This is a genomic window from Hahella sp. HN01 (assembly GCF_018986435.1).
Classification (GTDB): Bacteria; Pseudomonadota; Gammaproteobacteria; order Pseudomonadales; family Oleiphilaceae; genus Hahella.
Map to the genome: position 1 here is coordinate 113243 of NZ_JAHMIN010000005.1, position 115343 is coordinate 228585.

Genomic DNA, 115343 nt, shown 5'->3' on the forward strand with positions numbered 1-115343 from the left:
CCAGTGATATTTAATTGGATGACGCCAGCCTGACCTGTCGACGGTGGTGAAGCGTTTTGTTCCGGTGAGGATTCCAGTTTCTCGGTGTTGAGTTCGCAATGGTCGTCAGCGGCGCCATCGTTATTCCGTTTGTTCTCTTTATCCTGCTGGTTCTCTTTCAGCTCCGCCGGATAGCCTAACTGGCGGATCGCCTCCAGCGCGGCGGGAATATCCACGGCGGCGTCGATGGCGACGGTTTGTTGTTGCAGATCCACCGACACCTTGTCTGTGTCGGTCAGAGGGGTCAGCGCGTGTTTGATTTTCTTCACGCAGCTTTGGCAACCGGCGCCTTGGATTGCGATAAGCGCGCCTTGTTCCGATAGTGTCTGGTTCATGTCAGCCTCCGTTATCAGAGCTTAGTCTTATACGTTGGATTCTTGTTCCCAATATTCGATCAGCCGGCAGATGGTGTGGCCGTTGGGATCGCCGTCAGGCATGTGCTCCCAGGCGCTCATCGCCTCCTGCATACGGACTTTGAGCTGAGTGAGTTCGGCGATCTGGCGTTCCACTTCGGCGAACTTCTCTTCAAACAAGCGTCGCACCATCGGGCAGGGGGAGTGATGATCCTCCGCCTGAAGCATGATTTGATTGATCTCTTTGACGCTGAACCCTAATTGCCGCGCCTTTTTGGCGAAGATCAGCTTTTGCAGGTCGTCCCGATCATAGAGTTGGTAACCGTTGTCCGGATCGCGCCTGGGCTTCAAAAGACCCTGTTTGGTATAGAAGCGCACGGTGTCTGCGGTGACCCCGCTGCGTTTCGCCATCTCGCTGACTTTCAGTTGTAAACCCGTCATGTTCCGGCATCTCCCATTGTCTGCGTCGATGAATTTAAGCTTAGTGTAAAACCTGGGAGTAACACATAGGTCAAGGGGGAGTAGAAAATGATTGAAAAGAGACTGCCTTAGGAGGATGTGATCGCGCTAACCCTGTATTACCATTCGGATTTTGGTTACCGAGAGAGTTCGCCGAGGGACGCATGTATACCTGGAATGACAAACCCTATCGATGCCCGGTGGAGATCGCCTTTGCGGCGGTGGGCGGCAAATGGAAGTGCCTGATACTGTGGCACCTGCATTTGGGCAAAATGCGATTCAAGGAACTGGAGCGTATCGTGCCGGGAGTGAGCCAGAAAATGCTGACGCAGCAGCTCAAGGAAATGGAGCGAGACGGACTCATCGTGAAGACGGTTTTCCCGGAAGCGCCTCCCAAGGTGGAGTATGAGTTGACGGAGCGTGGCCACAGCATCTTTCCCATTCTGGAGCAGATGCATGAATGGGCCATCGCGCAGTTCGATCTGAAAAAATCGGCGCAAACAGAGTCGCTCCCACCCATCTCCACTTAAGTCAGCAGAGGCGCGGGTTTAACGGCGATCCTGCCTGCTATGCAAGTTGGAATCGCTGGCGGAAGAGAGGATGCTTACCAAAAAGTGCCTACTTGATCAGCCACTTAGCCCTGCCTATGATGCTCTCAGATCGCAGTCGCTCTGCGATATAATTAAGAGAAAAAGTTCGGCCGACTTGTTTTTCTGCTTCTCATTTCTATGTGAAATGCGCCTGCGGGCGCGAGCAACAAAACATTGAGGTCAACAGATGGAAAAAAGATATCCAAGAGCCTTTTCCCACATTGGGATATCCGTTCCCGATATCGCCAAAGCCCTGGAGTTTTATCAACAGGCGCTGGGCTGGTACGTCATCATGGACGTCACGGAGGTCAAGGAAGAAAAGGACACCGCGATTGGCGCCATGTGCATCGACGTATTCGGCGAAGGCTGGGGCTCCTTCAAAATCGCCCACCTGTCCACCAGCGACAGCATCGGAATAGAACTGTTCGAATTCCCGCAAAACAAAACGCCCCGCCACGAGTTCAACCCCTATCAGACTGGCGTGTTCCATTTCTGCGTACAGGACCCGGATGTGGAAGGGCTGGCTCAGCGCATCGTCGAACTGGGCGGCAAGCAAAGAATGCCGATCCGGGAATATTTTCCGGGTGAAAAGCCCTACAGAATGGTCTACATGGAAGACCCGTTCGGCAACATCGTGGAAATTTATTCGCATTCCTACGAGCTGCACTACAGCGCTGGAGCGTACCAGAATCAATCCGTGTAAAGGGCGACAGCCCCGCTGACACTGGGACTTTAGACCGGTTAATACCAGGTTTGGTTATTACCATACTTGGTTAATGCCAGGTTTAGTAAATACATAAGCGACGCGTTGCGCCGGTCGGTGGCGGAGCGCGTTGTCCTCACAGACTTATTTCTGCGTTGTAAGCAATTCATATCTTCAAACAAGCGCCTGCGTGGGTGCGCAGACAGGGGGATCAGACCGGTTCAGCCGGTGAAAACAGGCAGTTTTCAGGCGCTTCCAGGGAGATGGAGCGATAGGGATTTTTGTTTATAGCACATTGGTAGTTGTTGACGTTAAACGAAAAGAAAACGAAAGAATAATATGTTTAAGAAGAAGATACTGGCCTGCGTTGTTACTGCTTCACTCTCTCCATTACTTTTCACATCCAGCCTGGCCGTGGCGGCGAATGAGCCGCAGGCGGCAAGCGCTGTAGTCTCTGCGTCATCCATGGCGGAACGCACGGGATTTACTTTTTCCGATCTGGTCGCCGGTTACGTGAACGGATATGACCGCACGAATAAGACCTTCGCCATGAAAACCCGCAATGGCCACGAGCTGTCCGTGAAAATCGGCGATAACGCTTATGCGGAATTCGTGCGCAACCTCGGGGAGGAGTTCAAGAACGCCACGGATAAGCTGGACGTCATGCTGACCCAGGGCCGCTACGTATACGCCTATGGCGTGTTTTATCCCGATGGCGGTCAGTATGCTCTGGAAGCGACCCATCTGGTTTTCCCCACAAGTCAGGATAACCAATACGTCTTTGAACAAAGCGACTGGTGGAGCCGTCAGATCCGTGAACTGGCGGATTTTTATCTGCAGGCGGAGTTTGGCGATGGTCCCATCGATTACACACGCTATCGCACCAACCTGTCTCTTGAAGGGGATAAACTGGGTGACGGCATTCAGGAAGCTGCCACCTTATCGCGCCTGATATACGGTTTCGCCACCGCGTACATGATGACGGGGGAGGATCGCTACTGGGAGGCGGCGCAGAAGGGAACAGCATACCTGCGCGCCAACTTTCAGGTGAACAAGGGCGAGCAGTTCTATTGGCTGCATGCGTTGGACGTTAATGGCAAAAACGGCGTTGAAACCTTTGCGGGCTCGCGTTTTTCCGACGATTACAACGCCATTCCCTGTTACGAGCAGATCTATGATCTGGCGGGACCGGTGCAGACCTACCGCATCACCGGCGATAGCGCCATTCTGCAGGATGTGGAGAAAACGCTCGCTCTGTTTGAAGATCGCTATCGGGACAAGAGCGCTCAGGGCGGCTATTTTTCCCATATCGACTCAAGCACGTTCAGTCCTCATGCGGAGTCTCTGGGCGATAATCGCAGCAAGAAGAACTGGAATTCCGTCGGCGATCACGCGCCAGCGTATCTGATCAACCTGTGGCTGGCCACCGGCAGGACGGAATACGCCGACTTTCTGGAAGATACCTTCGACACTATCGTCGCCCGCTTCCCCAGCGTGAGCGAGAGTCCCTTCGTCAACGAGCGCTTTTTCGCGGACTGGTCCGTGGACGCCGGCTACAAATGGCAGCAGGATCGGGCGGTGATCGGCCATGATCTGAAAATCGCCTGGAACCTGATGCGCATGAACAACCTGCGCCCGAAGGCGTCCTACTCCGAGCTGGCGCAAACCCTGGGCGACGCCATGCCGAAATACGGCGCTGACTTGCAGCGCGGCGGCTGGTATGACGTGGTGGATCGCAAGCGTGATGACGGTCAGAGTCAGCACCGTTTCGCTTTCCATGATCGCAAAGCCTGGTGGCAGCAGGAGCAGGGCATTCTGGCCTATCAGATTCTGGCGGGCGTGACTGGCAATCCTGACTATCTGCAACTGGCGCGAGAATCTTCCGCTTTCTACAACGCCTGGTTCCTGGATCGCGCAGACGGCGGCGTGTACTTCAACGTATTGGCGGGCGGACAGCCCTATGTGGAAGGGATGGAACGCAGCAAGGGCAGCCACTCCATGGCGGGATATCACGCGTTTGAGTTGGCCTATCTGTCGGCGGTGTACAACAAGCTGCTGATTCTGAAGCAACCCATGGATCTTTACTTCAGGCCGCAGGCGAACGGTTTTACCGGAAACCTGTTGCGAGTGCAGCCGGACATCCTGCCCCAAGGCAGCGTGAAGATCGACAAAGTGTGGGTGAACGGCGAACTCTATGAGGATTTCGACCCCGCCAACCTGACGGTGACGCTGCCTCGCGATCATCAGGAAATGAGCGTCAAAGTCAGGCTGACGCCCGCCTGATGCTCTCTACGAGCGCCCTGTGTGCGGGGCGTTCGTCCGCATATTTGGATAGAAAGGAATTAACCCATGTTTTTAAGATCGACGACCCTACTGCTGGCGGCGCTGACGCTGTCCGCCTCGCTTTTTTCTTCCGCTTCCTCAGTAGAAATACCGCAAGTCACAGTGCAGACGCCGCCGGTGACGGGGGACTACAAAGGCAAAATCGGCGTGCTGGTGGAAGAACATTTTGATGAAACCGAGCTGGTGGCGTTCCAGCAATATTTTCCCGCCCACGGCTACGAAGTGGTGTTCATGTCATACTTGTGGGGGCAGTCTGAGCTGACTTTTAACGGCAACGATCACCAGCGCCAAGTGGTGGTGAAGACGGATATCACTCAAGCGGATCTGTCGCAATATGCTGGCGTTATCCTGATCGGCGGCTACGCCATGGATCGCCTGCGCTATCAAACCGAGCTGAGCGAAGATGGTGTTTCCCATGCCCCGGCGGTGGAGTTTTTGCGCCAGATTATTGCCACCGATCGCATCAAAATCGGCGCTATATGCCACTCGCTCTGGTTATTCACGGCAGATCCAGCTCTGCTGCAGGGTCGTAAGGTCACCGCCGCGCACAATATTGTTGCCGATGTCCGTAACGCTGGCGGGATATTGCAGGTAGAGAATAATCAGGCGGTGGACACCTTCGTGGACGGCAATCTGATTACCGGCAAGCACCCGGCGGTGGTGGACGCTTTTATGGAGATTTTTTTGCGGGAGCTGGATAAGTCCTGACGTTCACGGTTTAGGAGGAATAGGAGTTTTCGTTCCCACTCTGATCAGGTGAAAGCAGGGAAGCAAAGGCTTCCCTGCTTATGACTGCTTAGGGATCGTTGACTATCGCCACTCGCATCCCGCGGCGGGCGTTTCCGTCACAACCGTGGAGTAGTGATAGGCGTAATCGCCGTCAATCGCCCGAGTGCCTTCCTGGCCTGCTTCCGGCCCGATGATGTAAGTCTCGGCCTTTGACAAACCGGCGTCGGAGTAGGCCGCGATATCGGTGGCGGCGTTACCGTAGGCGCGCACGATATCCAACTGCACGTCATTCAGCAGGTGGCGGATATAAGCGGTTTTATAGGCCTGAGTTTGTGGGCTGGCGGGGTTTTCCGCGTTGCTGTCCGTGCGCAGGTGCCATTGAAACAGGCCTTTGGTGTTGAACCAGTTGCGGGTGGTTTTGGCCATCCAGTACTGGCGACCGGTGAGATACACCACTTGATAGCCTTTCTCCACATAGTCCCACACCACTTCCGCCGCGTAGTTGTGCATTTCCGCAGTGTCTGTGCCCAGGTAGTCGCCAATGGCTTCGAAGTCGTTGAGGGTCAGCGTGCCGTCGATGTCGAAAAGCACGGTTTTACGGCCGGGTTGCACCACCGTCAGGTAACCGGATGCTTCCGTCTGGTCGCCTTCCACCACCATGCGCACCACATAATCGCCTTCAGGCTTGTTGATGTTGACGTAAATCTTGCCGTCGCTATTGGTGCGATGTTCTCCCAGGTATTCCCAACCGGACATGCCGGTACCGTAGACGTAGACATGAATGTCCTCGTCCTCCAGATCTTTGTGGAACAGGGCGGAGTAATCGAATTTGCCCACCATGGTGGCGGAGTCGCCGGCTTTGACGATCTGGTCATGGACCATATGGAACGGCTTGTTCAAGGAAGCGAGCAGACGGTTTCCCCAGTGGTGAAACGACTTCTGCGCCGGCTTTTGCAAACCGGGCGCGTGCAGCACGCTGTCGTAGTCAGGGCAATATTCAGCGTTAGCGGTCAGGCTGAGCGAAGCGGCGAGCAAGCCGCCAGTCAGAAATGAGAGTTTATGCATGATTTTAAAGAGTCCTTTTCTAATTATTGTTCAATGAGGCATCCCCATTTCATCCTGTTCAGTAAATGGGGTGTGAACGCGGCCCTAATTTTTCACAGCAATATGAAAAACTGGTTAAAGCCGTCGGGAAATTGTGCATGCTGAGGAAGGCGTGGAGTATCCCTAATACAGACTATATCCGATGGGGTTTGGGTGGTTTTTACAGGATATTGTGGGCATATCCCTCATCATGAAAACGCCAACTGGTCGAGCCTTTTGTGAGCGCTCGGACTTATGCCCGATTGCAACGAAATGATGGAATTTTGTAATTTAATGGATAATTGGGATCTTGTGGTCACTTTAGCAACAAATAATACCTAGAGATGCCGGTGCGGAAGGTATATATTTTGGAATGTAAAGCGTACTCGTCAGCAGGAGGGGAAGGCTGTGTTGAATAAAGTTGTAAAGATGGGCGCACTCGCCTCATTGTTGGTTATTTCCGCGTTTAGCTCTGCGGCTCCGAATGAGGGCGGTATGGTATACAGCGGATATGTATACAAGTTTGATAAAGGCTCTCATAGCCTGGGCTTGGTCAGGGCTTGGTCCACCTTTAACAAAGACTCCGACGTCAAAATGGTGAAGCTGGATTCCAGCTTGAAGTTTGACGGTCTTACAGAAGGAACCAAGATCGAATACAAGCTTGGCGATAGCTTCAGTGCGAACGAGCGGATTGTTGAGTACTGGAAAGCCAATCCAGATTCCTGATACCGTCTTTGTTTAAGCGGGTTTGATTGAAAGCTGCTGACCATCAGGGGAGCAGCTTTTTTGTTTTCAAGGTTCCATTTCCTCTTAATGTCTGGGATAGAATAGTTACTCTATATAAAGTTCTACTTTGATTGCGCATACAACTGCGCCATCTCCTCCGCGATACTCGCCATTTTTTCCCGCAACTCCGGCGGTCCCAGCACTTCCAGATCAGCGCCGAACCGCAATAATTCCACACAAGCCTGACGCAGGGCGCCAACGGGCAGTGTGGCTTTACGCCAGCCTTGTGCGTCTGGAGTGGGGTCTAACAAGGTGGCGGCGCGCACATAGGGCGAGTTGAGCGCGTCCATCATCCAGACGCCTTTTTCGGATAGGCGCACTTCAGCGACGTAGGTGTGCAGCTCCTCTTCCAGACGGAGAGTATTGGCGCGCCAATAAGCGGCCAGATCGAATTCCACTGGGCGTTCAAAACGAGTGGTGGAGACGCTTAGCTCCTGAATGCGGGAAATGCGATAGGTGCGGAGGTCGCCATCGACCTGCGCCACCAGATACCAGGAACCGCTTTTCAGGACGACGCCAAGTGGTTCGGCGCGACGTTGCTTTTCTCCTTTCCAGCTCTGGTAGCGCATCTCGACCGTTCGTTGTTCCCAGACTGCCTGGGTGATGTCCCGGAGGTGATCTGGATGTTCTGACTCCGCGAACCAGGCGGGGGCGTCAAGATGAAACCGGGATTGCATGCGCTCCGCCCCGGAACGCAGTTCCTGAGGCAGGGCCGCCAACAGTTTCGTCTGGGCGGCGGAGACGGCGGCGCCCAGACCCATATCGTTGGCTGGGCCGGATAAACCGGTCAGGAACAGGGCCTCTGCTTCTTGCGACGACAGTCCGTTGAGCCGGGTGCGGTAGCCGTCCAGAAGACGGTATCCGCCCTCAGCGCCCCGCTCGCTATAAACCGGGATGCCCAGTGCGCTCAGGGTTTCTATATCGCGGTAGACCGTGCGCAGAGACACGCCACACTCCTTCGCCAGCACCGGCGCGGTGGTCTGGCCGCGGGCTTGAAGGGTCATAAGGATGGTCAGGAGACGGCTGGCGCGCATAACAAACCTGCTGCAAATTTTTATTTTAAACCTGACAAAAGTTGACAGGTATGGGGTCGTATTATGCCACTGAGTTTATTTCCCAACCAAAAGGATATGCGTCATGGCTTCTGATTCGAAAATCACGTTGTTTCACTGCCCACAGACCCGTTCCACAGGCTCCATGGTATTGCTGGAGGAGCTGGAAGCGGCTTATGAAGTGAAACTGATCAACATTCGTAATGGCGACAATCGCCGAGATGAGTATTTGCAGGTGAACCCCTTGGGCAAAGTCCCTGCACTGCAGCATGGCGATGCGCTGATCACGGAGCAGGTGGCGATCTTTCTTTATCTTGCTGACTTGTTTCCACAGGCAGGCCTGGCTCCAGCGTTGAATGATCCATTGCGCGGGCCTTATTTACGCTGGATGGTGTATTACGCCAGCTGTTTTGAGCCGGCGGTGGTGGACAAAGCGATGCAAAGAGACCCAGCGCCGCGGGACACCAGTCCCTATGCGGATTATGACGTCATGTTGAACGCGATCGTCGAGCGTATCGCCAGCGGGCCCTATATTCTGGGCGAGAAGTTCTCGGCGGCGGATGTATTGTGGGGAATGGCGTTCCACTGGTGTACTCAGTTTGGTTTGGTTCCGCGCACGGAGGTCATCGACGCTTACATCAAACGCGTCACCGGTCGTCGCAGTTTCAGCGAAGTGTTGGCCAAAGACGTGGAGATAGCGGCGCAACTGCAGGCGAAAACGGAAGCATCGGCAGACTGATTACCCTTCTTATTCCTCATCCTATCGCCGCCCTTTGTGGGCGGCTTATGCGTATGGTTTTCCCTGTCCGCCACAGGATAATACAAACTCCTACCGCCCATTTGGGCATTCGCCGCGTAGTCATAGGAGTGAGTTGGCGACATGAAAAAAATCGAATACGGTGCAGGCGTTTTCGCCATTCAAGGGTTTCTAACGCCGCCAGAGTGCGACGCTTATATTTCCGACAGTGAAGCAATGGGATACGACGAAGCGGAGATTCAAACCGCGCGCGGGTCGCAGATGTACAAAGATATCCGTAATAACGATCGCGTTATTTTTGACGACGCCGTCATGGCGGATAATATCTTCAACCGAATCAAAGCCATGCTGCCGCAGGAAGTGGACGGCTGGGAACTGATCGGCTTGAACGAACGCTTGCGCTTCTATCGCTATGAACCCGGCCAGTACTTCAAATGGCATCGCGATGGCTCATACGCCCGCAGCGAGAAAGAAGCGAGTCTACTGTCATTCTTGATCTTTCTGAATGAAGACTACGAAGGTGGAGAAATCGCCTTCCGCTGGGACAAAATCAAACCCGAAAAAGGCTCCGTGGTAGTATTTCCCCATGCCACAATGCATCAAGGCTCCACTGTCGAAAGCGGCGTTAAATATGTGCTGCGCACGGATGTGATGTATCGGGAAATAGCGTAGCCTTTATATTCCTCAATTCTATGTGGTATTTCGATGGAAGATATACTTGTCCTTCTCCTTAGACTGCTGGGCGTCATTGCGCAAGGCGTGTTCTATTTCGTGATGGAGTTTCTGATCAAAGGTCCGGGATATCTGATCCATCGGCTATTCGCCGGTAAACATGCCGACCCGGAAGGATTATTTGCGTTTGTGTTTGGGATACTGTTTTGGGTTGTCGTGGGATTCGTTTGCTATTTCGTCTACAAAGCCTTTCTCAGTTAGCTATTGAATTAATGGTTCATTCTGCCCGTTATTACCTCTCTATCTCACGCTCTTCGAGAAAATAATAGTGCTGTATAAAATAAGTTTTAGACCTGACGCTTCCAGGGACTTTGACATGACGGAAGCCAAGGAGGTTTTTGAAAATTACCTCGCGGCTATGCTGAAAAATGGTCAAATATTTGGTGATTATTATATCGTTTCCCAAAACGGAGCTTTGCATGCATACGCTAACCTTCAGGGCGCACAAGCCATGCATCGTAAACATCATAGTCAGTTTGGGCTTGATTGTTTGGCGAAGATAAATGCACTTTTCGGCACTCATCCACACTGGGAGTGTTTGGAGGATATGCAGGAAGAAGAATTTGATTGGCGTACTTCTTCGTCGCTGATTCTAGCCACGGATATGTTTGCTGAAGGGGCTTCTCTACGGAGAGAAGGTGATGGCAAAGGGGTTCCGCTTTATCACCTTCCTGTGTCTGACGAAGTCAGGGAAAATATTTACCGTTGGAACTTGTCGTATCAAGCTCATGATCAGCTCTGGATAGATAGCGGCTCTCTTGAAATACCCGCTTACAAGGAGATGACGGATGTTAATAGCGAACTGTCCGAGATGGGAAGGGAATACTGCCGACTAATAGAGTTGGCGACTGATCTGCCTACCTATTATTTTCTGTATCGTTATTGGGGGCGTGGCCAGGATGAAGCGCATCGCAAATGCCCGGGCTGCGGTGGCCGTTGGCGTACTTCAGAGCCGCTTGATGGACGACGCGAATACTGGCTTTTCCCATTCAAATGTGACCCTTGCCGTCTTGTTTCCGGCGCAGGCGTCGAAATGGATGATGACGACCTCGCACTCATTGGCGAGTGGACAGGCCGATAGTTATTAGGAGCGGTAAAGCCTGGTAAGGAGAGAGTCTTGATTCTACATAAAGTAACCTTCGGTTCGCTGGTTAATGACGATAAAGATGAGGCGCTGGAGCTGGCGTTCAACTTTCTCTCTACGCTTGCACATAATGGGCAGGTGAATGTAGACGATTATGTCTGTGCAGTTCAGCAGGGGCTTGTTTGCGCATATGTTAATACGCTTGGACCCAGCGCCACGGAGCTGAGGTTTTATAACCGTTATGGTTTGAGTTTATTGGAAGGGCTTAAACGATATTTCGGTGGTGAACCAGTTTGGGAAATATTGGAGGATAACGCGCCAAAGAAAGAAGCCTCGTGGAAAGGCGCGCCATTCCTGTACTTGCATACGCTCGATAATGGCGGCGAGTCGCCGTTATATCGGGGCGACAATGGAGAAAATATCACCCTGTACACTGTCCCTTTCGATGCAGACGAACGTGAGCAGGCTTATTTCTGGCAGCGGAATTACCGCCAGTGTGACTCGATTTGGATGAGATCCGCTGTGCTTGAGTCAGAAACCTACAAGGAACTTGCCGACGTCAATAGTGCGCTGACTTTGGCTGGGAAGGAAGTTTGCCGGCTCATTGAACACGCTACCGGCGTACCTACGTACTACTTTCTCTTTCGGTATTGGGGCCGACGCAAACATGAGGAAAAACGCAGGTGTCCGGGGTGCGGTGGAGATTGGCGGACAGGTCATTCTATTGAGAGGGGCGGCGACCTCTGGTTATTCCCCTACCAATGCGAACCCTGCAGGCTGGTCGGCAGTCACGCGTTAGCGGATGACGATGAGCGTCGTGCTTCCATTGGTGAATGGAAGGGCGCTAAGTAGCCGTTTGGCGAGTGTTTCCGCGTTTATTTGTATCCTGGAATTGATGGTCTATTCTGGTTAGTTTGTAAGGCTGCTCGTTAGGAGCGGCGTGGACTGAGCCTTTGGAGTTGGAAATGCGGAAGTTGGCGGTGATTTTCTTGTTGTGTTCAGGGATGGCGAATGCGGGTATCTATAAGTGTACGGATGCGTCGGGCAATATGACGTTTTCGGATCGTCCCTGTCCGGGGCAGAAGCAGGAGCAAATCAAAAAGGATGCGGCGCCTGTTGCTACAGACGATGAGGGTTCTGCGTCCGGGGAAGCATTAGGGTCTGATTTCTGTTCTAAATCCATCAGCAATGGCAAAGACTGGCTCTCGAGCATGCGCGACGTCGCCAGGAAAAACCTGAACTCCGGCCACATGACGCAGGCGCAATACGATCAGGGCATGCCTGAATTGAAGCGCATCGAAAGCAAGTTGACCCAGCGCGAATGCTCGCAGGCAAAAGGTAAGCAACGCCAGTTCTTCGAGTGTATCAATGACGCGTCCAATCACATCGCCCAGTGCATGAGCACCTATCGGCCTTATTAATCCCTTAAAACGTCGGGCGTCACACTACAAATTCAGACACCTGCCGCCGCAAGTCCGACACGGACTGCTGGATACTGGCTCCGGCCTGGGCGGATTCGGCGGCGGACTGCTGGGTGCGCTCTGACGCGTCGGCGATATTGACGATGTTGCGGTTGATCTCCTCCGCAACGCCGCTCTGTTCTTCCGCCATTGAGGCGATCTCGGTAGTGCGATCGTACAGACCAATCACCAACTGGTTGATGTTCTCCAGACTGCTGTCCGACTCGGTGAATGCCTCACTGGAGCGCTTGGCCCGCTCTGAGGCGGCGCTGATGGAGCGCACTGCGCTCTGACTGCCGCTTTGCAGGCTGTCTATGCGGTTTTGAATCTCTGTGGTGGACTGCTGGGTTTTATTGGCGAGAGTGCGCACTTCATCCGCCACCACCGCGAAACCGCGCCCGCTGTCTCCCGCCCGCGCAGCCTCGATGGCGGCGTTAAGCGCGAGCAGGTTGGTTTGTTCGGCGATGGTGCGTATCACCAGCAATACGGAGCCGATTTCTTTGCTGTGAGAGTCGAGTTGATTGACGACTTCTTCCGCGTTGCTCATCTCTGATTGCAGCGAGTGCAACATATTGCGCAGATTATGCGAGATAGAGCCGGACTTCTTGGTTTCCGACTTGATGTGATCGACGTCGTTGGCCACCAGTTGCACATGCTCCGCCACATGATGAATGCTGCTGGACATCTCTGAGATGGCGGAAGAGATCTGTTCGATTTCCTGCTTTTGATGCGCCACGGCTTCATCGGCGTGCTGGGTGTTCTGCTTTAATTCATCAGATTGCGACGAAGCCAGTTCCGCGGATTTATTCACGTTCAACACGATTTTCTGTATCCGCTCGATAAAGACGTTGAGGCCTTTGCCCACGTCGGCGATTTCGTCATTGCCCTGAATTCTCACCCGTTGCGTCAGGTCCGCCTCACCCTCGGCGATGTTCCAGATGGCTTTGCTCAGCACATCCACCTTCAACACCACCCGTACGCCCAGCACCAGTGATATGAGCACGACCAAAATAACTCCCGCTGCAAGAGAAGCCGTAGTCAGACTGCCGATTAACGACTCCGCCCCTTCGCGAATCTGCAGGACGGCGGAAGAGATGGATTCGTCCGTTTGCGTTTCGGTGTTTTTCAGAGATAACCGTAGCGCCTCTGATACCCGCGACAATTCACTGCCGAGCACATTGGCCACCGCCACTTTGCTCTGGTTGGTAAGATCTGAGAACTGGCCTTTCAGGCGCTCCATTTGTCCGTCGATGCGGGAAGTGCTGACGCCAACTACAAACTGGCCGATCACGGCGCCCTGGGGCGCGATATCCGTACGAATGACGACGATGCCGGGATCTTTCTCCGCCGCATCGATGACCTTGGCCAGCGAGCCTTTGCCTTCGCCCTGTTTGATCAGCTCCTGCACTTTCTCATCGGTGCGGTCGACATAGCGGGTCAACTGCTCCGGCTCCTGGCCGAAAAAGCCATAAAAGCCGGCGAACACGATGGAATCGCTGTTGTCCACCAACTGCGCCAGGCGCGTCAATTCGGGAGTGTCCCGGTCCCAGATAGCGGGCGGGGCGATAGCGGCGACGATGCCGGTGAGGTTCTTAACCCCTTCATCCAGGGTCTGTCGCAGATTCTGGGCGATATCTTTACGTTGAGTCTCCAACTGCGCGCCCAGCTTGCTCTGTAGCTGCTGTTGGGCGTTGTCGGACATGGTCTGTAATTGCGTGGCGACGGTGCTTTCCGCCGCGCTCAACTCAGTGCTGACCTTCTGGCGGCTGTCACGCAGGCCGGATTCGACCTCTTTGACCAGATTGTTTAACTGAAATTGTCCGAGCAGAATATTGGCGACAATCTGCAGCGCCACCGCAACGCACAACACGATAAGCACCGGCCGCAACAGCCGGGTGGTGAAAAAACGCAGCAATTTAGGCATAGACATCCCCAGAAAGTACTGACAAACGGCGCAAAGCCCCCTCGCGTCCTGAAGGAAGAGAAGGGGACTTTTGTCAAAAACCTTCTTTAAGAATAGTCTATCCCACTGTTTTGGCTAAAAATAATGCTAAATCTTAGTGGCTTTGACCGTTAAGCCTTACTGGGGCGCACCGCGTCGTCACCGTAGATGCCGGTGAAAACCTCGCCGTCGCCTTCGCTCCAGCCCCGATACATGCCTTCCGTATTAAAATTCAACACCACTGCGCCGGTATGATCGATGGCGATCAATCCGCCTTCGCCGCCTCTTGGCTGCAACTCCTCGAACAATACCTGCTGCGCGCACTGCTGCAGCGATTCGCCAAGATAGCGGTAACGGGCGCACACCTCATGGGCCACGACATGGCGAATAAAGTATTCCCCGTGCCCGGTGGTGGACACGGCGCAACTGCGATTGTCGGCGTAAGCGCCGCAGCCGATCAGCGGAGAGTCGCCCACACGGCTGTACTTTTTATTGGTCATGCCGCCAGTGGAAGTGGCGGCGGCCAGGTTGCCGGCCTGATCAAAGGCGACAGCGCCCACGGTGCCGAATTTATAGTCCTCTGCGCCCGGCTCCAGGCTGGGCTTGGCTTTATCCTGAGCCTGACGCCACTGGCTATGGCGCATGGGCGTGCCGAACCAGGAATTTTCCACCTGGGGCAATCCCATCGCTTTGGCGAAACGATCAGCGCCTTCGCCCGCCAACAGGACGTGTTCGGATTTGTTCATGACCGCGCGGGCCACAGTCACAGGGTTCGGGCTGTTGCGGATGCCCGCCACGGCGCCGGCTTTCAGGGTAGCTCCGTCCATGATGGAGGCGTCCAGCTCATGATCGCCATCATAGTTATAGACGGAGCCTTTGCCGGCGTTGAACCACTCGCTGTTCTCCAACTCGCGCACCGCCGCTTCGACGGCGTCCAGGCTGGTTCCTCCCTGGGCTAATATCTGTTTGCCCGCCATGACCGCCTGCCGCAGGGCGGCGTGTACTTCGTCCTCCTGGTCCTCTGTGAGCATTCCTTTGGACAAGGTCCCCGCTCCTCCATGAATGGCGATCGCGTATCGATTCGGCTGCGTCATAAAAGTTTCCTGGTTTTCTTGATGAAATACTGCTGGCGCCTGGGGTTTTCCCCAGTTATCGCCCCAGGCGGGGCTTGTTTAACTGGAGCGTTTTAACAGCAGATCAATATTCCAATTTTCCAGTCAGGGGATCAATCATCATGTTAAACCTTTGCCGATCGTCTCTCGCCATACGCTATCGGCGCTCTGTGCTGACCATGGCGCTGGCCGTCCTCGCTGCGCCTTTGCTGACGCTGTCGTCAGCGCGCGCTGCGGAAGGGCTGGCGGATGTTTATCAGCATATTGAGGCCATGCGCATCAGTCGTGAGCTCTGTAACAAGGCGAAATTGTCCGTAGTCAGCGAAGCGACTTTTCGTGAATGGGCGGAACATAATCAGGTGGCGCAAGTTGATGCAGTAGTGAAACGGCGCATTGAGGATAGCGCTAAAGTGGAACACATACTGGAGTCAGCCAAACTCAAACTGCGCCGCTCCCTGGAAAGTAAGATGCCGGGGTTATGTCAGGCGATGGCGGGTGCGATCGCCAGTGATGAATTTAATCTAATCCACAGTTATCCCGCATTTTACCGGACACTTAAGGCTTCCCCGCAACACGCGGATGCTGCGCAAACCCCCAAGCAAAAAGGAAGTAAACCTGCGGTGAAGGTGTCCCTTATTTCCGCTGAGATGGATAAGTACCTGAAACAGGGGGGCGGCCCGGATTGGGATGAGGTGGAGAAGGTAGTGCTGATCTCCTCGACAAACGGCTTCAACCTGATATTTAAACCCCAGCTACTGTTCCGTAATGGCGATTTGTATTGTGATTTCGATCTGGCGTTGGAAGACCTGGATGTGGAAGCCTCCAGGCGCGTCCGGCCCAGAGCCTGGGGAGGATGGAAGGAGCAAGGCGAGACTTATGTTTTCAATATGCCCGGAGACGATCCATGGGAAGTTCCCCAAGTTTACCCGGTATGGCCGGCGGATAAGGGCGCGAAGCTGGATGGAACCTGGAAAGCAGGCTCAACCATGATCATGCCTAGCGCCGAAATGGGCATGATGGATGTCGTCGCCTCAGCGCAAACCATCACCTTCACCCGTGACGGACGCTTCGAACTGAACCGCTCTTCCGGCGGCTCCGTGGCGTCTGCAGGCGCGGGCGTCTCCACCTACGCCAACGCTGGCGCCGCCGGGAAATATCGCCTGAGCGAATACGCGCTCACCCTGCAGTTTGATGATGGGCGCACCGAGCGCGTCAGCTTTTACCATTTCGACAGCAAGGGAGGAAAATCCTCCACCGTGGTGGGCATCGCTGGCGTCACCTTTATCAAACAGGATGACTAATTTTTCGTCAGCGCCATTTGTTCAATGACGGACTCAAGGGAAAAGTTGTAGGCGGAGATGGTTGGGTTTAAGGCCAGGGAATAGCGGGAGAAGTCGACTTTGCGTATCGTCTGTGGATAGTCCTCCAGACGCTTCAGCACGGCGATGATCTTGCCGGCATTACGGTGATTGGCCAGCAGCAGTGGGGTGTGAAATACGCTGGTGGCCACCGGGCGACGCCTACCCTGTAAGTGGTCGAAGGCCAGAATGACCGCCCAGGCGCCTTCGACATAATGGCCTCCGGCGGTAATCGTAAGCGCGCCTTCGCTTACCTGGCGCAGAGAGGTGGGGTTGATGTCATAGGAATTGACCCAGACATCCCGCCCTGGCGTGCGCTGGTATTTCTCCAATGCGGCCAGAACGCCTACCGTTGTGCGATAGTTGGCGGACCAAATAGCGTTGGTGTCAGGAAAGCGCTCCAACAGGCCCATGGTGCGGCTTTCAGCGTCCTCGGCGCTCCAGTCGGTATACACCACCTGATTAAGCGTGACGTCGTCGAATAAGCCTACCGCCGTGCGCAACCCTTTCTCCCGGGCGATGGCCGGGCCATCGGCGGCGAATCCGTTGACGGCGATCATATTGACCCGGCGTCCGGGAGCGCTGGCTCTGACATCGCGAATCAATGCGACAGTGACGGCGGTGGCGGAGCCGATATCGTCCGGCAGCAGCTGGGCGATCCAGTGTTCGAAGCGCTGCTTGGGACTCCCCAGCCTGTCGGCGGCTTCTCCTTCCAGGCCGCTGTTATAGAGCACGCAAATCACCGGAGAGCTCTCGCAGAGGGGGATGAAGGTTTCCGCCGTCTGCAGAAAGTTCGGAAAAATGATGGCGTCGAACTTACGCCGCTCTTTCAGCAGGCGCTCGAACTGCCGCAGCATTAAGTGGCGGTCGGCGTCGCCGTCCAGCACGTGCAGTTCCACATCCAGGTCTTCCGCGGCGCTTTGCGCGAACAGCGCCACCCGGCTCCAAAACGGGGTGTCATTGGGAATCAACAGGGCGAAGCGATATTGTGCAGCGTTTGCAGCGCAGCAATAAAACAGCAGAGCGACCCATAACGACGCGCCTCTGACCACAGATGCCTCTCGATACTTGCAATACATGCAGTTTTTGCCGTTCAGCAATTCAAGACAGGAATATGACAAAGTATCGCCTACCTCTGAGGAAAAGCCAAAGCGGTGAGGACGAGCGGAGTGGTCATTGCTCACTCAAATGGTGCGATATACCGCGGGCATAGTGCATGGTGTTGGGATAACTTGGTGCGTTATACGATTTTCGCCAGCGCCAAAAAAGTGCGTCGTTAAAGTGATTGAATATCAACTAAATGATTTAAAAGATAAAAATCCGTCAATGGTATGAATGTTGGATTGATGTGGTCAGTTCTTAACCTCGGAGCGGACCATGAAAGTCAAGATAACGCTAAAGAATCTGGTGAAGGGTATTGTCCTGTCCTGCTGTGTAAGCGGCGCGTTTGCAGCGGAACCGGAGAAGGAAGATCTGAAGTTCGGTTTCATCAAATTGACGGATATGGCGCCATTGGCGATTGCGCGGGAAAAGGGATTTTTTGAAGACGAAGGTTTGTATGTGGAACTGGAGGCGCAGGCCAACTGGAAAGTGCTGCTGGACCGGGTGATCACTGGTGAGTTGGACGGCGCGCACATGCTGGCGGGGCAACCGCTGGGCGCCACCATCGGCTTCGGCACTCAGGCGCATATTATCACCGCCTTCAGCATGGACTTGAACGGCAACGGCATCACCGTGTCCAATGACGTCTGGCGGGAGATGAAAAAGCATATCCCGATGGAGAACGGCAAACCCGTGCATCCTATCAAGGCGGATTACCTCAAGCCGGTTCTGGAGAAGTACCGGAACGAGGGCAAGCCTTTCAAGATGGGCATGGTGTTTCCCGTCTCCACGCATAACTATGAACTGCGGTACTGGCTGGCGGCGGGCGGGATTCATCCGGGGTATTACGCGCCCCACAGAGGAGACATCACCGGACAGATCAATGCCGACGCCCTGTTGTCGGTGACGCCGCCGCCGCAGATGCCGTCAACATTGGAGGCGGGCACTATATTCGGTTACTGCGTGGGCGAACCCTGGAACCAGCAGGCGGTCTTCAAGGGCATCGGCGTGCCCGTCATCACCGATTACGAACTGTGGAAAAATAATCCTGAGAAAGTCTTTGGCGTTTCCAAAGCCTGGGCGGATAAGTATCCCAATACCCATATCGCTGTGGTGAAGGCGATGATCCGCGCCGCCAAATGGCTGGATGAAAACAATAACGCCAATCGCCCCGAAGCGGTGAAAATCCTGTCCCAATCCAATTACGTCGGCGCGGACTACGAGGTGATCGCCAACTCCATGACCGGCGCGTTTGAGTACGAAAAAGGCGATAAGCGCGCTCTGCCGGACTTCAACGTGTTCTTCCGCTATCACGCCACCTATCCCTATTACTCCGACGCCATCTGGTATCTCACTCAGATGCGCCGTTGGGGCCAGATTTCTGAAGCCAAACCTGACAGCTGGTATATGGAAACCGCGAAGCAGGTCTATCGCCCTGATATCTATCGCAAAGCCGCGGAAGCATTGATCGCGGAAGGCAAGATGGCGAAATCCGACTTCCCTGATTTCGCCAGTGAAGACGGCTTCCGGCCGCCGCAAGCGGAATTCATAGATGGCGTCGCCTATGACGGACGCCAGCCCAACGCTTATCTCGCCAGCTTCAGCATTGGCTTGAAAGGCGACGAGACGGTGGAATAACGGCCCTGCGTCGGGCGCGCCCGACGCTTCTTGGCGTGAGGACGGAAAATGATGGCTCAAATTTCTCAACGACTGGAAAGCGCCGCCTGGCTGGCGCCTTGGGTGCGTCTGCTGAAAGGGGAAAATCCCCGTGAGCAGGTCTCCGCCATTGTGCGGGGCGTTGGCGTGCCGTTACTGGCTTTTCTGCTGTTTCTGGGCGTCTGGGACGCGGCGGCGTCGCGCATTCAGACCTCTCTGGGCGCGGTGCCGGGGCCGGCGCAAGTCTGGGAGCAGGCGCAAGGGCTCTGGCTGGAGCACCGACAAGAGCGGGAAAAGGCGGAGGCGTTCTATCAACGTCAGGAAGAACGCAACGCGAAAAAGCTGGCGCAAGACCCCACGGCGGAAGTGAAGTGGCGCTCTTACAACGGGCGTCCGACCTACTTGGACCAGATCGTCACCAGCCTCTACACCGTCTTCGTCGGCTTCAGTCTGGCGGTGCTGATCGCCGTGCCGGTGGGCGTCGTATGCGGGCTTAGCAAGACCATGTACGCGGCGGTCAACCCGTTGATTCAGATCTTCAAACCCGTGTCGCCGCTGGCCTGGCTGCCGTTGGTGACCATGGTGGTGAGCGCAGTCTATGTCACCGACGATCCACTGCTGGAGAAATCCTTCGTCAACTCTGCCATTACCGTCACCCTGTGCTGCATGTGGCCGACCCTGGTCAACACTATCGTGGGCGTGTCCGGACTGGATAAGGACCTGAACAACGTCAGTCTGGTGCTGCGCCTGTCCTGGATGACCAAGGTGCGCAAAGTGGTGCTGCCGTTCGCTGTGCCGATGATCTTCACTGGCATGCGCTTGTCATTGGGGGTGGGCTGGATGGTGCTGATCGCCGCCGAAATGCTGGCGCAGAATCCGGGGCTCGGCAAATTCGTGTGGGACGAGTTTCAGAACGGCAGCTCCAATTCCCTGGGGCGCATCATGGTGGCGGTATTCACCATCGGGACCATCGGCTTTGCGCTGGATCGCGGCATGTTGGCCATCCAGCGGCGCATCGCCTGGGATAAAACAGCGGACATACGCTGAACAAATTGAACCTATGAGTTTTAACCAAGAGGAGTCGCCTATGTCCGCTGAACATTTGTTGATCGACCATGTCAGCATAGAATTCGATACGCCAAAAGGGAAATTCAGAGCCCTGGATCGGGTCAATCTGCGCATTGGGAAAGGGGAGTTCGTCTCCCTGATCGGGCATTCGGGATGCGGTAAGTCCACGGTGCTCAACATCATCGCAGGGCTGTTGCAGGCCACGGAAGGCGGCATCGTGCTGGACGGCAAGGAAGTAAACGAGCCGGGGCCGGAGCGGGCGGTGGTGTTTCAGAACCATTCCCTGCTGCCCTGGCTGACCGCCTATGAAAATGTGGAGCTGGCGGTGCGTCAGGTGTTCCGCGGCAAGAAGAATAAGCGGGAAATGAAAGAATGGATTGAGCACAACCTGCGTCTGGCGCATATGGATCACGCCATGCACAGGAAGCCGTCGGAAATTTCCGGCGGCATGAAGCAGCGGGTCGGTATCGCCCGCGCTCTGGCGATGGAGCCCTCGGTGCTGCTGATGGATGAACCTTTCGGCGCCCTGGATGCGTTAACCCGGGCGCATTTGCAGGACTCCTTGATGGAAATCCAGAATGCGCTTAACAACACGGTCGTCATGATCACGCACGACGTGGATGAAGCGGTGCTGCTGTCGGACCGCATCGTCATGATGACCAACGGGCTGGCGGCGACCATTGGCGAAGTGCTGTCCGTGGACCTGCCGCGTCCGCGCGATCGACTGGCGCTGGCGGATGACAGCCGCTATAACCACTTAAGGGCCGAAGTGCTGCGTTTCCTGCATGAGCGGCGCGGGAATAAAACAGCGCCCGCTGTGGAAGAGGACTCCAGTACAGTGATTGAAAACGGCGTAAAAATGCCCTCTAAGTCGCCGCGAAAGGCGCAAGAAGCGGCCTGATCAGGCCGCTCAGAGAGGCGATTAATAAACTTTATCGACACTATGGCGTTACTTTTCTTCACAGACATACGTATTTCCCGCTAGACTTATCGGCGGCTAAATGACTCTCATTTAGTCACTAAAGAAAAGAAGAGGGATAATTCCAGTGCCTGTAACTTCTACATCATCACAACCACAATCATCATCGAGACCCAAGCTGTCGATCAAAAAAGTATTGATAGCCAACCGCGGCGAGATCGCGGTGCGGGTCGCCCGCGCCTGTCGCGAACTGGGCATTCGGTCTGTTGCGATTTATTCGGAAGCCGACCGCTACGCCTTGCACGTGAAGAAAGCGGACGAGTCCCATTGCCTGGGGTCCGATCCGTTGCAGGGCTATCTCAACCCGCATCAGATCGTGAATCTGGCGGTGGAGACAGGCTGTGACGCGCTGCATCCGGGCTATGGATTTCTCTCCGAAAACGCTGAGCTGGCGGAAATCTGCGCCCAGCGGGGGGTGAAATTTATCGGTCCGAGCGCCGACGTCATTCGACAAATGGGCGATAAAACCGAGGCTCGCAACAGCGCCAAGCGCGCCAGAGTGCCTGTGACTCCCGGCAGTGAAGGCAACCTGAGGGATCTGGAGCACGCGGTGGAAGTCGCCGCGGGCTTAGGCTACCCGGTCATGCTGAAAGCCACCTCCGGCGGCGGCGGACGCGGCATTCGCCGCTGTAACGACGAGAAAGACCTGCGCAGCAACTACCAACGGGTTATTTCAGAAGCCACCAAGGCGTTTGGCCGTGCGGAAGTGTTCCTGGAAAAGTGCATCGTCGACCCGCGCCATATTGAGGTGCAGGTGTTGGCGGACGCCCATGGCGGCGTCGTGCATCTGTACGAGCGGGATTGCTCCATCCAGCGCCGTAATCAGAAACTGATCGAACTGGCGCCCTCGCCGCAGCTCTCCAACGAACAGCGCCATTATGTGGGCGAACTGGCGGTGAAAGTCGCCAGGGAAGTGGGTTACGAAAATGCGGGGACGGTGGAGTTCCTGCTCGATCATGACGGCAGCTTCTACTTCATGGAGATGAACACCCGGGTGCAGGTGGAGCACACCATCACCGAGCAGATCACCGGCATCGACATCGTCAAAACCCAGATCCGCATCGCCGCAGGCGAGCCACTGCCGTTCCTGCAGGCGGACATCAGCTATCGCGGTTTCGCCGCCCAGTTCCGCATCAACGCGGAAGACCCGAAAAACGGTTTTCTGCCCAGCTTCGGACGCATCAGCCGCTATTACTCTCCCGGCGGCCCGGGCGTACGGACCGATGCGGCGATTTATACCGGTTACACCATTCCTCCTTATTACGATTCCATGTGCGCCAAGCTCATCGTCTGGAATCTCACCTGGGAGGATATGCTGGAGCGCGCCGAGCGGGCGCTGGAGGACATGCAGATTTACGGGATTCGCACGACGATTCCCTATTATCGCGAAATTCTCCGGCATCCCGAGTTCCGCGCGGGAGACTTCAATACCGGTTTCGTCGAAGCCCATCCTGAACTGATCAACTATTCCATCAAACGTCGGCCGGAATCGCTGGCCGCCGCGCTCGCAGCGGCGGTCGCCGCGCAGGCGGGCATGTAAGGGAGCGAATTAAGTATGAGTAAGAAAATAAACATCACTGACGTCATCCTGCGCGACGGCCACCAGTCGCTGATCGCCACCCGCATGCGCACGGAAGATATGCTGCCGGTGGCGGAAAAACTCGACAAAGCCGGTTACTGGTCTCTGGAAGTATGGGGCGGCGCCACGTTCGACGCCTGCGTGCGCTTCCTGAAGGAAGATCCCTGGGAGAGACTGCGTCAACTGCGTAAAGCCATTCCCAACACGCGTCTGCAGATGCTGCTGCGCGGCCAGAACCTGCTGGGCTACAGACACTACTCCGATGACGTGGTGACGGCGTTTGTGGAAAAGGCCGCCAGTAACGGCATCGATGTATTCCGCATCTTCGACGCCCTCAATGACGTGCGTAATCTGGAAACCGCGATTGCGGCGGTGAAGAAAACCGGCAAGCACGCTCAAGGCACGATCTGCTACACCACCAGTCCGGTGCATACCGTCGAGGCGTTTGTGGATCAGGCCAAGCGTATGGCGGATATGGGCGCGGACAGTATCGCCATCAAAGACATGGCGGGTCTGCTGACTCCGCAAGTGACTTTCGACCTGGTCAGCGCGCTCAAGCAATCCCTGAAGCTGCCGATCTTCCTGCATTCCCACTACACCTCCGGCATGGCGTCCATGTGCCAGCTGAAGGCGGTGGAAGCCGGCGTGGATCACCTCGACACCTGTATTTCCTCCTTCGCCGGCGGCACCAGCCATCCGCCCACGGAAACCATTGCGGCGACCCTGAAAGCGGCGGGCTACGAAACCGGCCTGGATATGAAACTTCTGGGCGAGGTGGCGGCGCATTTCCGTGAAGTGCGCAAGAAGTACCACCAGTTTGAAAGCGAGTACAACGGCGTCGACACCAGTGTGCTGATCAATCAGGTGCCCGGCGGCATGATGTCCAACCTGGCCAACCAGTTGAAAGAGCAGGGCGCGCTGGATCGCATTCGCGACGTATTCGCCGAAATTCCACGGGTGCGCGAAGACCTTGGTTATCCGCCGCTGGTGACGCCGACCTCACAGATCGTGGGAACGCAGGCGGTGCTGAACGTGATCACCGGCAAACGCTACGAGACCATCACCAACGAAGTGAAGCGCTATCTGCAGGGCTGGTACGGTCAGGCTCCGGCGGCGGTGAATTTGGAGTTGCAGAAGCAGGCGATCGGCAAAGAAGACGTGATCGACTGTCGTCCCGCCGACCTGTTGCAGCCCGAGTTGCACAAACTGAAAGAAGAAGTGGGCGATCTGGCGGAGTCGGATGAAGATATGCTGACTTACGCCATGTTCCCGGAAGTGGCCAAGCCGTTCCTGCAAGGGCGCAAAGCGGGCACCCTCAAGCCGGAGCCGTTGCAGCCGAAGGCGGACGCCAAAGCGGCGGGCGTGGCGACCGAGTTCAAGATCACCGTTCACGGCGAAACCTACGACATTCATGTCACTGGCGTCAGCCCCGGCAGCGAGAGCGAGCGTCGTTTCTATATGACGGTAGACGGCGAGCCGGAAGAGATCATGATCGAGTCCACTGGCGCTTATACGCCGGCTGAAGGCGGCGGCAAGCGTCAGCGCGCTTCCGCACCCGGACATATCACTACCGCCATGCCCGGCAACATTGTCGATGTGCTGGTCAAGGAAGGTCAGACCGTGGCCGTTGGCGACGCGGTGCTGATTATCGAAGCCATGAAGATGGAAACCGAGATCAAAGTCGGCGTCGCCGGTGTGGTGAAAGGTGTTTTCGCCAAGAAGGGCGACCGCGTTACGCCGGGAGAAATCCTGGTGGATATCGAGACCGCCTGATCCCGCCTAGACAGTCATTCGCCATCGTCGTCCCCGAGGGGACGGCGGTGGTTTCTCCTTGCTTAGCTTATCCTGACCTTGCCCGTTTCCCCGCCAATAAGCCCCGCTCGTCAGGGTTGGAAGGGCTGAATGTCGTCCAGACCTTTGCCAGTGGCGACCATTTCGTGCAGGGCGTCCGCCATGCGCTCGCTTTCCTGCAACACCGTGCGCCAGTATTTGAGGCGGCTGTCCGCGTCCAGGTGCTTGAAATCATTACGATCGGAGATTTTGCCGTAGGGGAGTTTCGCCACCAGTTCCCTGGACGGCGTCAGCATCAACACGTTGTCATAATGGCGGGGGTCGACGCGTCGATAAGGCAGCTTTTTATCCAGCCAGCCCGGCGTCACCTGCTGACTGAAGTGCGGGTAGAGGACCAGCCCCTGGCTTTGATTAAAAGGCAGATCAAAGTGGTAATCCAGAATACCGCCGTCCCGGTAGACGCCTTTAGGAGCGTCCGTTATGCCGGAAACCCCGGACAGCACCAGCGGAATCGCGCCTGACGCCATGAGCGCCTGCTCCAGATTCTGCGCATGGAGAGGTGCGGTGCGAGTAGGCAGATCCTTTAACTGCAACGCCGGTTCTGCGCCAGTGTGAAACAGCACGCGTTCGAAGAACAATCCCAGCGCCCGCCGGCTTAGCGCATTGGCCCCGGCGGCCAGCGCCAGGCCGAATAACTGCAGCCAGACTTTTTCCGAAGCGGCGGGGCCGCGGCAGCGGTCCGCCAGAATATGCGTACGAATAGTAGGATGGGCGGCGACTTCCGCTGCGCCATTGGCGCCCAGCGTGGTTTGCACCATCAGTCTGGCTTTGGCGGTGATCTCCGCCACGTCGGGCTTGTCGGAATAGCGCTCCTGGGAATAATGCTCCGCCAGTCGGGTGATCGCCGCTACTGGATCGTTCTGGGCGAAGCAGGCCATGCGCCAGGCGCCGGCGGAGGAGCCGATGGTGTGCAGCGGCGTACCGCGATCTTTGAAAAACTCACCGGACAGATACTTATCCAGCCCGAACAGGATGAACCATTTGGGGCCCCCGGATGCTCCCGCCAACAGATTGAAGTCATTCGCTTTCAGACCGCGATTGCGGATGTGTTGCAAGGCCTTTGGGCCGGCGATCAGGGTTAGGGCGGATGACATGGCGGGCTCCCGTGAAATGTCAGTGGGGCATCATGCCAAAGCAGAGGAAGAGCGACAAGCGTGCAGACGCCAGGAAAAAGGGTGGGAGGCCGGCGTTGCGACCGGCTCCCGGGGTGGCGGTTAAGCCTATGCCGTCCCTGGCGACGAAATACTTTTCGCTCCACAGCGCCTGAGCATACGACTTTCCGGTTCCCGGCGACATCTGGGGATAACGCGCGCGCTGCCAATCGCCACGCACGTAGGCGCACAACGGGAACTGGCCGGAAAATTGCTGCAGGATTTGGGAGGGCGCGAATGCTACAGAAAGCCCCTGGCATTTACAAGGAAATCCCATCCGCCGCAGCGGTTAAAATGTCAGCGTTTGTAACTGAATGTAAGATAACGGAACGACTCACCTGCTCTGGTGTATGTTTAATAAGGTTTGGACAAAAAGACTCGACAAATTGAGTAGTGGGTTTAATAGCTGAAGGCTATATACTTATAACTCTGAAAACTAACCACAGAACTAAGAGGTAATCGGGCATGAGTTGGGTCAGTGAGGCGATTCAGAAGATTGAGGCGGATTTCCAACGTTCGGCGGACACGCATTTGATCAAGGTCGATCTGCCCTGCATTCCAGATATTCATCTCTATTTAAAAGACGAATCCACCCACCCCACCGGCAGCCTGAAACATCGCCTGGCGCGTTCCCTGTTTTTATATGGGCTGTGCAACGGCTGGATTCGCGAGGGGACGACGATCATTGAAGCGTCCTCCGGCAGCACTGCGGTGTCCGAAGCCTATTTCGCCCGCTTGCTGGGACTGCCTTTTATCGCGGTGGTGCCGGCGTCCACGTCGCAGCAGAAGCTGGATCAGATTACGTTCTACGGCGGCAAATGCCATAAGGTCAGCACGGGTAGCATTTATGACGAGGCGGAGCGACTGGCGCGGGAAGTCGACGGCCATTATATGGACCAGTTCACTTACGCGGAGCGGGCGACGGACTGGCGCGGCAACAACAATATCGCCGAGTCCATTTTCCAGCAGATGCGGGCGGAGCCTTTTCCTATTCCCACCTGGATTGTGATGAGCGCGGGCACTGGCGGCACCTCCGCCACGATCGGGCGCTATCTGCGTTATCAACAACACGCCACCCGGCTGTGCGTGGCGGACCCGGAAAATTCGGTGTTTTACGATTACTACCAGACCCGCGACGCCTCACTGACTCTGGCGCAACCCTCCTGCATTGAAGGCATTGGTCGTCCGCGTGTGGAGCCGTCCTTTATCGCCGGTATTGTGGACCGCATGATCAAGGTGCCGGATGCGGCTTCCATGGCGTCGCTAAGCTGGCTGCAGCATTTATTGAATCGTCGTTGCGGCGGCTCCACCGGCACCAACCTGTACGCCACCGTACAATTGCTGGCGGAGATGCGCGCCCGGGGCGAATCTGGTTCAGTCGTCAGTATGATCTGCGACGGCGGCGAGCGTTACCTGGATACTTACTACAACCCTCAATGGCTGCGGGACAAAGGCTTCAACACGGTTCCCTATGAGGAACAACTCAAGCGTTTTGAATGCAGTGGCGAGTTGAACTGAGCGGCTTCCGCCGCAGTGGATGCGGCGGTTCTCATCATCGACTAGCCCGCACAGACGCTATCGTTGACCTGCACGGATGCGGCTCCCAGACTGAGGAATTTGTCGCTGATCACGTTCGGGCGGCGGAATGCGATGTGCAATTCGTCGCTGAGCGATTCCAGATAAAAGCCGTGAGTTTGTAACACGCGCTGCAGACTGCGGCGGGTATGAAACGCCATGTGCGCATTGCGCGGACAGGCGTACCACCAATCCACTCCCTGCATTTCAATATCTCTGGGCTGCAACAGCGTGCTCAGCAGCAGCGCGCCGTTCGGCGCCACCAACGAACATAGCTCTTTGAACAGGTTGTGCTGATCGCTGACATGCTCCACCACTTCGAAGGTGGTGACCAGGTTGTAAATCCGGGAAGGCTTTTTACAGTTGGCGTGATGGTGAGGGTCGTAAGTAGCGCAATCGCTGAAGCCCTGACGACGCAACAGACGTTCCAGATGCCCTTCGCCGCCGCCGAAGTCGAGCAGGGACTCATTCCTTAGATCATCGCCCAGGGCGCGGGTCAGGAATTGCGACAGGCGAGCGGCGCGCTCACCGGCGAAGGGCGGATCGGCTTTCAGGTAGTCGCTGTTGTACACCTGCCGCTCGAAGTCCGCATCGCTCCAATCGTCAAAATAGGGCGTGAACATGAAGCCGCACTCGCGGCAACGGTAGTAATCGACTTGAATGAGGGACGGGGGAAAGACCCGGCGGCCTTCAAAATGATCACTGCCGGATTTGTTGAAGTCCGTGGCTCCCACATAATTCACACCGCCCATGCAGATCCTGCAGGCGTGTACTGCTTTGTCCATAATCGCATCCATTTCTATGCTTATTAGTATCGTCGGCGCTGCCGGAGCGCATCCGACCGACGCCGTCCTGAACCCTTTTTCTTTTTTTGATGGCCTACCCGCACAGCAAGCGCCGCCGCGCGCGCGCCAGCTGCGCCTCAGGCCCGAGGGGCTGCGCCAGCGTGAATAGACCTATGCCGTTAATATAAAACGAAAAGCCGTAAAATATCCAAGTTTCGTTGGAAACAGCGCGGCGCGATAACGTAAAGCAGGTATGAATGTGGCTGGAGGGCCAGGCGCGTCTAGTGCGCCTGTGGGCGACCGAGGTATTTGAAGATAGTGGACTTCATCAGCTCCACGTCGATGGGCTTGAGGATGAACTCCTGAAACTTGAGGCCTAGCCGACTGGCTTCCTGGCTGCCGTTCACATTGGCGGTGACAGCGACGATGGGGATGTCGGCGAGTTCCGGGTCTTCCTGAAAGCGGGAGCAGACATCCAGCCCGGAAGTAGTGGGCAGGTTGAGATCCAGCAGCACCAGTTGCGGACGATAAGTGCGCGCCATGGCGATACCTTGCTCGCCATTGTTGGTGGTCAGCAACTGGACGTTGCGTAGACTGGCGAACAGGCTCTCCATCAAGCGAATGTTGGAGTAGTTGTCTTCGATATAGAGCACCGTGGCTTTGGGCGCAGCCAGAATCTCCAAATCCGGCGGGCGCGGCGACACGGCTTTGACGGCGCTGCGGTCCTGGGCTTTGACCACATCAAGAATCGGGAATTTCACCCAGAACAGACTGCCTTGGCCTTCCTTGGATTTGAAGCCGATCTGACCGTTCATCAACAGCACCAACTGTTGGCTGAGGGCGAGTCCGATGCCGGTGCCTTCGATCGCCATATCCTGGGCCAGGCGCTCGAAGGGTTTGAATACCTTATGGTGATCTTTCTTGTGAATGCCGATGCCGTTGTCCGCCACGCTCAGGCACAGCATGCCGCTGCGGCTTTCGTGCTCCAGCTCGACCTTCACCCAGCCGCCTTTGCGATTGTACTTGATGGCGTTGGTGAGGAAATTGGTCAGCACCTGAACCATGCGGGTGCGATCCACCTTGATCAGGTAATCCAGGCGCACTTCCGGCTCATAGACGCTGATGTTGTTCATCATCGCCATGGAGCGAATCATGGATACGGACTCATTAACCAGAGACTGCACGGAGCAGGGCTCGATGCTGATGCTGAGCTGGCCGCTCTCGATCTTGGACAGATCCATGATGTCGTTGATAAGAGAGAGCAGGTGCTCGCTGGCCTTGTAGATTTCGTCGATGTTCTGCATCTGTTCCCGGGACAGATTGCGGCTTTCCATCTGCATGAGCTGGGCGAAGCCCATGACCGCATTCAGCGGCGTGCGCAGTTCGTGGCTCATGTTGGAGAGGAAACGGCTCTTGGCGTCGCTGTTGGCCTCCGCCCGACGGCGGTGGAAATCGGCTTCGACCTTGGCCTGTTTCGCCAGATACATCAGCCAGTACAGGGAAATGAAACCGATCAATACGGTTACCGCCAGCACGGACAGCAGCACTTCCGCATAGAAGAAGATATTGGCCAGCTCGTCCCGCTTCGCCACTCGCAGCGTCACCTGCTCCTGGTGGGCGATCAGCGTCAGTTCATGGGCGATGCGGCGGGTTTCGTCGAGCTTGTCGATCAGTTCGGGGAGTATCGGGTCCGGGTCATTGACGGCGTTGTCGAATAAAGGCGACAGGGCTTCGATCTGATACGTGACGGAGGTCATCAGGGCCTGGGTTTTTGGCAGCAGGCTGATGGCCTCGCGAAACTCGCCTTTCTTGAACAGGTCGGTGCGGCTAAGCAGCACCGAGTAACGGATATCCAGATCTTCCGGCAGGTGATCGCCATGCTGCAGCGCATGGGCGATGATCAGCATATTCATCACTTCCACTTCGATCTGATGAATAGACCAATACAAATCGTCCTTCGCGACTCGCACCTCCAACGCACCTTCGCGTAACGTGACTATGGTGGCGGTAACGGCGATGGCGAGTATGACTGTGGCGGCGGCTAATACAACACCGAGAATCGACCGAATTCGCTTTACCAAAAATATCTACTCTGAAAATGACGCGTTACGCGGGTTACTCGACTTTTATCTGAACAAGTTGCCATATGCAACGTTGAAAGAAAATTTCATTTTTGGTTTCGGGGACAAGGTCGAAGGGATAGATGACGAAAACCGGACCTTTTTCCCTGATGTTTAACGTTTCTCCATCTATACGCGTGGCCAGCACGACATCATAGGTTTGAAAATCCTGAATCGGGATGTTGGTGGCGTAGTCGTTCAGAGCGATGGCTTTGACTTTGCCGCCCTGCGCTCCCACCAGTTTCATCAGATCACGCGCCAGCGGGCCGGAAAATGTTTTCGGCGCATCAAACCAGGGCGTACTGGTCTTGATGCTGTGCTGGGGCAGTTGATCGAGCATAGCCAGATCGAATTTCGCTACGTTCCTACCGTTAGTGTTGGCGATTTTACCGCTGACGGTAAGCGCGGCCCTTCCCTGTGGCGCATTGAGTCCCTCTGCGAGGGCGGGGGCGCAAATCAATCCCAGCCCGAATACTACCAAAATAAGACGCAGTGCTTTCATGACGCCCTCAAATGACCATTTCCTTCATAAAAATAACCGACAAGCATGAGCTTTGAATGACGGACAGGCAAATTTTTTTCGGGCTTTGGACCTCGAATTCTCCCTGCGGAAACGCCTCGGAAGCATGCTGCAGCCGTTCAAGGAACAGTTGTAATTAAATAATAATAGACGGATTCGCATTAAATGCTGAGTCAGTTTCTTATCCGGCCCCATAAATTGACAGAAAAGCGGCCGTTTTCATAGTTCGCCTGCGTAAAAAGATTTTTCCGGCCAAACACACGCAACTCTATGAAATTAATACTTCTTTCACTCGCCATCTAGGATTGCCGGATAATTTGATCTAAAGTTGTCCAGTCAAAGGAGGACTTATGCAAACTGAACTTACTCTCGTTATTGGCAATAAGAATTACTCGTCGTGGTCTTTACGCGCGTGGCTGCCATTGAAGCGCAGCGGGCTGGCGTTTTCAGAGGTGTTTGTCCCCCTGATGACGCTGGGTTACAAAGAAAAACTGTTGGAATACTCCCCGGCTGGGAAAGTGCCGGCGCTGTTGATTGACAGCCGTCCGGTATGGGATTCGTTGGCCATCGCCGAATGGGTGGCGGAACAGAAGCCTGAATTCTGGCCCCGGGACTCTCTGGATCGGGCTTGGGCCCGCGCTGTGACTGCGGAAATGCACTCCGGTTTCTTCGGCGTGCGCGGCTCCATGCCGATGAACTGTCGCGCAAGCGGCCGTCGGGTGGAATTGGATGAGGAGACCCGGGACGAAGTCGCGCGTATTTGCGAAATCTGGACCCAGTGTCGGGAAGCCTTCGCGGACCGCGGCCCCTGGTTGTTTGGAGAATGGAGTATCGCCGACGCCTTCTATGCGCCGGTGGCGTCCCGTTTCCGCACCTATGGCGTTGAAGTCAACGCGGTTTGCGCAGGCTATATTGAAACGACCTGGAGCGATCCGTTAATGCAGGAGTGGCTGACCCATGCCCAGCAGGAAACGCAAGTCATCGAAAAAGGGGAGGCGGGATAACCCCCTCCTGTCTGCGGACGTAATCGAAATTTGATGTCTTCGATGCGCACCTTTCTTTCCGTAGCGTGCGGCGCCAGCCGCCGCTGCGGCATTCCTGCTGCTGCCGTCTTATTGTCGCGATGGCGCTGGGCCCTGATGGGGCTTTTTGCGTTGTTGGCGATGCATCAACCTGCTCTCGCCCGCGATCCCTGCGACGCCATTTCCCTGTTGGAGCAACAATGGCGCGTGCGTCTGGCGGAGTCGCAACGGGATATGGCGTCTTTCGCCGCGTTGCGACGGGGCGAGGTGGAGCCTGGATTTCAACTGTCGCATTTAACGCCGGTGGCGCTGGATGATGATTCCGCCGTAGCGGATTACCTGCAAGTGCTGCGCTCTGACGGCTATCTGCCTATCCCACCGTCGGGGCTGGATCAGTGCGCGCGCCTGCTCAAACCGATGCAGGCGCTGCAGGGGGAGCTGACTGCTCAATTAACCCAACTGCGGGACGCGCGGCTGGCGTTGCTTACTCAACCCGCGGATATCCGATGGGCGTTGCAGCGTCTGCTGTTGAAGCTGGAGCGCCTGCAACCATTGACGGCGGAACTGGCGCAACGTCAGGCGGCGTCGCAAAACGTTGGGCCTGACGCAGCGGTAGCGAGCCCAACCCCGTCTTCGCCGGAGGCAGGTAAATCCGCAACCGACCCTGAAGCCCAGGCCGAAGCGGTGCGCCGCGCCGCCGCCGTAGAGCGTCTGGCGGCGATGAGTCAACGCACGCAGACGTTGCTGGCGGAATTGGCTGCGCATTTATATATAGACGCAGCGTCCGGGAGCCTGGACGACTTGTGGCCGCAGATCCTGGCGCTCAGCGGCAATCCCGTGCGGGAACTGGCGACGCGGCTGCCGGATTTGCAAGCGCGGCCCCAGGCGCTGGCTGAAGCCATAGAGGCTCTGCGGGTGCAGGCGACTTATCTGCGCAATCACCGCATTGCGGACGATGGCGTGAGAGCTGCGTTGCGCACCTGGCGTGAGCCGCAGCGGGAGTGGACCGGGTTGCGGCAGGAGTTGATCATGCTGCCGGAAATGACCCTGAATGCATTGGTCGGCCCGGTCGTGGAAGAATACAGACTGGCCCAAGAGCGCCACGAGCAAATAACGCTGTTGTCGCTGTGGTCGTTGCAGGTGATTTTGCTGGCTCTGGCCGCCTGGCTGATGGCGCGGGCCGCAGCCTGGTCGACCCAGGCGCTGTCGCAGTTGCAGCGACGACTGTTGCGACTGCTGGGGCAGACCGCCGCCATGCGGCTGGTCAACGGATTGTTCTGGGTGCTGAAGCCCAATGCACCCTGGCTGATGATCTGGTGGCTGTCCGTCACTCTCAGTAATCTGTCTCCTTCTCATTGGTATCTGTTTCATCTGCTGCGCCCCTTGGGCGTGGCTTACGCGTTGTTCCGCGGCATCCGGGTCATGAGCGAGTGGCTGTTTTCCCGCATGTATGGACAAAGCGGCGTGTTCGTTACTCAGCAAACCGGCGAACTGTTGCGGGCGGAGGCGGGACGTCTGGCGGTCAGCGCCGTGGTGTGTTGGGCGTTGCGGGAAATGGCGTTAGCCACGGGAGGCGGATACGTCTATTTCATCGTACAGAGCGCTGTGATTCTGTATCTGTGGTGTCTGGCGGTGCTGTCGTTACGTCGTCATGGCGATGTCTGCCGTAAGTTCATTTGCCGGTTGAGTAAGGTGAACTCGCGGGAGTCCTGTTCGCTTCTACTGGACCGTGCCTGGATCATCCCCTGGTGGCCGCTGCTGTTCATTGTCGCGCAGGGTTGGGATTTGTTGCTGCGCTTGCACCAACTGCTGGGACAGTTCGACGCCTACCGCTCTCTCAGCGTGCGTATTCTGCGCCTGCATCTGGAAACCGCCACCAGCGCGGAGACCGAGGGCGACGACGCGGAGGCGGATGAGTATCAGGCTCGTTCTTATCGTTATTGGATGCTGGACCGTCCTCGCGAGGAGCAGGCGGTTATTGCTCAGGACGCACTGCTGGCGACCTTGACCAAACCGGCCGCCGACTGGGCGGAAAAGCCGGGCGAGGACAATATGTTGTTGCTGGTGGGTGAGCACGGCAGCGGCAAGACGTCTCTGGTCAGCCAGTTTGAGAAACATTGGGACAAGACGCCAGTGCGTTTTCTCAGCGCGCCGCCGAAGCTGACTTCCGTGGAAGCGGTGACGGCCTTTCTCGCTGACTCTGCGGCCGCGGGCGCAGAGCGAAAGGAAGGGGACGCGCCGGCTGCGCAGAAAAAAGTCGTGATTGTCGATCAGGCGGAAAACTTTTTACTGGCGCAAGTAGGGACGTTGGACGGCGTCAAAGTCTTCCTGCAGCATCTCAATGACGCTTCTCCAGACACATTCTGGATTGTCGTCATGCATGCGCCGACCTGGCGTTATCTCAGTCGGGTTTTCCAGCGTCATCATCAGTTCTCCACGATCATCGCCATGCCCAAGTGGAGTCCTACAGACATTCGCAAACTGCTGTTGTCCCGTCATCATGCCTCACACCGACGCTTGCGTTACGATGAATTGTTGCTGTCGGCGCTGGCGGGAACGGAGTCTGCCTCTTTCAAAGCCGCTGACACCCGCGTCTTCAACCTGATGTGGGAGCTGAGCGCGGGCAATCCATTGACCGCGTTGCATCTGTGGCTGGAATCCGCCCGTTTCGATCACCGCACGGTGGAGATCGGCATTCCCCAGCGTGTGGCGACCTCCGTGCTGAACGCTCTGCAGGACGATGAGTGCTTTATGCTGGCGGCGGTGATTCAGCATGAGAATCTCACCGCGCAGGAGATCGCCGCAGCTACCACGCTGCCGCTGGCGATGGTGCGGCAGACGCTGAAATCCGGCTGCGCGGCGGGTATTTTGTGGGGAGATGAAAAGGACAGATATCGCGTGCATGCGCTTTGGTATCCGGCTTTAACCACTTACCTGGGCAGGAAGAATATTCTGCATGGATAACCAATCAGTCGAAAACCTGTTGCAACTGGGCGGGCTGTTCGAGCCCGGCAAAATCGCGCTGCTGGCCCTGGGTATTTTTATCCTTTGGGGCGTTAACCGGGCGGCCCGGCATCTGTCCGACAGCCTGATGGACAAGCTGCCCAGCCAGCGTTTCCTGACCTTGCAGGTGATCACCTTATTCAGCTTCATCTGGTACATCGGCGGAACCTACTGGCTGCTGGTCACGGTGATCGAACCGCCGAAAGAGTTCCTGCTGGCTATAGGCGGCAGCGCCGTAGTGGCCATTGGCTTTGCGCTGAAGGACATCGCCGCGTCCATGATCGCCGGCATTATGTTGCTGTTTGACCGGCCTTTTCAGGTCGGGGACCGGGTGGCGTTCGGCGACGACTACGGTGAGATTGTCAGCATTGGCCTGCGCTCCGTGCGTCTGCGCACGCTGGACGACAACATGGTGACGATTCCCAACTCCCGCTTTATCACGGAGACTGTCTCCAGCGGCAACACTGGCGCATTGGACATGATGGTGGTGACGGAGTTTTATCTGTCCCTTGATGCGGATCTGGAACTGGCGCAAAACCTGGTTTACGAAGTGCTGGCCACCAGCCGCTTCATTTTTCTGAAGAAGCCGATCAGTTGCGTTATGACGGAAGTGGCGCTGGCGGATCGTCTGGCGGTGCGCCTGACGGCCAAGGCTTATGTGTTGGACGTTCGCTTTGAGAAGGCGTTCCAAAGTGATGTGGTGATGCGGGTGGAGCGTCAGTTTCGCGCGCACCATATCGCCCGTCCGCAGCGGGACGGCGTGCGTGAAAGCGAAGCCGGGCGTAACGCCGTCACATCCGCGCCAATACCGAGTACGTCTTATCGACCGCCTGAGGCGCCCGTCGTAGACTAAGCGCAATGGCCGCAACGAGGCGACCAGCGTTAAGCTTTGTCACTGGCGGTGATAAAGAGGTTGGTGCGGAGCATAGCCCGGCGTGTTTCCAACCGCCGGTCAGGCTTGGCTGCGTGTCGGGCGCAAAGGTCCTCCTGGACGGCTGCCCCGCCTGTGCCTGGCGGTATGTGCGGGAAACGCCGCAATGCAGTTGCGGCGCGCCACATCAGTTACGGAAAACTGGGATCAGCGTTTGAACCAACCTGAGATCTGATCCAGCCAACCTTTTTCGTTGGCGGCCTTCTCAGGCGAATCCTCTCGGTCCAAATGCATGGCGGTCGCTTCCGACAGACCCGGGGGAAGGTCATATTTCTCCTTGTAGGCGTCGATGCACATCAGCATCTTGCCATAAGCCTCCGAATCCTCGGTTATGCCCCGTAATTCGCAGATGCGTTTCACGGATAGCTCGAACGCTTTCTCAAAGCCATGCTTGTCCACCGATACCGATTTAAACAACGGCTTCCGCCCTGGAAGCTTCACCCGTAGTTTAAATTCCGTGGCGGGCTTGCGGCCCTCCCGATGCCGGGTTTGCAATTGCAACCCGAGGATGGTGCCATCCTCGTGGATCAATGTATCGCCTTTCAACATCATGAGCTGACGAACGGCGGACTGCCATTGTTCCAACCGCTGATCGATTTCCTTCGCCTCTTTCATCGCCCTTTTCATGGCTGATTTCGAGGCCCCTTCAACCCGCACGTAGCGTTGTTGCTCGCGCCCGTTGATGGCGCGGGTAATTCGCAGGTAGGTACGAGTGCTGTCGCTGCTGTCTTTGAAAACGGTAATGCCCATATCAATTCACTTTGCTTGAGGAATGAGGAGCTTTATCAAGCTGATTTCGTATAACGAATTCAGAATTGGATAGTTTTCGAAGAATTGAATATCAATACGCTAAAGCGGTGGTATTGGATCAACCTTGGCAACTATCTATCAGATAACGCTTCCCAGTCCATACAATCTCCCTAAAGATGTTGATACCAAACCGAGGGGCGCCACAAATGATACCGCTCCGATAAGTCCTTGTTCGGATCTTCATTCATAACGCACGATTACTGCTGGTGATCGGCGGCGCGGAATGCGCCTGACCCACTATAAGAGACGACTACAATAACGTCACACCTATCAATATAACCACACTCCGTGATTTTTCAAATAGGCTTCATGAGTACATATGTAAATAATGTCTATTCGTTCGAAATCAAGCTAATTTTAGAAAGTTAAGGAAACTTTAATGCAAATAATTGGTCCTATATTCGCATGTAATTACAGGCCTGTAGGGGTGTTTCATGGCTGCGACGTTTTTGCCAGCTTTCGTGGCGATAATCGCCATTTTCAGCATTTTTCTCTCTCCGCGCGCCAAAAGTGACGGCGCTTTCTTCAAAGGCCTCTCACCGGATGGCCGCCAACCCAGCTTAATAACGCTGATATTTTCACAGGTCACCACCTGGATTTTCGCCAGATCCCTGATGAATGCGGCGATCCTGGGATATTACTATGGCCTGTGGGGCGCATTGGCCTACGCGGCCTATTACCTTTCTTTTCTGACTGGCGCGGCCATTATCGATAGTCTGCGATTTCGTCACGGTTGCGAGAGCGTTCAGGAATTTTTACGGTTGCGCTTCGGTGGCGCAGGCGCCTCTTGTTATAACCTGGTGATTGCAATTCGTTTAGTTAGCGAAGTATTCGCCAATTTATTGGTGATCGGCATTCTCTTCGGCTCCGACGGCAGTCATGCCTATGTGATCGCTATTCTCGGATTTTCCGCCATCACGCTTCTTTATTCCGCGTTGGGCGGCCTGCATGCCTCTTTGCGCACGGATGTCTTTCAGATGGGCGTTTTTCTGGTTGTGCTCGCCGCACTGGTAGCGGTGGCGCTCACTGCGGACGACTTCAGTTTCGCGACGCTGTTGTTCAAACCCTTCGTCATTGACGATCCTGGTCCTATCCTGCTGGCGGTGGCGCTGTTGCAGGTATGGAGTTATCCCATGCATGACCCGGTCATGATGGACCGCGGCTTTCTGGCGGACAGGCAAACTACGCGGAAGAGCTTTGTTCACGCCGCCTGGATCAGTAGTCTGTGCATTACGCTGTTTGGATGTCTGGGCGTGTTCGCCGGCGCGCAGGCGCTGCAGGGCGAAGACATGAACGCGGCGCTGACCCGGTTGCTGGGAGAAACGCCGATGCTGATATTCAGTGCCGCGCTGGTGGTGTCTGCGATGTCTACATTGGATTCCACACTGGCCAGCTCGGCGAAGCTGGCGGCGTTGGACATGGGGCTGTTGCGCCCAACGCTGGCTAACGGCCGCGTCGCGATGGCGTTGTTTATGGCGGCCGGTTTGCTGTGCGTCTTTTTTGGCAGCAAGGACCTGTTCGCCGCCGTGGCGGTGAGCGGAACCGCATCCATGTATCTGACTCCTGTAGTGTTTTTCTCTTTGTGGCGGGATTGGCGTGATGTGCCGCTATGGAGCTATTTAACCAGCTTCTGTGTGGCGGTGGGGGGCGCGGCGCTGTATTTCACGGAGTCGTCCAGTTACAGCAACCTGATTGAGCCGCTTTTCGGCGTTAGCCATAAATACAGCAAACTGTTGCTGATTTCTCTGGTCGTGATGGCGGTGGGATGCGCCGCTTTTTGGGTGGGGGCGCGCTTTCCGTTTCGTTCGTCCCGGACGCCGCAACCGGCGCTGGAGTGAAGGCGGCTCACATGACTTTGATGCAAAAGACCCTTGATCTCGGAACCTTCGATGACACTGTCTTGGTGTTTGGCGGTCCCTACGGCAATCTTCAGGCGACCCTGGCGTTGCGAAAGCAGGCGGAGGCGTTGGGCGTCACCCCGGATCGCGTCATTTGCACCGGGGATGTCGCCGCCTACTGCGCGGAACCGCAGGAGGTGGTGGAGGCCTTGCGCGATTGGGGCGTACAGGTGTTGATGGGAAACTGCGAGGAGTCCCTGGCTGCAGACGCCGCCGACTGCGGGTGCGGATTCACTGCTGGCAGCCAGTGCGCGGTGTTGTCGGAAGACTGGTACAGCTACTGTCGTCAGGCTTTGACCGCGGAGGCCAGGGCCTGGATGGGGGCGTTGCCTCGTCGTATCCAGTTTCGGCTGGGTCCCTGGCGCGCAGCGGTGATACATGGCGGCGCTGAGAGGCTGAATCGATTTATCTTCGCGTCCACGTCGCGGGAGATCAAACAAGAAGAAATAGCGCACTGCGATGCGGACCTGATGATCGCCGGCCATTGCGGCATTCCGTTCACTCAGGCGTTGAATGGCGCGGTCTGGCATAACCCGGGCGTCATCGGCATGCCCGCCAATGATGGCTCCCCGGATGTGTGGTGGGCGTTGCTGCGGGTGGATAGCGAAGGACGGTTGCGCATTCGCCACCAGCGCCTGAGTTACGATTATCGTGCCGCACAGGAGAGGATGCGCCACAGTGGTCTCGATAATGGCTACGCCAGCGCGCTGTCCAGCGGTTTATGGCCCAGTATGGACGTGCTGCCCCCTGCGGAGTGCGCGCAACAAGGCGCGCCTCTCTCTTTAACCGAGGAGCTGGTGTTTCAGGCGAGAGACGCCTGCGACAGCGCTGACTGCACTAACCAGATTGTGTAGGCGGCGTAACAGGCGATCAGCAAACCGCCTTTGGTGCGGTTGATCAGGCCCTGGTTGGCGCGGCTATAACAGAATGCGAACAGGGTGATAGTGAGGAAACCCATGACCGGGAAATCCCGATAGAGAATATCCGATTCCGTGGTCAATGGGTGGATAGCGCCGGCGATGCCGATCACCGTCAGGGTGTTGAACAGGTTGGAGCCGATGACGTTGCCCAGGGCGATATCGTGTTCTCCCTTGCGGGTAGCGGCGATGGCGGAGGCCAGCTCCGGCAGCGAGGTGCCGATGGCGACGATGGTCAGGCCGATAATCAGATCGCTGACGCCAAAAAACGAGGCTGTCTCCACTGCGCCCCACACCAACATGCGGGAGCTGGCGGTGAGCAGCAGCAAGCCGATGACGAGCCAGAACAGCGCCATCTTCAGACTCATATGGTCCTGCTCGTATTCCGATTCCAGCTCGCCCACCAGGGCGTCGCCATCTCCCTTTAGCCCGGTCATGATCGACCAGCCCATCACCACCACAAAAATGCAGAGCAGGATGAAGGCGTCGGTTCTGCTCAGGTGTTTATCCAGCAACAGTAAGATGGCGACGGCGCTGACGCCGATCAAGATGGGAAGTTCCCGCCGCACGATGCCGGACTTAACGGCGATAGGGCTTAACAGGGCGGTGACGCCGAGGATCAGAGCGATATTGGTAATGTTGGAGCCGACGGCGTTACCCAGCGCCAGACCGGGACTGCCCTCCAGCGCCGCCAGGGCGGACACCACCATTTCCGGCGCAGAGGTGCCGAAGCCGACGACGACCATGCCGATCAACAGCGCGGGCATGCCGGCGTGTTTGGCGGTGGCGGCGGCGCCGTCCACAAAACGGTCCGCGCTCCATAGCAGGACGATTAACCCGACGAAAATAGCGGCTGCGGCGATCAGCATAGGCTCCTCTATGCGGCGTTAACGTTGAGGGCCGTAATCTATCAGATACTTAGCGCCAGCCCAAGGGGAGGGATCAGGGGCGCCAGCTCGACTCCACTTGGGTATGTTGCCGCAGAAAATCGCGCATGCCGTCCGCCGGAAGCGGCTTGGCGACGTAGTAGCCCTGGATCAGATCGCAGCGATGCAGACTGAGGAAATCCAGTTGCGTGCGCTCTTCCACGCCTTCCGCCACCACCTCGATACTGAGCTCTTTGGCCAGCGCCAGGATCGCCTTGATGATCGCCCGGCCCTGGCTGTCGTGATTGATTTTATCGACGAAGGATTTGTCGATTTTGAGCTGGTCGATCGGCAGGTCGCGCAGCGATGCGAGAGAAGAATAACCGGTGCCGAAGTCGTCCATGGAGATGCTCACCCCCAGGTTCTTCAGCGCGTTCAGTTTGTCCACGCCCACCTTGCCGGACTGCATCATGGCGGTCTCGGTGATTTCCATGTCCAGGCAGTCCGGGTTCAGGCCGCTCTGGGCCAGCGCTTCCCGGGTAACGGCGACGATATCGGTGGCGCTGCCGAACTGCAGCGCGGAAATATTTACCGACATGCGGATTTCGTCCAGGCCTTCAGCTTGCCATTGCCGGCACTGGCGGCAGGCCTCTCTCAGCACCCAACTGCCGATTTCGATGATCTGGCCGGTTTCCTCCGCAATGGGAATAAACTCCACCGGAGAGACGAAGCCGCGCTCGGGATGACGCCAGCGCAGCAGCGCTTCGCAACCCATTACATTACCCGCCAGCGCGGATACCTGAGGTTGGTAGTACAGCTCGAACTGTCCTTTCTGCAAAGCGCTGCGGATGTCGCTGATAATTTGATGCCGCTCCACCGCCATCTGATTCATTTTCTTGTCGAAATACTCAAAGCCATTACGGCCCTGGCGCTTGGAGTGATACATGGCGATATCCGCGCACTTCAGCAGCTCATGGGCGTCCTTGCCGTCTTCTGGATAGACGGCGATGCCCACGGAAGCGCCGAGCAGAAAGCTGTGGGACTCAATGAGGAACGGCGCCTGCATGGCGTCCAGCAGTCGTTTCACTATGTGGGAAATGTCCATGGGCGAGTGCAAATGGTTGACCACGATAGCGAACTCGTCGCCGCCGATGCGCGACATTTTGGTCGCTTCCATGGCCTCATGCTGCGCGGACATATCCGCCACCAGATCCTCTGCGCGCAAGACGTTGTGCAGACGCTGGGAAATTTCCTTCAGCACCAGATCCCCAGCTTCATGGCCAAGAGAATCATTAACGTCTTTGAAGCCGTCGATGTCGATGTACAGCAGGCCGAGGCGGAAGTTATGCCGCGCCGCTTCGGTGATGGCGCGATGCAGAAATGCGCCGAAAGTATGTCGGTTGGCCAGCCCGGTCAGACTGTCGTGATAAGCGATGAAGGTCAGCTTGGACGCCGTGGCGCGCAGGTTGCCGTCCATATTCTTGAAGGCTCTAGCCAGCTCGCCGATTTCATCTCGTCGTCGCAATGTGGACTGAAAATCCCGCGCCGCTTCCGGCGGCGTTTCCGCATGGCTTTCGCCCAGTATCTGCGCCAGCTGGGTGACCCGGGAAATCGGTTTGATCAATTGCCCATGCACTACGCTGAATATCAGTGCGCTGGTGATCACGATCAGCACCAGAGTCAGCCAGGCCACTTGATTGGCCAGATAGAAGGCGTTTTCCTTGAGCTCGCTCATTGGCCAGACGCCGACAATACGCAGATCGGGCAGCACTTCCTTTTGCAAGGTCAAATAGTAATTTCCCGGTTCGCCAATGACGACCGCTTCACCGTTTTCAGAAGGAGAGGGGAGATGCTTGAATATCTCGCGGTAACCAGAGTGATGCTCTCCATCTTCCGGCACATAGGGGGTTCCTGAGGCGTCGACCAGCATCACGTGGCCGTGCTTGCCGATATGGGTGGACTGAATGTTTCTGGCGATATCGTCCAGGCGGCTGGCGATCACCAGACTGCCGGCGCGGTCGCTTTCATCGATGGTTCTCCAGTCCGTGAAAGTGGATAGCGAAATGGACGCGCCCACCAACAGCAGCGGCGCCCCTGAGACGGCGCGGATGACGCAGGTCTTCTCTTTTTCAGGCTGTCCTTTATCCGCGTTGATCCAGGCCTGCGTTATGGCGTCGGCGTTGTCTTTGAATGCGGCTTGGGGAAGGCTGGTCTGTGGCTTGCCATCCGTGTCCAGTATCCGCATGTCGATGTACTCGGGGAATATCTCCTGGTAAGAGCGAAACAGCTCCAGCACCGGGCGATAAAACAGGAAGAAGCGTTGCTCTTCGTCATCGGTCATGAAGTACTGACGGATCAAGTTTGATTTGGAGATCAGGCGCAGATTGCCCTGTGCGACATCGACCCGGCGTTGCAGATTCGCCTGGGCCACATTCAGCTGGTCCACCAGTTGATCATTCACCTGCTCCAGAAAGTTTTCCGACTGGCGGTGATACAGCAGCAGCCCGGCGACGATCAATGGCAACATGATCAATGGCAGCAGCATCAATGTAATTCGGGTTTTTAGTCTGAACATGCGTTACTGAGAGGTGATGGTGACGAAGTCTGCGATCACTCTCCGCATCGTTGAGGCGGGAAGGCGCTCTAATTGCTCAAAGCGCGCCAGGCTCTTGGCGGAGGGGTAAATCACGGGGTTATTCAGAAAGCTTTTGGGCAGTCGCTGCTCCGCTCCGATATTGGCGGTGGCGAAAAAGATGCTTTTGGTATTGCGGGCGTTGATCTCCGGATCGTGAATAAAGTTGATGAACTGCAATGCGAGGTCCTTGCTGTTCGATTTGGTCAGGACGGCGATGGAGTCCAGCCACAGTCCGCTGCCCTCCATGGGGTAGACAAAATCGATATTGGCGTTGCGATGCATCAGATTCAAAGCATCGCCGTTGTAAGCCATTGCCATCCATACTTCGCCGCTGAACAAGTCTGCGCCTTCGCCTGCCAGCGGGTTGCGGTAGGCGCGAACGTAAGGACGTTGTTTGCGCAGCAGTTCCGCGGCGGCGTTCAGTTCGTTTTCGTCAATGGAGTTGACGGAATACCCCAACGACTTCAACGCCATACTGAACGCCGTCGTGGCGGTGTTGATGACCAGGATTTTGCCCTTCAGCGCCTCCACCGGGCGAAACAGGTCCATCCATGAGGTCGGCGGTCGCGGCGCGAGATCCTTGCGATAGATAATGCCGACGCTGCCCCAGGCGTAGGGAACGGTCTGCAGCTCCTGTGGGAGATCCTGCTTTTTCAGGGGATAGCGCACGTATCTAAGGTTGGGCAGGTCGGATTTGCGGAAAGTTTCCAGCCAGCCCTTGGCGTGGTAGGGCTCGCGCATCAACTCATCAAAGACCAGCAGATCGAATCCGGCTCCGCCGGTGTTAGCCATGATCAGGTCGCGCTCATCATCGTCCTCATAATAGACCTGACGTACTTTGACGTTGTATTTGGCTTCAAAGGCCTCAATCACCTCGGGAGCCATGTAATCTTCCCAGGTGAGAATCACCAAAGTATCCTCCGCAACAGCCGTCGCACTGGCCGCAATGCCTGATAACACGAGGCATAAAGTGAGCGCGAGGCCGCCTCTTAACAAGGGCGTGAAAAGACGCATGCTGATTCCTGAAAGTCCCCGTCAGCTCCGCCGTAAACCCGGGAAAGGCGGGCGCTGGTGTTTTTCTTGGTTATAGTGAGTATAGATGAGTCCGTGAAGATGGCGTTGGCGGGCGTTCTTTTTTCATGCAAGGGCGAAGGCGTTCTGGCTGACATGCCTCACCAAATCAGTAAGATAGGCGCTTTGTTATGGCGGTTTGGGCGATTATTGAATATCAGGCTGAGCTCCTTTTCGTGCAGCGTAGCGCCCGGACGACCAGGGCGGGACAGTGGTGTTTTCCCGGCGGCGGCGTTAAGCGTGGGGAAACGCCGGAAGCAGCCTGCGTGCGTGAAGTGCAAGAGGAAACCGGCCTGCAGGTGAAGGTTCAGCGTCTGGTCGCGGAAGTCGGCGGGGAGTGCTACTTCGTTTGTGCTCTGGAGGCGCTTCCGCTGGTCGTTCAACTGAAACAGAACGAATGCGTAGACTATGCCTGGGCGGCGCCGCAGCGGTTGTCCGGGCTGGGAACTATCATGAACTTCAGAATCGTGGGACCTCTGTTGCGTAGTCTGGGTTACGACGTGAATCTTGGCGCGGCGGATGAAGAATCTTTAGTCGCCACAGAGAGTCGATGCGATAACGGGAGGTTCGCCTGATGCGGACGATAAACGGGAGGAACCGTGCAGGGTGTGATTTTTATTGGGTTGCAGGCGAGTGGAAAGTCCTCGTTTTATCTGCAGCAGTTTTACCGAACTCATCTGCGTCTGAATATGGATATGCTGAAAACCCGGCGACGGGAGGACATCCTGCTCAGCGCATGCATTGAAGCCAAGCAGTCGGTGGTCATCGACAATACCAACCCGACCCGGGAAGGGCGCGGCAAATATATCGACCTGTTTCGGCGTGGACGTTTCAGTGTGGCGGGTTATTACTTCAGCTCCTCATTGGCGGACTGTATGGCCCGCAATAGCGGCAGAGAAGGCAAGGAACGAATTCCCGACGCCGGACTGCGCAGCGTTTACGCAAAGATGGAATTGCCGGAATATGCGGAAGGGTTTGACGCCCTGTATTACGTCCGGCTCAACGGTGGCGAATTTATAGTGGAAGAGTGGCGCAGTGAAATTTAACGATCTCGATAAAAAGATGCGGGTGTATGAGACCGCTCATGATTTTTGCGTATTGCCGGGCATGTACATAGTGGCGCGCATTGACGGCAGGGGCTTCACTAAACTGACCAAGGAAGCGCATGACTTTGAAGCGCCCTTTGATGTGCGCTTTCGGGACATGATGGTGGCGACGGTGGACCATCTGATGAACAGCGGATTCAACATTGTTTATGGCTACACGCAAAGCGATGAAATTTCGCTGTTGTTTCACCCTGACGACAACAGCTTCAACCGCAAGGAGCGCAAACTCAACTCCCTGCTGGCTGGAGAAGCCAGCGCTAAATTCAGTCTGATGCTGGGAGACATCGGCGCCTTTGACAGCCGTATCTGCCAACTGCCGAATCCACGTCTGGTGGTGGATTACTTCCGCTGGCGCAACGAAGACGCTCATCGCAATGCCTTGAACGCTCACTGCTATTGGGCCATGCGCAAAGAGGGCGTAGACCCGGAAACCGCCGCGGCGAGATTGAGCAAAGTCTCCATCGCCAATAAAAACGAACTCCTGTTTCAAAAAGGCGTTAACTTCAATGAACTGCCCAACTGGCAGAAGCGAGGCGTGGGAATGTACTGGGAACAGTACGAGAAGGAAGCGCTCAACCCAAAGACCGGCGAGACCGTAACGGCTATGCGTAAGCGACTCAAAGTCGACTACGAACTGCCTATGAAAGATAAGTACAGCGCGTTTATCGAAACAGTGATCCTGCAACAATAGAGAAATCGGACGCGGGCTTATTCATCGAGATTCGGACAAGCCTGGGACGATGGGATATTGGGTGGTGACGCTCTGGGAAGTCCTTCGACAAGCTCAGGACGAACGGGGTATGACAGGTGAGTTTGGAATTTTGTGGTGGTTTGTGAGCTTATGGTGAGACGCTCTGGGAAGTCCTTCGACAAGCTCAGGACGAACGGAGTATGGCAGGTAAGTTTGGAATTTTGTGGTGTTTTGTGAGCTTATGGTGCGACGCTCTGGAAAGTCCTTCGACAAGCTCAGGGCGAACGGGGTATGGCTGGTGAGTTTGGAGTTTTGTGGTGGTTTGTGAGTTTCTGGTGTGACGCTCTGGAAGGTCCTTCGACGGGCTCAGGACGAGCGGGGTATGGCAGAGCAAGAGGGGTAGATATGATGAGTGGATACCATTCGGAATGTTCTGAGGCGCTTCCCCCTAGAACACCGCCCATTTTATTAGTAATACTTGCTGGCGCCCTAATGATCCACCGTTCGCCCTGAGCTTGTCGAAGGGCCCCACTGAGCTATGTTATCCAGTATCCCCGTTCGTCCTGAGCTTGTCGAAGGACTTCCCAGGGCGATGAATATCAAAAAGGAGTTTGAGATTGAGTTTTTTCACCTACATCCTGAAGTGTGCTGATAACAGTTACTACACCGGACACACGGAGAATCTTGAAGCGCGTATTTACCAACATATTGAGGGCGTGTTTCCTGATTGTTATACGTTTAACCGTAGACCTTTGACGCTGGTTTATTCCCAAACGTTCGCCACGCGTGAAGAAGCCTTGGCCTCGGAGAGACAGATCAAGGGATGGAGTCGGGCGAAGAAGGAAGCGTTGATTAATGGTGATTGGGAGGCGGTGGTGCGTTTGTCCAAGTCCAGGGGTAAATAGTATTGGTGGTCGCTCTGGGAAGTCCTTCGACGGGCTCAGGACGAACGGTGCATCATGAGGATTCAACAGTGTATTGCTATGACGAAAGGGATTGGGATCTTCAAAAGGAGCGCGTCGGGATATTTGGAGGTTACTCCGTTCCTCCAGACTTTACCCAATATAATTCCGTCCACACCAACATCCCCCGTTCGTCCTGAGCCTGTCGAAGGACTTCCCAGAGCGTCCCATAAAAGAACACCGCCAGCCCTGTATCGAACAGGCTGGCGGTGTTTTTACGACAGGGACGAGCTATTCAGCGCCTATCTCACCATTCATCATCGTCAATAATCACCGGTACTTCCGTATAGGCGCCGCCTTTTTGGGTGACGCGTACGAGGTAGTAGCCGTTGACGGTGTAGTTGTGGGAGACGGTTTGTTGTGAGCCCAGGTTGTTGAGCGCGGTGCGGGTTCCGTCGCCCCAGTCTACGGTGTAGTCGCGGGGGTGTCTGGAGATGATGTCGCCCACGCAGCTGCGGATGGAGACCGGCATATTCACCTTGGTCGGAACGGCGGTGTCGTAGGCGGGGCGCAGTTCCGGGGACAGGGCGGTGCTATAGGGTTTCAGGAAGTCGAAGAAAACCAGTCCGGTGCGCCAGATCTGCCAGTATTGCGGACGCAAAATATAGGCGCCGAATACCTTGGCTTCTGCGGTCAGACCGAAGCGAAAATCCACGGCGCCCAGTGCGGCGTTGACTGTCTCGCGAACGCCGTTGTTGTCGCCATCGCCACAGAGGTTGCCGTAGTAGCCGAACAGCTCAATGGGGAAGGACGGCTTGGCGCCGACTTGCGCGTACAGGAACCATTCGCCGTAGACGATGCCTTTCGCCGCCACTTGCAGATAGGGCTCCAGGTTGATCTTGGCGCTGATTTCCGCACCCAGGCTGTTGCGCAGATCGCCGCTCAGATTCTGGTGATGCGCGCTGTTCTTGGTGCAGGAATGGGTGGTGCAGGTGTAGTCAAAATCTCCCTTGTAGCGAAGGGGTTTCACGGCGGCGATCTTACCGGTGGCTTGCACCTGAATATTGCCGGTGCCTACTTCGATAGGCAGCTTCAGTTTCACCAGAACCGGAACCGGGCCGACAAAGAAGACTGTCTCCATCAGCTTGGGTTCGGCGATCTCCCAATTGAGGTTGCCGAAGTCGTGTTTGGCCACGCCGGTCAGGCTGAATTCTCCTGAGACGTCGTAGTTGGACTTGGCCACCACATGACGCACTTTGAACTTGTAAGGGATGCAGAACTTGCGCTTGTACTTGTAATGCAGCTCCAGGCGCACGTCGGCGTCCACATTCATATTGCCGGCGAAATCAATGTAGGCGTTGTCCTGCCCAAAACGTTTGTTGTGGCTGAATGTCTTGTCGATGCTCTTATCGAAGGACTTACTCTTATCCTTCCAGCCGCCGCACCCAAACAGACGTGCGGAGCGCGCGCCTAAAGGACTCTCGTCTGTGTCCGGCTGCAGGCCGAATTCATCCATATAGAGCTGCGCTTCCGCCTGAGAGGTCAGGTTGGCGCCGCGGCGGTCGATGATCCAGGCGTCGAAGGTGTCGGCGAAGGGACGGTCTTCGCCCGTGCGGTTGGCGGTGAGCCAGTTGCCGTTATCCTCGCGGATTTCCTGCTCCAGCTCCTCCTTTTCCGCCTGCGGCAATCCGCCGTACAAATAGGCGTTTTCAACGCCTTCGCTGCTGTGGATATAGTAAAGTTCGACGTTGCGGGACAGGCCCTGATCGTCGGTAGTGGTGATCTGTTTAAGTTCGAATCCGTCGCCGGATATCAAAACGGTTTCGTTGACGCTCGTCTCCGCGCTCGCCGCGCCGGAGATCAGGAAAGACAATGCAAAACCGGCGACCGCAAGCTTTTTGCAAAAGCCGGCCAGGGAACGGTGTGCGGACATAATGAATTCCTTTGGAAAGTTCGGGCGCGACAAGGCGCGCCCGTGCGAGGTGATGACTAAATGTCTACGTGACTGGCGCTAGCGCCGTTGCTCACCAGGGACCGTCTGGATCGCACTCGCCGTTGCAGGTGTCCTTGTCGGCGATGGTTTTCGCCGTACCGCCGCTTTGTACCGCCAGCGCCTTCAACTGACTGATTTCATCCGTGGGCATGGTGCGCGCCAATGAGCTGCGCTCCATATCCGACACCGCCAGCATTTCTTCCAGATTGCCCAGTTCAACCAGATCTCTGTCGGCTCTGGCTGCACGCAGGCCCACGTTGCCGCTGACAAGAATATCCACGTCGAACTGGATGACAGGGTTAGCCAGGATCTTCGGCTTCACCTTGTTGTCCACATAGTTGGCGCCGCCGCATGTGCCGGACGCGTTCTCGCCCGCATCAGTGACGATGGTCATCATCAGTTTGTCGCCGTCAGCGTAGAGGCTGCGCAGAGAGTCGGCGCTTTCACACAGCGCATCCCCCAGGGCGGTGTTGCCGGAGCAGGAGACGCCGCTCAGGTCGGAGCGAAGCTTATTGAGGAATGTGTTCCACTGGGTGCTGCCAACCGGAAGCACAGACGCCACATGCTGATAACCGCCGCTGATGGAACGCAGTGAACCGCGGCCGTCGAACACGCGGATGTCCAGATAATCGCCGTTGAATCTGCTGACGAAGGAAGCGGCCTTGGAGACCATCAACGTCTTGCCGAACTCACAGCGGCTGGCGCCGTCCCAGCGTGTGGACGTCATCGAACCGGTTTTATCGAATAAGAGCACGCCGCGGGTATCCGCCGCTGCGGTTCCCGCCATGGAGCCTAGTAGCGCGGCGCCGCAAAGAACGCCCAAAGTTAACTTTTTCATGAAGTTTCCTTTTCCTATATGCCGTAAAAATTGTTGTTGTATCTGCGCCCTTGAGACGCCAGCACAAACTAATGATTCGTCGTTGTGAAAACCTGAAAAAGTTTTGTAAAAGCAAGGAAAAAACCTGAAATTTTTGTTGAATTTGCTGTTAACGCGGGGGAGCGAAGCGTTGGCGATAGCCAAAAGAAGTAAGCGGTAGCGCAAAAAATACTGATAGAATGGCGCGTTCCAACCACGGCGTTGGAAAGAGGCCCGTTACATCAAACCATGACTGGCGGCAAGTCATGACGGTGGCTGTCCGCCCATAATCGACCAGTGGTCTCAGCATAGAAAAGGAATAACAAGGAAATGGATAATGGACGGCAAAGGGACGGACTTGGAAGTCGCTTCTCCTATTCTGAATACGCGCGGTAAAGACGCCTTTGACGACGCGGTGGAAGAATACAACATCGCCGGCGTCTGGTTATTCAACCCTCGCAATCAAACTATCGCCCGGGCCGATGGCCTGGTTCACCAGGTGCGCGCCAAAACCTGCGACGTGCTCGTCTTATTGATTCGCCATCACGACCGGGTGGTGACGACGGAAGAGTTTTTCGACCAGGTCTGGGAAGGGCGTTTCGTAGGTGAGAACGTCCTGAAGCGCAGTATTTTCGAACTGCGCCATATCTTCGAGGATAAATCCCGCGACTACATCGCCACTGCGCCCAAGCGCGGTTACCGGCTGAAAGCGGCGGTGGCGCGGGTGCGTCCCGATCAGCCAGAGCCGGAACTGCAAATCCAGCCACAGCTATCAACTCACCCACAACCACCTGCTCACCAACAACCACCAGCTCACCCACAACCACCAATTCAGCCACAACTACCTTCTGAACCGGAGACGACGGCTCCGCGCGCACCCATCAGCGCAGAGGCGGAACAAGCGCCGTCTGACGCTACGGTTTCGCCTGCGCCAGTCGAGATAGAGCCTCCCAGTCCACGTCGTTCCCGTTTTGATTTCAAGCGTCTGGCCGTTGGCGGTTTCTTTTTATTTTTGCTGATCTGGGGAATGGCGCAAAAGCAGGCGTTGCGACAGGCGCAGGATGAGAATCTCCAGCTCCAGAACGGCTCAGCGCAAATGAACCGTTTCATGCTGGATATGCTGGCGCGTTACAAGACCACGGGTAGTCGCCATGAAAGCGCGCTGAAAGCGATGCTCGACGAAGAACGTCCCCGCATTGACCAACGTAAACTGTCTCCGGCGGAACGGCTGCGTCAGTTACGTTTTCTCGCCGCCTGTTATCTGGCCGGGGGACATTACGCCGACGCGCGTATGGTGCTGGACCAAAGCGTCAGGATGGGGGAGGAGATTCATGGCAAGGACGCCGAAGAAGTGATTCGCATAAAGTTCGCATTGGTGGAAACCCTGGTGGCGATGAACGAAAGACAGGCGGCGTACGACACGGCGCGTTATACCCTGGACCTCATCCGTACGGCGCATGAGTCGAATAATGAGCTGCTGGGGCGAGGGCATTATTGGATGGCCATGGCGCAACTGGAATGCATCTATCCCTACTGCGACCGCCCGAAAGCGCTGGCGTCGGGGAAACAGAATGCGGAGAACGCCATCGCTTTATTTTCCGAGAGCCTGGGCGCAGACGCCACGGAGACCGGCGACGCGCTTTGGCTGCTGAACTGGTTCGTCAGGGACAGTGCGCGCAAGGTGGAAATCAGTCGCCGCGCCCTGGATATCTATCTGAATAATCTGGGGGAACTGGACGAGAAAACCGCTGCGGCTTATGCGGAACTCAGTCGCACCCTCGCCACCTGGGGCGGCGACCTGGAGTCCGGAGAGCGCTACATGCTGAAAGCCCTCGCGATCCGGCAGAAGTTATATCCCGAAAATCATTATCAAGTGGGTAAAACCTATCGCTATCTGGGCGAACAATACATGTTCATGAATCAGCCGGAGCTTGCCGCCGGATACTTCGCCAAAGCCTCCACGGTGATCGGCGCAGTGAAAGGCGCCGGCGACCCGGAAAACCTGGAAGCGCTGATGTGGCTGGCGAAAGCCTATCTGTACAGGGAAAAGCTACCTCTGGCGGAGCGCGCTATTGCGCAGGCGATGGATATTATCGCCACCCATCAGATCACACCGCCTTATTATCTGCTGCAGGAAATGAAAGCGGTGGAGATGCGGGTAAAATCGGAAACGCTGGCGCAGGAAAGCAGCCTGGATGAACTGATGGAGGACATTAAACTCAATCGTATGCTGGGACTGAAGGCGAAAAACACCTTCGCCACGGCGGTGGTGGAGCATGAGTACCAGACCCTGTTGTTACGCAAGGAGCCCGGTTGGCTGGACGAAACGCGCTATATGGACACCTTCAATCTGTTTTTGGACGACTACCTGCGTTTGAACCGTTATTTTGTGAGGCCGGATCTGCAATTTGTCGCCGACCGCAGCATGCGCTTGTGCCGACGCAAAAGCGAGGCGCTGTGCGGCAGCGTGAGAGACGCGCTGCAACGCCGCAACCTGGAGGCGCCGGAGCGAATCGTCGCCCATTCTGATTCGGCGGAGCTGGTGAGAACCAGCGTAGTCGAATCTTTTTGAATTCATAAAACTGTCGCACAAGCGTCACTTAACTGACCTTAAGTTGAAACGCGCTCCCTCTCTAATAGCCGGGATTTTTCATTTCAAAACATCAAATTCCGAAAAAACAGGCTGATTCCCTTCCAGCGACTAAACTGTCCCGGAGGTGAAGCGGAAGTCGCCTGAACAATCCGGCAACGAGGGGGAGGGAAACATGCAACCCAGTCATCACAGGTTTGCTGCGGCATGCCTGGCGTTTTTATTGGCGCTGCTCGCTGGAGCGGCGTCGGCGGAAATCAAACCTTATCTGCAAAGTCCGACAGACACATCAATCTGGATCTCATGGAAGACCGCAACCGGCTCTGAATCGAAGGTCGAATACGGCGTCGCGGCGGATCGTCTGGACCAAAGCGCCAACGGCGGCGTGCAGTCGTTAAGCTCGGACTACCAGTATCACGGCGTGCAATTACAAGGGCTGCAGGCGGATACGCTGTATTACTATCGGGTGAAAACCGGCGCTGACGTCTCCGCTGTCTATCGCTTTAAAACCCAGCCGGCGCGAGGCGATGGCTCCGGCCACTACCGTATTCTGGTTATGGGCGACCACCAGATTCGCAATGAGAACCGCTATGAGCAGCTGGTGAAAGCGGCGAAAGCCAAACTGGAAAACAAGTACGCTGAGCCGATTGAAGAAGCCGTTAATCTGATTCTCAATGACGGTGACCAAGTGGACGTCGGCACGCTGGATCACTACGCCAACCTGCACTTTGCGCAATCGGCGGCGATTTCTCCGAATGTGCCCATCATGACCACCGTGGGCAATCATGAATACTACTATGACGGCGACCTCAACAACTATCGCGCCCACTTTTTCTATGACGGTCTGAGTTATCAGGGCATCTCCGGCGCGCCCAACGAAAGCTACTACGCCTATCAGGTGGGGCGGCTGGTGGTCATCCACATGAACAGCATGAAGGCGGACGCCGTGCAGCAGAACTGGTTGACCCAGGTGGTCGCCGCTGCGGATGCGGACGCCAGCGTGGACTGGATTATCAGCATTATTCACCACCCCTATCAGGCTGAGCAGTACATTGGCGACATTTCCCATCCGCTGCGCGACGCCTGGATGGCGATTCTGTCCAGCTCGCAAAAACATGTGCTCAATATTGGCGGACACCATCATCTGTACGCCCGCGGTCAAACCCGGGAGTGGCCGTCCTATCACATGATTTCCGGCGGCACCGCCTGGGATCAATACTGGGGACAGTCCACGGAGAAAGACTTCGACGACGTGCAGAAGACTATCGCCAACTGGGCATGGCAAGTCATCGACCTTGATCTGCCGGCGCGGGAAATGACGGTGGAAACCTATGCGGAAGCGCACCCGCTGCTATACAAAACCAAAGGTTTTCACTACAACAGCCGGCTTATCGATTCCTTCCATCGCAAACTGGATTTGCAGAAGCCCTATCAGCCGAGCATCACCACGGAAGTGAAAGGGCCTGTCAGCCTGCCTTTCGTATTTAACAGCTCGCCTTTCAGCAGCGGCGAGCCGGAGGAGATGAACAGCACCCAGTTTCAGATCGCCGCTGATGCAGAGTTCAGCGATCTGAAAATCGACAAAATCCGCGACTTTGAAAATATCTTTGGGGACACCGGCGCGCCGGAATATGAGCCGGTGGATATCCACGCCGGCGTGGATATCCTGGCCTGGGAAATTCCCGCCAATGGCTTGCCCAATGGCGACTACTACATCCGTGTGCGTCATCGCGATAAAAACATCCTCTGGTCCGACTGGTCTGAAGCCAAAGCCTTCACCGTCGGCGGCAGCACGGATGGAGAGCCAGGACTCAGCGTCAGCAAAGACAAATACCGCAGCGGCGAAGACGTGGTGGCCCATCATCAGAACGGCTACGGTAACGCTAAAGACTGGGTAGGCGTGTACAAGAAAGGCCAGATTCCCGGCGCCGTGCGCGCCACCAAATGGTCCTATGTGGACGGCCCGACGGGGAGTCTGACCTTCAGCGGCCTCGCCGATGGCGAGTACTTTGTGGGCTTCTTCGAGAACGACGGTTATTCGGAAATGGCGGAGCGCGCCTACTTCTACATGGGTCCGGTGGCGGAACTGACCATGACGGACACGGAATACGATGAAGGAGAGGTCGCGACAGTCAGTTGGAGCGGCTCCAGCGGCGCCGCCAAGGACTGGATCGGCGTATATCGCGTGGGCGAAGTTCCCGGCCAACAGTCTTCCAGCGTCTGGAAATACGCGCCGGAAACCGCAGGAACCGTGGACTTTTCCGGTCTGGCCAAAGGCTATTACTTCGCCGCTTTCTTTATCAACGACGGTTATACCGAAGCCTCCAACCGGGTTTATTTCTCGGTGGGTGACCGTATTGCGGAACTGAGCCTGTTGAAAACCCACTTTGAGTCTGGTGAGGACATCGTCGCCAATTTCAGCGGCGGCCCTGGCGTCGCTAAGGATTACCTCGGCATTTTCGAGAAGGGCGCCGTGCCGGGTCAGACTGGCAGTGAGTTGGTGGCGTATCTGTATTTCGACGGCGCCGCCAGCGGCAGCGTCACCTTTACCGATGATTTACCTGACGGCGAGTATTTTATGGCCATGTACACCAACGACTCCTACACCGAAGTCTCCAATCGGGTGACTTTCAGTGTCGGCGAAGCGGCGGTGGCGGGAGATCTGAACGGCGATGGCGTAGCGGACAGCGCCGACCGGGATCTGCTGCGGAGCATGTTCGGAAAATGCAATGGCGACGCTGGGTATCAGACGGACGCGGACTACGACGGAGACGGCTGCATTGGTCGTCAGGATTACCGGCTGTGGTATGCGATGTTCAAGAGCGGGGGCTGAGGCCCCGGCTCCTCCGGTTTCGATAGCTTTTACTATTCAGTAGTCAGGAGTACTCCATGAAGTTGTTGCATTTTTTCGCTGTGATTCTGCTTGCCCTGTCGGCTTCCGCGCGGGCCTCATACATTTCGTTTCAGGCGTCGACGGACCATATTGTGGTGGGCGATGCGTTCTATGTGGACGTGATCCTGGAGAAGCCGTTTGGCGGCCTGTTCGATGGCGATGAGCTATTAGCGTTTGGCTTTAATCTTGGCTATGACGCCGGTGTGCTCCAGCTCATCGACAGTACAGTGGGAGCCCCTTGGGATGATGATTCCGCGCTGTTTGCCGGGATCGATGTGGCGGGGTCCGCATTTCCCGGCGTGACGGGCGACAGCGGCGCAGGCCTGCTACTGGCGCGCCTGAGCTTCAGCGCCGTCGCGGCAGGACTGTCCCAGCTGAGTCTGTCTGGCGACAGCGCTGCGAATCCAGATCTGGGGTTGTTGTATTTGTCGGGAAGCGATGTGATCGATGCGCGCAAGGAAATGCGCATCTATTCCGTTCCGCAGCCTGCTTCAATGTGGATGTTGGCGTTGGGAGGCTTGGGACTGCTGGTGAGAAGGAAAGCCGCCGGCGTCCGCTAACAGGGAAATCATGGCGTCTGCCGTCGGTAAATGCGGCGGCGGAGCCTGAATACTGAAGGAAACCAGCCGTAGGCGTTTATTATGCTAAGGAAAATAATAATCTCAGTCAGTTTGTGGATGCTGTCCATGACAGCGTCCGCGCATTTAAGCGGATTCACCGATACTTCTATTCAGATCGCCGAGCCGGGCGTGAAGGTCATCTACACGCTGCCCAGCGACAATCTGCTGGAACTGGAGCCCAACGTAGAGATGCGTGTGGCGCCGCCGGAGGATTACATCACGCAGGTCGCCGCCGGCTGGTTCGTGGCGGCGGGTAAGCGCGCCTGTTTTCTGGAGGATCGCAAGGCGAAGGCGTTGCCGGAAATCGCCTCCTACCAATACACTCTGACCTACCAGTGCCCGCAGGGTATGGAGACGGTCAGCATCCGCTACGAGCTGTTCAATGAGCAGTGGCGCGGACATCAGAACTATGTGCGGGTGTTTATGGCCGACAACCGCATGCGCATGCGTTTCACCTTTGATCGACAGAAACTCGATCTGCCCGTGGCGCAACTGCTGCGGGAATGGGGGGCGCGTCTGACGCCGGATTTCCTGGCTATGGACCCGCATCGACGCCTGGATGTGGAAGGCTGGGAGAATCCGCTGGCGAATGATCAGGACGGGCAAGATGAGTCCAGCGCGGCGCAAAGCGGCGTTATCGATCCTGCGTTTCTGTGGGTGGGCATGGAGCACATCTGGCAGGGAGCGGATCATATTCTGTTTCTGTTATGCCTGCTGCTGGTGCCGGCTTCTTTTGGGCGTATTTTTCTATGGGCGACCTCGTTCACCCTGGCGCACTCGATTACCCTGGCGCTTTCCGCGTTTGACGTCATCTCCATCCCACCCTCTGTTACAGAGCCTCTGATCGCCCTCACCATCGTTTTCCTGGGGCTGGAGAATCTGTATTACCTGGCGCGTCAAAATCGTGCAGACGTGGACTGGGACAAGGTATATCGCAATCGCTGGTGGGTGATCTTCTGCTTTGGTTTGATTCACGGCGTGGGCTTCAGTTATCTGCTGCGGGAGCTGAGTTCCGGGGAAGGCGTCTGGGGGCGGTTGCTCATGTTCAACCTGGGCGTGGAGATAGGGCAGGTGGCGATCATTGCGCTGTTGCTGATACCGGCTTACGCCATGTTTAAGTGGCGCCATGGTCTGAAGCTCGGCGGCGTTTCATCGTTATTGACCAGTCTGGTGGGACTGATCTGGTTGGCGCAGCGGATTTAGATCGGCTGACTCCTTCTGTATTAGACGGATCAAGGCAATAAAAAAGGGCGTCGCAGTGACGCCCTTGTTCAGTTGAAGCAAATCAATGGATGATTCGCCGCGAACGGCTTAGGGTTTCATCCAGGGTTGTTCGACAATAATACTGTCGATCACGCTTCGGTATTCCCGTATCTTCGCATCCAGGTGACGCAGCTCGTAATTCAGGTCGTCCCGATGATTTTCCAGCTCGCGCATCTGCTTCAGCAGGTCGCGGCGCTTCTGCGCGTCGCCGGAGCCGTTAACCAATTCGTTCTCGATGGCGTCAATTTTATCGCGGTTCTTATCCAGATCTTTCTCGGCGGATGTGCGCATGCCCTCCGAGTCCTTGATTTCCTTCTCCATATAACGGACAAATTGCCCGCTTTCCACGGCGCGCATAAACACCGGCTCCAGATCAGGCGGGCATTGTCCTTTGTAGGCATTGCCGCCGCGACCCAGGTCAAAACCATTCTGCGGCTTGCAGTAGTTGCGGGCGCCGTCGTCAAAACCGGCGCGATAAGCGTCTAGGTCAGGCGAAACATTGTAATCCGAGCAGGCCTCTCTGTGTTGCGAGAGGTAAGTGGCTGAACGGCCGGCTACGCCGTCTTCATAACCGATAACGCGCCAGTCTGCGTTGCGGCATTCGTTTTCGTTCATGGTGGCGCATGCGGAAAGATTCAGCAGCGCAGCTACGACAAAAATGCGTCTGACCATTTGTTAAATCCCAAACTTCTGAAAAACAAGGCGGTTGCAGACAGCAAGTCATGCAACCCTGAGGATAGAGATAATTTTAGTTGATAATCGGCGGTGTTGCTGTCAATGACTGTAACGAACTGTGAGTAGTCAGCGACATCAGTGGTGGTCGCGACGCCTGACCACCACCATTTTTCCGTACAGCATCGCGCCGAGGGCTACGCATCCGCCGAGAAAGGAGGCCAGCGCCAGAGGAATCTGGTGAGGGCCGGAACCGAGCGCAAGATTCGCCAGACTGGGAATCAACAGGCCCAGCAATCCGGCGATATGCAGCCAGGCCATTTGTGATGTAAGGCGGAACCAGCAGCCGCAACTCGGGCATTTGCGCTCTACATTCACTCCGCTGCGATGCGTCTGGATAAACTGTCTGGCTGAAAACGCTCTTTTACAGCGGGGGCAGGTGGTTTTCATTTTTGCGCTCCTGTTGAGAGACTTGTCGCACCGGTCAGGGGACTTCTCGTAAAACCCTGAAACCGATGGTTCTGACTCGCTCTTCCGGCTCGACGCCGGCTCTGATGGACGGTTGCACATAAGGACTGGTGTTCATCCAGGTCCCGCCTTTCACCACCCTGGCGTTACAGTCGCCGTCCATTCTGGGCGCCATGCTTTCCCCCGCGCCCTCATGACTGTCGTGATAGCAGTCCTGCGTCCATTCCGCCACATTGCTGGAGACATCGTACAGACCGTAAGGGTTAGCGCTAAAGCGCCCCACTGGCCCCGGATGGAATAACGCGGTTTCAGGAGGACAGCCGTCGAGGTCTTTGTCGCAATGGTCGACGCCTTGAACGTAATCGTCGCCCCACCAGTAGTGGGTTTGGGTTCCACCCCGAGCGGCGTATTCCCACTCCGCTTCACTGGGCAGGCGGTAGCGGCGCCCGCTTTGCTCGCTCAGCCAGCGCGTGTAGGCGACGGCGTCATCCCAACTGACGTTGATGACCGGTTGCTCGCCGCGCCCCCAGCCTTCATCCGAAGGTAAGGGGCGGTGCGTGGCCTGGGCGAAGCGGTCGTAGTCCGCGAATGTCACTTCGGTGGCGCTGATTGCATAAGAATGTTGCGCCACGACTTTATGACGAGGCCCTTCGTCGGTGGAGACGCCACTGGCCTGGTCTCCGACCACCCCGACGCCCGCCGGCGCGATGACCATGCGAGGGCCTTCGCCGCCGTCCCTGAGTGAGTCCTGCAGCCAGGGCGGTGCGTTCTTTGCGTTCATCTGGGAGCACCCCGTCGCTAACGCAAGCAGGGCGCAACCGGTCCAAGTGATTGCGCGCATCGTTCGCCTTCCTGTCAGATTATTTTTGCCCGAAACCAATGATGAAGCCGATGCCGCCTTGCGCTGCGGTCATTGCGCCGGCGCTGCTCCCATTGACCGTGATGGCGGAGCCCAGCAGCTCCAGGAACTTGGTGCGCATCAGAATCTGCACTTGGGTCTGGGTGTACACTTTCACCGCCTTGCTGCCGTCGTCGAGCATTCTGGCTCCGCTGAGAATTTCCTTGAGCAGCTTGCGGCTTTTCAACAACTCGGGATGGTCAAACTTCAGCAGCTCTTCCGCCAGGCGTTTTCTGCTGGCGCGAGATAGTTGTTGGTACATCTTCAAGAGGTTGCCGCTACCAATGCTTTTGTTGGACAGGAAGCGATAGAGGACGGCCTGATTCCCCAGGGTTTTGACGACGTCGGCGATCTGTATGACGTCCAGGGCGATCATAAGCGCGCCGAACTCTGGGGATTCGTCCAGCCACTCATTGTAGTGAGCGTTGCCGCGCACCACGTTGGTTGTGCGTCCGATGGCGACCCCGCACTGGAAAGTGGCGGCGCTGGTGGCGGCCATAGTCAGCGGCATGGCGGCCCAGGCTGCGCCTGCGGACACTGTGCCGCCGCCGGCTTCTCCGATCACCAGTATCCAGCCAATGGCTGCGCCGGCGCAGCTCAGACCTGCGTTGGTGAGCTCTTTGCCGAGGCTGGACTTGGCTGTTGCTACGACCTCTTCCTTACTGGCTTTGGGTGGAAGCTGAACTTCCCGAATGTAGACCGTTTTGCCATCAGCGCGGCAGCTTTGGCGCAACACTCTGACGTCAAACAGGGGAGGCGGATTTAATGGATCGCCGCCGACGACAAAGGTAACGGGACGCAGCGCGATGAAAGTGACGCCGGCGCCGTAAAATTCATCCGTAGCGTCAAGCGCCAGGTAAAGTTGAGCGAGTTTAGAGTCTGGAAAATAGCGTCTGACCTTACTTTCGGTGGAATCAACGAAGAGAGAATTCGTCAGATTTGCAGCGCCCATATAAAACTCCTTGCGTTCTTGCATGAACTAAAATCGCAGGCTTTAGGGATAGCCTGCGAGGGACTTCGAAATTGATGACAAACGAACTGAAAGCGTTAATCTGCGTGAAAACCCGTCAATATTGAGCTGTTCTTATTAAGATTTCGGGACGTCATGGCGGCTGTCGCTTGAAATCCCCGGCGGCGCCCCGATTACGTTTAGAGAGGAAAATAATGAGGTCCGGCAATGTTGAAAGTACTTCCCTATGAGTCGCGCCATCAAGGCGGCGTTCTGTCCTTAATCGTCAATATTCAGCGCAACGAGTTCGGCGTGCCGATTACAGCGGAAGAACAGCCCGACCTGGTGCGCATTGAGGAGTATTACCAGTCCGGCTCCGGCAATTTCTGGGTGGCCATGGACGTGGAGCAGGACCTTGTGGTCGGCACGGTGTCGCTGCTCGACATTGGCGCAGGACAGGGCGCATTGCGCAAGATGTTCGTGCATAAGGACTATCGTGGCGGCCAAATGGGAGTGGCGGCGAAGTTACTGCAAACGCTGGTGCAATGGTGTGAAGAGAAAAAAGTGCATGAAATTTTCCTGGGGACGACACCGCAATTTCTCGCTGCTCACCGCTTCTACGAAAAAAACAGATTTACTGAAGTTTCCCCTGCAGATCTTCCGCAAAGCTTTCCCGTTATGGCGGTGGACAAAAAGTTTTATAAACGACTAGTCTAACCGGCGAGGCCTGCGGACGTAGGCCAATTTTCCACCAGTTTTACTCCCCGGTCTATCCCTGGATTATGAAAATGTCATGATTTACATGGGGTTGCGGCCTTCCTACGATTACCTTGCAGCTTAAAGGCAGTCTTAAATCAAGCTGTAAACATCTTCCCGAATCCAACAGTTGAATGTGTAGGCGCGGTTTGATCCGCGTTTTGGTTGTCCTCTGTGAGCTGCATCGCCGTCCCCAGGATGTGAGTGGGATTGGCCAGGCCTGATGCGCCGCCATGGGAAGTGGAACGCTCGGTATTTCAGGTTAAATTAACGTCGAGGTTTTAAATGATAAGGAGAAATCGTTTCCTTAAGTATTGCGCCGCCTTGTTGCTGCTGTCTTCGGCAGCCGGCGTCATGGCGGATGTGGATGAACAGTATCTGCGGGACAGCGGTGAAGAAATCAGAGGCTTATATGGTCGCCATGTCCAGTCTCAGATCTACGTCGATCAGCAGGCGTGCGGGGAGCCCAGTCCCAGCGCGGTAGCCTGCTCTCCCAACCGCATCAGCGTCGGCACTCGCTTCATGAGCGGTCAGGAGAGTCAGTACGGACAGTATGTGGCCAAGTCAATCCTGGCGCACGAGTGGGGACACACTATCCAGTTCACCAAGAACATCCGTTTACAAGCGCCTTATATGGAATTGCAGGCGGATTGCTTCGCTGGAAATTTCGATAAGTATGCAGAATCGGACCTAGGCTACGCCTCTTTCATTGAAAACGCTGTTCGCTCAGCGCGCGACGCGGCTGATTACTCCGAACACGGCACGCCGCAACAGCGCGAAAGCTACACCCGTGAAGGCTATCAAAAGCGCGAGGAAGGTTGTTTCGCTATTAGCGGCGACGACCCTGGCGGAGACGACGGCGGTGATGATGGTGGAGACGACGGCGGCGATGACGGCGATTGTCCACCCTGGATCTGCGACGGCGGAGACGATGGTGGCGATGATGGCGGTGACGACGGCGGCGATGACGGCGATTGTCCACCCTGGATCTGCGACGGCGGAGATGACGGTGGCGATGATGGCGGTGACGACGGCGGCGATGACGGAGACTGCCCACCCTGGATCTGCGATGGCGGAGACGACGGTGGCGATGATGGCGGTGACGACGGCGGCGATGACGGAGACTGCCCGCCCTGGATCTGCGATGGCGGAGACGATGGAGGCGATGACGGTGGCGACGACGGCCATTGCCCGCCCTGGTTGTGCGGCGATGGCGGCGACGATCCCGGTATCCCTTGTCCTGAATGGCTGTGCGGCGGAGACGGCGGCACGATTCCTTGTCCGCCCTGGTTGTGCGGTGGTGGAAACAGCGGGAGCGTTCCCGGCTGCCCGCCCTGGATTTGCGGACGCTTCGATCACTGAGACAGTCAGCCCGGCTTTGAGCCGGGCATGCTGAGACGCAACGTTTACCCGGACCCCAGTCCGGCGGCCCTGGGCTTGGGGGCGCCGGGCTGAAGGCCCGGGACCATGCGTAAACCTAACCAATCGCAACCTGACAACAGGTGATGGAGAGGAGCAATGATAGGGAAGAAAACCTTATTCGCCCTGAGCGGCGGCATGTTGGCCGTTGGCGCAGCGGTGCTCGCTACCGATAACAGTTTTACTCAGGGATGGCTGGCGGCGGAGACTGGCGCAGTCGCCCGATCTGAAGTTCAACAGAAGGCGGCGGGAAAGTCCGCAACGGCTGATACAGCCACGATGACGGACCAGGATTCACTGGCGGATGCGACGATGGACGCAACAGCGTTCAGTCCAACCGTCGCAAATGGCGCGTCGACGGCGCAGTCCGGCGCGGATAAAGACGCGAAAAAAGCTGACAAATCGGATGATAAAGCCGATGCGGAAGACCCGGCGGCGGAAATGAGTCTGGCGGAGCGCTATCCCAAACAGTGGCTTGAAGACATGGGATATCTCATTCCCCCAGAACTGCACAGCTACGATCTCACTACGCTGGAATCCCTGGCGACGCAGGGCGACACCAACGCCATGGTGCATTTGGGAGAGCGCTATCTGTATTTCATCAAAGACAATCCCAGACACCCTGACTTCCGTAAAGATGTGAATTATCCCGCGCTGGCGAAAAGCTATTTTGGCGAAGCGCTGAAAAGAGGGCATAAACACGCTGCGGCGATTCTATCCGAGGCTTATTTTTCTGAAGACCGGATGGTTGAAGCCTATGCATGGAACATCGTGGCGGAAAAGCTGGGAGATCAGCTCAGTGTCGACTGGTTCCGCAGTACGGACAAATACCAGACCTTGTCGGATGAGCAAAAAGCGCAGGCGGATCTGATGGCCAAGCTTTACGAGAAGCAGTTGCAGGATCGCAATCAGGAGTTGGGCGGCGAGTCTCTCTTCAACGAGGGGACCGCAGCGGGATGACATCGTTCAAGGCCGGCTCCGTTCTGCGCCTTGGCTTAGGGTCTATGTGGAAAGAGCCGGCCGCCTGTCGATGCGTTGCCGGGTGAAGCTGTCGGATTAGGTCGCTGGCTTGTTAAAGAAGTAGGTGTTTTTATGTTTGAATCAGAGCAGGTCGCGGCTCAATCATTATGACTGTATCTGCGCCGTTGAAAGTGTTGCGTCTGGCTGTCGAGGCGGATCAGTCCCGCGATCTGCATACCCATTCCGAAGGGCAGTTGTATTGGTTGGAGCAGGGCGCGATTTTCTGTCGTAGCGATCGCTATCACTGGCTGACCGCACCTCGACAACTGAGCTGGATTCCCCCAGGTTGTCAGCATGGCGCCCGGCCTCTATCAATGGTCAGAGGGACGCTGCTGCACCTGCGGGAGGATCTGGCGTCCGCCATGCCGCAAGAGCCAGTGACCCTGGAGCCGCATCGGTTGTTGGAGGCGACGCTGCTGAGACTGATTGAGTTGTGTCCCGAATCAGACTGGCTGGAGCGGCATGAGCACTTGCTACAGGTGTTTCTGTCTGAGGCGAGAGAGGCGACGCCTTTACGGCAACGACTGCCAATGCCTCATGACGCCAGACTGCTGCGCATGGCGAATACGCTGTGGCGGGCGCCCGAAAGCAATCCTGGTCTGGACGCGTTGGCGCTGGAGTTTGGTTTCAGCCGGCGTACCTTGACCCGTAAATTCATGCAGGAAACCGGCATGTCACTCAGTCAATGGACGCAACACGCCAAACTCCTGCGCGCCCTGGAATTGCTGGCGGCGAATGAGTCTGTCAGCAGTGCGGCGTTTGCGGTGGGGTATCAAAGCGTCAGCACCTTCTGCGCTGTGTTTAAGCAGGTGTTCGGCATGTCGCCAGGGGATTACAAACGGCGCTTTCTGAGCCGCGAGAAATAATCAGGACATCCTTGTCGCTTTGGGTCAGGCGTCTTCCGGCCTGAACCAGAGTTCTTTCCTTTGCAGCGGCGTGTCCGCCGGCAACATGGGGTTGTCGAGATAGATGATACGGCGTTGTTTTATATGGGCGCGGGCGATGTCGTCGCCAAAGCGACGCTGGAAAATTTTGTCGAAGCGGCCGTCAGCGATCAATTTATTGAGGCCGTCTTCCACTCGTTGCGCCAGGCGCTCGTTATCCTTTGACATAAAGAAGTAATAGGGCCAGGGATAATACAGCAGGATGTCTTCTTCTATTTTGAGATTAGGGTAATCTTTTTGATGAGCCGCCAGTTCGTCAAAGGCTTCGTTGATGCCTCTGGGAAATAAGTCGTAACGGTTGCGCGCCAGTTTGGTAAATAAATCATTGTATTGAAATACGCCCAGCACTTTTACCTTGTTGTGTTTGTAAACGGCGACATCTCCCCAATCCTCTCCTTGGCCGACTTTTAGCGCCCGTAGCGCATCCAGTGACTCGACGTTGCGCAGTTTCTTCTGTCCTTTGTCCGTCACCAGGCTGATGCGATAACCGAGAATGCCTTTACGTAACGGAATACGTATGGCGCGCAGACGAGCTTCCTTTTCGATGCTGGTGGAGCTCCAGGCGATGTTGACCAGACGGTTTTTTTCCGTCTCAGACAGCGTTCTGGACTCGATCAGGTCCGCTTTGGTGGCGCGCAATTCATAAGGGCCATATTCCTCCGTAGTGGCTTCCAGCGCGGACTTCAGCAGCTCCAGCACATCGTGAAACCGTAAGTCGATTTTAGGGTGAACATACACATCCGTTGCGACGGCGTGTGAAGACGATAAGGCGGTGGCGACGGTGAATATCGCCATAGACAGGACATAAGCGAGCTTGTGCATAACAGCGCTCCCAATGGACTTTTTATTTTATTGGGCAAGGAAGTGGATAGTATCTTGCGGGTCAGATTATTATTTGATCATAAAATTAGAATAAATATTTCTATTGGTCAATAAAAAAGAAAATTTGTTTTATTTATGGGCGATGTTGAGCTAAGGAGCGGTGAGAATAGATAACGACGCAGCCGGGATGAGCTGCGTCTCGCGGGACAGCGTTATTGCTTGTTTTCGATGGTGACCAGCCATTTGCGCAGCAGACCGGCTAGCTGCTCTTGATCTTCCCCTTCCAGCTGCTTGAGAAGCTCCCATTCAGTTTCCACATGACTTTCCACCGCCTTGTCGATCAGCTCCATGCCCGCGTCAGTGAGCGCGACAATGACGCTGCGACGGTCATTTTCATCGGGCTGGCGTTGTATCAGTTGTTTGCGTTCCAGCTTGTCCAGACGGTTGGTCATGGCGCCGGAGGAGAGCATCGCCGCTGTATAGAGCTGTGTGGGTGTGAGGCGATAAGGCGCGCCTGAGCGGCGTAATGTGGCGAGCACATCGAACTCATCTATCGAGAGTCCGTAGCCAGCCAGCGTTTCCTTGATCGTTTGGTGGGTGAATGCGTGTATCCGGTGTAAGCGCCCGAAAATGCCCATAGGCTGGGCCTGCAGGTCGGGTTTTTCGGTTTTCCACTGCCGCAGGATAGCGTCAACATGGTCTTTTTGATCGTTCTGATTATTTTTCTTCATATAAAGATACTTGACGTTAAGCTAGTTAAAGAGGAATATCTCCACATAAAGATATCACGTTAAAAACGAGCGTAAACAGAAAACTTGAAGGAATTGTTGTGTATTGGTTGCTTGGCGTACTCGCCCCGGCCGTATGGGGCACCACTTATGTCGTCACTCAGGCTTGGTTGCAGGATCTCGGCCCCTTGTGGGTCTCCGTATTGAGGGCATTGCCAGCCGGGTTATTGTTGATGTGTCTGGATCTGAAATCCCTGCGTCATATGGACTTGCGTCGCAGCGCCATTTTAGGCGCGTTGAACATCAGCGTATTTTTCTTTTTTCTGTTCACCGCGGCGCTTCGGTTGCCCAGCGGCGTGGCGGGCACGTTGATGGCGCTGACGCCGCTGACCACGCTGCTGTTTCTATGGTGGTGGCAGCGACAGGCGCCGAATCCCATTCAGCTGTTATGTGCTTTCGGCGGTTTGATCGGCGTGGGAGTGGTGATATTCCAGCCTTCTTCCCAAGTTGATCCCGTTGGCGTCGCCGCTTCTTTCGGGGCGGTTGTCAGCCTGACCGTGGGCACCTTCCTGGCCAAGAAATGGTCTCCGCCCAAAGGCATTTTGGCGTTTACCGGATTACAGTTGTTTCTCGGCGGGATGGTGTTATTGCCTTTGGCCTTTTTACTGGAGGGACCCATGCCGACGCTGAATCGTGAAGCGATGCTGGGACTGCTGTGGGTGGATCTGGTGAATACCGCTCTGGGCTATCTCGCCTGGTTTATCGCCATGCGTCGTTTGCCTGTCAGCGCCTTGAGTTTCCTGGCGCTGCTGAGTCCGGTCAGTGCGGTCATCAGCGGTCGTCTGGTGCTGGAAGAATGGTTTACGCCTGCACAGTATGCGGGGATCGCGATGGTGCTGCTCAGCGTGACGCTGGCGCAGTTCGCCAAGGCCAAACCTCAACCGAAGATGGCGCAACAGGCTTCCTGAAACCGTATCAGGCCCCCGGGCGCAGCCAGAAAATCATCGGTTTAGAGCTGGCTGCGCTGTCCCCAATATCTTTCCAGGAATACTGAGTGACCATATTGGGATACTTGATGTAGCCCCGCTTCACCCAGAACAGATCCATCGGGCGATAGCCCGGTGGACGCATAGGATGGTCGAGAGGACGATCCACGGTGCAAAACGCGGTGACGCTGTAGCCCAGTTCTCTGGCGAAAGACTCCCGCTCATCGAAAAAGCAGTGCCCCAGTCCCTGTCCGCGAAATTCTGGCTCAAGCACGGACTCTCCAAAATAAAACACGTTTCCTGCGGAGATACGGCGGTCTCGGAAAGGCTGCAGGAACTCTTCATCCGCATCGCTTAGCGGCAATCCGGTCGATACGCCAATAACTTTATTTCCCTCCTGCGCCAGCACAAACAGGCTGTTGGCGGAGTCGGCGTAGTTGGCCAGATAACTTCTCTCGTACTCCATATCTCCATCGTAAAGATAAGGAAATTCACGAAATATCCTGATGCGCAGTTTGGCGAGCTCGTCCAGCCAGGGATGAATGGCGGCTCCGGCGACACGGGTAATTTTTGCCATAGCTATGCCTCTTATGGTGGTTGGACGCCGGCTTTTATTCCAATTGGTTGCAAGCGCCGCAAGTATATTGCCAGTTAATCTAATCCTAGGCTGGTTAAACGGCGTACACTAATGTTGAGTGTAAATTTTTTTCAGCGAAGGAGGTCTTCGATGAAAAGGCTTTATTATCTGACGCCCACATTGCAAAGCGCAGAAAGAGTGTCTGAAAGTCTGCATGAGCATGGCGTTACTGACTGGCATTTTCATATCCTCAGCAAGGACGAGGCGGGTTTGACTCGTAGACGTCTGCATTCCGCAAACGTGCTGCACAAGCTTGATCTGATTCACTCTATGGAGAGAGGTCTGCTTTGTGGCGGTCTGTTGGGCGGAAGTTTTGTAATAACCGCAATGATCTTCAGTGAGCTGGGAGACTTGGCGCCGCCCGCCGTATGGATCGCGTTGTTAGTGTTTTGTGTGTTGGCAGGCACCTGGATTGGCGGTATGGCGGGCGTCAACATGGAGAATTACAAAATTCGTCGTTTCCATGACGCCATTGATAAAGGCATGCACCTGTTGATGATTGACGTGCCGAAAGAAGACGAGACTGTCGTAAAAACGCTATTGGCTCAGCAACATCCTGACGCTGTCGAACAAGGTGAAGATTCAACGATCATCAATCCTTTTACGTCGGAAGACGGCAAAGTTCATATCGTTTGACGCCTTTCATTGGCGGCGAAAACAGCGCCGCCATCTTACACAGGCGGGAAGCTGGTTTGCCCGCCTTCGCCTCGTTGAGTCTGGTTTAGACATTGAGGATGGCATGAAAGGATTTGTTTCCAGGGCCCTTCGCGGCCTGATGTTAATCGCCTTATTGACGACGCAAAGCGCTGCAGGCGCAGATAAGTTTAAGGTAGAGACGGTGTTGCAGTACTTGGATCAGCCATGGAGCATGGCGTTCCTTCCCGATGGCGGCCTGCTTGTCACCCAGAAAACCGGCGATCTGTTACACATAAACCTCAAGCAGCAAAGCTTCACCGTGGTGAAGGGAACCCCTGAGTCCGTGGTTCATGGGCAGGGCGGTTTGCTGGATGTCATACTGCATCCTGACTTTGATACGAACCATTGGGTCTACCTGACGTTCACGCAGAAAAAGCCGGACGGATACACCACTGCGCTGGCGCGAGGCCAGTTGCAGGGCGATAAGCTGACGGGAACGAAAGTCCTGCTCAGCGCTCGCGCAGTGAGCAGCGAGGGCAGACATTTTGGATCGCGGTTGGCGTTTGATGACCAGGGTCTTTTATACATGACCATCGGCGACCGGGGGGATCGTCGTAATGCGCAAAACCTGCAGTCTCATGCTGGTAAAGTTCTGCGTTTGACGGAAGACGGGGCCGCGGCTCCGGGAAATCCCTTTTTGAATCGTGCTGGCGCATTGCCGGAAATATTCTCCTATGGCCATCGTAATCCTCAGGGTCTGACATACGACTCGGTCAGTCAGCGATTATGGCTGCATGAACATGGTCCCAAAGGCGGAGATGAAGTCAATCTGATTCAAGCCGGAAAAAATTACGGCTGGCCTTTGGTCACCTACGGGAAGGAATACTGGGGAGGAACCATTTCTGAGCAGACGGAAGCGCCCGGTGTGGAAAAGCCTGTCTGGTATTGGGACCCATCTATCGCGCCGTCTGGCATGGCGGTTTACAGAGGAGATATGTTTCCTCGGTGGCGTGGGGATTTGCTGGTCGGCGCGCTCAAGTTTCAATTGTTGGCCCGGGTGGAAATGAATGAGGCGCGGGCGCAAAAGGAAGAACGCTCCTTGCAGGAGCGTAAGTCGCGTATCCGGGACGTCAGAGTCGGGCCTGATGGCGCCGTATATGTGTTGACTGACGGGAGCAACGCGGAGTTGCTAAGGCTGTCACCCGCTGATTAGACCGCTTCTGCAAGCAGGCTTTGTCGCTGATAGCAGACATGTAACTGTTTGATATTTATATATTTATTTTTACCTGCAAATCATCCTGTCGCCGATCGGAGACAGAAATCCCTTATCTTGCGCACCCAAAATCCAGCCTTAGGCCAGCATTTATTCGTATCTTTTTGAAAATAAAAGAATTTTCTAAGTTGGCGCCGATATTGTTACTTATCTCTTCGAGGGGAAGCTGAAGTGGCCGACGCCGGATCGCTGGACGCGAAAGATCGCGGCAAACAGGCCGAAGGCTTCAATTCACCGCCAATGAAAAGCGCACTCCGGAGAGAGCGCGCGATATACCACATAAAGTGAAAGAGGAAAGTTTACCATGAAGAAGATTGTTGCCTTTGCATTAGCATCTGTTCTGGCTGGCCCTGTTCTGGCTGAAGATACCCAGACTACAGACATGATGGAATCTGAAGCCGAGTTTGTCGCATTAGATGCTGACAAAAATGGTTCAATCTCCCAAGAAGAAGCTGCCGCAGACGCTGGTCTGGCGCAAAGCTTCGCTAAAGCAGACGCTGACCAAGACGGCGCTGTAAGCAAGGACGAGTTCGTCCTGTACACTGGCGAAGCTACTGCAGCTGGTCAGTAATTGACCCAACCGGCGCTTTACGCGCCGGTGACACGTTCTTTACTACCTAAAGAACTGTCTTCCTAGCCCTGTTGATGTCGTTTTGAACTCTAGATGAGTTGCCGGCCCCTTCGCAGCGTTCCAGTTCGGCGGAATTAGCTGTTCTTGAAGGCGGCCGGATCTATTTCATACTTAGCCAATAGTTTGTAGAAATCCGTTCTGTTCCTCTGGGCCAGTCTGGCCGCCTGACTCACGCTTCCTTCCGTAATTGACAGCACTTTGGTGAGATAACCGCGCTCAAAGGTCGCCCGCGCTTCGTTGAAAGAAGGCAGTTCCGGCGCACGATTAGCCAGCGCCTGTTTAACCAGCGCCGCGCTGATGATGGGATTAGTGGTCAGCGCAATCGTCTGCTCCACAACATTCACCAACTGGCGGATATTGCCGGGCCATTTGGCTTCGCATAGCAACGCCATGGCTTCCGGAGCAATGCCTTTCACGAATCCGTTACGCTGATCTTTGCGTGTGGACAGGATATGTTTCACCAGGGCGGGAATGTCTTCTGCACGTTCTTCCAGAGGAGGCAGTGCGAAATTGACCACATTCAGGCGATAGTACAAGTCCTCGCGGAACTCGTTCTCCTCCATGGCCTTTTCCAGATCGCGGTGCGTCGCCGATAAGATGCGCACATCCACCGCTTCGTTTTCCACTGAACCCAGAGAGCGAATCTGTTTTTCCTGAATGGCGCGTAACAGCTTCACCTGAAGAGACAGCGGCATGTCGCCGATCTCATCCAGAAACAGTGTGCCGCCGGAGGCGGACCGGAACAGTCCGGGATAATCTTTGACGGCGCCGGTAAACGCCCCTTTGGTGTGGCCGAATAACTCTGATTCCAGCAACTGTTCCGGCAACGCGCCGCAGTTGATGGTGACAAAGGGTTTGTTGGCGCGGGGGCTGGCCTTGTGAACCGCTCTGGCCAGCAACTCTTTACCGGTGCCGCTGGGACCGGTAATGAGGATGTTGACGTTGGTTTGCGCCGCCATTTTGGCCTGGTCAAGCAACTGCTGCATGCGACTGCTGGTGCTGATGATTTCCTCGCACCAGGATTCGGACATGTGATGCTGAGTCTGCGACAGCGCCGCTTCAATGGTGTTGAGCAGCTGTTCCTTTTCAATTGGCTTGGGCAGGAAGCCGAACACCCCTTTTTGCGTGGCGGCTACCGCCTCCGGAATGGTGCCGTGCGCAGTGATGATAATCACCGGCAGACTGGCGTTGATCGTCTGCACGCGTTCGAACAGGCCGATGCCGTCGATCTCGTCCATGCGCAGATCAGTGATCAGCAGATTGAATTTATTTTGCTGCAGTTGCTTCAGCGCTTCCGTGGCGGACTCAACCGCATACACGTCATAGCCCGCAGACTCTAGTCGGATCGATAGCAAACGCAGCAGGCTGCTATCGTCGTCAACTAACAGGATTCTCGGTTTGGCGGGATTTTTCATAGGCTCGACTGATTCTTGTCTGAATTAATACTGGTCCTGCGTCTCTTTCTTTTCCGTGAGATTCTGCTCGATGTTGGTCAGCGCCTCAATCTTCTTGCGCAATTGATCGACCTGACGTTCGAGACGTGCGTTTTCCCTTCTTAACTGACTGGTGGATGAAATGCCGTCGAGACGGAACTTCAACTCGGACTTCAGCCAACGCACATAATCGTTGGGAACAGCGTCTTCCGACTCCGGCATGGTGTCGATAAGCAGCATGGCTTTACGCCAATTATCGGGACCGCCAGGCAAGGCGGCGAGTAAGGTGGCGCGTTGCAGGTGTACTTTCCAGACGGGAATGCTGTCCTGAGGAATCACCAGCAGGCTTTCCAGGGCCAGTAGTCTGGCTGAACGCTCTTCCTGGCTTAAATGCTCTCCGGTGAGATAGTAATCCAGCCAGTTATACTCGGGACTTGCTTCCTGCGACTCCGCCACTACCGCATCCGTCTCTTGAACCGACGCATCGACAATCTCTAACTGCTGGATTCCGGGTTGGCTGGCGGGGCGATTATCAACTTTGCCCCCACGCTCCCAGTCCATCGGCCACTGGACACAGGCCGACAGCGATAAGCTCAATGGTATGAGGTAGAAGTAGCGTTTCATAAGTAGTGAATGTTCCTATATTGCGCTGACGACTGTCCGCGGCAGATAAATGGCGAAACTGACCAACTGTCCAGTCGTGGTCAGCAGCTTGAGCTCGCCTCCCTGAGTCTGTATGCAGTCACGCGCCACAGACAAACCGATGCCCGACCCTTTCACTGCGCCGCTGCGTTTGACCGAACCCTGGTAAAAAGGTTCGAAAATGCGGCTGCGTTCTGCTTCCGGGATCGGCGCGCCCGTGTTGGTGACGCGCAATATAAAGTGATCGTCTTCTATATTCCACTCCAGCCAGATGCGACCCTCGCTGGCGCCGTAGGCGATGGCGTTGGAAATCAGGTTGTCCAGAGCGGAGTGCAACCGCGGACGCTCCGCGGTCAGCGTCAGTGGCGGACCGCCGACGCAGATAATCTGGCGCTTGTGCGTCAGCGACAGCCAATGCAGATGCAGAAGCTCTTCGACCAGGGCGGACATATCAAAGGTCATTTTTTGCGCTTGGCCGGAAAAATTCAAGCGATTGAAACTTAACAGATTCTCAATTAACTGCTGCAGCGCGCGGCCGTTTTCATTCACAAGATGGAGCACTTCACGCTGACCATGGGAGATCTGTCCCACTACCTCTTCCTGTAACAAGGCCACACCCTCACGAATACTCGCCAGAGGAGTCTTTAATTCATGAGATACATGTCGCAGGAACTGCTGCTTCTGATCTTCGACTTGAGATAAGCGTTCCTGCAATGAATTCAGTTCTTCAGCCAGTTGCACCAGCTCTTGTGGACCAAATAACTCGATGGGTTTTTGGCGACCGATGCTGAGTGTGCGAATCGCTGTTTTGAGTTGTCTGACGGGGCGCACGATGAGATAGGTGAACAAGACAATCAGGGCGAGAGTCACCGGCGCCAGCACCAGCGAGGATTGAATCACGTTTTCTCGCGCCTGGGCGGCGGCTCGGCCCAGCTCATGCAGCTTATCTTCGGAAAAGGTGCGGGCCTGCAGGATCAAGCGGTCGGCGGAGCGTTGCAAAGAAGAGAACTCCGCCATTTCCTTGGTCAAAGCCGGACTGTTGGGCTTCTCTTTCTCCAGTTTGGTTTGCAGGTCCCGTTGCTGTTCTTTGACGTCCGCCAGCAAGGCTTGCGCTTCGGGAGTGCCCAGCAATTGCGCTATTTCAGTCAGCGGCGCCAGGAATTGTTCGGAGGCGGACTTGAACAGATCCACCAGCGCTTTATCGCCAATGACCATGTACTGACGCGCAACCCTCTCCATATCGATCAATGAAGCTTTGGCGTTGCGGCCATTCTGCGCCATGGCGACGGAATCTTCGGTCACTGCGCGACTATCCAGCGCCAAGGTCTGTAACGAGACGGTGGTGTGGTATAGCAACAGCCCTAATGGCGCGACTACTGTCATCAGGGAAATAAGCACCAATTGCCAGACTGCTTGGGGTTGAAGTCGCTTGAACATGATTTTCCGGAAAACGCGCGGCGGGGCCGACAGATGTAGACGTGCAAAGGGCAGCCTACCGTTAAGCCGCAGTACTGTCTAGCGTTGCTACCGCGGTTTAATCTTGCGTTTAGAATCAGAGCGCAAGCGTTTTCAGGCTGGACAGGGTAATGCTGACGCCGATGAGCAATAGCCCGACAAACACCATCCGGCGCAACTGCGCATCCGCCAGAGGCAGGCGATTACGTTTCGCCGCCAGCGTACTCAGCCATACTACTGGCAACCCCGCCAGCCACAGCCACCAGGACTCCGGCGATATACTTTGCAGCGCAAGAGCCAGGGTGACCCGAAGAATAGAAGAGGTAAAGAACATCGCCTGTAACGTGCTGCGGATAGCGTCCAGGGACAGAGGCTGGCGATACATCAAAAAGGCCGCAGGCGGGCCGAAAGTGGAGAAGAGTCCGCCCATCACGCCAGCAATCGCGCCAGTGGCGGCGAAGGTTGCGTCATGACTGGGCTGAGGCGACGCATGAGGCTTGAAGGCGATGATCAGGCTGCTGACCGCCAGCGCAACGCCGAGCGTCAATTGAATATAGGCGCTATAGGCCTGCGCATGCTCCAGCAGCCAGACGCCGGCGGCGATACCGGGGACGGCGGCGCTCAGACACCAGAATAACGAGCGCCATTGTACATGATGAGTCATGCCCTTCAGAGCGGTAGTGGTGTTGGTCAGACTGAGCAAACTGATGGCCAGCGTGAGTGTTTTCAGGTCGGACAAACCTAATAAAGTGCACCCGCCAAGAAACACCAGACCAAACCCGAAACCTACCCAGGTCTGAATGGCGGCGGCGCCAGCGAGAATCACAAATATTAACGACCAGTCAACGAAAGCCATAACCTCAACAACCTGTGTGAAGACGAGGGATATGACCGGCCAGGCCTGAAACAAGTGCTTGGAAGCCACGCTTCGCTTGCGACGAATACATGCGACTGGGCCGGTGAGGACCTTTGCGGGGAGCCCGCAAGAATGCCGCAGAATAGCGCAAAATTTGACGAGGGGTCTAAGTAAATGCGCAATCGGGGTGCACATGTTAGGTATTAATACCTATAATGCTTTCCGGTAATAAGGCGACAGTCTGTCTTGTTAGGGTCCGTCGAGCGGGGTGAAGCCTGTCTTCAGCATCCTCGGGCCAGGATTGGCTTGTCGCTTGCTTAATATTGCCGTCGAAAGATGTAGGAAGTACCAACGCTATCAGGAGGAAGCATGGTCTATACAAAGGAAGCGATCGACTTACTTCAACTACTAAGACGCAGGTTCCGTGACGAGGACATCGGTCTATTGCATCTGAACGATCCAGAGGCATTGGAGCATGTAATTGTCTGGGCGCAGCGATCAACCAGTGGAGAAACCAAAGACCTGGCTTTCAAGCTGGCGCAGATCGCCAATATGCCGCTCAGCCGTCGCGATCTCGAACGGTCGCCGGGCGAAATGAGCCGGCGCTTGTACCGGGGCCAGGAAATTCTGGTGGAGCCCAAATCCAAGGAAGACGGGAATGAGCGCCCGGTGCGTATGTATCGCGGGCAGGTGGTCGCCTGATCCCGATCATGGCTTAATCGGCGTTGTCAGTGGCGATAGCCTGGCGACGCCGCAGATTTTTTCTGCGTTTCAGATTCAACATTTCCACCGCCACTGAGAACGCCATGGCGAAATAGACGTAGCCCCTGGGGATGTGGAAATCCAGCCCTTCGCCGAGCAAGGCGACGCCAACCAGAATCAGAAAACTTAGCGCGAGCATCTTGAGGGTAGGGTGTTTGTCGACAAACTCTCCCACTGGCTTGGCCGCCACCATCATGATCAACACGGACAAAATAATCGCTGCGACCATTACGGGAATGTGATCCACCATGCCGACGGCGGTGATCACGGAATCCAGACTGAACACCATATCGAGAATGGCTATTTGCGCGAGGGTGGCGACAAAACCGGCTGACTTGGCTGGCTTGTCCGATTCATCGGCGTCGCTCTCCAGATCATGGTGAATCTCATGGGTGCTCTTTGTCAGCAGAAATAGCCCGCCGCCGATAAGGATGAGGTCGCGGCCTGATATTTCCTGGCCCAACAAGGTGAAAAGCGGAGCGGTCAGCGTCATGATCCAGGTGAGTGACAGCAGCAAAAGCAGGCGGGTGATCATCGCCAGACCCAGCCCTGCAATGCGGGCTTTGTCTCGCTGGTGCGCTGGCAAACGCCCGACCAATATGGAAATAAACACGATGTTGTCGACGCCCAGCACAATTTCCAGGGCGGTAAGCGTCGCCAGGGCGATCCAGGCTTGCGGGTCCAACATCCATTCAAACACCAGTCTGCTCCTTGTCGGTAAGGTTAGTCAGGCGGAAAAGCGGCTTCCCGCAGCACGTTCATGGGGCCTGCCGCCTTAATGGTGGCGAGTTGCTCTTCCTTTCCGCACAACAAGGCGCCGACAAACCCGAGGGCGTTTATGGAGATTCCCTGAAAGCGCTCGTTACGGCGAGGCGTTAACATCATCCAGCGGCGAGTAGCCAGTAGATTGTAGGGAGCGGGCGGCAAATTGGGCGTAGTAACTAGGCCCAATTCCAGAAGCCATTGGCGGTAAGTTGCGTGCAATGCAGCCGGTTCAGGAAGCGGATCAGAGAAGCGCACGAACCTGTGGCGAAATGGCAAAGATTCTTCAGCCATGGGCGACGACGCCAGAAAAGCATCCAGCGGCGTTTTGTTATCCCTTAAGTGGGAGGACAGCGGCAACGGAATCGTCTGCAAATGTTTGTGTCTTTGGCTTGCCCCCGCCAGTTTGCCGCCGTTGAAGAACACCAGACCATCCACCTCCTGCAACGACCAATGCAGCGCTTGCATGTCAGACAGGCTGAGCGCTTCGCTTTGTTCTTCGAATTGGGCCGTCACCATCAAAAAGTGATTCGGCAATACGTTGAACTTGTTGAGGAGACAGACGTAGTCATCGTTAATGTGTCCTACGTATAGCGCCTCGTCATAAGGCAGAAACGGATTGGCGGCGGTTTTGGGTGCGGAACCGTCTTCCTGCAAGGTGGCGTTGGCGTTCTTACGTTCAAGGTTTGTCAGCAACCGCAGAACGAAAGGGACGCCTTTGTCTGGATAGATTTCCTCTTGCGTGGGAAGGGAAACCAGTGCGCCGCTGGCCTGGGCGCTTTCTGAAACCTGCCGCAGCCGTTCGAGCAGCGCTCCGGGCGTTAGCGTAATCTTGCTCGACATGGTCGGCGATGACTCCGTTGCTGTTAATCTGATGGGCAACGAGAGCCCTTCTATTCGTCTGTAATGAAGCGGCTCGCGTATGTCTGGCACTGTCTTCAGCGGCGTGTCGCCGCGCAGTGGCGTACGGGAATTCAGCAATTATTGAAAGGCAGCCCATGGGAAATAGCAACCGCTAAGGCGCTGATTAACAAGATGGTCATCCAACAAACAGGCTTGTCCAGAGCGATAGGCCTTGGCTATCCGATGTGTTTCCCCTAATCTTTCCGGGTTTTCCCTCAAAGCAGTCCAGAATAATGAGCGATAAGACGTTTATAGAATTTTTCGCCGGCATTGGTTTGATGCACGCCGGATTAGTGGGGACTGGTTGGCGGTGCGAGTACGCCAACGATATCGATCCCAAGAAATACCATATGTATCGCGATCGCTTTGGCGACGCCCGCTACTATCACATCGGCGATGTCTGGGAGACCGACGAGGTTGTAGAGCGGATTGAGCAGACTCCCTTGTTGGCGACGGCCTCTTTTCCCTGCGTAGACCTGTCATTAGCAGGCAAGCGCAGTGGTTTGTCCGGGGACGAATCCGGCACGTTTTATGGTTTTGCTGCGGCGTTAAGGGGGCTGAAGGAAAAAGGCCGTCAGCCCAAAATGGTGCTGATCGAGAATGTCATGGGGTTCCTGACCGCCAACAAGGGGCGGGATTTTCAGGCGGCCTGTCAGGAGCTGGCGGATCTGGGCTACTGGATCGACGCCTTCTCTGTGGACGCCAAGCATTTTGTACCGCAAAGCCGCCCGCGGATATTCATTCTTGGCTGCCTGCAGGAAGCGCTGCCGGACGGCCACAGCCTGAAACCCGACGATGTGGTTGGCGTCGCCGATTCGGAATGGCGCCGCCGTATCGACGCCCAGGAAGGGATACGTCCCAAGAGTGTCAGAGCGGCTTTGTTGGGCATGAACTTGGCCACCGGTCTGTTCTGCCAGGACGTTAAAGACCTGCCGTCGGTCAAGACCAATCTGAGAGACCTGATTGATGTTGACGCGGGCGAATGGTGGGAGCCGGAGCAGGTCAAGAAACACTGGAATGAGATGAGCGCCGGGCACCAGAATGTGCTCAGTGAATTGAAGCGTCAGGACGAATTCAGCGTCGGCGGTATGTATCGCCGGGTGCGTAATGGCGAATCAAGAACGGAAATACGTACGGACGGCATTGCAGGCTGTTTGCGTACGCCAAGAGGGGGCAGCAGCCGGCAGATGGTGTTTGTCGCGGGCAAGGGAAAACTGAAGATGCGTTGGATGTCTCCAGTTGAATATGCGCGACTGCAAGGCGCGTCGGACTTTCCCATCAGCGTAGGCGTCAACCAGGCGTTGTTCGGCTTTGGCGATGCGGTATGCGTGCCGGCAATTGAGTGGATCGCCCGTCATTGCCTGGAGCCGATATATCACACATTGACGTTGCGGGAGAGCCGTAAGGAGAGTATTCAGGCGGACTTGTTCGCCTCCAGTACTGCCTGACGCAGGAGCAGGATTCAGCATAGGGAGCGGGGTGGCTAGCGATATGAAGCGAAGCGAAATCATGGCGGCGGTGAAGTCGAAAGACACTACCCCGGAGCTGAAAGTTCGCAAACTGCTCCACTCCCTCGGTTACCGTTACCGACTGCATGCGGGCGATCTGCCCTGCAAGCCGGATATTGTCTTTCGATCCCGCAAAAAAGTGATCTTCATCCATGGCTGCTTCTGGCATGGACACCCCTGCAAACGCGGCGCTCGTATGCCAAAGACCAACGCGGAGTACTGGATCAAGAAAATCGGTCGCAACATTGAGCGCGATCGACGCGGCTACGAAGCGCTGCATAATCTGGGGTGGCGTTGCCTGGTATTGTGGGAGTGTGAATTGAAGGACGAGGAAGCGTTGCAAGCCACTTTACAGACGTTTCTGAAAGAAGATTAATAGCATTTGTATATAAGCCTCTAATTTACAACTTCCCTAGGGTATACCCCATCAGCCCAAAGACCTCGGGCGCTTAGACGATGGTTATTTACTGTCCACTAACTAGAATTATTGCCTTTCTGGTTATTACAAGGACAGTATCATGCAGGAACGGACTCTGCCTCCCTCTCACCAACTTATCCCGTTGGAATACCCTCAGACTGGCTGGAGCCTGCGCAGAAAGCGTCATGGCAAGCAGGTGTTCATCACCCGTGAAGCAAACCAGTTTCTACTCAATTTGAACGATTATCAGAAAAACGAAGTCTATCGCGCCCTATCCAAAATCGTCGCCGAAGGCGGTTATGGGCTCACCAGCGGCGGCCTGAAAACCCGGCCCATGGCCATGCGCTCAAAGACCGACGCCATCGCAGCGGCGGGGATTCTTAATCTGGTCTACTCCGTGAACTCGGAGAAGATTGTGGTGAATGCGATTGGGTTGAATAAGAGCGTTGTGGGGCCAATGCCCGTGGCTTCTAAGGAGCGTGCTGGCTTGTATGAAGTAACACGTGAATCTAACGTTCGATACAGTAAGCAATCAAGTAGCGCTGACATCCAGACACTGACAAAAGCATGGGGACATCAAAGACCAGTGCTGGAGGTAAGCACTGCTCATGCTGCGGTAAATGGAATGCAAAACGACTTGCTTAAGGCGAGATGGCTGATGGGCGTCCACTTAGATGCAGCTTACTGGAATGATGCGGCTGATAAGTACACGTTGTTTCATAATCCCACAGCAGGTTTTGTGCAAGATGTATTCGAGTGCATACAGGATAAGGTTGGCGCATCAAAAGTCGCTAAGCAGCTGGCTGCAATTTTAATTGATTGCCAACGCAAGAAGCGGGCGATTAAGTGGGTATGTCATAGTCAAGGCGGAATAATTTTTAACCGAGCTGTTGAGCTGGTAAATGATATGGGCATAAGACTGGAAGGCCAGAAAGTGGCTATCCACGCTGGAGGAAATAAAAAAGAAAGAGCAACGGAAGCGTTCGAACGTGCAGGGCTAGAAGTCGTTGATATTGATAGAGATAACCCATTTGATTTTGTGCCAAACTTGGCGGGAGGAAATAACTGGAGTTGGTCCTCAATTCGTCGATGTTATCACTTTGCAAAGCTTGTTGTTGGTAAGCAGAACCCGATGCAGACCAGTCCGCACACGTTACCTTTTCTCAGTCTTGAAACCAGCATCCGTCATTTGCAATTGAACGGTTATGATGACGAAGCCAAACGAATGATTCGAGAGCAGAGTAGGTTAGGGAAATGTTGAAGCAGCTTTTAATGCCTGTTATTACGGGTAAGGGTCCTGATTTTTCGAGGATTAAAAATGAAGAGAGAGGTATTGGAAATTATCGCCTCTCTTTAAGCCTGCCTGGAAACGTATTGACGCCTAATCGCCCATCAGACCCTGAGCCTAGTTACCTAAACTTAAGGGAGGACTTATTTGGGCAAATTTGCCGGACGGAGTATAACCGTACTTTCGCTCGTCTTTGCTTTCAATGGTGGGGGTATAAAGGTGTTTTTTTTCAAGGGGCTATGGGGGATCTTGGCAGGCTGAGTATGTATGTTGATGTAAATAGTGTTGCGAAACATACACAGGTTGCTTGCGATGACTTAGCGAGCCTTGAGGCGTATTTGAAAAAAGATTATTGGCTCTACTATGAGGATAAAGAAGGAGTCAATTGGAAAGCTCGCGAGAGGTTTAAGGATGATCCTTTTTTAGGAGGAGAGACGCCTCCTCAATTTTTAGTCGGGCTGCCTGAAAATTATAAAAAAGAGCGAATTAATGATTTAGATTGGCTGGCGTACTCACTGACAGGAGAAGGCATAACGGGGGCGCATAAAAGTTTCTATTGGGCTTACCCACTTGATGAGAACTTTTATCTAACCGTAGTTTTTTGGGCGGACTCAGACGTCGGAGATAAAGAGATTAGGTTGCAACGCATGCTAACAGACGCCAAAAAAATCATGTCGATGGTTGAATTGCGCAAGGAGTGAGGTTTTTCGTTGCCGCCAGTTAAATCCTGAATGACCTGAGAGTTCAGGTCATTCAGGCTATCCGCTGCACTTACGTTTCTGATTTTATGTCGTGATACCGGGTCTATGCCGGTTTATAGAGATCGTTAACCTCAGGCTGCGCCTAGCGCGGCGTGTTGAGATCGGCATTGCTCTGAGCCACTGGACCAGTGATAAGTCATCTGCAGAATACGGGCGTCGCCGCTGGCGCGGTGACGAGGCAGTCCCAGCATTTGTTCGACTCTGGCGCGGGTCGCGCCCCAAACTGATTTCTGCGTTTCCGACATCAGCATGCTGAGCGGCTCTACTTTAAACTCCATCGGTACGCCAGCTTCTGCGAACAGCAGAGACAACCAGGCGAAATCCTGTCCCCAGGCGTCGCTATAGATGGTTTGCCCGGCTAATTGGGCGTTAAGATCCCGGGCCACGTCCCGTACATCTTTACCCCGGGCGGCCAGGGTCTGTCGGCTGACGCCGTGAGCCTGTTGGGCGTTTTCATCCCAATCCGTCCAGGTAGGTTGTGGTTTGATCAAACTGCAATAAGAAAATCCATCCGCGCGAATAAAACCTACTTCGATGGGGTAGCTGCCCCGGCCGAAACCAGAGGCTTCCACATCGATGATAGCAGGCAAGCTAGCTTTTGGTTGGTTTTGAGCCATGTCAACCTCGCGTTGAGTTAATGGTGAGGCTTGATGTACTTCTTCTTATTTTGCTCGGGCCCTTAGGTCCAACGTTTGATACGTGGATCTACGTACCCGCTGTTGAGTGTGCAAGCATGTGTCAAAACCGGACTTTACGCAAGCTATTCTTTATCTGTTTGATTTTATTGATTTTTCTTCGCCGTAATTTCTCCGGCGCGAGGCTTGCTCATTGCCGTCCGAATTTCGTCACTGCTTAGGCCCAGGGCGCACAAATGATGCAGTTTGGCGAAGGCCGCTTCCACGGTCATATCTCCACCGCCCAACAGGCCAGTCTTCGCCAGCTCCGAGCCGGCGGCGTAACTACCCAGATTGACGCTGCCGGAAGTGCACTGGGTCAGGCTCGTTAGAACCACTCCGCGTTTATGGGCTTGCTCCAGCGCTTTCAGGAAGGGCTTATCGAGACTGGGTCCGTTGCCGACGCCGTAGGTGCGCAATATCAGCGCGCGACAGGGCGTCTGCGTCATCGCCTCGATGACTTCCGCCTCAATCCCAGGATACAACGACAATACGCGCACCTGGGCGAAGTTATAATCCGGCAGCTCGAAGCAGATCTTATCGGGAACAGGCAGTAGCGCGTGTTGATTCAGCTCAATATAGATGCCGACATCGGCGAGATGGGGATAATTTGGGCTGGCGAAAGCTTCAAAACCCGTGGCGAGCAATTTGCTGCTACGGTTCCCTCGCAGCAATACGCCGTTAAAGTACAGGCAAACCTCAGGAATAGTGTAGGAACTGGCGAGTTCAATCGCGGTCACCAAGTTAGTCTGGGCGTCATTGCGCAGCTCGCTGAGGGGGATTTGAGAGCCGGTGACGATGACGGGTTTGGTCAGATCCCGTAACAGGAAGGACAACGCCGAGGCCGTGTAAGCCATGGTATCGGTGCCGTGCAAAACGACGAAGCCGTCGTAATCGTCATAGCGGTCGCTGATGTCTTTGGCGATACGGGCCCATTCCGGCGGTCTGATATTGCTGCTGTCGATGGGGTCTGGATATTCGAAGAGGTCGTAATCCGGCATGTCCATGGACAGGCGCGGAGGAATCTTTTCATCGATCAGCTTCTGCAGGCCGCTGACGGCCACATAGCCTTGTGGGGAGCGCACCATGCCAATGGTGCCGCCGGTGTAGATGATGAATATGCGTTTGCTCATTCGGAATCCTCGTTCATCAGGAAACGTTCAGCCACGCGAGCGAAGAGTTCCGGCTTCTCCGCGTGCAGCCAGTGTCCCGTATGCGGAATGACCCGCAAGCCCGCTGCGGGAAACAAACGCGCTATATGCTCACGATGCTTGGGCTGGATGTAGTCGGAGTTTCCACCCTTGACAAACAAGACGGGTCCCGGGAAAGGCTGCTGTGCATCCTGGCCCGCCATGATATTCATGTAGTTCTGCTGAATCGCCGGTAAATTCATCCGCCAGGAAAAGCGTCCGTCTACGCCTTTCTGCAGATTCTTCAGCAGAAACTGACGCACCGGCAACTCCGGCACGTAGGGTTTGACCAGCTCGTCGGCCTCCTGTCGGGAGGACAGCGACGCAGGGTCCAGTGCCGTGAGCCCGGCGAGAATGTCTTTGTGATGGGGTGGATAGGCGACTGGCGCAATATCCGCCACGATCAGTTTTTCAACGCGCTGAGGGTATTCCAGCGCAATCTGCATGGCGGTCTTGCCGCCCATGGAGTGTCCCAGCAGGTGGGCTTTTTCGATGCCAGCATTGTCCATGTAGCGGATGACGTCCGCCGCCATGAGGGAGTAGTCCATCATCTGCGCATGAGGCGAGCGGCCGTGATTGCGCATGTCCAGGGAGTGAATGACAAAATTATCGGCAAGCAATCGGGCGATGCCGCCCAGATTTTCCATAGAGCCGAACAGGCCGTGGATTAAAACGAGGGGCGCTTTATCTCCAGCAGATTCCTGAGTGTTTCCCTGAACGCGATGATGCAACTGCAGCATTAATGTTTACCTTCGAATAACCAACACCAATAGGCTAGTTCGCCCAAAGCCGTAGAGTTTAGCAGATAGGCGGACTGATGTTTGCCCGCCAGCAGCTGAATCTCCCGGAATACGGTCGGAAGAGGCGTGTTGTCCGGCTTGAGCTGGGAAAACTGAGAAATATAGCCCCACATATGCCAGACCGCGTTGCGTAAACCTCCCAGAGGAGGCGGCACGCGCAGGGCGGCGACCAGTTCTTCCGCCAGATCGCCCAAGGCGATTTCACGGGCGGCGACGGCGCGGCCAAGGGATTGATACATGCCTTGATTACGCGCCATGACCGAGTACTTATGCTGCGCCCACAGGGCCTGGTCGTTGCGAGGACTGGGAAGACGCGCGCCGGCTTCCGCTTGCGGCCATTGCTCTTCCACTGGCATTCCGGGGCGAGCGGGCCAGATCAAGGATTCGCCTGAGGCGTGAATATAGGGAAGGGTGCTGTTCTGCCGCAGATTAATCTCGCTGACCACCAGGTTATACATGGTCATCAATGCGTCAACGTGTCCCCGCCACGACTTTAGATGGGGATCCTGCTGGATTTTTTCCGGTTTCCTGATGGCTCCCTGCAGCATATTTAGCTGGTGCTGCAGCTGAGGTAGGCTGAGGTAGCCTGGATCGATGTCAAAAAGAAATTGTGGCATAGGGTTCGCCAGATGGCCTCTTGTTCGGTTGGTTGTCTCGTTCTCAATAGTCGTTTTTCTTATGAGTCCGTCATTTACAGCGCCAGACGCCCAAAATAACGTTTTGCAAAGGCAAAATGTAGACGCATGTGCAGCAAAGAACGACATTAATTTCCGCACTATGTGAAAAAAGTATTGCTGTTGCGATGTGAAAGCGCAGTGGTCTCGCGGTTCGGCCTAAAAAATGTCTTATTCGGCCATTGGTCTGTTGCGTGGCGGACTTTTATGATGGTTTTTACGCCGCGTTGCGGCGCATACTCTGAAGCATCGGGACCTGAGCGGTAAATATGAAAAAAAGGTTAGACAAAAAGTAACAGCTTGGCGCTGCTGGCGTCAGCCAAAAAGCTTTGGTTCCCGAACTGGATATAACAATACCAAGAAGAGCGAGGTCTGCGCATGACTGTGAATACTGGCGCCGAACAAGAATCCCGGCGACTCCATTTTAGAAATTGCACGCTGTGCGAAGCCATGTGCGGTCTGCGCATCGAAACCCATGGCGACGAAGTGGTCAGCATCAAAGGCGACGCCGAGGACCCCTTCAGCGAGGGGTTTATCTGCCCAAAAGCGGTGGCGTTGCAAGATCTGCAGAATGATCCAGACCGCTTGCGCCAACCATTACGTCGCACCGCTGACGGCTGGGAGGAAATTTCCTGGAGCGAAGCCCTGGATTATACCGCGCAGCGCCTGATTCAAGTGCGTGAGGAGCATGGGCGCAATGCGTTGGGTGTCTACCTGGGCAACCCCAACGTGCATGACCATGGCAATACTCTTTTTATTCTGCCTTTTCTGCGCGCATTGGCCACCAGAAAACGTTTTTCCGCCACGTCCCTCGACCAGCTTCCGCATATGCTGGCCAATCTCACCATGTTTGGAAATCAGGGCCTGTTTCCAGTTCCTGACATAGATCGTTGCGACCTTTTCGTTTGCATTGGCGGCAATCCTCTGGCGTCCAATGGCAGCCTGATGAGCGCAGGCGGCGTTGAGCGCAGACTCAAGGCCATTCGTGAGCGTGGGGGCAAAGTCGTCACTATTGATCCGCGTAAGGCGGAAACAGCGAAAGTAGCGGACGAGCATATCTTTATCAGACCTGGGACGGATGTGTTGCTGTTGCTGGCTATTATCAACGTCCTGTTTGATGAAGACCTGGTCAATCTGGGCCATCTCGCCGATATCACGGAGGATGTGGAGCTACTCAGATTGGCGGGAGAAGCTTATCCCGCCGAACGCGTCGCGGAAGCGACAGGCGTTGCGGCGGACGACATTCGGAAGCTGGCCAGAGAGCTTGCGCAGACCCGTCAGGCAGTTTTATACGGGCGGATGGGCGTCAGCGTGCAACGCTATGGCGGCTTGTGCGTCTGGTTGATTTACTGCATCAATATATTGACTGGCCATCTGGATCGTCGCGGCGGTCTGATGTTTACCCAGCCCGCCATTGACCTTCCCGCCATCGGCGCGATGTCCGGACATAAAGGGCATTTTGATCGCTATCGCAGCAGCGTGCGCGGTTTGCCTGAATTTGGCGGCGAACTACCGGCGGCGACACTGGCGGAAGAGATCCTGACCGAAGGGCCTGAGCAGATTAAAGCCATGGTGGTGGTGGCGGGCAATCCTGTGCTGTCTTCACCCAATGGCGGACGGCTGGACGCGGCGTTCGATTCCCTGGAGTTTATGGTGAGTATTGATATGTACGTCACCGAAACCTCCCGTCATGCGGATATCATTCTCCCACCCGCTGGTCCCTTGCAACGTAGCCATATCGATATTGTGTTCGCCGCGCTGGCGGTGCGCAACACCGTGAAATACTCCCCGCCGCTGTTTCCCAAAGAGGACAACGAGCTGCACGACTGGGAGATATTTCTGGAGTTGTCGCGGCGTTTGAGCAGTCGCGATTTGCGCTCGTCTATTGAAGCGGAAATCAAGTACAAGCTGCTTAAACGCCTGGGGCCAGATGGTCTGGCGGATATCTATCTGCAGCTGGGTCCCTATGGCCGCGACCTGCCGGCGTCGGAGCGCTGGTCCGGTTACCTGGAGAGAGCGTTGCAGGCGCTGCATCCCGGACATCCGCTGCGACAGCTCTGGAAACAGGGCCCCTTGAGCGATGAAAATCGCGATCTGCCGAAAGGGCTCTCGATCAAGACATTGCTACAGCATCCGCACGGCGTGGACCTTGGGCCTCTGCGTCCCTGCCTGCCGCAGCGACTGTTCACCAAGGACAAGCGCATTAACCTGGCGCCAAAGATTTATCTCAACGACCTGTCCCGGGTGAAAGCGCTACTGAATGAAAGCGGGGACGACGCGTTGCTGTTGATCGGGCGTCGCCATGTTCGCTCCAATAATTCCTGGCTGCACAATAGTCATCGTCTGGTGAAGGGCAAAAGCCGGTGTACGTTGCTGATGCATCCCCGCGACGCCAGCCGCTATGGTGTGCGTGACGGCGAAGACGCGGAAGTGCGCTCTCGGGTGGGCGTTGTGGTTCTGCCTGTGGAGGTGACGGACGACATCATGCCCGGCGTCGTCAGTATTCCCCATGGGTGGGGACACAAGCGCAGCGGCGTCAACTGGCGCACGGCCAGTGCTCATGGGGGCGTCAGTGTAAACGACCTGACGGACGAACTATGGGTTGATCCACTGTCCGGCAATGCGGCGTTGAATGGCGTTCCCGTGACAGTGAAGTCCGCAACCGGTCGCAAAGGTAAAAGCCGAAGCGCTGGCGCGCAAAAGCAGGGCGGCTCTGTAGCGGTTTAGCTCAATCCCATCACTGCAGCGCCGCCGTCAGCAGGGAAAGCGCCAGCGGCATGGTGAGCATGGCCATCAGCGTTTGCGCGCTGATGATGCCCGCCATTAGTGGCGCATCGCCGCCAAGCTGGCGCGCCAGGATATAGGAGGCTGTCGCAGTCGGCAGGCAGCCAAGTATGGCGAACACTGCGACATTGAGCGGCGGTAGCTGCAACGCCAACGCGCTGCCGACGAATATGAGCGGGAACAAACCCAGTTTGAAAGCGCTGCTGATCATGAGCGAGCTGCCGGCGCCTTTCAGGTTACGCAAGTCCAGAGCCGCGCCAACGCACAGCAAGCCCAATGGTAGCGCCATATTACCCACCAGCTTTAATACTTGGTTGACGGCGTCAGGAAAACCAATCCCCAGGCTGTTGAAGGTCAGTCCCGCCAGACTTCCCAGTATCAGTGGATTGGTGACGATTGCTTTGCCCACGCCGCGCCAGCCGGGCGCTGACTGCTCCACATAAAGCGCGAAGGCTCCAATGCACAGCACATTGATCAGTGGGATCATAATGGACATGGATAACGCCGCCAGCGCCAGCCCCTGATCGCCCTGCAACGCCTGCACGGCGGCCAATCCCACATAGGAATTGAAGCGTACGGCGCCTTGATAAACGGACGTGAAACGAGAGCCTGACCAACGCCGCCAGTGTTGTATCGCCAGCATCAAGGCAGATGCGATGACAAACGCCAATAGAATCGCCAGGAATAAACGATCCAGCATCAGCCCGTCCCGTTTGGCGTAGGTGAGCTTATCCACCAGCATCATGGGAAACAGGAAGTAGTAAAGAAACTTTTCCGCCGGCGGCCAGAAGCTGTCGCCGGGAAAGTTAAGGCGGCGCATGCCGTACCCGATGAGGATAAGTATAAAGACGGGAATGAGGGCGGCGCTGACCTGCATAGTTAGGCGTCCGTTAGCGTGTCGAAAATGAATATTGTCGGAGCTGTCCGCCCTGTTGATCTATACGCAGTAATGGCTAATCGGCGGAATCAGTCGATACCTAATATTTTGTGGAGCTGCACGCTCAAGCGCCATTTTGGATAACGCATACAGAAATCCATCGCCAGCTTGGTATTGTGAATCTTGCGCTCATCTTCGCCCTCTAACGCCAACGGGTTGGCCATGGGAGACAGATAATAGCGGCCGGCGCAAATATCATCGAAGCGTTCCGGCGGCGCTTCCGGTTGCGGGTAGACCAGCTTGAGCTCGTCGCACTCTTTTATTACTACTTCCGCACGGCCTTTGGGACTCAAGCATAGCCAGTCGATGCCGGCGGGAGCGGGCAGGGTGCCGTTGGTTTCCACTGCGACTTCGAAGCCCTTGGCGTGGAATGCCTCAATCAGCGGCTCATCCAGTTGCAACAGAGGTTCGCCGCCAGTGCAGACGACAAAGCGCTCGCCTTCTTCCTGCGGCCAGAATGACAGAATGCGTTCCGCCAGTTCCTCCGCTGTCGCGAACTTGCCGCCATTCTGACCGTCCACGCCGACAAAATCCGTATCACAGAAGTTGCAGACAGCGCTGGCGCGGTCCTTTTCACGTCCTGTCCACAGGTTACATTTGCTGAAGCGGCAGAACACGGCGGGGCGCCCTTGGTGCGCCCCTTCCCCTTGCAGGGTGTAGAAAATTTCTTTTACCCGGTACATACAGACTCATACGCTACGGGATCAACCGCGTCATTCTTTTCAAAGGCTTCCAGACGTTCGACGCAGGAGCCGCACTTACCGCAGGCTTTTTCACGGCCGTTGTAACACGTCCAGGTTTGTCCGTAATCCAGGCCCAACGCCAGACCTCTGCGCAAAATTTCAATTTTCGTTTCGTATAAATACGGGGCGCGGACTTCAACCGGCTCGTAGTTGGCCAGTTTGGACGCTTCACTCATGATTTCCACGAACGCCGGACGGCAGTCCGGGTAGATGGCGTGGTCGCCGCCATGGGCGCCGTAATAGACGGCTTCGGCTTTGAGTGAGACGGCATAGCCAATCGCCAGAGACAACAGAATCATATTGCGATTAGGCACTACGGTGGACTTCATGTTCTCTTCTTCATAGTGCCCTTCCGGCACTTGAATATCGTCAGTCAGAGAAGAGCCGGCCAGCAACGAATTGATGGCGGTGATGTCGATGATCTTATGGGCGACGTTCAGGCTTTCGCATACCTGCCTGGCGCATTCCAGCTCTTTGCTGTGTCGCTGTCCATAATTGAAGGAGAGGGCGAAAACTTCTTTGCCTTCCGCCACTAACTCGTTGAGAAGAGTGAATGAGTCCATACCGCCGGAGAAGATGGCGACGGCGCGATTTGGAATAAGGGACGTATCAGACTGATTCATTGCCTACCGCTTGTGAGAGAACAAAAGCGCATTATACCGCGGGCTATAGTGGCTGTCGTCCGTTCATGCCCTGATCCGGACGTTGGAAAAGCGGCAATTTGGGGAAAATCTGCTATACAGAAAAGAAGGGGCGGCGTCCCGTGATGCGCCGCGCCTTGGCGTCGTTTCATCGCGATCTCCGCTCCCGGGCGAGAGAAGTACCAAGGGGGAACGCATATGAGTCCGGTTCAGCTAGCCCTGTTGGGTCAGATCTTTGCAGTCGTACTCTGCCTGATCGCCGCTCTGGCGATGCTTGGATTGGGCGCGGAAAAGATGCGCCGTCAACCGATCAAAATCAAAACGGAAGAAAAGCGGCGTGGCCGTCAGGGCGGCATGTTTATCATCGGTGCATTAGTCTGGGGCGGACTGGCGTACTTGCAGACGCCAGAGCGCAGCAACTGGGAGGTGGCGGCGCAAGCGGAGGATTGGCCCAGTCTGCTCAACATGATGCCCGCCGCAGCGGCAGGCATACCTCCCGAATTCAGCGACCTCTCCACCGAAGATAATGCGTTGATGACCGCGCGAGTGGCCAGCCTGGCGGAGGAGATGCTGTTGTTCCCGGATAATCCTGATTTCGTCAGTCTACGCAACTATCTCGCCAGTGAGTTGGTGCAGTCTGAGCAATTTGACCGTTATCCCGATCCGGTGCTGATCGATCTCTCCAGCCGCGCAGACAAGGCCGCCATCAAGTACATCGCGGATGAGCGTCCTGGGATACTTACGGTCATTTACTATACCTCCGGCGCCAAAGATCAGAGTATGCTTGTCTACTGGCCTGAAGTAGCCGGCGACCAAATAATATACACGCCCATATCGGGAGCGTCGGCTAAAGCCGCAGTCATTCTGCTGGAAAAGGAACTTGCCGACGCCGGAGCGGGATAGGCGCTCCGGCGTGTTTAAGATCGACGTCCTCCACATCGGTCCGTTCGCCACAAGGCGCGTTGTAGAAGTGGCCGGTATTTGCGCCCCGTCTTGCGACAGGGGATCGTGGCGGATACGACGCCGCACAGAGGATGCCGTGAGGAGTATGTGAAAAACGAACCGAATATGTCTTTTGAGACAATGGCTTCGCAGATAGAAGCATTACAACAACCCTGCTTTATCGATTTTGAAGCATCGAGTTTGGATCTGATTTGCAGTTATCCGATTGAAGTGGGCGTTTGTCTGCCGGATGGCGCCATTCATAGTTGGCTGCTGCGTCCCGCCCCCTTGTGGACGGATTGGTCTGAAGACGCCTGCGCCATTCATGGCATCTCTCGCCAGCAATTGCAGCAGGAAGGCGTCAATGTCGTCGATGTGGCGCATGCGCTCAACGAATTGCTTCCCGAACATGTTTATTGCGACGCCTGGACCTTTGACAGCTTTTGGCTGCATCGTCTGTTCCGGGCCGCCAAGTTACAGCCCGCCTTTAAACTGGAATCCATCGCCGCACTGCTGGCTCCGCAACAGGTAAACAACTGGGCGGAGACGCGTCGTCGCGCTATTGAGACATTAGGCGTGGAAACTCACCGCGCCGCCAACGACGCGCAGATTCTCTACACAACCTGGAAAATGGTCATCGAACAAGGCTTGTGATCTGACTGCAGGCGCAAAAAAAGCGGGAGACTGCTTGCGCCTGCAGTAACCCGCTCAGGAGAGCACTTTTGTGCCTACATTAAGGAAATGCAAGAGGGTATGGAGTGCGTTGGGAGTCCAACGTTCCCGTGTCTTCTAAACCCTACAATTGACACGCTAAAAAGTATGGTTCAGCCACCCTGCTTTTACTGTAGGTGAATACCGAGGCCCTTATTTCCCTAGGCCTGGCGTTAGATTTGGCCTGTCTCAATCCCCTGTAATCCTTGCGCCAAAGCTCGTTGTGTTTGCTCTCGTAACCAGATGTGGGCGGGTTCGCGATCTGTGGATCTGTGCCAGTAGAGATAAGTCTCCAATGGGTTCAGAGTCAGGGGAAAAGGCATGACCTGCAATGGGATAGTTTGCGTTAGGCGCCGCGCAACCTGTTCCGGCGCGCACAGGATCAAATCGCTGCTGGCCGCCGTCAACGCCGCGCCGTAGAAGTGAGGGGTGCGCAGTCCCAATTTACGCTGCAGGCCGTGCCGGGATAGCTGGATGTCTTCATATCCAGGTCCATGCTCCCGAGAGGAAACCTGCACATGAGGCCAACGCAACATTTCCGCCAGATTCCATTCCCCGGCCAGGGCGGGATGGTCATTGCGCAACAGACAGGCCAAACGATCTTCAAATAGTTTCTCATGACAAATGCTGTCGTCATGGCTGATCAGCACATCCGCCGCCAGATCAATGCGGCCGCTGGCCAGATCATGCAGGATCTGCTCGCGGGGCGAGCGCAGGCAGTTAAAGACCACTTTCGGGGCGATCGCCCTGCAATTATTGATCAGCTCCGGTAACAGCAGCACATCGAACAGGTCCCGCACGCACAATCTGAAACTGGTTTCCAATTGCGCAGGGGCGAACTCCTGGCCCTGTTGCAGACCGCGTTGTAACTGATTCAGCGCCTGTCTCACCGTACCGATTAATTGATGGGCGTAAGGGGTTGGCGTCATACCACGGGAAGAGCGGATGAACAGCTCATCGCCAAGCGCTTCCCGCAGACGATTGAGAGCATGACTCACGGCTGGCTGGGTCAAATGCAACACTTCCGATGCGCGAGTGATGCCGCCTTCACTATAAATAGCTTCGAACACCACAAACAGGTTTAGGTCGATGCGGCTAATATGCATGATTTTTATATTTATCTATTTCTATTATTCATTTGTTTAATTATATGGCGGTGACTATGGTTTAGCCATTAACCCAAGCGCTTCCAGCGCAGCGGGCGAGGCGCAAAGAAGCGCTCGTCTGTAATGGCCAAACTCTGATTTTGAGGTGAGCAATGGAATTCGATCATTCACCGCGCGCTGCGGGCTACATTCAGCGAGTTCGCGATTTTATCCGCAACCGGGTCTTACCTGCGGAGCAAGAGTATTACGCCCATCTGGCCGAACCCGGACAGACCTGGACCCAACCGCCGATAATGGAAACCTTAAAAGCGGAAGCGAAGAAGGAAGGCTTGTGGAACCTGTTTCTACCGGAAGAGGAATACGGCCCCGGACTCAGCACGTTGGAATACGCGCCGCTGGCGGAGGAAATGGGATGGTCGTTTATAGCGCCTGAGGTCTTCAACTGTAATGCGCCGGACACCGGCAATATGGAGGTATTGGCGCGCTATGGCTCCCGCGAGCAGCAGGACGCCTGGCTAAAGCCTCTGCTGGCGGGAGAGATTCGCTCCGCGTTCGCAATGACGGAAAAGGACATCGCTTCTTCCGACGCCACCAATATGCAGGCGACCATTGTCGTTGAAGGGGATGAGGTGGTGGTGAATGGCCGCAAATGGTGGACGTCCAACGCCGGCCATCCCCGTTGTGAATTTTTTATCTTTATGGGCGTTACTGACCCTGACGCCGATCGTCACCAACGTCATTCGATGGTTATCGTGCCGCGCAACACCCCGGGGGTGAAGGTGAAGCGCATGCTGCCGGTGTTCGGTCAGTTGGATGAGCCATACGGTCATGGCGAAGTCCATTTCGAAAACGTGCGCGTCCCCTTAACCAATATCATCGCCGGTCCCGGACGAGGATTTGAAATCGCTCAGGGTCGATTGGGGCCGGGCCGCATTCACCACTGCATGCGCGCCATTGGCGCAGCGGAACGGGCGTTACAGCTCATGTGCGAGCGGTCATTGAGCCGCGTCGCTTTTGGTAAACCATTGGCGAAGCTGGGAGGAAACGCGGACATTATCGCTAACGCGCGTATGGATATTGAAATGGCGCGCCTGCTGACGCTGCAGGCGGCGTATAAAATTGATAAGTACGGTGTGTTTGCGGCGATGAGCGATATCTCGCAAATCAAGGTTGTAGCGCCGAGTTTGTGTCAGCGTATTGTGGATCAGGCGATTCAGATGCACGGCGGCGCCGGCGTCTCAGATGATTTTCCGCTGACGGCGTTGTTTGGCTATGCGCGAGTGCTGCGTTTGGCGGATGGACCCGACGAAGTGCATCGGGCTTTGATCGCCAAGTATGAACTTAAGAAATACCAACGATAGACCAGAGGAGGGGATATGCATCGATTTCCAGAAAAGCGCGTCGCGATAACCGGCGGCGCCAGTGGATTGGGACTGGCCACTGCCCGGCATTTTCTCAGCCGTGGGTGGAGGGTGGCCTTTGCGGATGTGCAGGACGACACCGGAAACGCCATCGTTGCATCGCTGGGTTTGCCCGAAAACCGCGCCTTTTATCAGCATGTAGACGTCACCAAGGTACGGGATATACAGGACTGGCTGCGCAAAATTGTAGAGCTGTGGGGCGGTCTGGATATCCTGGTGAATAACGCCGGCGTGGCGGCCCATGGCGGAATTGGCGAAGCGCCGCTGGAAGATTGGGAATGGGTGATCGATATCGACCTCATGGGCGTGGTGCGCGGCTGTAAAGAATTCGCGCCATTGTTCAAACGGCAACGCTCTGGCCAGATCGTTAATATCGCTTCTATGGCGGGACTGGTGCATGCCCCTGAGATGGGCTCCTATAACGCCGCCAAAGCCGGCGTCGTGGCGCTCTCGGAAACTCTGGTGGGTGAATTGTCTCCCTTTGGCGTTGGCGTAAATGTCGTCTGTCCCGGCTTCTTTTCGACTGGGCTGGCGGGTACGGCGCGCTCTCCTAACCCCAAACTCAAAGAAACCATGGAAAAGCTGTTCGCAGGCTCCAAGCTGAGCGCGGCGGATGTGGCGAAACGTTTATATGAGGGGGTGGAGAAGCAGCATTTCTACATTTTGCCTCACGCCAATTACCGGCTGTTGTGGTGGTTGAAAAGATATGCGCCCGGAGTCTATTTGCGAAGCATGAAGACCTTGGGGCGTCGTCTTTTGGCGAAGCGGCAGGACTGCGATGACAGCGTGGAAACGACGGAAAAGGGGCGAGCGGTAGGATGAGTGCAATGACATTTGCTGATAGCGCGGGTGCGGTTCGCGCCGGTGAAGAACTTAACGCAGCGGCGATAGACGCCTTTCTCAAGCAACATATGAAGGGGTTGTCTGGCGAACTGCGGATTCAGCAGTTCCCGGGCGGCGCCTCTAATCTGACTTACTTGCTGCAGTATCCCGATCAAGAGTTTGTGTTGCGCCGCCCGCCATTCGGGCGCAAGGCCAAGTCCGCTCACGATATGGGCCGGGAATATCGGGTGATGCAGGGCTTGCGAGGGATATATCCCTACGTCCCAGCGATGGTGGCGTTTTGTGAGGACGAGAGCGTTATCGGCGGCGAATTCTACATAATGGAGCGCCTCAAAGGCGTCATTCTGCGTGGCGATCCGCCAGCGGGAATGCCGTTCAGTGAAGCGGATCAGCGCGCACTGTGTCGTAACATGGTGGATCGACTGGTCGAGCTGCATCAGGCGGACTGGGAGAGTACGCCCCTGAAAGATTTATTGAAGGAAGGCGATTACGTCGAGAGGCAGATTGATGGCTGGTGTGATCGCTATCGACACTCCAAGACGGAGGACGCGCCGGATTTTGAAGAAGTGATGGCCTGGCTGCAGCAGCACAAGCCGAAACAGATACGACAATGCCTGGTGCATAACGACTATCGCTTTGACAATCTGGTTTTGGACGCCGATAACCTGATGAACATTATCGGCGTGCTGGACTGGGAAATGGCGACCATTGGCGATCCGCTGATGGACCTGGGCAACAGCCTGGCGTATTGGGTGCAACGGGATGACCCGGCTCCCTTGCATATGATGCGGCGCCAACCCACGCATTTGCCGGGGATGATGAGTCGTGCGGAAATTGTCGACTATTACCTGCAGCGAGCCGATCTGAGTATTCCCAGCTTTGATTTTTATGAGGTGTACGGCATGTTCCGATTGGTCGTCATCATTCAGCAGATCTATTACCGCTTCTACCACGGACAGACACAGGACAAGCGTTTCGCCAGCTTTATACAGGCCGTGCAATATCTGGACGGCTATTTGCGAGACAAGATTCATGCGTCTTCTCTGTCCTGATTTGGCTTACATGGTCATGCACGGTTTTGTACACGACTGTACAGGCGAGATTGGTTGATGGGCGCGGTCTATTTAATTCGCCATGGACAAGCCAGTTTCGGTGATAACGATTACGACAAATTGTCTGAGCTGGGACGCGTTCAGGCGCAGAGGCTGGGGACTTATCTGGCCGAAAAAGGTTTGCGTCTGGATGCATGGCGAAGCGGTTTGCTGAATCGTCAGATAGACACCGCCTCCATTGCGCTCAACGAGATGGGCGCAGAGGCGGAAGTCGTTCGCAGCCATGGCTTCAATGAGTTCGACCATGTCGCTGTATTGGCCAAAGTGCTGCCTGAACTGGCGCAACGGGATGCGGATGCTGCGGCCTTTGTGAGCGGAAATATCGACCGTCGGCGCAGTTTTCAGAAAGTGTTTGAAAAGGTGATTGCCGCCTGGCTGGAAAGAGACTCATGGGAGGGCATGGATTCCTGGTCGACATTCAGCGACAGGGCCGCTCAGACATTTGAATCCACACTGGAGGAAGTCGGCGGCGGCCGCAATATCGCCATCGTGACTTCTGGCGGCGTTATTACCGCGATACTGCAGAAAGTGCTTGGCCTGCCTTCACCCGCGGCGTTCAGTATGAACTGGTTCATTGTGAACGCCTCCATCACCAAAATCATGTACAGCGGCGGCGGGCGTCGCTCGCTGGCTTATTTCAATAATTACAGTTACTTGCAGTGCGGCAGGGATCGCAGTTATGTCACCTGGCGCTGAACTGACGCAAATATTAAGGGCCTTATTATGCAAAAAGACTTATTTCAACTGACGGGACAGATTGCGCTGGTCACTGGCGCCAGCCGCGGGATCGGCGAATCCATCGCCAGGACATTGGCGCAGTATGGAGCGCATGTCATTGTGTCCAGTCGCAAAATAGAAGGCTGTGAATCCGTGGCGCAGTCGATTCGCGATGCAGGCGGCTCCGCTGAGGCTATCGCCTGTCATATTGGTGAGATGGAGCAAATATCCTCACTGTTCGAGCAGATAAAAGAAAAGCACGGCAAGTTGGATATCCTGATTAATAACGCGGCCACCAATCCTTATTTCGGACATGTGCTGGAAACGGATCTGGGCGTATTTCAAAAGACCGTTGATGTGAACATCCGTGGTTACTTCTTTATGTCCGTGGAAGCCGGCAAACTCATGCGCGCGCAGAAGAGCGGCAAGATTGTGAACGTGGCGTCGGTCAATGGCGTCATTCCCGGACACTTTCAGGGCATCTATTCCATCACCAAAGCCGCGGTGATCAGCATGACCAAAACATTCGCCAAGGAGTGCGCGGGCCTGGGGATTCGAGTGAATGCGCTGCTGCCGGGGGGCACAGACACCAAATTCGCATCAGCGCTCACGCAGAATGAAGCAATACTTAAACAGTTGCTGCAGCATGTGCCGATGAATCGTATCGCAGAGCCGACGGAAATGGCGGGCGCCGTGCTGTATCTGGTGAGCGACGCAGCTTCTTATACGACAGGTTCTGTGCTGGCGGTGGACGGCGGCTATCTGATTTCGTGAACCGCATGGGACGCAACGCCAAGTCGCTGCGTCCCATGGATTGCCGACTCAGGATTCAGGCGGTTGTGTCTGAATGAAGGAGTCGCGCTTGAACAAACGATCCACATAGTCCGCAAGGTGCGGATGGTTATTGCGCCAACCTGAATCGCCGAAACGGAAATCATACCAGCCCACTACGCTGCCAATGGCGATGTCCGCCAGCGTAAGGTGGTCTTCAAATACCCAATGCTTACCGACAGTGGCCTTTTCCAGGGCGGCCAAGCCGCGCTCTACTTTCTGCTCCTGACGGGCGATCCATTCCGGGCCTTGGCGTTCCGATGGGCGTTTTTTCTCCAGAAAGATGGCGATGGCCGCTTCGCAAACGCCGTCCGCCAGCGCTTCCAACTGGCGTACTCTGACTGCGTCGATCGACTTGATTGGAACCAGACGATGACGGGTTTCCAGGGTCTCGATATATTCGGCGATAACCGGCGAATCAAACCAGATCTCGCCATGCTCGTCGATTAATACGGGAACTTTGCCCAATGGATTGAATTTAGGTACGGATGTATCCGCATTCCAGGGAATCTCTTCCAGCAGGGAAAACGGAAGCCCCTTTTCCAATAACTGTATGCGGATCTTCCTGACAAAAGGACTGGTAAGTGAGCCGATGAGCTGCATATGATTTCTCCGTTAACAACTCCCTATCGTTGAGGTCTTCTATAGTCAATAACTTAGACTGTAGACGTCAACTGTTTTCGTTCACTGTAAAAAATACTGACGCTGAAACGAAAAACGCCGGCGGGCGCCGGCGTTTGCGTGTAAATAATCTACGTTCTGCTTAGGCTTGGCGGCGGCGGAATACCAACAACCCGGCTAAAGCAACACCGAACAGCGCAAGCGTTTCTGGCTCTGGCACTTCCCGGCGATTGTAGCTACCGTCATGAGAGAACGGAGCGAATGCCACTATCGGCTTTTTCAGGTCGAAGTCGAATGCATACAGGTCAAAGTGCAGGCCAGTTCCTGTAAAGCCGGAAACGTCGAAGTCAAAGGCGTTGTAGTACAGGTAGTCGCCTGATCCGCCGTACAGTGCGAATCCATCGGGATCGTCCTGCACGTTGTAAGGCGTGGCTTTATTACCGGTGTCGAAGGAGAAGTCGACTTCGTAGTAATAAGTGTCGTAAATACCGTGACCTGGCAGGTCAGCGCTGCTGCTGGCTACCTCTACAGGAGGAGTGCCGTAAGTCATATCATCGGTAATATCAATGGTGATGCCATTGACGACAATGCTGCCTAAGTCAGTCGGCGTCGACAGTTTGGGCGTGACGGCGATGCTAAGGCGGAAATCAAATAAACCAGCGTCAACGATACCTGTATCGGCTAAGGCATAAAGTGTAAAGGCGGTGGCGCTGGTTACCGAATCCTCGGAGGCCATGTCATAGGTTCCATCTTCAATTCCAATTTGCAGCGCCGGAAGAGCGAATGCTCCGGTAGAGGCGAGCATGGCAGATGAAAAGACAAACGCTTTGAGTGAGGTTGTTGTTTGTTTCATGACTCTTGAGCCTGTACTGCGAGTGTGGTTAATGACAGGGTGGACTACATCAGAAAACAGGCAATTACCTCGCCATACTAAAAGTTAATGAACATGGACAGGCACTTGGCGAGTTACGTGATGTTACAAAGAAATTGTAAATGTAAATTTTTGTGACACATGTCGAAAATTGAATGGCGTTAATTTGACAGGGCCTTATCCATAAAGCTCAGGAATACAAGGGCGTGGGGGATGAACTTATCGCAAGGTTCACTGTAAATTGCTTGTTTTTGCTATGCTGAGCCCCCATCAAGCGGGAAGTTATTCCAAACACGACACTTTTTCTCAATCTTGTAAGAGTTAGGCGGAGATCATGGAGCGTTTTATTGAAAATTTGATGTATTCAGCGCGCTGGATACTTGCCCCGATTTATTTGGGCTTAAGCTTGGCCCTGTTAGCGTTGGGCGTGAAGTTCTTCCAGGAGATCTTCCATGTAATGCCGGTGATCTTCTCCATGAAAGAAGCGGACTTGGTGCTCGTGGTGCTGTCGCTGATTGATTTGGCTTTGGTTGGCGGCTTGCTCGTAATGGTGATGTTCAGCGGCTATGAAAACTTTGTCTCACAGTTGGATATCGCCGAAGGGCAGGAAAAACTGAGTTGGCTGGGTAAAGTGGATTCCGGCACGCTGAAAAACAAAGTGGCGGCGTCTATTGTCGCTATTTCTTCTATTCATCTGCTAAAAATATTCATGAATGCGGAGAATGTGGAGGAGACCTATTTGCTTTGGTACGTGATCATCCACATGACTTTTGTGGTGTCCGCGTTCTGCATGGGATATCTGGACAAGATCACCCGCAAGGAACACTAACGCTCATCGCGGCCGGGCGCAGATGCCTACGAGCTAAGCGAAATACGTTTATGCCGGATAAAGCCGGGGCCTTTGAGCCCCGGTTTTTCGTTGGCGTCTCAGTGCAGCTTGAGACGTGGTCGAATGATCTTATTGATGCGCGCGGAAAACATGATCAGCGCGGTTTTGATGTAGCCATGCAAAGCGATTTGATGCAGGCGATACAGGGAAATGTAGACGAAGCGCGCGATGCGTCCCTCGATCATCATGGACTTGCCGGTCAGATTCCCCATCAAATTACCGACGGTGGAGTAGCGGCTTAGCGACACCAGTGAACCGTGATCCTTATAGATATAGGATTTTACCGGCTTGTTGGCCAACAGGTGACGCAGGTTAACGTAAACATGGCTGGCCATCTGGTGAGCGGACTGCGCCCGTGGCGGTACTTTGGAACCGTCAGGCTGGGGACAGCTGGCGCAGTCGCCGATAGCGAAAATGCGGTCGTCTTTGGTTGACTGCAGGCTGGGTAACACCTCGACCTGATTGTTGCGGGTGGTTTCCAGTCCATCGATGCCCTGGAGGAAATCCGGGGCTTTGACGCCCGCCGCCCAAACGCGCATGTCTGCGGTGATGAATTCGCCGTCGCCGGTTTCGAAGCCCTTATCCGTAACCTTGGTGACTTTGGTGTTGGTCTTGATGGCTATGTTCAGCTTGCCCAGTTCTTCGACTACTGCGTTGGAGATGCGCGTAGGCAAGGCGGGCAAGACTCTGGGACCGGCTTCGATGATGGTCACTTTCAGGTTTTGGGGGCCTAACTTCAGACCATAAGCGCCCAGCAGCGCAGTGGTGTTGTGCAGCTCCGCGGCCAGTTCCACGCCTGTGGCGCCGGCGCCGACGATGCCTATCTCCAATACTACCGGCTTACCTTCCGACGCCTGACTGCTGAGGCGCAGGTACGTGTTGATGAGGTTCTTGTGGAACAGGTCGGCTTGTTTGCGGCTGTCGAGGAACGCGCAGTACTCGGCGGCTCCTGGCGTGCCGAAGTCATTGGTCTGGCTGCCGAGGGCCAGCACCAGATAATCATAAGCGAGCGTGCGTTCTGGACTGATTTCATCGCCCCTTGCGTCATGCATGGGCGCCAGGCTTATCGTGCGCGCCTGGCGATCCAGACTGTGCATTTTGCCGAGGTGGAAGGTGAAGCCGTGGAAGAAAGCGTGGGAACGGTAGCTGATTTCGTCGATGCCGGAATCCATGGAGCCAGTGGCGACTTCATGTAGTAACGGCTTCCATAAGTGGGTGGGGTTGCAATCCACCAGGTGGACCTCCGCCCGTTTCTTCTTCCCGAGCGCATTGCCCAGGCGGGTGACCAGCTCCAGCCCCCCTGCGCCGCCGCCGACGACGACTATTTTAGGTATGCTCATAAAACAACTCCCCGAAATAGCTAGGGATTATAAGACGAAATACCCAGGAAATCCCGGCTACGGTAAAGAAAATCCGCTGACTTGCATATGGGGGAGTGAAGACGAAATCTGTTTTGGGCTTTCGCCCTGAGCGGCTAAAAAAGGGAGGGCCTCTTGTCCGCCTGGATCCAGCGGGCGCGCCCTCCAAAAAGCAGGCCTGTAAAACGTACGTCTCGGCGTCGGGTGAATCAGGGTCGGTCCATCACCTTCAGGAATCATGCTGAGACGTCCATTGGCGGCCGGCTTGCGTTGAATCAGCGTTGCAACCGAGAGCGGCTCTTTTGGAGCCTGTCGCCCTGAATGCGCCGGCGAAAACGGTCCGCCGCCTTGATCAGGACGCCTTAACGCTGCGTTTTCCCTCGAGTGCGGCAGTCTAGGGAGAAATGCGCCCCCCTGCATCCGTATAGGATACGGACATGGGAGGGGCGTCCTGATGGGAGCTTATTCTTGTTTTGTCCCTTGGCGGGGCGTACCGGTGGGGTTATCCGGTAGCCTGCAACGGCTGATCCTGGTGGTTCGACTGATACTCGGTGATGTAACTGCCTCCCATCAATACGAGCGGAATGTGCAGTTTGTTGCGTATCAGCAAGTCAAAGAACTTGATTTTGTTGGTGATGGAAAACTTGTTTTTGATGTTTTCCCGGTAAGTCTCCACCGTTCGTGGCGACAAACCCAGCACCTGGCTGCTTTCTTTCGCGGATAAACCGCATAGCCAGAGTCCGATGGTCTGCGCTTCTCGGATGGAAATTGGAACGCCGCTCAGCCGCGCTAGCGACGGCAGCAGATCGTCTTCCGCAGGCGCGCTGCGGTACACAGTGGGGAGGTCATTTCCTTTTGTAACCATGGTAAGCACTTTTACGTCCTATCCTTACATCCATTACTGTTTAACATGTCCCTTTTTGGCGCCGTCCTTGATCGGGAATCATTCCCTATCTGCGCCCAGCGAGTGCTCTATTGTTATCTTATGACGCTAACTGATTAAAAAATAATGATTAATTTTCATTTTGTGTTGCCGTAAAGTAATCATGTTGTATTAAAGGGAAATTTTACATGACTAGGGAACAGCTACGCATATTCGCCGCAGTGGTGAGCGAAGGCGGGTTCAGGGCGGCGGCCAAAAAATTCTACCGCAGCCAATCCGCGATAAGCAAAACCATACGCGCGCTGGAGGAGGAAATTGGCTTCCTGTTGTTCCAGCGCGACCGATACCGCCCCAAACTGACCGAAAAAGGGGAAGCCTTCTCCGGAAAAGTAAACGAACTTCTGGCGAAATTCTCCGATCTTGATTCCTATACTCGCGAACTGGCCATGGGATACGAGCCTGTCATTCGAGTCGCCGTTAATCACATCTGCCCATTGGAGAAAGTGTTGCCGTCTCTGCGCGAATGCGCCGCGCGCTACGCCAATACCCAGGTGGATTTCTACATTGAAACCCTGGAAGGCGCCATGCAGCGTCTACAGGATAACCACGCGGACATCGCCATTACCTATCAGGAGCGCGTGCATGCCTCTCTGGAAGCTGCACCGTTCAGCCAGATTGTCTTGAAAGTCGTGGCCACGCCGGATTATCTCGCCAACCTGTTGCGCTGCGACAATGGCGAGCCAGATCTCTGCCGAAGCACCCAGATAGTCGTGGAGGACAGCGCCATCAAGCGCCTTGATGAGCGCTATCTGCTGGTGGATAACGGCGGTAAATGGGCGGTCAACGACCACAATCTGAAAAAACGCATGATCCTGGCCGGTTTGGGCTGGGGGCGCCTGCCTTTGCATGAAATCAAAGAAGAGCTGGCCCAGGGCGAGCTGTTGCCGGTGCCTCATATTCCGTGTGACGCCACTGAAAAAGTCGATCTTTATGTGTTGCGCAAATTAGAGAAGCCCCATGGACCCGCTGTGCGCTTCTTATGGGAAAGTCTCACCCGGGCGACGCAAAAAGTTGGCGCGGCCGAGCCGGTCGCGGCAATTTGAGGGAAATATGCCGGTAATGTCGGGGAAAGTATAAGCATCTTCCCTGATAACCGTAATAATCGCGGATACTGACCTACTGGGCCTGCTGCTAAGTTCTGTTGCGCACTCCGGCCCGCCGTCCATGATCAGGGCCGCTCTTCAAGCCGGCAAGACGGCGCGCAACAGATTGTTGCCGCGCATCTATGGTCATGACCGCGTCCGGGACCATATTCCAGGGAAAACGTAAGTAAAGGAAGATGTTATGGACGCTGAAAGAGCTGTCGCCAGCGCTCTCTTACGGTTATCGCCGTCATTCGACTCAGCGCGCGCAAGCGCTGGGTATGGCGCAACTGTGGAGGATCGCCTCTTATGAGCACTCCGCAGTATTTGGAAACCACCCAGGGCGATGCGCTGATCACCACTCGCGAACGTATGAGTTTCGCGAAACTCCGTCAGGAGGCGGATGCGCTTGTCATCCGTCTGAAAAGCTACTCGATTCGTCGTGTGGGCATCCTGGGCGACAATGACGTCGCCTGGATTGTCGCCGATCTGGCCGCCATCCGCGCGGGCGCTCTGTGCGCGCCGCTTCCCCCGACGCTCAGCGATGAGCAGTTACGTCATGCCATCCGCCAGGCGGGCCTCGAAGCGGTTATCTGCTTTGACTCCGCCAGTGTGCGTTTACGCAAGTTGTGGCCGGAAAGCCGTCTATTGCAGGTCGGTGGCCATCAGCTGGCTTTGACTGGTTTATACAGCGATCCCATGGCGGACGTGGACCGGATCGCTTTTCATGTGAATGACGAGAACGTGCTGCGTGGCGTATGCCTGAACCGTCAGACGCTGGACGCCGTGACCGCGTCGGTGTGCGCCAGCGCCAAGCTCACCGCGCAAGATCGCCATTTTTGCCTGTTGCCGCTGACCTCGTTGGCGGAGCGGGTGGCCGGAACCGGCGCCGCCCTGGCGGCGGGCGCGGCGACGATCATGCTTCCCGCCGAACAGTGTGGATTTGGCGCCGCCGTCTTTAATCCGGCGGAACTCTATCGCAGTCTGGTGGATTATCGCGCCTCCACCCTGCTGATCACCCCGGAACTATTAAAACCCCTGCTCAGTTATATGCAGTCCCGTTCTCTGACTCTGGAGACCATGCGCCATGTGACCCTGATAGGCGCTCCCGCCTCCAGGCGTCTGATCAATGCGGCGCGGCGTCAGGGCGCGCCGGTATATGCGGGGTACTGCTTGAACGAAGCTGGCTCGATGGTGTGTTTGAGTACGCCCAAGGCGTATAAGCCAGGCTCTGTGGGAAAACCTTTACCGCACGCGCGAGTGCGTATCAGTGAAGAGGGAGAAGTCATGGTGGGCGGGGCGCTGAGCCTCGGTTACCTGGGCGGCGAGCCGCGTCGCCCCAATGCACAATGGAACAGCGGAGACCTGGGATATATGGACAACGAAGGATTTTTATTTATACGCGGGCGCAAAAAAGATGTGCTGGTGACCGCTGAGGGACGCAGAATCTCCCCGGACTGGATCGAAGCGGAGCTGACCGGAGACCCACAGATCCGGCAGGCGGCGGTATTCGGCGCGGGAAAGTCTAATCTGGTGGCGGTGGTCGTAGCGGAAGACGCGGACGAGCTGACCGCCATTGTGGAAAGGGTAAACCGTCGTTTGCCGGAGTTCGCGCAGATCAAGGCGGTGGTTGGCGCAACCCAGGCGTTCAACGTAGCCAATGGATTGCTGCATTCGTCGGGACGTAAAAATCGCGAGGCCATCCAGCAAACTTATCAAGAAGATATTGACGCGGTGTATGAGTTGCTCGAAGCCACCAAACGCATGGCCTCGCCGAAGGAGGACAGCAAGGCAGGGGAGGCGCTGTCTTGATCCCGTTTCCCGAATATGAAAAGTATGACGCCATTGGACTGGCGGAGCTGGCGCGCTCTGGAGAGATGAGCCCCGACGAATTGCTGGAGGCGGCGATCGCTCGCATTGAGTCCCGCAACCCGTTGGTGAACGCGGTGATCAACAAACTCTATGATCAGGCCAGAGCGCAACTTGACCAGTTGCACCCGCAACAGCCTCTGTATGGCGCGCCGTTTTTGCTGCAGGACCTGAATGCGGAAGTGCGCAAGACGCCAACGTCCGCCGGCTCACGTCTGTTCTGCTCGCGCCCGGTATTTCATGACTGTGAACTGGTGCAGCGGTATCGACGCGCAGGGTTGGTGATCGCCGGCAAGACTAATACAGCGGAGTTGGGACTGGCGGTGACGACAGAGCCGCAACTCTTTKGCGCTTCCCGTAATCCCTGGGATTTGAGCCGGTCGCCGGGGGGCTCCAGCGGCGGCGCCGCAGCGGCGGTGGCGGTGGGCATGACTCCGGTTGCGCATGCGGTGGATATTGGCGGCTCTCTGCGTGCGCCGGCGGTGTCCTGCGGTCTTTTTGGCTTCAAACCCTCCAGAGGACGGGAACCGGAAGGCCTCACCTGGGGGCGGCGGTTGCAGGGCATGGCGGTGGATCATGTGATCTCCCGCAGCGTGCGTGATAGCGCAATGCTGTTAAGTGTGAGCGCAGGACTGGAGAATACCGAGCAATGCTATCGCCGGGCGCTGACGGGAGCGCGTCGTCCCTTGCGCATCGCCATTTGCGAAAAGCCTTTCTTCAGCGCCACGCTGAATAATGACAGCCTGCTGGCGCTGGATCGCGCCGCCATGGTCTGCGAGGACATGGGCCATGAGGTGATCCAGCATACGCTCAGTCTGGATGAAGAAGAGCTGACGCAGGCCTATTTGACTATCGTGGCGGGGGAAACCGCGCAGATGGTGCGGCAGGTCAGCCCCAGTGGTCGACCGCGTCGAGGCGATCTGGAGTTGGCGACGCATCTGCTGTTCAACCTGGGGTTGAGCAAGACCGCCGCAGAATTCGCCTGGGCGACCCAGGTTATGAATCAGGCGGGACGCAGGCTGGAAGCCTTGTTCCAGCAGTTTGACGTATTGCTCACCCCGGCGATGGCCGGCCCGCCGATGCGCCTTGGCGAGCTGGCCCATACCCAACAGGAGAAACTGTTGCTGGAGCTGGCGCGCAGTTTTCCGATGACGCCGCTGTTGAATCTGTTGGCGCAGAATATTCGCGCCAGGAGTTTTTCTCTGACCCCGTTCTCTCCTTTGTTCAATATGGGCGGCCAACCCGCCATGATGTTGCCGGTTTGGTGGAATCAGGATGATTTACCCATTGGCGTGCAGTTTGCCGCGGGCATTGGTCAGGAGCGTCTTCTGTTCAGTCTGGCGGCGCAGATGGAGCGCGCCTTGCCCTGGTTTCAGCGACGACCGCCGCTGGCGGAGCCTCCCGATATGACTTCGGCCGCACATTTGGCGTGGCGTAGAACGCCGGGTTATGACTGGGGAGGTAGGATGGCGACGGAGGGGTGATGCCTCGCCGCCGTGACAGTGTTGGTTAGCTGGCGGGCGCGTTCAGGTCCGGCATGAACAGACGTCTAAAGCGTTCGATCCAGCGACCGATGGGGCCGGCCAGACACACCGGCGCGTCCAGATAAGCGAGGCAGATGCAGTCCTCGTTTTCCAGGGCGCGAGGGCGGTGACGTTGATCCCCGCTGCGAATGACGAAATCGCCTTCTTCATACACGCCCAATTCGTCGGAAAAGCCTCCCTGGAGTACGACGGTCACCTCTTGGCCATAGTGCCCGTGCAGAGGCGCTCGACCGCCGGCGGAGATCTTTTGCAGACTGAGGCGTTGCCGCCCTTTGCGTGAGACTTCCAGCACGTATTCGTACACTTTGAACCACTGTTTGCGCCAGCTTACGGCGTTTAAGCCGTCAGGTAGCCAGCGCTGCAGCAGGTCTTCGACGGGTTTTTGCGGCGTCGCCGGCGCGCTTTCCTCCAGATCGATACGCAGCATTATGCGTTCGAATAACGCTTCGCTTAGGTCTTCCTGAGGGAGTTGTTGCAGCATTTCTCCGCCCAGCGCGTTGAAGCGCTGAATGTCGGCGCGGCAGCGGGGGCAGTACTGCAGATGAACGGCGACGCACAGGGCCAGATGCGTTGAGGCGCAGCCCGCGGCGTATTCCATCAGAATGTCATCACTGGGGTGATGTTGGCTCATACTGCTTTTTCCCGTTCCTGCAAAATCACCTTCAGTTTCTGCAGAGCCAGACGGACCCTGCTTTTCACGGTGCCCAGCGGCAGGCTGAGTTCTTCCGCCACCCGCTGATGAGACTTGTCTTCCAGATAGACTTTGGCGATGACGTCTCGTTGCTCTTGCGGCAGATCCCCCAGCGATTGGCGAATATTGCGTACGATGACGGCCTGTTGGAACGCGCCGGTAGGTTCATCTGAACCCGGCAGGCTCCAAAGGTAGTCTGTTTCCACCTGGGTTTCCTGGCTGGAGCGTCCCAGTTTACGCAGCAGGTCGATGCGCGCATTACGGGCGATGGCGAACAGCCATGTTGAAGCCGCCGCCTTTTCGCGGTCGAACTGGGCGGCGCGCCGCCACACGTTGACCATGACTTCCTGCACCAGTTCCTCTGCGTGCTCCAGCATGCCCTGTTTGATGGCGTATGCCTTTACTTTGGGGGCGAACGCCTGGAACAGTTGACGGAACGCATCCCGGTCCCGCTGTGCGGCTACCGCTTCTATTAAGGGCGTCAGGACATCTTTAGAGGAGGCGGAGTCCTCGCCTGCGTCAGGGTCCTGTTGGTTAGGGTCCATCTTTCGATTAATCGGTAGCACTATGACGTTGTTACTTACCTGCATAGCGTAGCAGCTCCAAAATAAACCGGGCAAATAATGTTCTAAATACGCTGCCAGTGAAGTTTTGGATCAGGTCAGTCGAGTGTTAGTTAAATTCAGTCGAATAAAGGTAGCAGCGCTTCTTTAATTTCTGTACGAAGCAGAGGAGACCAGGCGAGTCCCAGCTCCCGTTTGATGTCCGGGAATCCCTCAATCTGCGACAGAGGGATGGCGATGATCCCGTCGGGCGCGCTGGCGTCGATGCCCTGTGGCGCCAGACAGGCGCCGACGCCGGCGGCGACCAGCGCCAGGGCCCACTCTTCATTGTCGGTGCGGGCGGTGATGGCGAAATCCAGCTGATGTCGCTCTGCGAAGGCGCGCCATTGTCCGGACAGATCGCAGAAGGAGCGCTCCACCAACCCAATGCCGTTCAGGTCGCTGACGCCAAGCTGGCCTCGCAGGGACAACGGGTGATCCGCGGGCAGCAACAGGCAGTACTCATCCCGCCAGAGGGGATTGAAGTAGTAGTTTTCCGGGCAGCGGTCGCGGCTGACGATGCGAATATCGGTGTTTTCCTCGCCGCGCAGCAGCTCCAACTGCATCCGGGATTGCAGCGGCGCCAGACGCGCCAGCAGCGCTTTGACGCGCTCCAGGCTGACCACCAGGTCCAGGCCGATACGCAGCGGCGGCAACGGGGCGCTTTGCTGGAAATGTTTCACCAGGGCGTCGCTTTGCGCCAATAAACGCCGGGCCATATGATGCAGTTCACGACCGGCGCGGGTAGTGCGCACGCCTTTTTTGCCTCGTTCCAGCAACAGCGTATCCAATTCGCTTTCCAGCTTACTGACCGCCAGGGAAATGGACGGTTGCGCCACATGACACTGTTCCGCCGCCGCCGTGATGCTGCCGGTCTCCACCGCGGCGACGTAATAACGCAAGGCTCTCAAATCCATACTGGCTCCGTTGTTAGAAAGTTAAGCCATTGATCTCTTTACTGTTGCGAAGAGAACTCAGGGTAATGGGGCAGGCTGGCGGCGATCAATTCATCATGAGCCGGCACAATGGTCAGATCCGGCTCCTGCTCCTGCAAGGCGTGTAGCTGGGCCACCATGCGCTCTGTCAGGCTGTCGTCATCATTGAGGCTGGCCAGCCAGCGCACGAATCCGGGGCGTGGGCTGGTGTCCTGAACCCCTTTCAGGGTCCAGGTGGCGTCGCCGATAAAGAAATACCGGGTCTGCGCGTTCAGAGTCAAATACAGCCCTAACTGGCCGCAGGTGTGTCCGGGAATCTCCACCAAGACGACAGACCCGTCGCCGTAGACATCCAGACTGTGCTTGAAACCTTTGAACTCAGTGTCCTCCAGCGTCAGGAAACGCCATTCGATATTCGGCCCCTCCAGTTGTGAATGCAGAAAGGCCGGCGGCTTGCCTTGTAAGGCCACATCGTATTCCTTTTGTTGCACCCAGATGGGAACCCCGGGGAAGTCCACCACGCCGCTGGCGTGATCCCAGTGCAGATGGGACAGTACGATCGCCTTCAGGTTATGGGCGTCATAAGCGTTCGCCGCCAACTGGTCGGCGACAGGGACGCCTTTTTCGTAAGCGAACAACGAGCGCGCCCACCAGGGATTTACCTCAAACTGGGCGTCCACCTGGCGTCCCAGTCCGGTGTCGTAAAGCAAGTCGCCGTCTGGATGGTGAATCAGCACCGCGCCATGGGATAGCTTGCGTCGGGTGAACCAGCTGCCGCTGGCCACCACCATGGCTTCCTGGGCTCCGCTGGAGGTCCCGGTTTCAATGTAAGAAAAACTGATCTCCTCAGCGCGCCCGGATGGCGCTACAAAGAGTTGCAATACCATGGCCGCCACAACTGCCTGCAGGCGGCTGATGAAAACTGTGCGTGAGTGAGGACTCCAGAGCGTCATGTCTTATTCCTGTGGGTGGGTGTCCCAGCAGAATAAGACAGACGTTTTTATAGTTAAAATATAGTGTTTTTATACAAAAACAATAAAAACTATATGGATAAGGCGTGAGTGATCAAGTTCAAGGGAACGATACCTGTACGCGCAGCCCGGGCTGCTGGTCCTGCCGGTCGTCCAGAGAAATGCGCGCCCGGTGCAGATCCGCAATGCGCTGGCAGATGGAGAGGCCCAGTCCGCTGCCGATCTCATTTTGCTGCTTGCCGCGGTGAAATCGCTCCATCGCCTGCTGACGCTGCTCCGGGGGAATACCGGGGCCCTGATCTTCAATCACCAGCGTTTTGTCCTTCACTTGCAGTGTGATTTGTGAGTCTTTGGGCGAATAGCGCAAGGCGTTGTCCACCAGATTACGCAGCAGGATGCTGAGGGCGGCGGGATTGCCCTGAATCGGCGCACAGGCGTCCGCATTGAACTCCGCGCGGATATTCTTCTCTTCTATCAAGGGCTGTGATTCCCGCAGGATATCCTGACACAGCATGTCTATCTGCACCGGCTGGGCGTCGCTGAGCGCGCGCTCATGATCGAGACGGCTGAGCTGCAACAACTGCTCCACCATGTGAATCAGACGATCCAGTCCGCGCAGGGCTTTGCGCAGGCAGTCGGAAACCGGTTCGGATTGCGCCATTTCCTGGGCGTTCTGCAAATGCACTTTCACTCCGGCGAGAGGAGTGCGTAATTCATGGGCGGCGTCGGCGGTGAACTGGCGTTCGCGGTCCGATGTGGCCTGCAGACGCTGGAACAGGTCGTTGATGGCGTCCACCAGGATGGCGAGTTCCGTGGGATAGTTGGCGTCATCCAGGACTTGCAGGTTGGCGTAGTCCCGCTGCTTCAGCTCCTTGGAGATGGTGGAGAGAGGCTTCAAAGCCCGCGTGACCGCCCAGCTGACGCCTAGCAGAATGATGGGAATCAGCAGCAGCGACGGCCAAATCACATGCTCGGCGATTTCCTCCGTCAGCTCGCTGCGCACATCTTCCTGCTGCGCTACCTGAATCCAGATACGCAGATTCTCATCGAACAAGGTAAAGGTGCGCCAGGGCTCGCCATCGACTTTGTCGGAGTTGAAACCCGCCTGATGCCGGGTGAAACCCTGCGACGCGGATTTGGTCTGAATCAACAGCTTGCCGCTCTCGCTCCAGACCTGAAAGGCCAGCTTTTTCTCGTATTTATGACCCAGCGGCGTGTATTCCTCGCCATCGCTCAATCCCGCTTCTTCCCTCTCATCGATGGCATAGTCTTCATACACCAGGGCGTCTTGCAGGTGATCCAGGTTGGTCCGCTTCATCTGGCTGGCCAGCAGGCTTTGCAGCATGCGGGCCATTTGCGCCAGCTCGGCGTCGAACAGCTCTTCCACCTGCTCCTGGGAGTCGTGGTAATTGGCCAGAGCGGTGAACAGACCGCCCAGACAGATAATGGCGATCAGTGAGATCAGCAGAAAACGTTTGATGGAGCGCATTATTCCTTCTCGATCATGTAACCCATGCCGCGAACGGTTTTAATCAGGTCGGCGTTGAGCTTTTTGCGCAGGTTGTGAATATGGACTTCCATGGTGTTGCTGGATACATCGTCGGACCAGCCGTAGACAAGCTCTTCCAACTGATCTTTGGACAGCACCCTGCCGCGATGTGAGGCTAGCTCGTACAGGAGCGCATACTCCCGGCGCGACAGGCGCACTTCTTCGTTGTTTTTATACACTTGATAGGAAGAGGGCAGAATGCGGATATTGGCGATCTGTATTTCCGGATGCGCGTTACCGGAGCCGCGTCGGCTCAGCGCGCGCAACCGGGCTTTGAGTTCGCTCACATCAAAGGGCTTTAGCAGATAATCGTCGGCCCCGGCGTCGAGACCTTTGACGCGATCCTGCACCTGGTCACGGGCGCTGAGAATCAGAACCGGTATCTCGTCGCCGCGATCACGCAGGCGCTTCAAGACAGTGAGTCCGTCGATATCAGGCAATCCCAGGTCCAGGATGACGAGATTGAATTGCTCCAGCTTCAGAGCGTGAAGAGCGGCCTCGCCAGAGGCCACCCAGTCCACCGTATTGGCCTGTTGGGTCAAACTGGTTTGGATGCCGTCGGCCAGTAACTCGTCATCCTCCACCAATAAAATGCGCATTGCGCTACATCATGCTCCGTGTTTATTTCATTTTTTTCAGCAGCGCCTGAATTTCGCCGCGACGTCCGGCGTCGGCGACTTGGCGATCAGGGCGCGGCGTCGCCTGCAATGCCTTTTCAAGGTATAGCTTAGCTTGTTTGAGATCGCCTTGCTCTCGCAGATAGTCTCCGTAGAAGAAGTTGGCGTCAATACCATCCGGGTTGATTTCCAGGCCTTTGCGCAACAGTTTGCCGGCTTCCTTGTCGTCGCCGAAGCTGAGCGGCCAGCCGGGCACCTGGTAATACAGCGCGCCGAGACTGGTGTATGCGGAGCCGCCGAAGGCGTTGGCGTTGAGGGTCATGGCCTTTTCGAAGCAGTCCCGGGCCTCTTTCACCAGGGAAAGCGCCTTGAGGCCGCCCTTGGCACCGGCATAGGTGCTGGTGATGACGCCTTTCCAGATCCACACATTAGGATCTTCAGGATGTGCGTCCACCGCCTGATCCGCCTGGCCTTTCAGGTTCTGATAACCTTTTTCCTGTTCTTTGGCGTCGACTTCATAACGAACGTGCGCCCAGCCGTGATAAAGGTCTTTAACGTAACCCGCGACCTCTTCCGCATGCGCGGAGGCGGTTCCCAGGGACATGGCTCCGGCTACGATCAGTGCGCGGGCGAAAAGTGTGTATGACATAAAAATTCTCCTCTATTGTTCGGACGCTATGATGTTGAGAGCCAATGGTTCAGGCGTTCTGACGCGCCAGATATTTGCGAATAATGGGCAGCTGCTTGCTGATGGAAGCCGCCACCAGGGCCGGAAATAAGGCGTTGAGACGCACAAACAGTTTTTCCGGCCAGCCCAGGTACACCCGTGGAGAGCGTCGAATGATGGCGGCGCAGATTTGCTCCGCCACCCAGTCTGGCTCGTCCATGTGGTTGCCCAGCTCCGCATTCATGGATTCGACGGCGGAGCTGTTTATGGCGGTGCGAGTGGCGCGGGGCGCGACGTACAGCACCTGCATGGGCGAGTCCGCCAGCTCCCGCTGTAAAGCCTCGCTGAAACCGCGCATGGCGAACTTGCTGGCGCAATAGGCGGCGAAACCGGGATAGCCGATAGAGCCGAACGTAGAGCCGATATTGACGATCGTGCCCTGCTGAATGCGCAACAGTGGCAGCAGGCGTTGGGTCAGCAGCATGGGGCCGGTGACGTTGGCTTCCATCAGAGTGCGGATGCGTTCAGGACTTTGGTCTTCAAACTCATTGAAATCGCTGACGCCGGCGTTGTTGATGAGCATATTCACCTTGGGCTCCCGCGCCGCCTCTTGAGCGACTATGGAGATTCCAGCCTCCAGACTGATATCCGCCACGATGCTGCGGCAGCGTCCGCCGTTGGCCAGAATGCGCGCCTGCAGCTTTTGCAGTTTGTCAGCGTTTCTACCTGTGATGACAAGCGCCGCGCCCTGTTTGGCTAGCCGCAACGCCAGAGCTTCGCCAATGCCGCCGGTGGCGCCGGTGAGCAGAATGGTTTTATCTTTAAGCTGCATGGTGACTCTCCTGATTAAGCGCCTCGCTCTCATGGTTGCGAGGCAGGGCGCGGAAGACGGCGCCGTACAGTTCGTAGAAGACCTTGCTGGCGTGGATGATGGCCTGCTGGTCTTCATGGCGCTCGATTTTGTTCATCAGGTCTTCGAAAAAGCAGATATGGTCCTGATCCAGACTGCCGTGGGAGAACAGGTAACTGAACGCCTGATTAGGCAGTCCCAGCGTTTTCTGAATGATTTCGCCAGCCTGTGTGGCGGTTGTGACGCTGGTGCCTTCCAGTACGTGCACCATGCCGAAGAAGCCCAGTGGATTGACGCGCATGACGGTGTCATAAGCGTACGCTACCATCAGTTCCGTGGTCAGATGCGGACGACTGCGTCGCACCTCTTCCTTGTCGCCGCCGCAAACGGCGATGTCGTTCAGAATCCACTCTTGATGGCCGCATTCTTCCTCAATGTATTCCGCCACCGCTTCCCGCAGCCATTCGTAGTGCTCTGGCAGACGCCCGCCGCAGCTCATCAACAAGGGCACGGTGTGTTTGACGTGGTGGTAGGCCTGAGTCAGGAACGCGACATACTGACTCAGTGTAATTTCACCGCGCAGCGCATCCTGGATAATCGGGCTGGACAGCAGTCGGTTGCGTTCCTGTTGGGTTTCCGCCTGCAGACGTTGGTAAAAGCTCATGGTATGCTCCTGGTGAAAGGCTGGGAAGATTGAAATAAGTCGTTGAGACGGTCCTTGTGCCGGGCGGCGATGGCGCATCTGCGCACCCGGCCGTTGGCGGTAAGTTGACCATTGGCGGCGCTGAAGGGAGCGTCGCTGATAATGATGCTGCGCACCTGGGCGTAATCCGGCAGGCGCTGGTTAACCTGCGCCACCGCCTGCATCAACAGGTCATGGCCGATGTCAGGTCTGGCGGGCGTCACCACGGCGACATTGAAAGGTTCGCCATCGCCGAATAACGCGGCCTGGGAGATACAGGGTGCGGACAATAGCTCGCTTTCCACCCATTCCGGCGACAGATTGCGGCCAAATGCGGTGACGATCAGGTTTTTCTTTCTGCCATCGAGATAAAGGAAACCATCTTCGTCCAGTCTGCCGATATCCCCCGTGTGCACCGCTTCCGAGGTCTGGAGAGGCTCACCCAGGTAGCCGCAATAGGCGGCGCCGGCGACAATGATTTCTCCGTCATCGGCGAAGGACAGACTGACGTGAGACAAGGGTTTGCCTACGCTGCCGGGACGTGACGCCGACGGACGGTTGAGGCTGACCACAGACGCGCATTCGGACAAACCGTAGCCCTCGTATACAGGGACGCCCAGTTGCGTCGCCTGAGCGTGCAGGACGGGCGATACTTTGGCGCCGCCGACAGCGACGAATTGCAGTTTTTCCAAACGCAGTTGGCCGCCCGCAATGAGAAACAACATCGCCTTCAGCAACTCCGGCGTGAGAATCAGCGTTTGCGGATTCCAGCGTTGCAGCGTCTGCGCCCACTGCGTCAGATCCAGGCCGCTGGAGCCGCTTAGTCCCAGACTGGCGAGCCCGGGGGCGATAACCCTGCCGCCTTTATATAGAGCGACATATACTCCCGCGATGTTTTCCAGCAAGGTGGCTAATGGCAGCGTGCATAAGTGGCCGATGGGCTCATCGATTTCAACGGCTTCCGCCAGACTCAGCATCACGGACTCCAATGCGGCGGCGCTCAAACGCGCGCCTTTAGGCTGACCGGTGGAGCCGGAGGTGTAAGTGACTTTGATGATATCTTCGGCGGTCTCTTGAGCAGGCGATGTAGCCTGGGTCGCTATCGCGTACAGGCCCAGGTCCGCATCCAGGACTACCGCATCCGCGGTTGGCGACTGCGCGGCCTGCACGATCACCGTTTCAATGGCGGCGTTGTTGAGCAAGTGTTCCCGCTGGGTTGCGGAGAAAAACAGAGGCACGGGTATCAATGTGACGCCAGCGTGTAAACAAGCCAGGTCGGCGCAGATCCAGGCAGGCCCATTGTCCGCCTCCAGCGCCAGGCGGCGAACGCCCAGATCCTGCAGTTTGCGGGACAGATTTTCTACCGCGCGCCATAGCGTCTCATAAGTCAGCGCCCCTTTTTCATTTTCCAGCGCGATCTGGGTGGGCGTGGTCTGCGCGTGTTCGCGCAGACGTTGTATTAAGGCGTTTGCCGTCATGCAAGCTCTCCCTGCGTTAGTCAGTCTTCGTGTTCCGGTTGTGGACAGCGCTCCAAAACCTTCGCCATCACCGGGTTGCTTATCAGGTGGTGGATGCCGTGTGGAATGGAAATGGCCATAACCGTAGGGGATTTGTCGTAGTAGCTGCCCCAATCGGCGGCGTCCTGGCTTAAGGCTTCCGGCTTCGCTTTGGCGAGTTCGATCATGGGCAGGTCAAAGCGACGGAAGCTGTTCAACAGTTCTGGAATAACGGTCAGGGTCAGCCACTGATATTTGCGTTCGGAAAAGTAGCGGCCCAGCACCAGAATCAGGCGGCGCAGCGCTCCCTGGGTCGTGG

General features: G+C 55.9%; 110 protein-coding genes (2 of these 110 running past the window's edge). 56 read left to right on the forward strand and 54 right to left on the reverse strand.

The features are described 5' to 3' along the window. Both KP814_RS06630 and KP814_RS06635 read right to left on the reverse strand, forming a co-directional pair. Positions 1-374, reverse strand: the 5' portion of a protein-coding gene (locus KP814_RS06630) for a heavy metal translocating P-type ATPase (RefSeq protein ID WP_216736018.1). It extends 2239 nt beyond the left edge of the window; the window shows 374 of its 2613 coding nt (coding positions 1-374); the start codon lies at positions 372-374; its stop codon lies beyond the left edge, outside the window. A 27-nt stretch (positions 375-401) separates the two neighbouring features. Further along, on the reverse strand, positions 402-833 hold the full coding sequence (locus KP814_RS06635) for a MerR family transcriptional regulator (protein WP_216736019.1): 432 nt from the start codon (positions 831-833) through the stop codon (positions 402-404). A gap of 182 nt (positions 834-1015) precedes the next feature. Here KP814_RS06635 and KP814_RS06640 point away from each other — a divergent pair, with 182 nt between their 5' ends. The 4 genes from KP814_RS06640 (at position 1016) to KP814_RS06655 (ending at position 5195) form a co-directional block, all read left to right on the forward strand. Next, complete coding sequence (locus KP814_RS06640) at positions 1016-1381, forward strand: helix-turn-helix domain-containing protein (protein WP_253938213.1); 366 nt, start codon at positions 1016-1018, stop codon at positions 1379-1381. Between the two features lie 247 nt (positions 1382-1628). Beyond that, positions 1629-2144 carry a lactoylglutathione lyase family protein gene (locus KP814_RS06645; protein WP_216736020.1) on the forward strand — a complete coding sequence of 172 codons (516 nt, stop codon included), beginning with the start codon at positions 1629-1631 and terminating at the stop codon, positions 2142-2144. Between the two features lie 339 nt (positions 2145-2483). After that, positions 2484-4427: an AGE family epimerase/isomerase gene (locus KP814_RS06650; RefSeq protein ID WP_216736021.1), complete on the forward strand. Its 1944-nt coding sequence runs from the start codon at positions 2484-2486 to the stop codon at positions 4425-4427. Between the two features lie 66 nt (positions 4428-4493). Beyond that, positions 4494-5195 (forward strand): DJ-1/PfpI family protein, encoded by a 702-nt coding sequence (locus KP814_RS06655; protein WP_216736022.1) that lies wholly within the window; start codon positions 4494-4496, stop codon positions 5193-5195. Positions 5196-5297: 102 nt separating this feature from the next. On the opposite strand, the gene KP814_RS06660 is transcribed toward KP814_RS06655, so the two are convergent. Further along, a complete protein-coding gene (locus KP814_RS06660; RefSeq protein WP_216736023.1) occupies positions 5298-6281 on the reverse strand; it encodes a lipin/Ned1/Smp2 family protein in 984 nt (327 codons plus the stop codon). Between the two features lie 426 nt (positions 6282-6707). Here KP814_RS06660 and KP814_RS06665 point away from each other — a divergent pair, with 426 nt between their 5' ends. Then, positions 6708-7025: a hypothetical protein gene (locus KP814_RS06665; protein ID WP_216736024.1), complete on the forward strand. Its 318-nt coding sequence runs from the start codon at positions 6708-6710 to the stop codon at positions 7023-7025. Between the two features lie 122 nt (positions 7026-7147). On the opposite strand, the gene KP814_RS06670 is transcribed toward KP814_RS06665, so the two are convergent. Beyond that, on the reverse strand, positions 7148-8119 hold the full coding sequence (locus KP814_RS06670) for a YafY family protein (protein WP_216736025.1): 972 nt from the start codon (positions 8117-8119) through the stop codon (positions 7148-7150). A 103-nt stretch (positions 8120-8222) separates the two neighbouring features. On the opposite strand from KP814_RS06670, the gene KP814_RS06675 reads away from it, so the two are divergent. The 6 genes from KP814_RS06675 (at position 8223) to KP814_RS06700 (ending at position 12131) form a co-directional block, all read left to right on the forward strand. Then, the gene (locus tag KP814_RS06675; protein ID WP_216736026.1) at positions 8223-8876 is read left to right on the forward strand and encodes a glutathione S-transferase family protein; all 654 of its coding nucleotides are present in this window, start codon (positions 8223-8225) and stop codon (positions 8874-8876) included. 141 nt (positions 8877-9017) lie between these two features. After that, on the forward strand, positions 9018-9566 hold the full coding sequence (locus KP814_RS06680; protein ID WP_216736027.1) for a 2OG-Fe(II) oxygenase: 549 nt from the start codon (positions 9018-9020) through the stop codon (positions 9564-9566). A 33-nt stretch (positions 9567-9599) separates the two neighbouring features. Continuing rightward, entirely contained in the window at positions 9600-9827 is a 228-nt protein-coding gene (locus tag KP814_RS06685; RefSeq protein ID WP_216736028.1) for a hypothetical protein, read from the forward strand. A 67-nt stretch (positions 9828-9894) separates the two neighbouring features. Beyond that, on the forward strand, positions 9895-10707 hold the full coding sequence (locus KP814_RS06690; protein WP_371824040.1) for a DUF2310 family Zn-ribbon-containing protein: 813 nt from the start codon (positions 9895-9897) through the stop codon (positions 10705-10707). Positions 10708-10743: 36 nt separating this feature from the next. After that, entirely contained in the window at positions 10744-11562 is an 819-nt protein-coding gene (locus KP814_RS06695) for a DUF2310 family Zn-ribbon-containing protein (RefSeq protein WP_216736030.1), read from the forward strand. Between the two features lie 113 nt (positions 11563-11675). Then, positions 11676-12131, forward strand: coding sequence for a DUF4124 domain-containing protein (locus tag KP814_RS06700; protein WP_216736031.1), 456 nt, complete (start codon positions 11676-11678; stop codon positions 12129-12131). Between the two features lie 19 nt (positions 12132-12150). On the opposite strand, the gene KP814_RS06705 is transcribed toward KP814_RS06700, so the two are convergent. Both KP814_RS06705 and KP814_RS06710 read right to left on the reverse strand, forming a co-directional pair. Beyond that, positions 12151-14094 (reverse strand): methyl-accepting chemotaxis protein, encoded by a 1944-nt coding sequence (locus tag KP814_RS06705; RefSeq protein ID WP_216736032.1) that lies wholly within the window; start codon positions 14092-14094, stop codon positions 12151-12153. A 149-nt stretch (positions 14095-14243) separates the two neighbouring features. Beyond that, positions 14244-15206 (reverse strand): isoaspartyl peptidase/L-asparaginase family protein, encoded by a 963-nt coding sequence (locus tag KP814_RS06710; RefSeq protein ID WP_216736033.1) that lies wholly within the window; start codon positions 15204-15206, stop codon positions 14244-14246. A gap of 140 nt (positions 15207-15346) precedes the next feature. Here KP814_RS06710 and KP814_RS06715 point away from each other — a divergent pair, with 140 nt between their 5' ends. After that, positions 15347-16525 (forward strand): hypothetical protein, encoded by a 1179-nt coding sequence (locus tag KP814_RS06715; RefSeq protein ID WP_216736034.1) that lies wholly within the window; start codon positions 15347-15349, stop codon positions 16523-16525. On the opposite strand, the gene KP814_RS06720 is transcribed toward KP814_RS06715, so the two are convergent. Next, positions 16522-17703: an ABC transporter substrate-binding protein gene (locus KP814_RS06720; RefSeq protein WP_216736035.1), complete on the reverse strand. Its 1182-nt coding sequence runs from the start codon at positions 17701-17703 to the stop codon at positions 16522-16524. The two genes, KP814_RS06715 and KP814_RS06720, sit on opposite strands and share 4 nt — an antisense overlap. 256 nt (positions 17704-17959) lie before the next feature. Between KP814_RS06720 and KP814_RS06725 the strand changes: the two genes are divergently transcribed. From KP814_RS06725 to oadA, 5 genes are all read left to right on the forward strand, one after another. Continuing rightward, positions 17960-19321, forward strand: a complete 1362-nt coding sequence (locus KP814_RS06725) for a CmpA/NrtA family ABC transporter substrate-binding protein (protein ID WP_216736036.1) — start codon at positions 17960-17962, stop codon at positions 19319-19321. 48 nt (positions 19322-19369) lie between these two features. Beyond that, positions 19370-20386 (forward strand): ABC transporter permease, encoded by a 1017-nt coding sequence (locus KP814_RS06730; RefSeq protein ID WP_216736037.1) that lies wholly within the window; start codon positions 19370-19372, stop codon positions 20384-20386. A 40-nt stretch (positions 20387-20426) separates the two neighbouring features. Beyond that, on the forward strand, positions 20427-21308 hold the full coding sequence (locus KP814_RS06735; protein WP_253938214.1) for an ABC transporter ATP-binding protein: 882 nt from the start codon (positions 20427-20429) through the stop codon (positions 21306-21308). Positions 21309-21510: 202 nt separating this feature from the next. Then, positions 21511-22926, forward strand: a complete 1416-nt coding sequence (locus KP814_RS06740; protein ID WP_371824042.1) for an acetyl-CoA carboxylase biotin carboxylase subunit — start codon at positions 21511-21513, stop codon at positions 22924-22926. 15 nt (positions 22927-22941) lie between these two features. Continuing rightward, positions 22942-24738: a sodium-extruding oxaloacetate decarboxylase subunit alpha gene (gene oadA, locus KP814_RS06745; RefSeq protein WP_216736039.1), complete on the forward strand. Its 1797-nt coding sequence runs from the start codon at positions 22942-22944 to the stop codon at positions 24736-24738. Positions 24739-24848: 110 nt separating this feature from the next. On the opposite strand, the gene KP814_RS06750 is transcribed toward oadA, so the two are convergent. Both KP814_RS06750 and KP814_RS06755 read right to left on the reverse strand, forming a co-directional pair. Continuing rightward, the gene (locus KP814_RS06750; RefSeq protein WP_216736040.1) at positions 24849-25910 is read right to left on the reverse strand and encodes a patatin-like phospholipase family protein; all 1062 of its coding nucleotides are present in this window, start codon (positions 25908-25910) and stop codon (positions 24849-24851) included. Positions 25911-25929: 19 nt separating this feature from the next. After that, complete coding sequence (locus KP814_RS06755; RefSeq protein ID WP_216736041.1) at positions 25930-26244, reverse strand: hypothetical protein; 315 nt, start codon at positions 26242-26244, stop codon at positions 25930-25932. Positions 26245-26432: 188 nt separating this feature from the next. Between KP814_RS06755 and KP814_RS06760 the strand changes: the two genes are divergently transcribed. Continuing rightward, on the forward strand, positions 26433-27485 hold the full coding sequence (locus KP814_RS06760) for a PLP-dependent cysteine synthase family protein (protein WP_216736042.1): 1053 nt from the start codon (positions 26433-26435) through the stop codon (positions 27483-27485). A 41-nt stretch (positions 27486-27526) separates the two neighbouring features. Here KP814_RS06760 and KP814_RS06765 read toward each other — a convergent pair whose 3' ends face one another. From KP814_RS06765 to KP814_RS06775, 3 genes are all read right to left on the reverse strand, one after another. Further along, a complete protein-coding gene (locus tag KP814_RS06765) occupies positions 27527-28327 on the reverse strand; it encodes a class I SAM-dependent methyltransferase (protein WP_253938215.1) in 801 nt (266 codons plus the stop codon). A 281-nt stretch (positions 28328-28608) separates the two neighbouring features. After that, on the reverse strand, positions 28609-30408 hold the full coding sequence (locus KP814_RS06770; protein ID WP_216736044.1) for an ATP-binding protein: 1800 nt from the start codon (positions 30406-30408) through the stop codon (positions 28609-28611). A gap of 34 nt (positions 30409-30442) precedes the next feature. Then, positions 30443-30949 carry a hypothetical protein gene (locus KP814_RS06775; RefSeq protein ID WP_216736045.1) on the reverse strand — a complete coding sequence of 169 codons (507 nt, stop codon included), beginning with the start codon at positions 30947-30949 and terminating at the stop codon, positions 30443-30445. A 368-nt stretch (positions 30950-31317) separates the two neighbouring features. Here KP814_RS06775 and KP814_RS06780 point away from each other — a divergent pair, with 368 nt between their 5' ends. Genes KP814_RS06780 through KP814_RS06790 form a run of 3 tightly spaced genes read left to right on the forward strand, consistent with a single transcriptional unit; the run spans position 31318 to position 35845 of the window. After that, positions 31318-31971, forward strand: coding sequence for a glutathione S-transferase family protein (locus tag KP814_RS06780; protein WP_216736046.1), 654 nt, complete (start codon positions 31318-31320; stop codon positions 31969-31971). Positions 31972-32013: 42 nt separating this feature from the next. Then, positions 32014-34953 carry a hypothetical protein gene (locus KP814_RS06785; protein ID WP_216736047.1) on the forward strand — a complete coding sequence of 980 codons (2940 nt, stop codon included), beginning with the start codon at positions 32014-32016 and terminating at the stop codon, positions 34951-34953. Beyond that, positions 34946-35845 (forward strand): mechanosensitive ion channel family protein, encoded by a 900-nt coding sequence (locus tag KP814_RS06790; RefSeq protein ID WP_216736048.1) that lies wholly within the window; start codon positions 34946-34948, stop codon positions 35843-35845. Before KP814_RS06785 ends, KP814_RS06790 begins: the two co-directional genes overlap by 8 nt. Positions 35846-36070: 225 nt before the next feature. Here KP814_RS06790 and KP814_RS06795 read toward each other — a convergent pair whose 3' ends face one another. Further along, positions 36071-36673 (reverse strand): hypothetical protein, encoded by a 603-nt coding sequence (locus KP814_RS06795; protein WP_011400375.1) that lies wholly within the window; start codon positions 36671-36673, stop codon positions 36071-36073. 494 nt (positions 36674-37167) lie between these two features. On the opposite strand from KP814_RS06795, the gene KP814_RS06800 reads away from it, so the two are divergent. Both KP814_RS06800 and KP814_RS06805 read left to right on the forward strand, forming a co-directional pair. Continuing rightward, a complete protein-coding gene (locus KP814_RS06800; RefSeq protein WP_216736049.1) occupies positions 37168-38571 on the forward strand; it encodes a sodium:proline symporter in 1404 nt (467 codons plus the stop codon). A gap of 11 nt (positions 38572-38582) precedes the next feature. After that, positions 38583-39485 (forward strand): metallophosphoesterase, encoded by a 903-nt coding sequence (locus KP814_RS06805; protein ID WP_216736050.1) that lies wholly within the window; start codon positions 38583-38585, stop codon positions 39483-39485. Here the strand turns inward: KP814_RS06805 and KP814_RS06810 are convergent. The 3 genes from KP814_RS06810 to KP814_RS06820 form a co-directional block, all read right to left on the reverse strand. After that, entirely contained in the window at positions 39434-40417 is a 984-nt protein-coding gene (locus KP814_RS06810; protein WP_216736051.1) for a calcium/sodium antiporter, read from the reverse strand. The two genes, KP814_RS06805 and KP814_RS06810, sit on opposite strands and share 52 nt — an antisense overlap. 73 nt (positions 40418-40490) lie before the next feature. Continuing rightward, the gene (locus KP814_RS06815) at positions 40491-42989 is read right to left on the reverse strand and encodes an EAL domain-containing protein (protein ID WP_216736052.1); all 2499 of its coding nucleotides are present in this window, start codon (positions 42987-42989) and stop codon (positions 40491-40493) included. A gap of 3 nt (positions 42990-42992) precedes the next feature. Next, complete coding sequence (locus KP814_RS06820; protein WP_216736053.1) at positions 42993-44063, reverse strand: spermidine/putrescine ABC transporter substrate-binding protein; 1071 nt, start codon at positions 44061-44063, stop codon at positions 42993-42995. A gap of 188 nt (positions 44064-44251) precedes the next feature. On the opposite strand from KP814_RS06820, the gene KP814_RS06825 reads away from it, so the two are divergent. The 4 genes from KP814_RS06825 (at position 44252) to KP814_RS06840 (ending at position 46822) form a co-directional block, all read left to right on the forward strand. Further along, the gene (locus KP814_RS06825) at positions 44252-44695 is read left to right on the forward strand and encodes an NUDIX hydrolase (protein ID WP_216736054.1); all 444 of its coding nucleotides are present in this window, start codon (positions 44252-44254) and stop codon (positions 44693-44695) included. 24 nt (positions 44696-44719) lie between these two features. After that, the gene (locus KP814_RS06830) at positions 44720-45166 is read left to right on the forward strand and encodes an AAA family ATPase (RefSeq protein ID WP_216736055.1); all 447 of its coding nucleotides are present in this window, start codon (positions 44720-44722) and stop codon (positions 45164-45166) included. After that, positions 45156-45917, forward strand: coding sequence for a tRNA(His) guanylyltransferase Thg1 family protein (locus KP814_RS06835; protein ID WP_216736056.1), 762 nt, complete (start codon positions 45156-45158; stop codon positions 45915-45917). Before KP814_RS06830 ends, KP814_RS06835 begins: the two co-directional genes overlap by 11 nt. A gap of 617 nt (positions 45918-46534) precedes the next feature. After that, positions 46535-46822, forward strand: a complete 288-nt coding sequence (locus KP814_RS06840; protein ID WP_216736057.1) for a GIY-YIG nuclease family protein — start codon at positions 46535-46537, stop codon at positions 46820-46822. Positions 46823-47126: 304 nt separating this feature from the next. Here KP814_RS06840 and KP814_RS06845 read toward each other — a convergent pair whose 3' ends face one another. After that, positions 47127-48752, reverse strand: a complete 1626-nt coding sequence (locus KP814_RS06845; protein ID WP_216736058.1) for a PKD domain-containing protein — start codon at positions 48750-48752, stop codon at positions 47127-47129. Positions 48753-48843: 91 nt separating this feature from the next. Beyond that, positions 48844-49650: a hypothetical protein gene (locus KP814_RS06850; RefSeq protein WP_216736059.1), complete on the reverse strand. Its 807-nt coding sequence runs from the start codon at positions 49648-49650 to the stop codon at positions 48844-48846. Between the two features lie 355 nt (positions 49651-50005). Here KP814_RS06850 and KP814_RS06855 point away from each other — a divergent pair, with 355 nt between their 5' ends. The 4 genes from KP814_RS06855 to KP814_RS06870 all read left to right on the forward strand — a co-directional run bounded on the left by KP814_RS06855 (position 50006) and on the right by KP814_RS06870 (position 56974). Continuing rightward, positions 50006-52240, forward strand: a complete 2235-nt coding sequence (locus KP814_RS06855) for a winged helix-turn-helix domain-containing protein (protein WP_216736060.1) — start codon at positions 50006-50008, stop codon at positions 52238-52240. A 193-nt stretch (positions 52241-52433) separates the two neighbouring features. Then, positions 52434-55091 (forward strand): fibronectin type III domain-containing protein, encoded by a 2658-nt coding sequence (locus tag KP814_RS06860; protein WP_216736061.1) that lies wholly within the window; start codon positions 52434-52436, stop codon positions 55089-55091. A gap of 56 nt (positions 55092-55147) precedes the next feature. Next, entirely contained in the window at positions 55148-55711 is a 564-nt protein-coding gene (locus KP814_RS06865) for a cohesin domain-containing protein (RefSeq protein WP_216736062.1), read from the forward strand. A gap of 126 nt (positions 55712-55837) precedes the next feature. Beyond that, complete coding sequence (locus tag KP814_RS06870) at positions 55838-56974, forward strand: HupE/UreJ family protein (RefSeq protein ID WP_216736063.1); 1137 nt, start codon at positions 55838-55840, stop codon at positions 56972-56974. 108 nt (positions 56975-57082) lie between these two features. Here the strand turns inward: KP814_RS06870 and KP814_RS06875 are convergent, their stop codons facing one another. The 4 genes from KP814_RS06875 to KP814_RS06890 form a co-directional block, all read right to left on the reverse strand. Continuing rightward, a complete protein-coding gene (locus KP814_RS06875) occupies positions 57083-57706 on the reverse strand; it encodes a DUF2799 domain-containing protein (RefSeq protein WP_216736064.1) in 624 nt (207 codons plus the stop codon). 138 nt (positions 57707-57844) lie between these two features. Continuing rightward, positions 57845-58156, reverse strand: a complete 312-nt coding sequence (locus tag KP814_RS06880; protein WP_216736065.1) for a hypothetical protein — start codon at positions 58154-58156, stop codon at positions 57845-57847. A gap of 34 nt (positions 58157-58190) precedes the next feature. After that, positions 58191-59015 (reverse strand): SUMF1/EgtB/PvdO family nonheme iron enzyme, encoded by an 825-nt coding sequence (locus KP814_RS06885; RefSeq protein ID WP_216736066.1) that lies wholly within the window; start codon positions 59013-59015, stop codon positions 58191-58193. A gap of 19 nt (positions 59016-59034) precedes the next feature. Continuing rightward, a complete protein-coding gene (locus tag KP814_RS06890; RefSeq protein WP_216736067.1) occupies positions 59035-60024 on the reverse strand; it encodes a hypothetical protein in 990 nt (329 codons plus the stop codon). Between the two features lie 225 nt (positions 60025-60249). On the opposite strand from KP814_RS06890, the gene KP814_RS06895 reads away from it, so the two are divergent. The 4 genes from KP814_RS06895 to KP814_RS06910 all read left to right on the forward strand — a co-directional run bounded on the left by KP814_RS06895 (position 60250) and on the right by KP814_RS06910 (position 64082). Continuing rightward, a complete protein-coding gene (locus KP814_RS06895; RefSeq protein WP_216736068.1) occupies positions 60250-60738 on the forward strand; it encodes a GNAT family N-acetyltransferase in 489 nt (162 codons plus the stop codon). A 324-nt stretch (positions 60739-61062) separates the two neighbouring features. After that, positions 61063-62139, forward strand: a complete 1077-nt coding sequence (locus KP814_RS06900) for a hypothetical protein (protein ID WP_216736069.1) — start codon at positions 61063-61065, stop codon at positions 62137-62139. A 156-nt stretch (positions 62140-62295) separates the two neighbouring features. Next, a complete protein-coding gene (locus KP814_RS06905; RefSeq protein ID WP_216736070.1) occupies positions 62296-63156 on the forward strand; it encodes a hypothetical protein in 861 nt (286 codons plus the stop codon). Positions 63157-63323: 167 nt separating this feature from the next. Continuing rightward, positions 63324-64082 (forward strand): AraC family transcriptional regulator, encoded by a 759-nt coding sequence (locus KP814_RS06910; RefSeq protein ID WP_216736071.1) that lies wholly within the window; start codon positions 63324-63326, stop codon positions 64080-64082. Positions 64083-64106: 24 nt separating this feature from the next. Here the strand turns inward: KP814_RS06910 and KP814_RS06915 are convergent, their stop codons facing one another. Together KP814_RS06915 and KP814_RS06920 are read right to left on the reverse strand one after the other, a co-directional pair. Then, entirely contained in the window at positions 64107-64982 is an 876-nt protein-coding gene (locus KP814_RS06915) for an ABC transporter substrate-binding protein (RefSeq protein ID WP_216736072.1), read from the reverse strand. Between the two features lie 212 nt (positions 64983-65194). Further along, positions 65195-65713 carry a MarR family winged helix-turn-helix transcriptional regulator gene (locus KP814_RS06920; protein WP_216736073.1) on the reverse strand — a complete coding sequence of 173 codons (519 nt, stop codon included), beginning with the start codon at positions 65711-65713 and terminating at the stop codon, positions 65195-65197. A 98-nt stretch (positions 65714-65811) separates the two neighbouring features. Between KP814_RS06920 and KP814_RS06925 the strand changes: the two genes are divergently transcribed. Continuing rightward, positions 65812-66678 (forward strand): EamA family transporter, encoded by an 867-nt coding sequence (locus KP814_RS06925; protein ID WP_216736074.1) that lies wholly within the window; start codon positions 65812-65814, stop codon positions 66676-66678. Positions 66679-66685: 7 nt separating this feature from the next. On the opposite strand, the gene KP814_RS06930 is transcribed toward KP814_RS06925, so the two are convergent. Next, a complete protein-coding gene (locus tag KP814_RS06930; protein ID WP_216736075.1) occupies positions 66686-67273 on the reverse strand; it encodes a GNAT family N-acetyltransferase in 588 nt (195 codons plus the stop codon). A 150-nt stretch (positions 67274-67423) separates the two neighbouring features. Here KP814_RS06930 and KP814_RS06935 point away from each other — a divergent pair, with 150 nt between their 5' ends. From KP814_RS06935 to KP814_RS06945, 3 genes are all read left to right on the forward strand, one after another. After that, complete coding sequence (locus KP814_RS06935) at positions 67424-67969, forward strand: hypothetical protein (protein WP_216736076.1); 546 nt, start codon at positions 67424-67426, stop codon at positions 67967-67969. A gap of 103 nt (positions 67970-68072) precedes the next feature. After that, positions 68073-69182: a PQQ-dependent sugar dehydrogenase gene (locus tag KP814_RS06940; protein ID WP_253938216.1), complete on the forward strand. Its 1110-nt coding sequence runs from the start codon at positions 68073-68075 to the stop codon at positions 69180-69182. 364 nt (positions 69183-69546) lie between these two features. Then, on the forward strand, positions 69547-69813 hold the full coding sequence (locus tag KP814_RS06945) for a hypothetical protein (RefSeq protein ID WP_011400347.1): 267 nt from the start codon (positions 69547-69549) through the stop codon (positions 69811-69813). A 134-nt stretch (positions 69814-69947) separates the two neighbouring features. On the opposite strand, the gene KP814_RS06950 is transcribed toward KP814_RS06945, so the two are convergent. The 4 genes from KP814_RS06950 to KP814_RS06965 form a co-directional block, all read right to left on the reverse strand. Continuing rightward, on the reverse strand, positions 69948-71288 hold the full coding sequence (locus KP814_RS06950) for a sigma 54-interacting transcriptional regulator (protein WP_127974072.1): 1341 nt from the start codon (positions 71286-71288) through the stop codon (positions 69948-69950). A gap of 24 nt (positions 71289-71312) precedes the next feature. Further along, positions 71313-71930 (reverse strand): hypothetical protein, encoded by a 618-nt coding sequence (locus KP814_RS06955; protein ID WP_216736077.1) that lies wholly within the window; start codon positions 71928-71930, stop codon positions 71313-71315. Between the two features lie 15 nt (positions 71931-71945). Further along, positions 71946-73385, reverse strand: coding sequence for a HAMP domain-containing sensor histidine kinase (locus tag KP814_RS06960; RefSeq protein ID WP_216736078.1), 1440 nt, complete (start codon positions 73383-73385; stop codon positions 71946-71948). 115 nt (positions 73386-73500) lie between these two features. Then, positions 73501-74259, reverse strand: a complete 759-nt coding sequence (locus tag KP814_RS06965; RefSeq protein WP_216736079.1) for a sulfite exporter TauE/SafE family protein — start codon at positions 74257-74259, stop codon at positions 73501-73503. A 369-nt stretch (positions 74260-74628) separates the two neighbouring features. Between KP814_RS06965 and KP814_RS06970 the strand changes: the two genes are divergently transcribed. Next, positions 74629-74961 (forward strand): hypothetical protein, encoded by a 333-nt coding sequence (locus tag KP814_RS06970; protein ID WP_216736080.1) that lies wholly within the window; start codon positions 74629-74631, stop codon positions 74959-74961. 13 nt (positions 74962-74974) lie between these two features. On the opposite strand, the gene KP814_RS06975 is transcribed toward KP814_RS06970, so the two are convergent. Further along, positions 74975-75721, reverse strand: coding sequence for a TerC family protein (locus KP814_RS06975; protein WP_216736081.1), 747 nt, complete (start codon positions 75719-75721; stop codon positions 74975-74977). 23 nt (positions 75722-75744) lie between these two features. Then, entirely contained in the window at positions 75745-76626 is an 882-nt protein-coding gene (locus KP814_RS06980) for a DUF4922 domain-containing protein (protein ID WP_216736082.1), read from the reverse strand. Positions 76627-76919: 293 nt separating this feature from the next. Here KP814_RS06980 and KP814_RS06985 point away from each other — a divergent pair, with 293 nt between their 5' ends. The 4 genes from KP814_RS06985 to KP814_RS07000 all read left to right on the forward strand — a co-directional run bounded on the left by KP814_RS06985 (position 76920) and on the right by KP814_RS07000 (position 80601). Next, positions 76920-78134 (forward strand): DNA cytosine methyltransferase, encoded by a 1215-nt coding sequence (locus KP814_RS06985; protein WP_216736083.1) that lies wholly within the window; start codon positions 76920-76922, stop codon positions 78132-78134. A 43-nt stretch (positions 78135-78177) separates the two neighbouring features. Next, positions 78178-78570 carry a very short patch repair endonuclease gene (locus KP814_RS06990; RefSeq protein ID WP_216736084.1) on the forward strand — a complete coding sequence of 131 codons (393 nt, stop codon included), beginning with the start codon at positions 78178-78180 and terminating at the stop codon, positions 78568-78570. A 142-nt stretch (positions 78571-78712) separates the two neighbouring features. Further along, positions 78713-79873 (forward strand): hypothetical protein, encoded by a 1161-nt coding sequence (locus tag KP814_RS06995; protein WP_216736085.1) that lies wholly within the window; start codon positions 78713-78715, stop codon positions 79871-79873. Then, positions 79867-80601, forward strand: coding sequence for a hypothetical protein (locus KP814_RS07000; protein WP_253938217.1), 735 nt, complete (start codon positions 79867-79869; stop codon positions 80599-80601). The genes KP814_RS06995 and KP814_RS07000 overlap by 7 nt, the downstream gene beginning before the upstream one ends. Positions 80602-80732: 131 nt before the next feature. Here the strand turns inward: KP814_RS07000 and KP814_RS07005 are convergent, their stop codons facing one another. From KP814_RS07005 to KP814_RS07020, 4 genes are all read right to left on the reverse strand, one after another. Beyond that, the gene (locus tag KP814_RS07005) at positions 80733-81278 is read right to left on the reverse strand and encodes a hypothetical protein (RefSeq protein WP_216736086.1); all 546 of its coding nucleotides are present in this window, start codon (positions 81276-81278) and stop codon (positions 80733-80735) included. A gap of 164 nt (positions 81279-81442) precedes the next feature. Then, on the reverse strand, positions 81443-82468 hold the full coding sequence (gene ansA, locus KP814_RS07010; RefSeq protein ID WP_216736087.1) for an asparaginase: 1026 nt from the start codon (positions 82466-82468) through the stop codon (positions 81443-81445). After that, on the reverse strand, positions 82465-83265 hold the full coding sequence (locus KP814_RS07015; protein ID WP_216736088.1) for an alpha/beta fold hydrolase: 801 nt from the start codon (positions 83263-83265) through the stop codon (positions 82465-82467). The genes ansA and KP814_RS07015 overlap by 4 nt, the downstream gene beginning before the upstream one ends. Next, positions 83265-83942 (reverse strand): DUF1722 domain-containing protein, encoded by a 678-nt coding sequence (locus KP814_RS07020; protein ID WP_164887409.1) that lies wholly within the window; start codon positions 83940-83942, stop codon positions 83265-83267. The genes KP814_RS07015 and KP814_RS07020 overlap by 1 nt, the downstream gene beginning before the upstream one ends. 435 nt (positions 83943-84377) lie before the next feature. Here KP814_RS07020 and KP814_RS07025 point away from each other — a divergent pair, with 435 nt between their 5' ends. Next, positions 84378-86726 carry a molybdopterin oxidoreductase family protein gene (locus tag KP814_RS07025; RefSeq protein WP_253938218.1) on the forward strand — a complete coding sequence of 783 codons (2349 nt, stop codon included), beginning with the start codon at positions 84378-84380 and terminating at the stop codon, positions 86724-86726. 10 nt (positions 86727-86736) lie between these two features. Here the strand turns inward: KP814_RS07025 and KP814_RS07030 are convergent, their stop codons facing one another. From KP814_RS07030 to queC, 3 genes are all read right to left on the reverse strand, one after another. Then, positions 86737-87660, reverse strand: coding sequence for an AEC family transporter (locus KP814_RS07030; RefSeq protein ID WP_216736089.1), 924 nt, complete (start codon positions 87658-87660; stop codon positions 86737-86739). An 89-nt stretch (positions 87661-87749) separates the two neighbouring features. Next, positions 87750-88403 (reverse strand): 7-carboxy-7-deazaguanine synthase, encoded by a 654-nt coding sequence (gene queE, locus KP814_RS07035; RefSeq protein ID WP_216736090.1) that lies wholly within the window; start codon positions 88401-88403, stop codon positions 87750-87752. Then, positions 88391-89086 (reverse strand): 7-cyano-7-deazaguanine synthase QueC, encoded by a 696-nt coding sequence (queC, locus tag KP814_RS07040; RefSeq protein ID WP_216736091.1) that lies wholly within the window; start codon positions 89084-89086, stop codon positions 88391-88393. Before queC ends, queE begins: the two co-directional genes overlap by 13 nt. Before the next feature lie 216 nt (positions 89087-89302). Between queC and KP814_RS07045 the strand changes: the two genes are divergently transcribed. Together KP814_RS07045 and KP814_RS07050 are read left to right on the forward strand one after the other, a co-directional pair. Continuing rightward, complete coding sequence (locus KP814_RS07045; protein WP_216736092.1) at positions 89303-90007, forward strand: hypothetical protein; 705 nt, start codon at positions 89303-89305, stop codon at positions 90005-90007. 165 nt (positions 90008-90172) lie between these two features. Then, positions 90173-90700: a hypothetical protein gene (locus KP814_RS07050; protein ID WP_253938219.1), complete on the forward strand. Its 528-nt coding sequence runs from the start codon at positions 90173-90175 to the stop codon at positions 90698-90700. Positions 90701-90930: 230 nt separating this feature from the next. Here KP814_RS07050 and KP814_RS07055 read toward each other — a convergent pair whose 3' ends face one another. Continuing rightward, positions 90931-91863: a LysR family transcriptional regulator gene (locus KP814_RS07055; protein WP_216736093.1), complete on the reverse strand. Its 933-nt coding sequence runs from the start codon at positions 91861-91863 to the stop codon at positions 90931-90933. Positions 91864-92015: 152 nt separating this feature from the next. Between KP814_RS07055 and KP814_RS07060 the strand changes: the two genes are divergently transcribed. The 5 genes from KP814_RS07060 to KP814_RS07080 are packed head-to-tail and all read left to right on the forward strand — an operon-like array spanning position 92016 to position 96730. Continuing rightward, positions 92016-93224, forward strand: a complete 1209-nt coding sequence (locus tag KP814_RS07060) for an acyl-CoA dehydrogenase family protein (RefSeq protein ID WP_216736094.1) — start codon at positions 92016-92018, stop codon at positions 93222-93224. A gap of 15 nt (positions 93225-93239) precedes the next feature. Then, entirely contained in the window at positions 93240-94106 is an 867-nt protein-coding gene (locus KP814_RS07065) for an SDR family oxidoreductase (RefSeq protein ID WP_216736095.1), read from the forward strand. Positions 94107-94111: 5 nt separating this feature from the next. Next, a complete protein-coding gene (locus KP814_RS07070) occupies positions 94112-95179 on the forward strand; it encodes a phosphotransferase family protein (RefSeq protein ID WP_253938220.1) in 1068 nt (355 codons plus the stop codon). Between the two features lie 57 nt (positions 95180-95236). Beyond that, the gene (locus KP814_RS07075) at positions 95237-95935 is read left to right on the forward strand and encodes a histidine phosphatase family protein (RefSeq protein ID WP_216736097.1); all 699 of its coding nucleotides are present in this window, start codon (positions 95237-95239) and stop codon (positions 95933-95935) included. Between the two features lie 27 nt (positions 95936-95962). Beyond that, positions 95963-96730, forward strand: a complete 768-nt coding sequence (locus KP814_RS07080; protein ID WP_216736098.1) for an SDR family oxidoreductase — start codon at positions 95963-95965, stop codon at positions 96728-96730. Between the two features lie 48 nt (positions 96731-96778). Here the strand turns inward: KP814_RS07080 and KP814_RS07085 are convergent, their stop codons facing one another. After that, complete coding sequence (locus tag KP814_RS07085) at positions 96779-97390, reverse strand: glutathione S-transferase (RefSeq protein ID WP_216736099.1); 612 nt, start codon at positions 97388-97390, stop codon at positions 96779-96781. Positions 97391-97550: 160 nt separating this feature from the next. Further along, positions 97551-98261, reverse strand: coding sequence for a choice-of-anchor N protein (locus tag KP814_RS07090; protein WP_216736100.1), 711 nt, complete (start codon positions 98259-98261; stop codon positions 97551-97553). Between the two features lie 352 nt (positions 98262-98613). Here KP814_RS07090 and KP814_RS07095 point away from each other — a divergent pair, with 352 nt between their 5' ends. Continuing rightward, positions 98614-99108 (forward strand): TIGR00645 family protein, encoded by a 495-nt coding sequence (locus KP814_RS07095; protein WP_127974045.1) that lies wholly within the window; start codon positions 98614-98616, stop codon positions 99106-99108. Positions 99109-99206: 98 nt separating this feature from the next. Here the strand turns inward: KP814_RS07095 and KP814_RS07100 are convergent, their stop codons facing one another. Then, positions 99207-100508 carry an NAD(P)/FAD-dependent oxidoreductase gene (locus KP814_RS07100; protein ID WP_216736101.1) on the reverse strand — a complete coding sequence of 434 codons (1302 nt, stop codon included), beginning with the start codon at positions 100506-100508 and terminating at the stop codon, positions 99207-99209. Positions 100509-101028: 520 nt separating this feature from the next. After that, positions 101029-101391 carry a LuxR C-terminal-related transcriptional regulator gene (locus KP814_RS07105; RefSeq protein ID WP_127974043.1) on the reverse strand — a complete coding sequence of 121 codons (363 nt, stop codon included), beginning with the start codon at positions 101389-101391 and terminating at the stop codon, positions 101029-101031. Positions 101392-101597: 206 nt separating this feature from the next. Between KP814_RS07105 and KP814_RS07110 the strand changes: the two genes are divergently transcribed. The 3 genes from KP814_RS07110 to KP814_RS07120 all read left to right on the forward strand — a co-directional run bounded on the left by KP814_RS07110 (position 101598) and on the right by KP814_RS07120 (position 105904). After that, a complete protein-coding gene (locus KP814_RS07110) occupies positions 101598-102512 on the forward strand; it encodes a LysR family transcriptional regulator (protein WP_216736102.1) in 915 nt (304 codons plus the stop codon). A 348-nt stretch (positions 102513-102860) separates the two neighbouring features. Continuing rightward, positions 102861-104363, forward strand: coding sequence for an AMP-binding protein (locus tag KP814_RS07115; protein ID WP_216736103.1), 1503 nt, complete (start codon positions 102861-102863; stop codon positions 104361-104363). Next, positions 104360-105904: an amidase gene (locus tag KP814_RS07120; RefSeq protein ID WP_216736104.1), complete on the forward strand. Its 1545-nt coding sequence runs from the start codon at positions 104360-104362 to the stop codon at positions 105902-105904. Before KP814_RS07115 ends, KP814_RS07120 begins: the two co-directional genes overlap by 4 nt. Positions 105905-105929: 25 nt before the next feature. On the opposite strand, the gene KP814_RS07125 is transcribed toward KP814_RS07120, so the two are convergent. The 11 genes from KP814_RS07125 to KP814_RS07175 all read right to left on the reverse strand — a co-directional run. Next, positions 105930-106595: a ChrR family anti-sigma-E factor gene (locus KP814_RS07125; protein WP_216736105.1), complete on the reverse strand. Its 666-nt coding sequence runs from the start codon at positions 106593-106595 to the stop codon at positions 105930-105932. After that, a complete protein-coding gene (locus KP814_RS07130) occupies positions 106592-107245 on the reverse strand; it encodes a sigma-70 family RNA polymerase sigma factor (protein WP_216736106.1) in 654 nt (217 codons plus the stop codon). The genes KP814_RS07125 and KP814_RS07130 overlap by 4 nt, the downstream gene beginning before the upstream one ends. Positions 107246-107337: 92 nt before the next feature. Further along, on the reverse strand, positions 107338-108174 hold the full coding sequence (locus KP814_RS07135; RefSeq protein WP_216736107.1) for a LysR family transcriptional regulator: 837 nt from the start codon (positions 108172-108174) through the stop codon (positions 107338-107340). Positions 108175-108212: 38 nt separating this feature from the next. Then, positions 108213-109145 carry an MBL fold metallo-hydrolase gene (locus KP814_RS07140; protein ID WP_216736108.1) on the reverse strand — a complete coding sequence of 311 codons (933 nt, stop codon included), beginning with the start codon at positions 109143-109145 and terminating at the stop codon, positions 108213-108215. Positions 109146-109263: 118 nt separating this feature from the next. Then, positions 109264-110652 (reverse strand): ATP-binding protein, encoded by a 1389-nt coding sequence (locus tag KP814_RS07145; RefSeq protein ID WP_216736109.1) that lies wholly within the window; start codon positions 110650-110652, stop codon positions 109264-109266. Beyond that, a complete protein-coding gene (locus KP814_RS07150) occupies positions 110652-111311 on the reverse strand; it encodes a response regulator (RefSeq protein ID WP_127974035.1) in 660 nt (219 codons plus the stop codon). Before KP814_RS07150 ends, KP814_RS07145 begins: the two co-directional genes overlap by 1 nt. 22 nt (positions 111312-111333) lie before the next feature. After that, the gene (locus tag KP814_RS07155) at positions 111334-111978 is read right to left on the reverse strand and encodes a hypothetical protein (RefSeq protein WP_216736110.1); all 645 of its coding nucleotides are present in this window, start codon (positions 111976-111978) and stop codon (positions 111334-111336) included. 49 nt (positions 111979-112027) lie between these two features. Continuing rightward, positions 112028-112828 carry an SDR family oxidoreductase gene (locus KP814_RS07160; protein ID WP_216736111.1) on the reverse strand — a complete coding sequence of 267 codons (801 nt, stop codon included), beginning with the start codon at positions 112826-112828 and terminating at the stop codon, positions 112028-112030. After that, positions 112818-113510: a TenA family transcriptional regulator gene (locus tag KP814_RS07165; RefSeq protein WP_216736112.1), complete on the reverse strand. Its 693-nt coding sequence runs from the start codon at positions 113508-113510 to the stop codon at positions 112818-112820. The genes KP814_RS07160 and KP814_RS07165 overlap by 11 nt, the downstream gene beginning before the upstream one ends. Further along, positions 113507-115006 carry an AMP-binding protein gene (locus tag KP814_RS07170; protein ID WP_216736113.1) on the reverse strand — a complete coding sequence of 500 codons (1500 nt, stop codon included), beginning with the start codon at positions 115004-115006 and terminating at the stop codon, positions 113507-113509. Before KP814_RS07170 ends, KP814_RS07165 begins: the two co-directional genes overlap by 4 nt. Positions 115007-115026: 20 nt before the next feature. Then, positions 115027-115343, reverse strand: the 3' portion of a protein-coding gene (locus KP814_RS07175) for a thermostable hemolysin (protein ID WP_216736114.1). Its footprint extends 340 nt past the window's final position; the window shows 317 of its 657 coding nt (coding positions 341-657); its start codon lies off the right edge, out of view; it ends in the stop codon at positions 115027-115029.

Coding starts and splice junctions, on each gene's coding strand:
- KP814_RS06900 (WP_216736069.1), top strand. CDS start 61,063: ATGATAAGGAGAAATCGTTTCCTTAAGTATTGCGCCGCCTTGTTGCTG.
- KP814_RS06985 (WP_216736083.1), top strand. CDS start 76,920: ATGAGCGATAAGACGTTTATAGAATTTTTCGCCGGCATTGGTTTGATG.
- KP814_RS07085 (WP_216736099.1), bottom strand. CDS start 97,390: ATGCAGCTCATCGGCTCACTTACCAGTCCTTTTGTCAGGAAGATCCGC.
- KP814_RS06890 (WP_216736067.1), bottom strand. CDS start 60,024: ATGGGCGCTGCAAATCTGACGAATTCTCTCTTCGTTGATTCCACCGAA.
- KP814_RS06795 (WP_011400375.1), bottom strand. CDS start 36,673: ATGGGCATTACCGTTTTCAAAGACAGCAGCGACAGCACTCGTACCTAC.
- KP814_RS06785 (WP_216736047.1), top strand. CDS start 32,014: ATGCGCACCTTTCTTTCCGTAGCGTGCGGCGCCAGCCGCCGCTGCGGC.
- queC (WP_216736091.1), bottom strand. CDS start 89,086: ATGAATCAGTCTGATACGTCCCTTATTCCAAATCGCGCCGTCGCCATC.
- KP814_RS07005 (WP_216736086.1), bottom strand. CDS start 81,278: ATGGCTCAAAACCAACCAAAAGCTAGCTTGCCTGCTATCATCGATGTG.
- KP814_RS07110 (WP_216736102.1), top strand. CDS start 101,598: ATGACTAGGGAACAGCTACGCATATTCGCCGCAGTGGTGAGCGAAGGC.
- KP814_RS06960 (WP_216736078.1), bottom strand. CDS start 73,385: ATGTTCAAGCGACTTCAACCCCAAGCAGTCTGGCAATTGGTGCTTATT.
- KP814_RS06765 (WP_253938215.1), bottom strand. CDS start 28,327: ATGGACAAAGCAGTACACGCCTGCAGGATCTGCATGGGCGGTGTGAAT.
- KP814_RS07160 (WP_216736111.1), bottom strand. CDS start 112,828: ATGCAGCTTAAAGATAAAACCATTCTGCTCACCGGCGCCACCGGCGGC.
- KP814_RS07115 (WP_216736103.1), top strand. CDS start 102,861: ATGAGCACTCCGCAGTATTTGGAAACCACCCAGGGCGATGCGCTGATC.
- KP814_RS06635 (WP_216736019.1), bottom strand. CDS start 833: ATGACGGGTTTACAACTGAAAGTCAGCGAGATGGCGAAACGCAGCGGG.
- KP814_RS06710 (WP_216736033.1), bottom strand. CDS start 15,206: ATGACGCAGCCGAATCGATACGCGATCGCCATTCATGGAGGAGCGGGG.
- KP814_RS07075 (WP_216736097.1), top strand. CDS start 95,237: ATGGGCGCGGTCTATTTAATTCGCCATGGACAAGCCAGTTTCGGTGAT.
- KP814_RS07105 (WP_127974043.1), bottom strand. CDS start 101,391: ATGGTTACAAAAGGAAATGACCTCCCCACTGTGTACCGCAGCGCGCCT.
- KP814_RS06850 (WP_216736059.1), bottom strand. CDS start 49,650: ATGAAAAAGTTAACTTTGGGCGTTCTTTGCGGCGCCGCGCTACTAGGC.
- KP814_RS07070 (WP_253938220.1), top strand. CDS start 94,112: ATGACATTTGCTGATAGCGCGGGTGCGGTTCGCGCCGGTGAAGAACTT.
- KP814_RS07055 (WP_216736093.1), bottom strand. CDS start 91,863: ATGCATATTAGCCGCATCGACCTAAACCTGTTTGTGGTGTTCGAAGCT.
- KP814_RS06680 (WP_216736027.1), top strand. CDS start 9,018: ATGAAAAAAATCGAATACGGTGCAGGCGTTTTCGCCATTCAAGGGTTT.
- KP814_RS07045 (WP_216736092.1), top strand. CDS start 89,303: ATGAGTCCGGTTCAGCTAGCCCTGTTGGGTCAGATCTTTGCAGTCGTA.
- KP814_RS07125 (WP_216736105.1), bottom strand. CDS start 106,595: ATGAGCCAACATCACCCCAGTGATGACATTCTGATGGAATACGCCGCG.
- KP814_RS07000 (WP_253938217.1), top strand. CDS start 79,867: ATGTTGAAGCAGCTTTTAATGCCTGTTATTACGGGTAAGGGTCCTGAT.
- KP814_RS06915 (WP_216736072.1), bottom strand. CDS start 64,982: ATGCACAAGCTCGCTTATGTCCTGTCTATGGCGATATTCACCGTCGCC.
- KP814_RS06980 (WP_216736082.1), bottom strand. CDS start 76,626: ATGTCGAGCAAGATTACGCTAACGCCCGGAGCGCTGCTCGAACGGCTG.
- KP814_RS06860 (WP_216736061.1), top strand. CDS start 52,434: ATGCAACCCAGTCATCACAGGTTTGCTGCGGCATGCCTGGCGTTTTTA.
- KP814_RS06990 (WP_216736084.1), top strand. CDS start 78,178: ATGAAGCGAAGCGAAATCATGGCGGCGGTGAAGTCGAAAGACACTACC.
- KP814_RS07025 (WP_253938218.1), top strand. CDS start 84,378: ATGACTGTGAATACTGGCGCCGAACAAGAATCCCGGCGACTCCATTTT.
- KP814_RS06910 (WP_216736071.1), top strand. CDS start 63,324: ATGACTGTATCTGCGCCGTTGAAAGTGTTGCGTCTGGCTGTCGAGGCG.
- queE (WP_216736090.1), bottom strand. CDS start 88,403: ATGTACCGGGTAAAAGAAATTTTCTACACCCTGCAAGGGGAAGGGGCG.
- KP814_RS06810 (WP_216736051.1), bottom strand. CDS start 40,417: ATGCTGATCGCCGCAGCCGCTATTTTCGTCGGGTTAATCGTCCTGCTA.
- KP814_RS06790 (WP_216736048.1), top strand. CDS start 34,946: ATGGATAACCAATCAGTCGAAAACCTGTTGCAACTGGGCGGGCTGTTC.
- KP814_RS06775 (WP_216736045.1), bottom strand. CDS start 30,949: ATGAAAGCACTGCGTCTTATTTTGGTAGTATTCGGGCTGGGATTGATT.
- KP814_RS06945 (WP_011400347.1), top strand. CDS start 69,547: ATGAAGAAGATTGTTGCCTTTGCATTAGCATCTGTTCTGGCTGGCCCT.
- KP814_RS06670 (WP_216736025.1), bottom strand. CDS start 8,119: ATGCGCGCCAGCCGTCTCCTGACCATCCTTATGACCCTTCAAGCCCGC.
- KP814_RS06780 (WP_216736046.1), top strand. CDS start 31,318: ATGCAAACTGAACTTACTCTCGTTATTGGCAATAAGAATTACTCGTCG.
- KP814_RS06655 (WP_216736022.1), top strand. CDS start 4,494: ATGTTTTTAAGATCGACGACCCTACTGCTGGCGGCGCTGACGCTGTCC.
- KP814_RS06885 (WP_216736066.1), bottom strand. CDS start 59,015: ATGCGCGCAATCACTTGGACCGGTTGCGCCCTGCTTGCGTTAGCGACG.
- KP814_RS07170 (WP_216736113.1), bottom strand. CDS start 115,006: ATGACGGCAAACGCCTTAATACAACGTCTGCGCGAACACGCGCAGACC.
- KP814_RS07060 (WP_216736094.1), top strand. CDS start 92,016: ATGGAATTCGATCATTCACCGCGCGCTGCGGGCTACATTCAGCGAGTT.
- KP814_RS06870 (WP_216736063.1), top strand. CDS start 55,838: ATGACAGCGTCCGCGCATTTAAGCGGATTCACCGATACTTCTATTCAG.
- KP814_RS06725 (WP_216736036.1), top strand. CDS start 17,960: ATGAAAGTCAAGATAACGCTAAAGAATCTGGTGAAGGGTATTGTCCTG.
- KP814_RS06760 (WP_216736042.1), top strand. CDS start 26,433: ATGAGTTGGGTCAGTGAGGCGATTCAGAAGATTGAGGCGGATTTCCAA.
- KP814_RS06950 (WP_127974072.1), bottom strand. CDS start 71,288: ATGAAAAATCCCGCCAAACCGAGAATCCTGTTAGTTGACGACGATAGC.
- KP814_RS07100 (WP_216736101.1), bottom strand. CDS start 100,508: ATGAGCATACCTAAAATAGTCGTCGTCGGCGGCGGCGCAGGGGGGCTG.
- KP814_RS06705 (WP_216736032.1), bottom strand. CDS start 14,094: ATGCCTAAATTGCTGCGTTTTTTCACCACCCGGCTGTTGCGGCCGGTG.
- KP814_RS07020 (WP_164887409.1), bottom strand. CDS start 83,942: ATGCCACAATTTCTTTTTGACATCGATCCAGGCTACCTCAGCCTACCT.
- KP814_RS06700 (WP_216736031.1), top strand. CDS start 11,676: ATGCGGAAGTTGGCGGTGATTTTCTTGTTGTGTTCAGGGATGGCGAAT.
- KP814_RS06930 (WP_216736075.1), bottom strand. CDS start 67,273: ATGGCAAAAATTACCCGTGTCGCCGGAGCCGCCATTCATCCCTGGCTG.
- KP814_RS06660 (WP_216736023.1), bottom strand. CDS start 6,281: ATGCATAAACTCTCATTTCTGACTGGCGGCTTGCTCGCCGCTTCGCTC.
- KP814_RS06965 (WP_216736079.1), bottom strand. CDS start 74,259: ATGGCTTTCGTTGACTGGTCGTTAATATTTGTGATTCTCGCTGGCGCC.
- KP814_RS06895 (WP_216736068.1), top strand. CDS start 60,250: ATGTTGAAAGTACTTCCCTATGAGTCGCGCCATCAAGGCGGCGTTCTG.
- KP814_RS06805 (WP_216736050.1), top strand. CDS start 38,583: ATGACTTTGATGCAAAAGACCCTTGATCTCGGAACCTTCGATGACACT.
- KP814_RS07015 (WP_216736088.1), bottom strand. CDS start 83,265: ATGCTGCAGTTGCATCATCGCGTTCAGGGAAACACTCAGGAATCTGCT.
- oadA (WP_216736039.1), top strand. CDS start 22,942: ATGAGTAAGAAAATAAACATCACTGACGTCATCCTGCGCGACGGCCAC.
- KP814_RS06800 (WP_216736049.1), top strand. CDS start 37,168: ATGGCTGCGACGTTTTTGCCAGCTTTCGTGGCGATAATCGCCATTTTC.
- KP814_RS06820 (WP_216736053.1), bottom strand. CDS start 44,063: ATGCGTCTTTTCACGCCCTTGTTAAGAGGCGGCCTCGCGCTCACTTTA.
- KP814_RS07095 (WP_127974045.1), top strand. CDS start 98,614: ATGGAGCGTTTTATTGAAAATTTGATGTATTCAGCGCGCTGGATACTT.
- KP814_RS06675 (WP_216736026.1), top strand. CDS start 8,223: ATGGCTTCTGATTCGAAAATCACGTTGTTTCACTGCCCACAGACCCGT.
- KP814_RS06825 (WP_216736054.1), top strand. CDS start 44,252: ATGGCGGTTTGGGCGATTATTGAATATCAGGCTGAGCTCCTTTTCGTG.
- KP814_RS07140 (WP_216736108.1), bottom strand. CDS start 109,145: ATGACGCTCTGGAGTCCTCACTCACGCACAGTTTTCATCAGCCGCCTG.
- KP814_RS06640 (WP_253938213.1), top strand. CDS start 1,016: ATGTATACCTGGAATGACAAACCCTATCGATGCCCGGTGGAGATCGCC.
- KP814_RS06905 (WP_216736070.1), top strand. CDS start 62,296: ATGATAGGGAAGAAAACCTTATTCGCCCTGAGCGGCGGCATGTTGGCC.
- KP814_RS06970 (WP_216736080.1), top strand. CDS start 74,629: ATGGTCTATACAAAGGAAGCGATCGACTTACTTCAACTACTAAGACGC.
- KP814_RS06880 (WP_216736065.1), bottom strand. CDS start 58,156: ATGAAAACCACCTGCCCCCGCTGTAAAAGAGCGTTTTCAGCCAGACAG.
- KP814_RS06750 (WP_216736040.1), bottom strand. CDS start 25,910: ATGTCATCCGCCCTAACCCTGATCGCCGGCCCAAAGGCCTTGCAACAC.
- KP814_RS06855 (WP_216736060.1), top strand. CDS start 50,006: ATGGACGGCAAAGGGACGGACTTGGAAGTCGCTTCTCCTATTCTGAAT.
- KP814_RS06935 (WP_216736076.1), top strand. CDS start 67,424: ATGAAAAGGCTTTATTATCTGACGCCCACATTGCAAAGCGCAGAAAGA.
- KP814_RS06685 (WP_216736028.1), top strand. CDS start 9,600: ATGGAAGATATACTTGTCCTTCTCCTTAGACTGCTGGGCGTCATTGCG.
- KP814_RS06755 (WP_216736041.1), bottom strand. CDS start 26,244: ATGGGATTTCCTTGTAAATGCCAGGGGCTTTCTGTAGCATTCGCGCCC.
- KP814_RS07155 (WP_216736110.1), bottom strand. CDS start 111,978: ATGTCATACACACTTTTCGCCCGCGCACTGATCGTAGCCGGAGCCATG.
- KP814_RS07065 (WP_216736095.1), top strand. CDS start 93,240: ATGCATCGATTTCCAGAAAAGCGCGTCGCGATAACCGGCGGCGCCAGT.
- KP814_RS07145 (WP_216736109.1), bottom strand. CDS start 110,652: ATGCGCTCCATCAAACGTTTTCTGCTGATCTCACTGATCGCCATTATC.
- KP814_RS06940 (WP_253938216.1), top strand. CDS start 68,073: ATGAAAGGATTTGTTTCCAGGGCCCTTCGCGGCCTGATGTTAATCGCC.
- KP814_RS06845 (WP_216736058.1), bottom strand. CDS start 48,752: ATGTCCGCACACCGTTCCCTGGCCGGCTTTTGCAAAAAGCTTGCGGTC.
- KP814_RS06650 (WP_216736021.1), top strand. CDS start 2,484: ATGTTTAAGAAGAAGATACTGGCCTGCGTTGTTACTGCTTCACTCTCT.
- KP814_RS06955 (WP_216736077.1), bottom strand. CDS start 71,930: ATGAAACGCTACTTCTACCTCATACCATTGAGCTTATCGCTGTCGGCC.
- KP814_RS07135 (WP_216736107.1), bottom strand. CDS start 108,174: ATGGATTTGAGAGCCTTGCGTTATTACGTCGCCGCGGTGGAGACCGGC.
- KP814_RS07150 (WP_127974035.1), bottom strand. CDS start 111,311: ATGCGCATTTTATTGGTGGAGGATGACGAGTTACTGGCCGACGGCATC.
- KP814_RS07130 (WP_216736106.1), bottom strand. CDS start 107,245: ATGCAGGTAAGTAACAACGTCATAGTGCTACCGATTAATCGAAAGATG.
- KP814_RS06815 (WP_216736052.1), bottom strand. CDS start 42,989: ATGTTCAGACTAAAAACCCGAATTACATTGATGCTGCTGCCATTGATC.
- KP814_RS06730 (WP_216736037.1), top strand. CDS start 19,370: ATGATGGCTCAAATTTCTCAACGACTGGAAAGCGCCGCCTGGCTGGCG.
- KP814_RS07050 (WP_253938219.1), top strand. CDS start 90,173: ATGTCTTTTGAGACAATGGCTTCGCAGATAGAAGCATTACAACAACCC.
- KP814_RS06645 (WP_216736020.1), top strand. CDS start 1,629: ATGGAAAAAAGATATCCAAGAGCCTTTTCCCACATTGGGATATCCGTT.
- ansA (WP_216736087.1), bottom strand. CDS start 82,468: ATGAGCAAACGCATATTCATCATCTACACCGGCGGCACCATTGGCATG.
- KP814_RS06735 (WP_253938214.1), top strand. CDS start 20,427: ATGTCCGCTGAACATTTGTTGATCGACCATGTCAGCATAGAATTCGAT.
- KP814_RS06715 (WP_216736034.1), top strand. CDS start 15,347: ATGTTAAACCTTTGCCGATCGTCTCTCGCCATACGCTATCGGCGCTCT.
- KP814_RS06920 (WP_216736073.1), bottom strand. CDS start 65,713: ATGAAGAAAAATAATCAGAACGATCAAAAAGACCATGTTGACGCTATC.
- KP814_RS06865 (WP_216736062.1), top strand. CDS start 55,148: ATGAAGTTGTTGCATTTTTTCGCTGTGATTCTGCTTGCCCTGTCGGCT.
- KP814_RS07165 (WP_216736112.1), bottom strand. CDS start 113,510: ATGAGCTTTTACCAACGTCTGCAGGCGGAAACCCAACAGGAACGCAAC.
- KP814_RS06995 (WP_216736085.1), top strand. CDS start 78,713: ATGCAGGAACGGACTCTGCCTCCCTCTCACCAACTTATCCCGTTGGAA.
- KP814_RS07090 (WP_216736100.1), bottom strand. CDS start 98,261: ATGAAACAAACAACAACCTCACTCAAAGCGTTTGTCTTTTCATCTGCC.
- KP814_RS06875 (WP_216736064.1), bottom strand. CDS start 57,706: ATGGTCAGACGCATTTTTGTCGTAGCTGCGCTGCTGAATCTTTCCGCA.
- KP814_RS07030 (WP_216736089.1), bottom strand. CDS start 87,660: ATGCAGGTCAGCGCCGCCCTCATTCCCGTCTTTATACTTATCCTCATC.
- KP814_RS07080 (WP_216736098.1), top strand. CDS start 95,963: ATGCAAAAAGACTTATTTCAACTGACGGGACAGATTGCGCTGGTCACT.